Annotated in this window: 99 protein-coding genes, 3 tRNA genes and 1 pseudogene (2 of these 103 running past the window's edge); 47 read left to right on the top strand and 56 right to left on the bottom strand. The window is 60.5% G+C overall.

All coding sequences use genetic code 11. The annotated features are described in order from the left end of the window. Positions 1-587, bottom strand: the 5' portion of a protein-coding gene (locus NQ559_RS15460) for an efflux RND transporter periplasmic adaptor subunit (protein WP_026318374.1). 427 nt of this gene lie to the left of the window's left edge; the window shows 587 of its 1,014 coding nt (coding positions 1-587); its start codon is at positions 585-587; the stop codon falls past the left edge of the window. A 152-nt stretch (positions 588-739) separates the two neighbouring features. Between NQ559_RS15460 and NQ559_RS15455 the strand changes: the two genes are divergently transcribed. After that, positions 740-1,654, top strand: coding sequence for a helix-turn-helix domain-containing protein (locus NQ559_RS15455; protein WP_026318375.1), 915 nt, complete (start codon positions 740-742; stop codon positions 1,652-1,654). A gap of 85 nt (positions 1,655-1,739) precedes the next feature. Here NQ559_RS15455 and NQ559_RS15450 read toward each other — a convergent pair whose 3' ends face one another. The 4 genes from NQ559_RS15450 to NQ559_RS15435 form a co-directional block, all read right to left on the bottom strand. Further along, on the bottom strand, positions 1,740-2,480 hold the full coding sequence (locus NQ559_RS15450; RefSeq protein WP_018695902.1) for a SinI family restriction endonuclease: 741 nt from the start codon (positions 2,478-2,480) through the stop codon (positions 1,740-1,742). Positions 2,481-2,505: 25 nt separating this feature from the next. Then, positions 2,506-3,801 carry a DNA cytosine methyltransferase gene (dcm, locus tag NQ559_RS15445; protein ID WP_018695903.1) on the bottom strand — a complete coding sequence of 432 codons (1,296 nt, stop codon included), beginning with the start codon at positions 3,799-3,801 and terminating at the stop codon, positions 2,506-2,508. Positions 3,802-4,342: 541 nt separating this feature from the next. Continuing rightward, positions 4,343-4,415 (bottom strand) — tRNA-Gly (locus NQ559_RS15440). Positions 4,416-4,523: 108 nt separating this feature from the next. After that, positions 4,524-5,126, bottom strand: coding sequence for a nitroreductase family protein (locus NQ559_RS15435; RefSeq protein ID WP_018695904.1), 603 nt, complete (start codon positions 5,124-5,126; stop codon positions 4,524-4,526). A gap of 91 nt (positions 5,127-5,217) precedes the next feature. On the opposite strand from NQ559_RS15435, the gene NQ559_RS15430 reads away from it, so the two are divergent. The 6 genes from NQ559_RS15430 (at position 5,218) to NQ559_RS15405 (ending at position 10,640) form a co-directional block, all read left to right on the top strand. Then, positions 5,218-6,204: an acyl-CoA reductase gene (locus tag NQ559_RS15430; protein ID WP_018695905.1), complete on the top strand. Its 987-nt coding sequence runs from the start codon at positions 5,218-5,220 to the stop codon at positions 6,202-6,204. 105 nt (positions 6,205-6,309) lie between these two features. Continuing rightward, positions 6,310-7,434 (top strand): glycosyl hydrolase family 18 protein, encoded by a 1,125-nt coding sequence (locus tag NQ559_RS15425; protein WP_018695906.1) that lies wholly within the window; start codon positions 6,310-6,312, stop codon positions 7,432-7,434. A 70-nt stretch (positions 7,435-7,504) separates the two neighbouring features. Further along, positions 7,505-8,017: an IS1096 element passenger TnpR family protein gene (locus NQ559_RS15420; protein WP_026318377.1), complete on the top strand. Its 513-nt coding sequence runs from the start codon at positions 7,505-7,507 to the stop codon at positions 8,015-8,017. Beyond that, complete coding sequence (gene miaA, locus NQ559_RS15415) at positions 8,001-8,912, top strand: tRNA (adenosine(37)-N6)-dimethylallyltransferase MiaA (RefSeq protein ID WP_018695908.1); 912 nt, start codon at positions 8,001-8,003, stop codon at positions 8,910-8,912. Before NQ559_RS15420 ends, miaA begins: the two co-directional genes overlap by 17 nt. A gap of 42 nt (positions 8,913-8,954) precedes the next feature. Continuing rightward, a tRNA-Leu gene (locus NQ559_RS15410) sits at positions 8,955-9,040 on the top strand. Between the two features lie 139 nt (positions 9,041-9,179). After that, a complete protein-coding gene (locus NQ559_RS15405; protein ID WP_026318378.1) occupies positions 9,180-10,640 on the top strand; it encodes a TlpA family protein disulfide reductase in 1,461 nt (486 codons plus the stop codon). Between the two features lie 161 nt (positions 10,641-10,801). Here NQ559_RS15405 and NQ559_RS15400 read toward each other — a convergent pair whose 3' ends face one another. The 16 genes from NQ559_RS15400 to NQ559_RS15325 form a co-directional block, all read right to left on the bottom strand. Next, a complete protein-coding gene (locus NQ559_RS15400; RefSeq protein ID WP_018695910.1) occupies positions 10,802-12,613 on the bottom strand; it encodes an outer membrane beta-barrel family protein in 1,812 nt (603 codons plus the stop codon). 45 nt (positions 12,614-12,658) lie between these two features. Continuing rightward, positions 12,659-13,084, bottom strand: coding sequence for a carboxypeptidase-like regulatory domain-containing protein (locus NQ559_RS15395; RefSeq protein ID WP_018695911.1), 426 nt, complete (start codon positions 13,082-13,084; stop codon positions 12,659-12,661). Between the two features lie 153 nt (positions 13,085-13,237). Beyond that, positions 13,238-14,929, bottom strand: coding sequence for a hypothetical protein (locus tag NQ559_RS15390; protein WP_018695912.1), 1,692 nt, complete (start codon positions 14,927-14,929; stop codon positions 13,238-13,240). Positions 14,930-15,179: 250 nt separating this feature from the next. Beyond that, positions 15,180-15,950, bottom strand: coding sequence for a S1/P1 nuclease (locus NQ559_RS15385; protein ID WP_018695913.1), 771 nt, complete (start codon positions 15,948-15,950; stop codon positions 15,180-15,182). Positions 15,951-15,974: 24 nt separating this feature from the next. Further along, entirely contained in the window at positions 15,975-17,708 is a 1,734-nt protein-coding gene (rho, locus tag NQ559_RS15380; protein ID WP_018695914.1) for a transcription termination factor Rho, read from the bottom strand. Between the two features lie 361 nt (positions 17,709-18,069). Continuing rightward, entirely contained in the window at positions 18,070-20,133 is a 2,064-nt protein-coding gene (locus tag NQ559_RS15375; protein ID WP_018695915.1) for a fimbrillin family protein, read from the bottom strand. Between the two features lie 30 nt (positions 20,134-20,163). After that, positions 20,164-20,295 (bottom strand): hypothetical protein, encoded by a 132-nt coding sequence (locus NQ559_RS15370; RefSeq protein WP_018695916.1) that lies wholly within the window; start codon positions 20,293-20,295, stop codon positions 20,164-20,166. Positions 20,296-20,366: 71 nt separating this feature from the next. Continuing rightward, positions 20,367-21,719, bottom strand: a complete 1,353-nt coding sequence (locus tag NQ559_RS15365; RefSeq protein ID WP_026318379.1) for a fimbrillin family protein — start codon at positions 21,717-21,719, stop codon at positions 20,367-20,369. Between the two features lie 44 nt (positions 21,720-21,763). Beyond that, the gene (locus NQ559_RS15360; protein ID WP_167498414.1) at positions 21,764-21,919 is read right to left on the bottom strand and encodes a hypothetical protein; all 156 of its coding nucleotides are present in this window, start codon (positions 21,917-21,919) and stop codon (positions 21,764-21,766) included. 66 nt (positions 21,920-21,985) lie between these two features. Further along, positions 21,986-22,267 carry a hypothetical protein gene (locus tag NQ559_RS15355; protein ID WP_018695919.1) on the bottom strand — a complete coding sequence of 94 codons (282 nt, stop codon included), beginning with the start codon at positions 22,265-22,267 and terminating at the stop codon, positions 21,986-21,988. 43 nt (positions 22,268-22,310) lie between these two features. Beyond that, the gene (locus tag NQ559_RS15350; protein WP_018695920.1) at positions 22,311-23,480 is read right to left on the bottom strand and encodes an OmpA family protein; all 1,170 of its coding nucleotides are present in this window, start codon (positions 23,478-23,480) and stop codon (positions 22,311-22,313) included. 21 nt (positions 23,481-23,501) lie between these two features. After that, positions 23,502-23,657, bottom strand: a complete 156-nt coding sequence (locus NQ559_RS15345; RefSeq protein WP_154654026.1) for a hypothetical protein — start codon at positions 23,655-23,657, stop codon at positions 23,502-23,504. A 79-nt stretch (positions 23,658-23,736) separates the two neighbouring features. After that, entirely contained in the window at positions 23,737-24,228 is a 492-nt protein-coding gene (locus NQ559_RS15340; RefSeq protein ID WP_018695921.1) for a hypothetical protein, read from the bottom strand. A gap of 422 nt (positions 24,229-24,650) precedes the next feature. Continuing rightward, entirely contained in the window at positions 24,651-25,559 is a 909-nt protein-coding gene (locus NQ559_RS15335) for a tyrosine-type recombinase/integrase (RefSeq protein WP_018695922.1), read from the bottom strand. 462 nt (positions 25,560-26,021) lie between these two features. Continuing rightward, a complete protein-coding gene (locus NQ559_RS15330; RefSeq protein ID WP_018695923.1) occupies positions 26,022-28,499 on the bottom strand; it encodes a heavy metal translocating P-type ATPase in 2,478 nt (825 codons plus the stop codon). 352 nt (positions 28,500-28,851) lie between these two features. Beyond that, positions 28,852-29,421 (bottom strand): helix-turn-helix domain-containing protein, encoded by a 570-nt coding sequence (locus NQ559_RS15325; RefSeq protein ID WP_026318380.1) that lies wholly within the window; start codon positions 29,419-29,421, stop codon positions 28,852-28,854. A 378-nt stretch (positions 29,422-29,799) separates the two neighbouring features. Here NQ559_RS15325 and NQ559_RS15320 point away from each other — a divergent pair, with 378 nt between their 5' ends. Genes NQ559_RS15320 through NQ559_RS15290 form a run of 7 tightly spaced genes read left to right on the top strand, consistent with a single transcriptional unit; the run spans position 29,800 to position 38,637 of the window. Beyond that, positions 29,800-32,574 (top strand): TonB-dependent receptor, encoded by a 2,775-nt coding sequence (locus NQ559_RS15320; protein WP_018695926.1) that lies wholly within the window; start codon positions 29,800-29,802, stop codon positions 32,572-32,574. A gap of 4 nt (positions 32,575-32,578) precedes the next feature. Then, a complete protein-coding gene (locus NQ559_RS15315) occupies positions 32,579-32,995 on the top strand; it encodes a hypothetical protein (RefSeq protein WP_018695927.1) in 417 nt (138 codons plus the stop codon). After that, positions 32,992-34,536, top strand: coding sequence for a DUF6850 family outer membrane beta-barrel protein (locus NQ559_RS15310; RefSeq protein WP_018695928.1), 1,545 nt, complete (start codon positions 32,992-32,994; stop codon positions 34,534-34,536). Before NQ559_RS15315 ends, NQ559_RS15310 begins: the two co-directional genes overlap by 4 nt. A gap of 36 nt (positions 34,537-34,572) precedes the next feature. Further along, positions 34,573-35,814, top strand: a complete 1,242-nt coding sequence (locus NQ559_RS15305; RefSeq protein WP_018695929.1) for a DUF4876 domain-containing protein — start codon at positions 34,573-34,575, stop codon at positions 35,812-35,814. Positions 35,815-35,821: 7 nt separating this feature from the next. Continuing rightward, positions 35,822-36,709 carry an ABC transporter ATP-binding protein gene (locus tag NQ559_RS15300; RefSeq protein ID WP_018695930.1) on the top strand — a complete coding sequence of 296 codons (888 nt, stop codon included), beginning with the start codon at positions 35,822-35,824 and terminating at the stop codon, positions 36,707-36,709. A gap of 11 nt (positions 36,710-36,720) precedes the next feature. Then, positions 36,721-37,392 (top strand): hypothetical protein, encoded by a 672-nt coding sequence (locus NQ559_RS15295; protein WP_018695931.1) that lies wholly within the window; start codon positions 36,721-36,723, stop codon positions 37,390-37,392. Between the two features lie 18 nt (positions 37,393-37,410). Further along, positions 37,411-38,637 carry a DUF4857 domain-containing protein gene (locus tag NQ559_RS15290; RefSeq protein ID WP_018695932.1) on the top strand — a complete coding sequence of 409 codons (1,227 nt, stop codon included), beginning with the start codon at positions 37,411-37,413 and terminating at the stop codon, positions 38,635-38,637. Positions 38,638-38,710: 73 nt separating this feature from the next. Here the strand turns inward: NQ559_RS15290 and NQ559_RS15285 are convergent, their stop codons facing one another. The 12 genes from NQ559_RS15285 to NQ559_RS15230 form a co-directional block, all read right to left on the bottom strand. Further along, positions 38,711-39,289 (bottom strand): PepSY-associated TM helix domain-containing protein, encoded by a 579-nt coding sequence (locus NQ559_RS15285; RefSeq protein WP_018695933.1) that lies wholly within the window; start codon positions 39,287-39,289, stop codon positions 38,711-38,713. A 6-nt stretch (positions 39,290-39,295) separates the two neighbouring features. Further along, positions 39,296-39,883 (bottom strand): hypothetical protein, encoded by a 588-nt coding sequence (locus NQ559_RS15280; RefSeq protein ID WP_018695934.1) that lies wholly within the window; start codon positions 39,881-39,883, stop codon positions 39,296-39,298. Positions 39,884-39,910: 27 nt separating this feature from the next. After that, a complete protein-coding gene (locus NQ559_RS15275) occupies positions 39,911-40,267 on the bottom strand; it encodes a DUF2023 family protein (RefSeq protein WP_018695935.1) in 357 nt (118 codons plus the stop codon). 2 nt (positions 40,268-40,269) lie between these two features. After that, positions 40,270-40,761 (bottom strand): flavodoxin, encoded by a 492-nt coding sequence (locus NQ559_RS15270; RefSeq protein WP_018695936.1) that lies wholly within the window; start codon positions 40,759-40,761, stop codon positions 40,270-40,272. Between the two features lie 94 nt (positions 40,762-40,855). After that, the gene (locus NQ559_RS15265; RefSeq protein ID WP_018695937.1) at positions 40,856-42,592 is read right to left on the bottom strand and encodes an ABC transporter ATP-binding protein; all 1,737 of its coding nucleotides are present in this window, start codon (positions 42,590-42,592) and stop codon (positions 40,856-40,858) included. Continuing rightward, the gene (locus NQ559_RS15260; RefSeq protein ID WP_018695938.1) at positions 42,589-43,242 is read right to left on the bottom strand and encodes a class I SAM-dependent methyltransferase; all 654 of its coding nucleotides are present in this window, start codon (positions 43,240-43,242) and stop codon (positions 42,589-42,591) included. The genes NQ559_RS15265 and NQ559_RS15260 overlap by 4 nt, the downstream gene beginning before the upstream one ends. 4 nt (positions 43,243-43,246) lie before the next feature. Beyond that, positions 43,247-45,061 carry an ABC transporter ATP-binding protein gene (locus tag NQ559_RS15255; protein WP_018695939.1) on the bottom strand — a complete coding sequence of 605 codons (1,815 nt, stop codon included), beginning with the start codon at positions 45,059-45,061 and terminating at the stop codon, positions 43,247-43,249. A gap of 13 nt (positions 45,062-45,074) precedes the next feature. Further along, positions 45,075-45,899 (bottom strand): class I SAM-dependent methyltransferase, encoded by an 825-nt coding sequence (locus NQ559_RS15250; RefSeq protein WP_018695940.1) that lies wholly within the window; start codon positions 45,897-45,899, stop codon positions 45,075-45,077. A 76-nt stretch (positions 45,900-45,975) separates the two neighbouring features. Further along, positions 45,976-46,587, bottom strand: coding sequence for a TetR/AcrR family transcriptional regulator (locus tag NQ559_RS15245; RefSeq protein ID WP_018695941.1), 612 nt, complete (start codon positions 46,585-46,587; stop codon positions 45,976-45,978). 170 nt (positions 46,588-46,757) lie between these two features. Continuing rightward, positions 46,758-47,501, bottom strand: a complete 744-nt coding sequence (locus NQ559_RS15240) for an MIP/aquaporin family protein (RefSeq protein ID WP_018695942.1) — start codon at positions 47,499-47,501, stop codon at positions 46,758-46,760. Between the two features lie 12 nt (positions 47,502-47,513). Then, positions 47,514-49,007: a glycerol kinase GlpK gene (gene glpK, locus NQ559_RS15235; protein ID WP_018695943.1), complete on the bottom strand. Its 1,494-nt coding sequence runs from the start codon at positions 49,005-49,007 to the stop codon at positions 47,514-47,516. Positions 49,008-49,285: 278 nt separating this feature from the next. Further along, on the bottom strand, positions 49,286-50,413 hold the full coding sequence (locus tag NQ559_RS15230) for an acyltransferase family protein (protein ID WP_018695944.1): 1,128 nt from the start codon (positions 50,411-50,413) through the stop codon (positions 49,286-49,288). A gap of 405 nt (positions 50,414-50,818) precedes the next feature. Here NQ559_RS15230 and NQ559_RS15225 point away from each other — a divergent pair, with 405 nt between their 5' ends. Then, complete coding sequence (locus NQ559_RS15225) at positions 50,819-51,385, top strand: DUF4251 domain-containing protein (protein ID WP_022333636.1); 567 nt, start codon at positions 50,819-50,821, stop codon at positions 51,383-51,385. A 181-nt stretch (positions 51,386-51,566) separates the two neighbouring features. On the opposite strand, the gene NQ559_RS15220 is transcribed toward NQ559_RS15225, so the two are convergent. The 3 genes and pseudogenes from NQ559_RS15220 to lepA form a co-directional block, all read right to left on the bottom strand. Continuing rightward, a tRNA-Gly gene (locus NQ559_RS15220) sits at positions 51,567-51,638 on the bottom strand. A gap of 65 nt (positions 51,639-51,703) precedes the next feature. Then, positions 51,704-53,612 (bottom strand): annotated as a pseudogene (locus NQ559_RS15215) (AMP-dependent synthetase/ligase). A 13-nt stretch (positions 53,613-53,625) separates the two neighbouring features. Then, positions 53,626-55,416 carry a translation elongation factor 4 gene (lepA, locus tag NQ559_RS15210; RefSeq protein ID WP_022333634.1) on the bottom strand — a complete coding sequence of 597 codons (1,791 nt, stop codon included), beginning with the start codon at positions 55,414-55,416 and terminating at the stop codon, positions 53,626-53,628. A 130-nt stretch (positions 55,417-55,546) separates the two neighbouring features. On the opposite strand from lepA, the gene NQ559_RS15205 reads away from it, so the two are divergent. The 3 genes from NQ559_RS15205 (at position 55,547) to NQ559_RS15195 (ending at position 58,724) form a co-directional block, all read left to right on the top strand. Continuing rightward, on the top strand, positions 55,547-56,431 hold the full coding sequence (locus NQ559_RS15205; RefSeq protein ID WP_018695950.1) for a UbiA-like polyprenyltransferase: 885 nt from the start codon (positions 55,547-55,549) through the stop codon (positions 56,429-56,431). 48 nt (positions 56,432-56,479) lie between these two features. Further along, positions 56,480-57,640 (top strand): diaminopimelate decarboxylase, encoded by a 1,161-nt coding sequence (gene lysA, locus NQ559_RS15200; RefSeq protein ID WP_026318381.1) that lies wholly within the window; start codon positions 56,480-56,482, stop codon positions 57,638-57,640. Positions 57,641-57,824: 184 nt separating this feature from the next. After that, positions 57,825-58,724: a DMT family transporter gene (locus NQ559_RS15195; RefSeq protein WP_018695952.1), complete on the top strand. Its 900-nt coding sequence runs from the start codon at positions 57,825-57,827 to the stop codon at positions 58,722-58,724. 154 nt (positions 58,725-58,878) lie between these two features. Here the strand turns inward: NQ559_RS15195 and NQ559_RS15190 are convergent, their stop codons facing one another. Both NQ559_RS15190 and NQ559_RS15185 read right to left on the bottom strand, forming a co-directional pair. Then, positions 58,879-60,240: a TrpB-like pyridoxal phosphate-dependent enzyme gene (locus tag NQ559_RS15190; protein WP_018695953.1), complete on the bottom strand. Its 1,362-nt coding sequence runs from the start codon at positions 60,238-60,240 to the stop codon at positions 58,879-58,881. A gap of 279 nt (positions 60,241-60,519) precedes the next feature. Beyond that, positions 60,520-60,705, bottom strand: a complete 186-nt coding sequence (locus tag NQ559_RS15185) for a hypothetical protein (protein ID WP_018695954.1) — start codon at positions 60,703-60,705, stop codon at positions 60,520-60,522. Positions 60,706-60,782: 77 nt separating this feature from the next. Between NQ559_RS15185 and pheT the strand changes: the two genes are divergently transcribed. Both pheT and NQ559_RS15175 read left to right on the top strand, forming a co-directional pair. Further along, on the top strand, positions 60,783-63,248 hold the full coding sequence (pheT, locus tag NQ559_RS15180; protein ID WP_018695955.1) for a phenylalanine--tRNA ligase subunit beta: 2,466 nt from the start codon (positions 60,783-60,785) through the stop codon (positions 63,246-63,248). Between the two features lie 83 nt (positions 63,249-63,331). Then, positions 63,332-63,982, top strand: coding sequence for a lysoplasmalogenase family protein (locus tag NQ559_RS15175; protein WP_022333627.1), 651 nt, complete (start codon positions 63,332-63,334; stop codon positions 63,980-63,982). Between the two features lie 124 nt (positions 63,983-64,106). Here the strand turns inward: NQ559_RS15175 and NQ559_RS15170 are convergent, their stop codons facing one another. Continuing rightward, on the bottom strand, positions 64,107-66,266 hold the full coding sequence (locus NQ559_RS15170; RefSeq protein ID WP_018695957.1) for a beta-N-acetylhexosaminidase: 2,160 nt from the start codon (positions 66,264-66,266) through the stop codon (positions 64,107-64,109). A gap of 166 nt (positions 66,267-66,432) precedes the next feature. Between NQ559_RS15170 and mazG the strand changes: the two genes are divergently transcribed. From mazG to NQ559_RS15140, 6 genes are all read left to right on the top strand, one after another. After that, entirely contained in the window at positions 66,433-67,209 is a 777-nt protein-coding gene (gene mazG / locus NQ559_RS15165) for a nucleoside triphosphate pyrophosphohydrolase (RefSeq protein ID WP_033395209.1), read from the top strand. A gap of 105 nt (positions 67,210-67,314) precedes the next feature. After that, positions 67,315-67,848: a gamma carbonic anhydrase family protein gene (locus NQ559_RS15160; RefSeq protein WP_018695959.1), complete on the top strand. Its 534-nt coding sequence runs from the start codon at positions 67,315-67,317 to the stop codon at positions 67,846-67,848. Positions 67,849-67,873: 25 nt separating this feature from the next. Further along, positions 67,874-69,181: a histidine kinase gene (locus tag NQ559_RS15155; protein ID WP_018695960.1), complete on the top strand. Its 1,308-nt coding sequence runs from the start codon at positions 67,874-67,876 to the stop codon at positions 69,179-69,181. Beyond that, positions 69,178-69,939 carry a LytR/AlgR family response regulator transcription factor gene (locus NQ559_RS15150; protein ID WP_018695961.1) on the top strand — a complete coding sequence of 254 codons (762 nt, stop codon included), beginning with the start codon at positions 69,178-69,180 and terminating at the stop codon, positions 69,937-69,939. Before NQ559_RS15155 ends, NQ559_RS15150 begins: the two co-directional genes overlap by 4 nt. 128 nt (positions 69,940-70,067) lie before the next feature. Further along, complete coding sequence (locus tag NQ559_RS15145) at positions 70,068-70,496, top strand: Spy/CpxP family protein refolding chaperone (protein WP_026318384.1); 429 nt, start codon at positions 70,068-70,070, stop codon at positions 70,494-70,496. Positions 70,497-70,648: 152 nt separating this feature from the next. Then, complete coding sequence (locus NQ559_RS15140) at positions 70,649-73,603, top strand: outer membrane beta-barrel protein (RefSeq protein ID WP_018695963.1); 2,955 nt, start codon at positions 70,649-70,651, stop codon at positions 73,601-73,603. A gap of 177 nt (positions 73,604-73,780) precedes the next feature. On the opposite strand, the gene NQ559_RS15135 is transcribed toward NQ559_RS15140, so the two are convergent. From NQ559_RS15135 to NQ559_RS15105, 7 genes are all read right to left on the bottom strand, one after another. Continuing rightward, positions 73,781-74,263: a VOC family protein gene (locus tag NQ559_RS15135; protein WP_018695964.1), complete on the bottom strand. Its 483-nt coding sequence runs from the start codon at positions 74,261-74,263 to the stop codon at positions 73,781-73,783. Beyond that, positions 74,263-75,486: an ABC transporter permease gene (locus NQ559_RS15130; RefSeq protein ID WP_018695965.1), complete on the bottom strand. Its 1,224-nt coding sequence runs from the start codon at positions 75,484-75,486 to the stop codon at positions 74,263-74,265. Before NQ559_RS15130 ends, NQ559_RS15135 begins: the two co-directional genes overlap by 1 nt. Position 75,487: 1 nt before the next feature. Further along, positions 75,488-76,666 (bottom strand): ABC transporter permease, encoded by a 1,179-nt coding sequence (locus tag NQ559_RS15125; protein ID WP_018695966.1) that lies wholly within the window; start codon positions 76,664-76,666, stop codon positions 75,488-75,490. Positions 76,667-76,675: 9 nt separating this feature from the next. Next, positions 76,676-77,665: an HlyD family secretion protein gene (locus NQ559_RS15120; protein WP_018695967.1), complete on the bottom strand. Its 990-nt coding sequence runs from the start codon at positions 77,663-77,665 to the stop codon at positions 76,676-76,678. 16 nt (positions 77,666-77,681) lie between these two features. Then, positions 77,682-79,136, bottom strand: a complete 1,455-nt coding sequence (locus NQ559_RS15115) for a TolC family protein (protein WP_018695968.1) — start codon at positions 79,134-79,136, stop codon at positions 77,682-77,684. A 110-nt stretch (positions 79,137-79,246) separates the two neighbouring features. Then, complete coding sequence (locus NQ559_RS15110) at positions 79,247-80,323, bottom strand: dihydrofolate reductase family protein (RefSeq protein ID WP_018695969.1); 1,077 nt, start codon at positions 80,321-80,323, stop codon at positions 79,247-79,249. After that, positions 80,314-81,480, bottom strand: coding sequence for a metallophosphoesterase (locus NQ559_RS15105; RefSeq protein ID WP_018695970.1), 1,167 nt, complete (start codon positions 81,478-81,480; stop codon positions 80,314-80,316). The genes NQ559_RS15110 and NQ559_RS15105 overlap by 10 nt, the downstream gene beginning before the upstream one ends. Before the next feature lie 390 nt (positions 81,481-81,870). On the opposite strand from NQ559_RS15105, the gene NQ559_RS15100 reads away from it, so the two are divergent. The 13 genes from NQ559_RS15100 (at position 81,871) to NQ559_RS15040 (ending at position 95,544) form a co-directional block, all read left to right on the top strand. Then, positions 81,871-83,226, top strand: coding sequence for a DcaP family trimeric outer membrane transporter (locus NQ559_RS15100; protein ID WP_018695971.1), 1,356 nt, complete (start codon positions 81,871-81,873; stop codon positions 83,224-83,226). An 89-nt stretch (positions 83,227-83,315) separates the two neighbouring features. After that, positions 83,316-83,624, top strand: a complete 309-nt coding sequence (locus tag NQ559_RS15095) for a DUF4491 family protein (RefSeq protein WP_018695972.1) — start codon at positions 83,316-83,318, stop codon at positions 83,622-83,624. A gap of 8 nt (positions 83,625-83,632) precedes the next feature. Continuing rightward, positions 83,633-84,700 (top strand): CapA family protein, encoded by a 1,068-nt coding sequence (locus NQ559_RS15090; RefSeq protein WP_018695973.1) that lies wholly within the window; start codon positions 83,633-83,635, stop codon positions 84,698-84,700. A gap of 97 nt (positions 84,701-84,797) precedes the next feature. After that, positions 84,798-85,376: a rubrerythrin gene (rbr, locus tag NQ559_RS15085; RefSeq protein ID WP_018695974.1), complete on the top strand. Its 579-nt coding sequence runs from the start codon at positions 84,798-84,800 to the stop codon at positions 85,374-85,376. Between the two features lie 296 nt (positions 85,377-85,672). Further along, complete coding sequence (locus tag NQ559_RS15080; RefSeq protein WP_229126793.1) at positions 85,673-86,452, top strand: porin family protein; 780 nt, start codon at positions 85,673-85,675, stop codon at positions 86,450-86,452. Between the two features lie 6 nt (positions 86,453-86,458). Beyond that, entirely contained in the window at positions 86,459-87,682 is a 1,224-nt protein-coding gene (locus NQ559_RS15075; RefSeq protein WP_018695976.1) for a S41 family peptidase, read from the top strand. Positions 87,683-87,918: 236 nt separating this feature from the next. Continuing rightward, positions 87,919-89,592 (top strand): energy-dependent translational throttle protein EttA, encoded by a 1,674-nt coding sequence (ettA, locus tag NQ559_RS15070; protein ID WP_018695977.1) that lies wholly within the window; start codon positions 87,919-87,921, stop codon positions 89,590-89,592. 63 nt (positions 89,593-89,655) lie between these two features. After that, positions 89,656-90,999, top strand: a complete 1,344-nt coding sequence (hisS, locus tag NQ559_RS15065) for a histidine--tRNA ligase (protein ID WP_018695978.1) — start codon at positions 89,656-89,658, stop codon at positions 90,997-90,999. Positions 91,000-91,026: 27 nt separating this feature from the next. Continuing rightward, the gene (locus NQ559_RS15060; protein ID WP_018695979.1) at positions 91,027-92,604 is read left to right on the top strand and encodes a S41 family peptidase; all 1,578 of its coding nucleotides are present in this window, start codon (positions 91,027-91,029) and stop codon (positions 92,602-92,604) included. 75 nt (positions 92,605-92,679) lie between these two features. Beyond that, positions 92,680-92,994 (top strand): DUF3276 family protein, encoded by a 315-nt coding sequence (locus NQ559_RS15055; RefSeq protein ID WP_022331681.1) that lies wholly within the window; start codon positions 92,680-92,682, stop codon positions 92,992-92,994. A 123-nt stretch (positions 92,995-93,117) separates the two neighbouring features. Beyond that, the gene (locus tag NQ559_RS15050) at positions 93,118-94,059 is read left to right on the top strand and encodes a polyprenyl-phosphate transporter (protein WP_018695981.1); all 942 of its coding nucleotides are present in this window, start codon (positions 93,118-93,120) and stop codon (positions 94,057-94,059) included. 2 nt (positions 94,060-94,061) lie between these two features. Next, positions 94,062-94,799, top strand: a complete 738-nt coding sequence (locus NQ559_RS15045; protein WP_018695982.1) for a shikimate dehydrogenase family protein — start codon at positions 94,062-94,064, stop codon at positions 94,797-94,799. 19 nt (positions 94,800-94,818) lie between these two features. After that, the gene (locus tag NQ559_RS15040) at positions 94,819-95,544 is read left to right on the top strand and encodes an energy transducer TonB (RefSeq protein WP_018695983.1); all 726 of its coding nucleotides are present in this window, start codon (positions 94,819-94,821) and stop codon (positions 95,542-95,544) included. A gap of 174 nt (positions 95,545-95,718) precedes the next feature. Here NQ559_RS15040 and NQ559_RS15035 read toward each other — a convergent pair whose 3' ends face one another. Next, positions 95,719-95,928 carry a putative signal transducing protein gene (locus NQ559_RS15035; RefSeq protein WP_018695984.1) on the bottom strand — a complete coding sequence of 70 codons (210 nt, stop codon included), beginning with the start codon at positions 95,926-95,928 and terminating at the stop codon, positions 95,719-95,721. A 125-nt stretch (positions 95,929-96,053) separates the two neighbouring features. Here NQ559_RS15035 and dnaE point away from each other — a divergent pair, with 125 nt between their 5' ends. The 3 genes from dnaE to NQ559_RS15020 are packed head-to-tail and all read left to right on the top strand — an operon-like array spanning position 96,054 to position 101,049. Beyond that, complete coding sequence (gene dnaE, locus NQ559_RS15030) at positions 96,054-99,710, top strand: DNA polymerase III subunit alpha (protein WP_018695985.1); 3,657 nt, start codon at positions 96,054-96,056, stop codon at positions 99,708-99,710. Positions 99,711-99,740: 30 nt separating this feature from the next. Continuing rightward, the gene (trxA, locus tag NQ559_RS15025; protein WP_018695986.1) at positions 99,741-100,055 is read left to right on the top strand and encodes a thioredoxin; all 315 of its coding nucleotides are present in this window, start codon (positions 99,741-99,743) and stop codon (positions 100,053-100,055) included. A 1-nt stretch (position 100,056) separates the two neighbouring features. After that, on the top strand, positions 100,057-101,049 hold the full coding sequence (locus NQ559_RS15020) for an aldose 1-epimerase (protein ID WP_018695987.1): 993 nt from the start codon (positions 100,057-100,059) through the stop codon (positions 101,047-101,049). A gap of 248 nt (positions 101,050-101,297) precedes the next feature. On the opposite strand, the gene NQ559_RS15015 is transcribed toward NQ559_RS15020, so the two are convergent. Then, positions 101,298-101,816, bottom strand: coding sequence for a nitroreductase family protein (locus NQ559_RS15015; RefSeq protein WP_018695988.1), 519 nt, complete (start codon positions 101,814-101,816; stop codon positions 101,298-101,300). Between the two features lie 177 nt (positions 101,817-101,993). Between NQ559_RS15015 and htpG the strand changes: the two genes are divergently transcribed. Together htpG and NQ559_RS15005 are read left to right on the top strand one after the other, a co-directional pair. Beyond that, positions 101,994-104,054 carry a molecular chaperone HtpG gene (gene htpG / locus NQ559_RS15010; protein WP_018695989.1) on the top strand — a complete coding sequence of 687 codons (2,061 nt, stop codon included), beginning with the start codon at positions 101,994-101,996 and terminating at the stop codon, positions 104,052-104,054. A gap of 141 nt (positions 104,055-104,195) precedes the next feature. After that, positions 104,196-106,085 carry a thioredoxin-like domain-containing protein gene (locus NQ559_RS15005; RefSeq protein WP_026318387.1) on the top strand — a complete coding sequence of 630 codons (1,890 nt, stop codon included), beginning with the start codon at positions 104,196-104,198 and terminating at the stop codon, positions 106,083-106,085. A 166-nt stretch (positions 106,086-106,251) separates the two neighbouring features. Here NQ559_RS15005 and NQ559_RS15000 read toward each other — a convergent pair whose 3' ends face one another. Genes NQ559_RS15000 through NQ559_RS14965 form a run of 8 tightly spaced genes read right to left on the bottom strand, consistent with a single transcriptional unit; the run spans position 106,252 to position 113,353 of the window. Beyond that, the gene (locus NQ559_RS15000) at positions 106,252-106,746 is read right to left on the bottom strand and encodes a GNAT family N-acetyltransferase (RefSeq protein WP_018695991.1); all 495 of its coding nucleotides are present in this window, start codon (positions 106,744-106,746) and stop codon (positions 106,252-106,254) included. A gap of 19 nt (positions 106,747-106,765) precedes the next feature. Further along, positions 106,766-107,179: an acyl-CoA thioesterase gene (locus NQ559_RS14995; protein WP_018695992.1), complete on the bottom strand. Its 414-nt coding sequence runs from the start codon at positions 107,177-107,179 to the stop codon at positions 106,766-106,768. Positions 107,180-107,184: 5 nt separating this feature from the next. After that, entirely contained in the window at positions 107,185-108,027 is an 843-nt protein-coding gene (locus tag NQ559_RS14990) for an FAD synthetase family protein (protein WP_018695993.1), read from the bottom strand. Then, a complete protein-coding gene (locus NQ559_RS14985; RefSeq protein ID WP_018695994.1) occupies positions 108,024-108,680 on the bottom strand; it encodes a redox-sensing transcriptional repressor Rex in 657 nt (218 codons plus the stop codon). Before NQ559_RS14985 ends, NQ559_RS14990 begins: the two co-directional genes overlap by 4 nt. 10 nt (positions 108,681-108,690) lie before the next feature. Continuing rightward, positions 108,691-110,535: a PBP1 and LysM peptidoglycan-binding domain-containing protein gene (locus tag NQ559_RS14980; protein ID WP_018695995.1), complete on the bottom strand. Its 1,845-nt coding sequence runs from the start codon at positions 110,533-110,535 to the stop codon at positions 108,691-108,693. After that, on the bottom strand, positions 110,532-111,299 hold the full coding sequence (locus NQ559_RS14975) for a 3'-5' exonuclease (RefSeq protein WP_018695996.1): 768 nt from the start codon (positions 111,297-111,299) through the stop codon (positions 110,532-110,534). The genes NQ559_RS14980 and NQ559_RS14975 overlap by 4 nt, the downstream gene beginning before the upstream one ends. A gap of 10 nt (positions 111,300-111,309) precedes the next feature. Next, the gene (gene dnaN, locus NQ559_RS14970) at positions 111,310-112,434 is read right to left on the bottom strand and encodes a DNA polymerase III subunit beta (RefSeq protein WP_018695997.1); all 1,125 of its coding nucleotides are present in this window, start codon (positions 112,432-112,434) and stop codon (positions 111,310-111,312) included. 40 nt (positions 112,435-112,474) lie between these two features. Next, positions 112,475-113,353, bottom strand: coding sequence for a nucleoside phosphorylase (locus NQ559_RS14965; protein ID WP_026318389.1), 879 nt, complete (start codon positions 113,351-113,353; stop codon positions 112,475-112,477). Between the two features lie 125 nt (positions 113,354-113,478). On the opposite strand from NQ559_RS14965, the gene glmM reads away from it, so the two are divergent. The 3 genes in view from glmM to NQ559_RS14950 are tightly spaced (at most 20 nt apart) and all read left to right on the top strand, a layout consistent with a single transcriptional unit that may run on beyond the window. Next, on the top strand, positions 113,479-114,870 hold the full coding sequence (gene glmM / locus NQ559_RS14960) for a phosphoglucosamine mutase (RefSeq protein ID WP_018695999.1): 1,392 nt from the start codon (positions 113,479-113,481) through the stop codon (positions 114,868-114,870). Positions 114,871-114,890: 20 nt separating this feature from the next. Beyond that, positions 114,891-115,328 carry a copper resistance protein NlpE gene (locus tag NQ559_RS14955; RefSeq protein WP_018696000.1) on the top strand — a complete coding sequence of 146 codons (438 nt, stop codon included), beginning with the start codon at positions 114,891-114,893 and terminating at the stop codon, positions 115,326-115,328. 12 nt (positions 115,329-115,340) lie between these two features. Next, positions 115,341-115,343 carry the 5' end (the start) of a dipeptidase gene (locus NQ559_RS14950; RefSeq protein ID WP_018696001.1) on the top strand. The gene runs 1,365 nt beyond the window's last position, so the window shows 3 of its 1,368 coding nt (coding positions 1-3); its start codon is at positions 115,341-115,343; the stop codon falls past the right edge of the window.

The following is a 115,343-nucleotide window of genomic DNA, read 5'->3' as shown; positions in this document are numbered from 1 at the left end:
TCCTGCTCGGGTACCGGGAAGCGGACTTTCACCGTCCCGATCCGCAGCAGGGTCATGGCCGGGACGCCCGGCAGAACCGTCTCCCCCGCTGCGGCCTGCCGTTTGCCGATGACGCCCGTGAACGGTGCGTACAACTTGCAGTCGTCGAGGTTTTTGCGGGCGATGCCGTATGCCGACTCGGCCTGGCGCAGCCGGGTCTGCGCCTCGACCCACTTGATCTGGGGCAGGCTCTCGGCGTCGTAAAGTTGTTTGAGGCGCGCACAGGCATCTTTCGCCTGGTCGAGTGCCGCCTGCGCGGCATCGAAGGTCTGCCGGGCCGACGTCGGATCGAGTTCGGCCAACAGCTGCCCCTGCTGCACGCGCTGCCCTTCGTCTGCGTAGGTGCGCGCGACGGTACCGGCGACGGGGAAACTCAGGGCGGCCGAGGTCTCCTCCTCGATCGTGCCGACGTAGAGCGCGGCGTCGATGTCCGACGACGGGGTGACGACGATGCTGCCCACCCGCAGCGGATCGGCCGTATGGGTCTTTTTCGGTGATGTGCAACCTGTCGCTAACAGCAGTATTGCGCAAAAAGTCGTTTGTTTCATCTGTTCCGTATTTTTCGATGCAAAGTTGCCGTTTTAGCGGTCGTAAGAAAAGACCATCGTGTCGGATGAATTCGTCGATTGGTTCGATTTTGTACTATTCAATGAAAAGCTCCCGGGATTTGCGTATATTTGTCCGCATAATTATCGGTAAAATGAACAAAAAGGAGATTCAGAGCTTCTCGCTCGCCACATTGCTCGACATCTGCGGCCGCAGGCCGGAAGACCTCTATTACGATGGATGCCTGATCGCTTCGCGTGTCAATGTGAAGGATGAATTCAACATCGACCTGTTCCGGTATCCGACACGTCTGAACGCCTTTGCGATCATTTTTTGTTCTAAAGGTTCGATTGTTTCCACTTCGGGCGTGACGCGCCACACGATTGGCGAGAGGACGCTTTTCGTGCACCTGCCCGGCAGCATCCTGCAGGTCGAGTCGGTGGAGGACGCCAGCGTGCACGCCATTCTCTGCGAGGAGGAGTTCATCCAACGGATCAATATAGACCTCAAATTGCTGACACAGCTTTTCCTGCAGGTCGAGAAGCATCCCAGCCTGCCGCTCGACGGCGAGGAGTGGGACGGGGTCATGCGTTCGCTGGACGGGATCCGCATCGAGGGGGCACGGCAGCACAACGACCCCTACTCCGCCGAGATCATACGTTCGATGATCCGGACACTGGCCTACAAGGTCTGCCGGATCATCGCCCGGCATGTCGAGACGGGGGCGTCGGACGCCTCTTCGCGCAGCCGCAACGAGGAGTATTTCAACCAGTTCATGGGGGTGCTGGCCAGGCATTACATGCAGCAGCGTTCGGTCGGTTTCTATGCCGGCCAGCTGAACCTGACGCCCAAATACCTCACGACGATCATCCGCAAGACCAGCGGGCGCACGGCCGTGCAGTGGATCGACGACTATGTGGTGCTCGAAGCCAAAAACCTGCTGAAATACTCCACGATGAGCATCCAGGAGATCTCCTACTACCTGAATTTCCCCAACCAGTCGTTTTTCGGGAAATACTTCAAGAACCATACGGGCATGACCCCCACCGCTTACCGGCTGGGGAAATAGCCCGCCCCCGCGATCCGGAATGAAAATTACCCGGGCAAGCGCTCCGGGTAATTTTTGGGTGCATCCACCTGCGGGACGGTATATCTCAGGGCCTGTTCAACAGGTGGTTGGCGGCTATATATATGCAGGCCGGGTTTGCCGCTATGGTCTTTTCCGCGAAGGCCCGGAAGTCTGACTCGGACACATATCCCGGCCGTCCCAGCATCCTGTTGAGCGACTCCCAGTTATATACTCCCGGACGCCTCGAGAACCTGCGGAACCATTTTCCGATGGGAGTGCCCTGCCTGACCCTGCTGCTGGAACTGTTTTCGGAATTGTCGCTTGTCTTTATCTGCAGCAGCGAGCCGTCTGCCTTGCAAAAGTCTACCGCGTCGATCGTACTCCCCCAGCAGCAATACCATCCCAGGGGAGATAATTTTACGGACAGGTACTCTTCGAGCAACTCGCCGATATTGTTTTCGATCGTCATCAGCAGGGAGTGCCCGGCCACTATTTTATCGGCCAGATTATCCTCGAGCCCGGATATCCTGGCTCTGAGGATCGTTTTTGCCATCGGATCCGGATGTGTCCCGGAGCAATTCCCGGTTCTGACCGAGGGCCTGTTGTTATATCCGGCCAGGTATGCCCCCACCCACTTTTTCATGTAGCCGGATAGAAGTATGGTGTCCGAACTCTTCAGGCGGAACGTCGGCAAGTTGCGTTTTTCGCTGAAGGCGACTTTCAGGACGGTCTCCATGGCGGGGGAATAATTTTCTCCGGCGTATATTTTGGCATAGGCGATTGCCTGTTCCGTACTCGATTCGTCGAATCTGTATGCATCCGTCATGGCTTTTTTGTTTTAAAATTACGGATTAATCGAATTCGATCGTCAACTGGGACGATGTTTTTTTTCGTTTTCCCGATAAAATTCCGGTTTCGAATTCATGATCCGATGTGCCCTTGTAGCGGGAATAAGGAAAGCCTTCCGGTGCCGCCGTTTCGACTCCCTGGCGGTGGGCGGCGATTGTCCTGCCGATTGCCCTGCCCAGCCCGACGGGAACCGCATTGCCGATTTGCTTGTATTTGTCCAGCAAACTGCCTTCGATCACCCAATCGTCGGGAAATTCCTGAATCCTTTTGTATTCTTGTATGGACAGGGGCCTGTTTTCCGTCGGGTGCGCCAATTCCGTTGCGGGCATGGCGGGATGGGTGACTACCGTGGGGGACGGCGAATCCCAGTCCAGCCTTCGGTAAAAGCCCGTTTTCCCACCGCCCAGATGGTAGGAGTTTCCCATGGCTTCCGGCTGGAGTTCTTTGGGCAGATTCCGCCAGTTTTCCCCCGGTTTCAGCATCTTTATGTATTTCAGCCGCTTCTCGGAAAAGTCGATGTGGTCGCATCGGGCCGGATCCAATCCGGCTACTGCATCCCTGAAAGTCCTCCACCTTTCAAGCCCGAATACCTCTTCGTTCGAATGGGTGGGACGGAGGTACGGAACCGGGTTCGGGGATTTGGTGCATGTTATGACGACCCTCTCCCTGATTTGCGGGGAGCCGAAATTGGCCGAATTGTAAAGGTTGAAAGTTACGTTGTAACCTGCGGCTTCCAGCTTCTTTTTGATATAAAAGAGTGTCGACCCCGGTGTCTTTGCCCAATTGATGTTGTAGCTGCGGGTAATTTCATCGTCGATGTCTATCGAAAGTGCGGACGAAAACAACCCTCTTACGTTTTCTATTACGGCGTACTGCGGTTGTATCTCCCGGATGACTTCTATGTATTTCAGAAAGACATTGCCCCGCTCGTCCTGGAAGCCGAGCCTTTTCCCGGCCGTGCTGAATGCCTGGCAGGGCGGCCCGCCGACGATGATGTCGACCTGCCCGTTTTCTTTGAGGTTGGCATATTCCAGGATCTCCCCGGCCGTGTAGTCCCTTATATCTCCGATCAGGCCGATGCCGGGTTCGTTGGCGACGATCGTCCGGCGGCATGCGTTATCCGTTTCGCAGGCCAGTAATATGTTGATGCCCTCCTGCTCCAGTCCGATGTCCAGCCCCATTGCCCCGGAGAAAAAGGAGAGGCAATTCAGTGCTCCCTGTTTTGGCGCCTTCCTGGATTTCCGATCGGGAACGTCATTTTTTTTCGTCCGCAGATCCTTCCTGTCGAAAGATTCCAAAGTATCGTCGTTTATAATCCATGAGTCCCCTATTTTTTGGCCGGCGAGGCGGCCTTCCCTTAAAAGTTTCCTCACATATTGGGCGGAGCATCCCAAGGTCTCCGCCGTTTCAATCACACTCAGCAACATTGTATGGTTATTTCGTTTGCGAAACACTGCAAATATACCCTTTTCCCTGCAAACGGCCAAAAAAACTCCCTCGGGCCGGAAGTTTTTATCCCGATACGTTCGACCCGTGCCGGACGGTGAGTCGCAGGAACCCGTAAGACGGACAGGTTATTTCACTGTTACTGGTTTCCTGCGTTTGTCCCGGGGACGCAAGGGGTATAACGGGGGCTTATTGACCGTGTCCTTGCCGGGGTATTTGTTCGAAAGCCGTTGATTTGCATCGTTTGACGCAGGAGGGAAAACATGTTTCCAATGGAGAGTTTTATGGAGAGGCAATGGGAGCCAGGGCCATGGAAAGGCGTTTTTGTCTCTTTCCCGCCGCGGGTAAACAAAAAAATCAGCAACTTCATTTCTGTAAGTTGCTGATTTCGAGAGCGGAAAACGAGACTCGAACTCGCGACCCCAACCTTGGCAAGGTTGTGCTCTACCAACTGAGCTATTTCCGCATGGCATGTTTCCCAATTGCGAGTGCAAAGGTATATAAAAAATCCGAATCTCCAAATTTTTAAGGGCTATTCTGCGGAATTTTTGTCCTGAAGCCGGGCTCCGTCCCCTTATCTGAACACCCTGATGCGTTCGTCCAGCGGTTTGAACGTCTTTTCGCCCGGTTCGCCGGCGGGTGTTCCGAACGGCATTTGCGCGATGAGTTTCCACTCCCTGGGCAGGCTCCAGCGCTTGCGCACCTCATCGTCGATTAGCGGGTTGTAATGTTGGAGCGATGCCCCCAACCCTGCGTCTTCCAGCATCGTCCAGACTGCCAGCTGGTGCATGGCCGACGTCTGCTCCGACCATACCGGGAAATTCCCTGCATAGCCCGGAAACTGTTGTTGCAGGCTGCGGACGACATCCGTGTCCTCGAAGAAAAGTACGGTGCCGTACCCGGCTGCGAAGCTGTGCTCGATCTTCTCCTCGGTGCGTGCGAATGCCCCTTCGGGGACGATTGCCCGCAGGGTGCGCTTCACGATCTTCCACAATTCGTCGTGGTGCTCGTGAAGCAGCAGCACGGCACGTGTCGACTGCGAATTGAAGGCCGACGGGACGTGTTTTATGGCAAAACGCACGATTTCTTCGATCCGTGTGTCGTCTATGGGCGATTCCGGAGCTAATGCGTAGTAGCTGCGGCGGTGGCGGAGTGCCTCTTTGAATGTCCTTTCCATGGTCTTTACCGGTTTATGATCCCTCCATGCAAATATAGCACAACTTCGGATAAAATGTGCATATTCCGCTGCGAAACGCTATCTTTGCACCATGAAAAATGCCATCGGACTCTTTTCACGGCTCGGGTGCCGCCTGCGCGGTTTCGGCGACGACGCCCGCACGCGGGAGGTAATCGGGCGTGCGTGCCGGGAAAACGGCTGGTTTACGCCTGCGGACATTCGCCGCGCCGTTGCGGCCGTCGCCGGCGTAATGCTCCGGCGCGACGTACTCGCGGAGTGGCTGGCGCCCTACCCCGTTCCTGTCGCCGAGCCCCGGCGCGTGCTGGTCGTCATGGCCGGGAATATCCCGCTGGTCGGATTTTTCGATATGCTGTGCGTGCTCGCCGCAGGGCACAGGTGCCTCGTAAAACCATCGGCCAAAGATACCGTCCTGATGGAATATGTCATCGGGTTGCTGCGCGGAATCGACCCGCAGGTTCCGGTGGAATTTTACGACGGCAGCACATCGCCCGATGCCGTGATCGCTACGGGCAGCGACAATGCCAACCGCTATTTCCGGGCGCAGTATGCGGGCATTCCCGCCCTGCTGCGCGGTAACCGCCAGTCGGTCGCGGTGCTCGGCGGCCGGGAAACCCCCGCGCAGCTCACTGCATTGGCCGACGACATCTGGGCTTATTCCGGACTGGGCTGCCGCAGCGTGTCGCTGCTTTTCCTGCCCGAGGGCTATGACCTGCAGCTGCGGATGCCGGAGGTGAATGTGAAATACAGGAACTCTTACCGCCAGCAGAAAGCCCTCCTGACGATGGGCGGACAGCCGTTCCGCGACCTGGGAGCTGCCGTGGCCGTCGAAGAGCGGGCCTTTCCCGCGGCGTTGAGCCGGATCAATTATTCGTTTTACAAATCACCCGCCGAGGTCGGGGCATGGCTCGCAGAGCACGATGCCGGATTGCAATGCGTCGTTTCGGAGTGCATTGCCTGCCGCCGCCGTGTGGATTTCGGCCATGCACAGTCCCCTGCGCTGACGGATTACCCCGACGACAGGGACGTCATGGCCTTCCTTACGACATCTTGTTTGTGAATTGTATTATGATTTGAGCTTTTATTGATAAATAATATTATATTCGGATGAAAATGTAGTAAAAATTATTATATTTGAAGCCGAATATAAAACATTTGATTTATCATGAAAAAGCTCGTCTTGTTAGTCGTTTCGTTATTTGTCGCCGGCTCTGCATCGTATGCCCGCAAACCGGCCCCCGTAATCCCCGACTTCATACATGCTGCCTATTCGGTGGAGAGCCTCCTGAGCGAAGCGGAACTCACGAACCCGGGGTACGATGCCTTCCAGTTCATCTACCTGATGGCTACGCCTGAGTGGGCCGGGCTGGATTTCGACCGGCCGCAGGATGCCGTCGACGCCTATGCCACGCAGTTCGACTACCTGAAGCAGGGAGGCAAGATGGCGCTCGTGCCCTCCATGATCGAAAAGGCGCATGCCGCCGGGGCCAGGATCCTGTTGTGCTTCGGCGGGCAGCAGGAGTTCCTTCCTCTGCTGGAGAATCCGGATCGGATCGCCAAGTTTGTCGGGTATATGGTGCGCCTGGTCGAAAAGAACGGTTACGACGGCATCGACATGGACTGGGAGATCACGCTGGACAAGGAGTTGCATGCCCGCATGATGGCCCTGCTGCGCGAACGGTTCGACGAACTCTCGGAACGCACCGGGCGTTATTACTACCTGACCACGGCCCTCAGCATCGACCACGAGTACGACCCGGCGCTGGCCGACAGGCTGGCCGGGGCGGTCGACTGGATAAATATCATGTCCTATGACATGTGCGACGGCGTATGGGGCAGCACCCCTTCGCACAACACCTCGATGGAGCGTATGCGGTCGAAGCTGGAACACTGGAAAGTCTTCGACAAGCGGAAGCTCTGCCTCGGGCTGGCCAACTACGGGTTCTATTACAAAGGGTTGAAGCCCGGGCAGAAAGCCGACGGGCCGCTGCGCGACTACGGTTCGTATATCACCTACAAGGAGTTCCTGCCCCGGCTCGCAAACGGCTGGACGGAGGAGTACGACCCGGCAGCCGAGGTGTCCTACTATTTCTCGCCGGACAGAACGGAATTCGTGACCATCGACAACCCCTCTTCGATACGCAGCAAGATCGAATGGATCAAGGCCGGCGGCTACCTGGGGGCTTTCTGGTGGGAATTCCACCACGACTACGTAGCTCCCGGGGCGGAGAACCCGCAGGGCAGCCACTACCTGATCGACATTGTTACCCGGTACCTCGGTCGGAAGTGACGCAGCCTGTGGTTTTGCATTTTCCCTTTTTGTACTATCTTTGTAGTAGGAAATGCAAAAATTACAAGCTATGTCAATGGTTTTCCGATTCCGGATGCTGAGCGATGAGAACGACAACTTCGTGCGCGATTACGAAGTGCCGTACGACATGACGTTGCTCGATTTCCATAATTTCATCCTCCGCTCGCTCGAATACGAGGAGTGCATGGCGTCGTTCTTCACGGCGGACGAGCGCTGGGAAAAACTGCGCGAGTTCACCCTCATGGATATGGACGACGGCTCGGAAGGGGCCCCTGCGGCGATGGAGAGCGTGACTCTGGGGCAGATCATCCACAACAACCGCGACCGGCTGATCTACCTTTTCGACATGTTCGGCGATCGGGCCTACTTCCTCGAACTGACCGGGACATACGAGATGCCCAAAGACGGCTCCTATCCGCGCGAGATATACGCCCGGGCCGATGCCCCCGACCAGTACGACCCGTCGAAGACGGCCACCGCGGGCGAAGGCTCGATTTTCGACGAGGTGATGGGGGAATTCAACGATTTCGAGGGCGACGACAATTATGACGACGAGTACTAAGCGGCTCGTCGTCATTGTCGGCCCGACCGGTTCGGGCAAGACGGATCTGAGCATCCGCATCGCCCTGCACTACGGTGCACCCATCCTTTCCACCGACTCCCGCCAGATGTACCGCGGCTTGCCGATCGGTACGGCCCAGCCTACGGCAGACCAATTGCAAGCCGTCGAACACCATTTTATAGCATCGCACGACCTCGCGGATAACCTGAGCTGCGGCGAGTACGAAACGCAGGCCCTCGCCTGCCTCGAAAGACTGTTCGCCGGGCATGACTGCGTCGTTGCCGTCGGGGGCTCGGGGCTTTATGTCAAGGCGTTGTGCGAAGGCATGGACGACCTGCCGCAGGCCGATGAAAACCTGCGCCGCGAATTGGCGGTGCGGCTCCGCACTGAAGGGCTCGAAGCCCTTGCCGGACAGTTGCGGACGCTCGATCCGGATTATTATGCGGTGGTCGACCGCAGCAACCCTGCGCGCGTCGTCCGGGCACTGGAAGTCTGCCTGCAAACCGGGCAGCCCTACTCGCGGCTGCGGACTGGGCGGCGCCGCGAGCGCGGTTTCGGTATCGTGAAGGTCGGCATCGACATGCCGCGCGAGGAGTTGTACGGACGCATCGACCGCCGTGTCGGGCAGATGCTTGCCGACGGCCTCGAAGCCGAGGCGCGTGCGATGTACCCCTACCGCGGTCTGAATGCCTTGCAGACGGTCGGCTACCGGGAGTTCTTCGACTATTTCGACGGCCGCATCTCCTACGACCAGGCCGTGGAACTTATCAAGCGCAATTCGCGCCGATATGCCAAACGGCAGCTTACCTGGTTCCGCCGCGACGCGGAAATCCGCTGGTTCGGCCCCGACCAGACGGGGGCGATTATAAATTATATAGATTTTGGCGAATCGTAAAATTTTCGTACTTTTGCCGACGCCTTTCGCCGAAAGGCAGTGGCTCGGATGGTGGAATAGGTAGACACGCCGGACTTAAAATCCTGTGACCAGCAATGGTCGTGCGGGTTCGATTCCCGCTCCGAGTACAGGGCCGTCTTTTGCGACGGCCCTTTTTCGTGCCCTGCGGGAACGATTTTTTTGCAGCCGAACTACTAAAAAATTAGAAGAATCCTTGGCCGTTCGTATTTTTTCGCTTAACTTTATGGAACCTAAAACCTTGCGGCGATGAAAAAAAAGCTTCTCTGGGCAGGTGTGATCCTGTCCGTCATGGTGGCGGGATGTGCTGAAAAGCCCCTCCCGATGCGAAAAACCTATCTGTATTGCCAGGTCGATACGCTCTGGCAAAGCCTCCCCTCCTACCAGGTCACTTCGAACAGGCTTTTCCCGTACAGTAAATTAGCGCCCTTCGGCGACTACGCCGAAGCCGCCTACAGCGACGGCATTGCGCTGATCGAACTGGAGATAAACAAGCCTACGACGGTCTCCGTCATGCCTGTGTGGGATTCCACGTTCGCGATGGCCTGGAGCGGCGATTTCCTGTTGCTGCCGGGCGATTCGCTGGAACTGCAAAGGGTGGCCGACACGCGGATCCCGGGATTCAGCAGCGTCCGTCCCCGCCTGGCGGAGGTCGGACGGCAGGATAACGCCTGCGGGTTTCTGCTCGAAGAGGCATTCCCGTACAAATCCTATCCCCGCGTGACGGATGGCGACCTCGGCAAGTACAAATCCGAACTGGAAGCTTTCCGGCAGCGGAAACGCGATTTCCTGGACAGCTGCCGGATGCGGATGACCCTTTCCGACGAATACGTCGCCCTGCGGCGGTTGCAGTTCGACCTCGACCTCTACAACAGCCTTTGCACTGCGGCCGAAAAGGAATCCGGGGCGGAGCTGCCTGCGGGATACCTGGACGGTATCGGGCTTTCGGACAGCCTGATGGGAACCTCCTCCTATGCCACGGCGCTGGTGAACAAATACATACGCCACGCCGTGCCCGAACCGGAAAAGAATTTCGATGCGGTGTATGCCGGCATCCGCAAGGCCCCTCGCAAGCTGCGCGACTACCTGACGGCCCTGATGGTCGGGTATTATGCCGTACAGCAGCTCCCCTATTACGAAGAGGCGTTGCTGGCGGCCATCGACCGGGCCGGGCGCACGATCCGCGATACCGCCTACCTGAACTACATCTCCCGGGCAAAGGAGTTCTACTGTAACCGGAACATGCCCTTCCCGGACGAGGCGCTGCGGCAGACGATGCTGCAGGCGCTCGGTTCGGAGCGGCAAATGACATTGGCCGACGTGCTGGCGCAGTATGAAGGCCGCCCCCTGTACCTCGATTTCTGGGCCAGCTGGTGCGGCGGCTGCATCATCGATATACAGCAATCCGAGGCTGCCAGGAAATATTTGTCGGAGGCCGGCGTCGGCTACCTCTGTATTTCGATCGACGAGGATCGGGAGGCATGGCAGGATGCGGCCGGGAAGTACGGTGTGACTGATAATTCCTACCTCTGTCCCGGAAAGTGGGATTCCCCGATGGTGAAGTTCCTCGAAATCAAGTCGATTCCCCGTTATGTCCTCCTCGACCGGCAGCACCGCATCGTGAGTATGGACGCTCCCCGCCCCACGCCCGGGGAACTCCGGTCGCTGGAGCGGCTCGTCGAGGCGATGCAGCAGAGCCGGCAGCCGTAGCGGCCGTGCTGTGGGTGCGCAAGCGCCGCCGTGCCGATCGACATGGCGGCGCTTCGCATTGCCCCCCCCCTGCAGCCTGCGGGCTTCGTTTTCCGCACTGGGGCTGCGTATCGAATTCCGCCTGCATGTTACCTTTACGGCCCTTCCCGGCCGCGGACGGGTCAATGCCCGAACCTCGACGTGTCGACCGTCTTGTGCCGCTTCTCCTTGTATGTGCCGAAACGGTAGGAGAAATGCACCGTCACCGAACGGGTGTACGTGCCGGAATCCATGTCGAGGTACTGTCCCTTGTAACGGACTTTGGCGAACGGGAGCGAACTTTCGAAAATGTCGTTGCAGCGCACCGAGAGGCTCGCCCGGCTCTTGTCGAACGTCCACTTGGCACCTGCGTTGACGCTCCACGAAGGGTCGATGTCGTATGTCCCCTGGATGGCCGCGCTCTGATAGTAGCCCGAGAGGTCGAGCGTCAGGTCGGGCTTGCGGCTCAGACGGATCGTGTTGTCCATGCGCACCACCCCCAGCCATTTGGAGCGGTCGAACGCCAGGTCGTGAAAGGCGTCGCAGCGCTGGGTCATCCGCATCCCGGTCAGCGTCAGCCGGGAATCGAGCCATTTGCCCAGGCGCAGCGGTACGATGACGTTGGCGCCCCACTGGCGGTTGGTGTTCCAGTTGAGCGTCTGGTAGACCAATGCCAGGCGATCCGGGGCCTGCCAGGCGGTTTGGTTGAAGTAGTCGGGCATCTCGTTCCAGAACAGCATGAAGATATACTTCTGCTTATACATGTACATTGCCTGGCCGTTGTAGCTTTTCGACGGCCGCAGTCCGGGCGTGCCCCGGATCTCCGAATAGCCGTCGATGTAGGAGGTCGACTGCTGCATCTCCCAGTACGAGGGATAGGTCTTGTCCGACGAGAGCGAAATCTGTACGAGATGTTTCTCTGCGGGTGTCAGGAGCAGGGTCGCCTGCGGGTAGAGCGACCAGTTGTCGTAGTCCCCCGCGCGGTAGTATTCCCCGGCCAGCGACAGCGAGAAACTCCCCTTGGCGAACTGCCTGCTCACCCCGGCGTAGAGGTTGCCCGTGTATTCGTCGAGGTGCGAATCGGTATCGACGGTGGCGATGTCGCCCTCGTGGAGCCTGTAACGCTGGTAGTCGTGGTCGCCCGCCCAGCTGAAGATGCCGCCGTAGGTCATGCCCCAGCCATTGCCCAGGTCGTGCGACTGGTCGGCGCTGACATTTACCCGGTCGACGGACTGCCCCGAAACCACGTCGAACGCTGTCCGGCTGCCGTCGGCGTACCTGTTCCGCATGGCGGCCAGCTGCCACGAGCTGTAATGCGTGTAGTCCGCCGAGAGGTCGAGCCCGGAGGCCGACGTGTAGCGCAGCGCAGCGTTGTGCATCGTGTTGTCGCCCCCGGGCGAGCTGACCGAGTTGACCAGGTTGCCGTCGGCACGTACGAGGCCGCTCGTATGCGGGGTGTATGCGCCCGTATAGGCAATGCTCAGGCGTCCTTTGCCCTGCGGGGCGTATTCTGCGGCAGCCCTCAGCCGGTGCCATGTCCCTTTGCTGGTGATATTCTGCCTCTGGGCGATTTCATGCTCTCCGTCCGCGAGCGTATGCCGCGAGTAGAGGTCGATGATCCGTTTGGTCTTGGCCTGCCCAGCCGAATAGGTTACGTCGGCCGACCACTCGGGCGAGGAGAAGGCGAAGTTGCCCCCGGCATCCCAGTTGCTGTAAAACCGGTTGGTATAGTTGGCGTGTACTTCCCCCGAAAACGAGTAGTCGTGGCTGCGCCGCAGGACGAGGTTGATCGCCGCGCCGCGCACATGGTACTGCGGCGGCGTGCTGTACATCACTTCGGCCTTCTCGATCCGTTCGACGGGTGTCGAGCGCAGCAGCGATGCCAACTGCTCGGCGCTCATCGTCGAGGGCTTCCCGTTCAGGATCACCGTGACACCCCCGGCGCCGGCAAGCATCAGCCCGCCGTCCTGTTCGCTGACGCCCGGCAGCTGGGTGAGGGCTTAGTAGGCATTGTTCACCGCCTTGCCTTTCGATACGGCTTCCAGGTCATAGGCCAGCCGCCCCTCTTCGACCCGCACGATGGGTTTTTCGCCCTCTACGACCACGGCGTCGAGCGCATTCGTATATTCATGCAGGACGACCTCGCCGGCTTCGTCGTGCTCCGACATAAGCGTTTGCATCTCATAGGCGAGGTGCTGGAACAGCAGCCGGTAGGGGCGTACCTCCGATGCGATGGCGAAACGCCCGTCGGCATCCGATGCCGCGGCCGCGAGGTAGGTCGAGTCGGTGTCGAGCATCACTACCGCGACCCCGACCACGGGCTGCCGCTCCTGGTCGACCACCCTTCCCCGCACAATTTGCCCGCAGGTCTGTTTCACGGAAAAAAGCGCCAGGGCGCATACGAGTAAAAGAAATGTCCGTCTCATAACTTTGCTTGGTTTTTTCATTTGGTTTCCCTGCAAAGTTAAGCCCCGATGCGGCTTGCCGGTACGGAATAATTCTTGCTTGTTTGTGTGTAAAATGTTGATTTACAGAGGGTGTGATCCCGCGGATTCTTGCCGGCGCGCCGGGCGCCCTTGCTATGCGAAAAACCGGGTGAAAAACTCCCTGTCCGCAGCCCCCGATTCGGCGATCCGGCGTTTGAGTTTCGATTTGAGCGTGTAGACCCCGTTCAGCGTCATGTCGAGCATCACGCTGATCTCCTGCGCCGAGAACCCGGCGACGACCAGCGCTGCGAAATCGTAGTTGCGCGGCGTCCACCCCGGCAGTTGGCGGCGCAGGCGCGTGACCGCCCGGTCGTTGTAGAGGTCTGCCATGCGGACGATGTCCGCGAGCATCGCCGGGCTCAGAGCCAGCTCCTTCACCTTCCTCGCCAGCCGTTCCCCTTCGCCATAGGTGTAATAGGTTGCGGCGATGTCGCGCAGCAGGGCGAACCGCCCCTCGAGCGAAGCCTTGACGGCGGCCTCGCGCTCGTTCGAGGCATCGAGCCGCGAGGTGAGGCTGTCGTGCGATTCCCGGTAGGATTCCAGCAGCGTGAGGTATTCGCTCAGCTGCGCGTCCCGGTGCCGGAGTTTGCGCCGGTAGCCCACCACCGCCCCTGTGACGGCCGCGGCCAGCAACAGGCATGCCAGCGTGGCGATCCAGATTCGGTAACGCAGCCCCGCCTCGCGGAGCGCCGTTTCGTTGGCCGTGCGGTATCTCTTTTCCAGCTCGGCCACCGATACCCCCTGCCGTGCCTTGTCGAGCGAATCGCGCTTGCCGATGTACTGCATGGCACAGGCATAGGCCTTGCCGTCCTCCCCGCGACGGTGGTGTATGGCCGAGGCGATCGTGTAGAGCCCGATGTTGTTCTGGTTGAAGCGTTTGATGTGCGCCAGCGAGCGGTCTATGTAGTATTGCGCCGAATCGGGCTGCTCCGCCCGGTAAAAAATGATGGCCGAAGCGATGTCGTAGAGCGTGCGGTCTTCGTCGTCGGCCGATGCGGGGCCGTGTGTCAGCGGGGCTGTCCGCAGTTCGTGCATGTCGATGTGCGCCCGCTCTTCGAGCAACTGCCCGGGGCTCCAGTCTTCGGCGAAGGTGTGGTATATCAGGTTTTGCAGGGTGATCTGCTGGGCGAAGAAACGGAATGCCATCGTGTCGCGCGCCCCGACCAGCGGGGAGAGTGTTTCGATGGCCTCGGCATAGCGGCCGTTGGCATACTGTGCCGACGAGAGCATGTAACGGCTGTATCCCTCCAGTTCCCCACTGCCGGTCTCCTGTGCCGCGGCGACGGCTTTCGAGAATGCCTCCTCGGCCTCGGTGTCGTATCCCTGTTCGAGGTACAGCAGCCCCAGCGTGTGGTACAGTGCCATGAGCAGTTTTGTGGTTCCCGCCTTGTCGCGGTTGCGTTCGGCATAGAGCATCGCCTGCGTGTAGCCTTTGATCGCCCGTCCCAGGTCGCCGGCATTGTGGTGTACCTTTGCGTCGAAATACCAGGCATAGGCACGCTCGGCCCCGGAGCCGTGGCGCTCGTAATAATCCAGTGCGGGGGCGGTCAGCGAATCCTTGTCAGCCTCGGCACCTGTGCGGGAGTAGGTCTGCGCGAGCAGCAGGCGCCGCCGGGCGTCGGCCGCCGGTGAAATGGCCGAGGGGTCTATCTGCCGGAGAGCCAGCAAGGCGCTGTCGGGATGCTCCTCTATGAGCATCGAAGCCTGGGACATCAGGTTGTCCACGGCCTTGTTGCCGCATCCGGCAGCAAGCAGGCCGAGGAGTATGGCGATTAGGTATCTCATGCCTGCAAAATTAATATAACTTTTATTTCCGCGGGTATTTTGCCGGATAAAATTACCCGGCCCGATCGGTTGTCGTGCCCCTGCGCCGCACGCAGTGCTCCCCTGCAGACCCCGGCCTTGTCCCTTAGCGCTTAGCCCCGGATTTTTGTGCAGCCGAAACAGCCGAAATACATCCTTGCCGCACTGCCGCAGGACGGAAAACGGGCTTGCAGCGACTGCAAGCCCGTTCCCTTTTGTTTTGCACCTACGGTCAGCGGTAAATCTCGTTCAGCAGGCGTGCCAGCCGGTAACCGCCCCGGACGAGCTGCTGCTCGATGACGGGCGTGTATTTGTCCACGTAATCGTAGGATATTTTCGTCCCTTCGGGGCTGTCCTCGTAGATGCCGACGCAGATCGCATGGGTCTCCTTCAGCCAGTCCTGCGGCTCCCCGGCCTGTACCAGTGCCGCCTCGTCGTCCGTCAGGCGGTCGATCTGTTCCTGCCACTCGGTGTAGCTCCACTTGTGCCCGGCTTCGAGGATCGCCGAGTCCCAGGCCGAGTGGAGGTTCGTCTTGCGGCCGAACATCAGCACCGGGCGCTGGTTGCCGCCGATATCCGACAGGCGCCCCGTGTGCATCGGGCAGTGCATGTCGCCGACCAGGTGGATCAGCATTTTGAGTTTCTCGGTCTCCGCCTCGGGCGCCAGCCCGCCGGCCTTGAGCTCGGCGACGAGCGCCGTGACGGCCGTCAGCACGTCGCCTTTGGGGTTCCGGGGCATCGTTTCGAGAGTTTGGCCCTCGTCGATGTTCAGGTAGTGCCACGTCTTGGTGTAATTGTATTCGGGGGTGTGGCTGGCAATGTCCATCCAGTTGCAATAGTACACGGGCGAATGGCCGTTGAGCACCTTGTCGATCTTCTGGGCGGCTTCGGGCGTGAGGTGGCACTCTGCGATGTAGGCCGTGACGTCGTGCCCCTTTTGTCCCCATCCGTATACGCTGCCGGCGAACAGCAGGCATGACAGCAGGATAATCAGGTTTTTCATTCTATCAGTGGGTTTTGTGGTTGTTTAATGGTTCATCGTGGCGAGGAACTCCTCGTTGGTGTTGGTCATTCCCATCTGCTTCTGGAGGAACTCCATGGCCTCGACGGGCGTCATGTCCGAAAGGTATTTGCGCAGCACCCACGTGCGGTTCATCACGTCGCGCGGCAGGAGCAGGTCTTCGCGGCGCGTACCCGATGCGATGACGTCGACTGCCGGGTAGACACGTTTGTTGGCGAGCTTGCGGTCGAGTTGGAGCTCCATGTTGCCCGTGCCCTTGAACTCTTCGAAAATCACCTCGTCCATCTTCGAACCGGTGTCGATCAGTGCCGTGGCGATGATCGTCAGCGACCCTTTCTCCTCCGTGTTGCGGGCTGCACCGAAGAAACGCTTGGGTTTGTGGAGCGCGTTGGCATCCACACCGCCCGAGAGCACTTTGCCCGATGCGGGCTGGACGGAGTTGTAGGCACGTGCCAGACGGGTGATCGAGTCGAGGAAGATCACCACGTCGTGTCCGCATTCGACCATGCGCTTGGCCTTGTCGAGTACCATTTCCGCGACTTTCACATGGCGCGACGCCTGTTCGTCGAAGGTCGATGCCACGACCTCGGCCTTGGAGTTGCGGGCCATCTCGGTCACCTCCTCCGGACGCTCGTCGATCAGCAGCACGATGATGTATACTTCGGGATGGTTGTCGGCGATGGCGTTGATGATCGACTGCATGAGCACCGTCTTACCCGTCTTGGGCTGTGCTACGATCAGTGCGCGCTGCCCCTTGCCGATGGGCGAAAAGAGGTCGACCACGCGCGTCGACATGTTGTTGTGTCCGTTGCCCGTGAGGCAGAACTTCTCGCTCGGGAAGAGCGGCGTCATGAATTCGAACTGTACGCGGTCGCGGATGAACTCCGGCGCCAGGCCGTTGATCTCGTTCACGCGTACCAGCGGAAAATATTTCTCCCCCTCCTTCGGCGGGCGTATGGCGCCGTTCACCGTGTCGCCGGGCTTCAGCCCGAAGAGTTTGATCTGCGACGGCGAAACGTAAATGTCGTCGGGCGAGTTCAGGTAGTTGTAGTCGGCCGAACGCAGGAACCCGTATCCGTCGGGCATGATCTCCAGCACGCCTTCGCCCTCGATCTCCCCGGCGAAATCGTCCTTGGTGATCACCTCGCCGTCGAAGGATTGCGCATCGGCTGCTGCTGCCGGGGTAGCCTGGGCTGCCTGGGCAGCCGGGGGTGTCGCGGCGGCGGGTTCTGCTGCCTCTTCCTGTGCCTGTGCCTGTGCCTTGGGCTTGCGGCCACGGCGCTTGGGCTCCGCCTTCTCCTCGCGGGGTGCCTGTACGGCTTCTGCCGCTGGTGCAGGTGCCGGGGCGCTTTCCATCGGGAGCTCCGGCTCGGCGGGGGTTTCGGCGACCGTTACGGGCGGACGCTGTGCCGGAGCGGTGTTTTCGGTCTTCGTATTGGTGATGCGCGGCCGGCGGCTGCGCGGGGCCTGGGGAACGGTTTCGGGAGCGGTTTCCGCCTTTGCGGCGGCAGGTTCGGCTGCGGGTGCCGTCTGTTGCATTTCCGTTGCGGGAGCTTCCTTTTTTCTGCCCCGTCCTCTCTTCTCTTTATTTTCTGCGGGGACGCCTTCGGAAGCGGAGCTCCCGGCGATTTTCTCAATCAGTTCGCGCTTCTTCAATGTGGTGTCCCCGATACCGATAGCTTTTGCTATTTCACGCAGTTCGACGAGACTTTTCCCTTCGAGCGCTTTCAAATCCTGCATATATTTCTATTTCAAAATGATTTTCAGAACCCCGGCGGGCGCCGGGACGTTGGAATTTGTCTGCAAAGATAGTGCATTATTTCGAAATTCAAAATAAAAAATTGCAGATCACGCCCTTCCGCCGGGGCTTTCACCATAAATTGGGAGTGCCCGGACGTAAAATACTCATTTATGGCGATTGTGCAACCCGGAAATTACCCCCACCTTTGTATCCAGAACAACAGATCTATTCAGCCATTGCGTTGTTTGTATTGTTAATGTTTGTGTGTGCAAAAACCTCCCGGGAAGCCCGGGAGGTTTTTCTTCGGTGTCGTTCCGGCGTCCTGCCGGGGCGCGTGCCGGCGGCGGGAGCCTCCGGGGGTTATTCGTTGCGCCGCAGGTTCCACTTGTTATTGTTGCAGATCACGGCCCTGACCAGGTCGTCGCCGTAGACCTGCATGTTCGAGTAGGTCTGCCCGTAGGTCATCGTGGCGTGCGATGCCGCCGCGAAGTCCATCAGCACGATGCCGACGTTCCCGCGGAAATCGTAGCTGTCGATCTTGTCGGCCGTATACCTGTTGTACTTGTTCGCGCAGTAGTCGTAGTCGCCCACGGCGCCGAACAGGCTGATCCCCGACACGCTGCAATGGGCCGTGTCGTAGCAGCTGACATAATTCATGCACCACCGCGTCGGGTCGTCCGTATTATAGGTATAGGCGATGCACTCGTCGATGGCCGCATACTTGGTCTTGCCGTCCGATGCCCCGTTCTTGATGTTGTAGAGGTCGTTCACGCGGATCGGGGCCTGCCCCACGCCGTTGCCGCTGAGCGTCGTGTCGAAAACCACCTTGTCGTCCGTCCAGTTCAGGTAGGCGCCGAAATACCGGCCGTTGTTCGACGATTTGTAATCCTCGCGGATCATGAAGAGTATCTTGCCGCGGGCGTCGGCCAGCGTCATCAGGGGGTGGAAGTCGGCCACATACCCGCTGCAATGCGAGTTGATCAGGCAGACCACGCTTTTGTCCCACCCCGTCTTATTGGCGCTGGTGCTCGTGTTCTCGTATTTCATATGCACGAGCACCGTCTCGCCCGGATGTTCGTCGAGGAATCGCACGAAACGGTCGAGCAGGTGCGAAAGCATGAAGGGCGAAAGCTCCTGGCGGCCGGAGCTGCCCGGGGCGTAGCTGCCCAGCGTCGGGTCGCCCAGCGGGGCTATGCCGTGATGGATCGGGAGGTCGCGCGCCGAGGAGCTCGACGAGGAGGGGCGCAGGTCGAACATGCGAACCCCGGCCGCAAGCTGCTCTTCGATGGATAGCTCCTGTGCCTTGATGATCTTGGTCGTGTTCATATAGCCGAATACGACGTTCTGCAACCATTTGAAGTGGTATCTTTCGCTGGGCATCCCGCCTTTGTACTCGTAGTGCGAACCGTAGATCGTGCAGGCGTCGTGCGACCCGGGGATGGAAACCTGCGACAGGTAGGTGTTGTCGGGCAGGTAGGCCATCCAGTCGGAATAATCTTCCGAGGTCTGTTGCGCCTGTGCCTGCATGTCGCCGATCGTGAACGAATAACGGTGCCCGGCCCTGAGCGTTGCCGGGGTTGTGTAGCTGTATGTTCTGCCCTGCGTGGTGACGGCGGAGAGCGTGAGCCCTTCGATGTCCTGCGGCAGCATGAACGCCGTGACCGCGACCTTCGACCCTGCGCTGAGCTGGATATAGGGGACGTCCCCCGACATCAGGTGCAGGGCCAGCACGTTCGATCCCTTGCCCGGGATAACCGAGCACCGGTCGGTTTCGATGTCGAACGTGAAGCCGCCCGCTATGGGGCCGTTTTCGCTCGACAGCACGAGCTTCTGTACCTCCGCGGCCTCCGAGAATCCCACCTGGATCGTAACCGTGGTCATCAGCGGGCGGAATCTGAAGGGTACCTCCGCGCCGCGTTCCACCCCTTGGGTGCATGCCGCCATATAGGCGTACTGCATGTTGCATTCGCCGTTGTGGTAGGTCTGTACGGCCGGGATTGCCGTCGCGACGATCGAGCCGCTGTTGGCCTGGACGGCGTCTGCCGGATAGAAGGCGTAAAAATCGTAGCTGGGACTGCTCCCCCACTGCATTCCCGTGTCGCTCAGGTCGGCTTCGCTTTCGGTCGCCCCGGAGACGCTGACTTCGACCTCCGCCCATTGCGGGGTCGTCTGCGGACAGATGATTCCCACGCGGTCGGCATTGCGCCAATAGATCGGGTAATAACCGTCCTGTAGCGGGCCGTAAGCCGTACGGGTTTCGTCCGTGGGGTCGGGCGCTTCATTGCCGATCGACAACCGGCAGACGATGGCATCGCCCCCTGTCGCGGGTGTTTCGGGCCCTTCGGGCAGTTCTGTCGTATCCTTTCCGCAACCGGCCAGCAGGAGCGCGAGCAGCGCGAGTCGGAAAATAGGTTTGTGTTTCATAACGTCAGGTTCGAATTGGCTGTTTGTAATTCAATACTCGTCGTCCGCATAATCCACCGGGCCCGGCCCGAGTTCGCCGCCGTGCGGCTGTGAAATCGCGAATCCTGCTTCGGCCGCAATTACGAGTATCTCCAATTCCGGCTTTATGTATGCTGCTTTCATCAGATTCGGTTTATAGATAAATCGGGACGGTATCCTGCTCCGTCCCGATCTGAAAAATTATTATATCGAAATTATTCGACCGTATAGGTGAAGTCCGCGAACTCTACGTGGTAAGATCCTGCGGTAGATAGTATCTTGATCATGAGACGCTGTCCGTTGGTGACCGTAAACGTATGGGTCTGCGTACCGGATTTGCACTTTTGGTCGTTGCCGTTCAGGATGTTGTTCCTGTCGCGGAGCCACGATTCGGTGATCGGGCCGTTGCCCGTTACGCCGATCCTGTACTCAATATTGCCTATACGGTTGGTCGCTACCTCGAAGGATACCTTCACGGTTTTCGAACCATCGCACTGGATCGGGGCCGTCACGAAAGCGCCGTTGTTTGCGTTGTTGAAGCCCGCAGGAATCTGCAGCTGGATGCGGTTCTTCTTGAGTTTGTCGTCGCCGTTCTTGTCGCTCTTGATCTCTGCCTGGTAAAAATACCAGTCATTGAAAATTCCTTCCGGGTCGTATTGGGAATCGACCGTGTAGAATCCGTTGTCCTGATAGGTATGCGTACCGTACTTCTGGTCGATGGCATCGGGTACGGTGATCGTCACCGTTTTCTTGTTGCAGGGTACGCTCATCGTGTAGTGGTGGTTGCGCTTCAGGCCGGCCAGCGTGAACGACTTGTCCGAGTAGGTCAGCCCGTCGGTAGTCATTACCTTCACGGTCATGGTCGAGTGGATGCCCACGGGGAGCAGGCCCACTACGAACTCTTTCCGGTTCGTGGGAACTGCGATCGAATTGGTTACGGACGATGCCGTGAAGTTCTCCAGGGCGTCGATCGTACCGGAGGTCGGCAATACGTTGCTGTCGGTCTCCAGGATGACTTTCTTGGGCGTTTCGTTCGCACCCAGTCCGAGCGAGATCTTGATGCGGGCCATCAGCGGTTTGAACGTGAAGTGTACGGGCAGTTGGGTCGTCGCCTCGTTGATTTCGAACGGCTCCTCCCAGATGTTCGTATACATGAAGTCATAGGCAGCCAGGTTGTCCGTGCAGTATTCCGATCCCCAGGTGTGCTTGAAGGTCTTGTTCACGGCGTCGAACGTGGCGTTGCAGTCGTACGGATAATAAGCCGCCGCCAGCGAGTAGGAACCGATGGGCACCTCGCCCGAGAACGTCGTGGTCGGGCCCGACTTGTCGGCCGTGAACTCGCATGTCATCGTCGCAGCTCCGTCGTAGAGGAGCACGGCGACTTTGTCACCGGCCACCCAGTTGGTCGTGGTGCCGTCGATGGAAGTACGGGTCTCCCCGGAAACCATCTCCTCGGGGATGGTTACCTGGACATACTTTTTCGGGCCGCCGGCCGGAGCCGTATCGTCCTTGCTGCACGCGGCCATGCCGACCGTTGCGAGCATTGCTATAACGAATAATTTTTTCATGGTGCATTTTCTGTTTTTGTCGTTAATTCCCAATGGATGCGTCGCTATTCGTAGTCATCGTAAGAGAGCGACCTGGTTCCGCCCAGCTCACCGCCGTCGGTTCCCGGTTCGATGCTGCTGCTTGCCGCGAATCCTTTTTCCACGCATACGGAGATCAGGTGCAGTTCCGGTGCTTCGTAAGTCATAGTTTGTTTTTTCATGGTCTTTTTTTATTGTTTGGTTATGTGATATGAGTCGCTTTTATTCCTTCCCCTTCCGGCCTTGTGCTACGCCCTTACGCAGAGCACGCGTATGCCGCGCTGCGCCCCGTCCGTGGGCAGGCACATTTCGACGATACCTGTCCTTTGTCCGGTTCGGTGGAGCCGCCGCAGTTCCGCTTCGACGCGCGTCTCTTCCGCTTCGGGAAGCTGCACCCCGATCCATATGTCGGATTTGTCGGGGGCGTATACGCGAACCCGTCCTTCTTCCAGATATGCGAGCAGGTAGTGCGGCGCCCGGCCGGATCCGGCGGTTGTGTCCGCTGCGGTCGATGTCTCTGTCCGGAGCATGCGGTAAAATCCGTTAGGGGTTGTCAATCTCCGTTTGTCCTGCTTATTCCACGATTACGGCGCGGTTCAGTTCCGGCTCTGCGAACCGGTTGTTGGTGTCGCCTTCGGCTTTCTTGACCAAACGGGACGGGTCGATGCCGTACTTGTCCTTCAAGAGGTTGTAGACGTACTCCATGCGCTGTTCGCTCAGCCGCTGGTTGATCTCCTTCGTGCCGGTATCCTTGTCTGCCGAGCCGATCAGCGTGAAGGTCTTGTCCTTGTCGGCCTTCATGGCGTTCCTTACGTAGAATTCGAGGTTGGTCTGCTCTTTCTTGTCGAGCGTGGCCTTGCCGATCTTGAAGAAGAGCGCCACGGGCGATGCGGATACCTTCTGCTCGGCAACCACCTTGGGCGGCATGTTGCGCAGCTTCTCGTTCTCGTCGCTCAGTTCCGAATTCTGCGATGCGAGTTCGTTGTTGGTGTTTTCGAGCCGCTTGATACGATCCAGGTACGACGTGTAGTCCACGGGCTGAGCCTGCGAGGCACGCTTGAAGCCGCGGCGGTTCAGGTTGAACGACAGCCCTGCCGTTACCGAGAGCATACCTTCGCCGATGCGGCCACCGCCCACGCCGTCGAAACGCTGGTTGACCAGCAGGCAGCGAGCTTCGAGCGTCAGGTCGAGCAGATCGCAGAGGCGCACTACATTCAGCAGACCTGCGTCGAAGCCGATTTCGTTGTCGTGGGTGTCGTTGCCATAGGAACGCGCCCAACCCACTCCGACGAAGGGTACAAAATTCCAGGTGCGGGTCTCCTTGTAGCCGCTCACGGCGTTCGAGAAGTTCCACATTGCATCGGCATGCAGGTACGATACGCCGAATTTCTCCTTGAACATGCTTCCGTCGGCACCCTTTGCGTATTTGGTGCCTGCGGTCGTCCACCCTTTGGCCTGCAGGCCGGAGTATCCGACGCGGGCGCCGATCGAGGGGGTGAACCATTTTCCGACATGGATGTCCAGTGCCGGGGCCATGCGTTTGCCGAATTTGCCGTAGGAGTCGTGTTCGCCGAAATAGATATTTACACCGCCGGCGACGCCGACGAAGATGTTGTCGAAAAAGCGGTTCGTTTCATAGGGGCCGCGCACGATGCGGTTCTGCGCATCGCGATTGCCGTTCTCCTGTGCCGTGGCGGCAAGGCTGACGATGATAAAGAGGGCAATAAGGTAGAGGCGTTTCATGTTTGAATGTTTTTGTAGTGATTAGAATTTTTTCCGGTATGTGTGGTCTCGTTGCGAGTCCGTTATTCGTGTTATCTGCCGTGTCCGGTACATGTGGCAGGCTACGGCTACCGCCAATGCCGAGGCGGCGATTGCCAGTAGCGACAGGATGAAATCGGCTGGTATCGTTGTTTCCATTTAATTTTTGCCGGATTCTGTATGATCGGTGATTGTTTGTTTTTCCATGAATGTGTTTTTGTTCGCTGACGAGAGAGGGCTAAAGCGAGCCTGTTCCTGTGTCCCCCGTGACCTGGGGCGTTGCCTGCGGCAACCGGAACCGGCTTTGCCTGAACAGGGCGGGTGATTCCAATTCTTCTATGTATATTTCTGATAAATAGGTTTGTATGAGGTTGTCGTACTCCTTGCACACTTTCTGGAGGGGCTGCATCGTGCGTGTATTTTCGTATGTCCAGAAAGTGTGCGAGACTTCATGCATGCCTCCGTCCAGCCTGCAGATCAGGTCGTGCAGCGTCGGGCGGTGGTTCGGGTTCCATTGGTAGAAGGTTCTTCCCGACTGGAATACGCAAATCAGGTAGTCCGTTTTGGCCGCCAGTTCCCGTAAAGTACGGCGATATATATAGGTGTCCGCATCGGGGCCCACACATGCAGCCTGCAATTCGCGGCCTTTCATCAGGGGAGTCCCTGCTTCCGACGCCTTGTGCAGTACGAGCAGTATCTTTACCGCCCACAGGATTCTTGCGGAAAACATCGAATGTAAATTATTAGTAACCAGTGATTTGTATGTGTTTTTCGTGACCCATTATTACCAATAATGGGTCTCCTTTGGCGTATGTGCTTGGTTACCAGTCGGTAAATACGCTGTTTGGACACTTTCCCGAAGGCATGGCGGGGGCTGTCAGGACATTTTCGGTCTGTCCGGAATAAAAATAAAAATAAAACGATACAAGATTCTTGTTTACAGTATCTTACGCTGAGATATGCGTTTTTTCCTCCTGAAAAATTTGGTTATGAATATAATTAATTCTATTTTTGCAGGTGAATTGAAACGTCTATAATACAACTTATTACGATTTCGTGACCCATTATTGGTAATAATGGGTCTTGATTTTTTTTATTGCCTGTTTCCTTTCGTCCTAACCAAAAAATCCGGATATTATACGAAACCGTCTTTTACTGCAAGTCGATGATTTTTCGATTGGCTTTGTCGATGATGTTGTGGTCGAGTTGTGCGAGATAGATGCGCGTCGTCCGTTCGGACGTGTGTCCCATCCCGGCGCTGATCACCGTGAGCGGTGTGCCGCAATCACGGGCCAGAGTTGCCCATGAGTGTCGTGCGACATAGAATGTCAGCGGTTCCGGGATATTGAGCAGGACTCCGATTTTTCGGATAAATTTATTCAGCTCGCGCTGCTGCTGGCGGTAATTGTCATAGCTGTCGTCTTTTGCCAGTATGGGGAGTATATAAGGCGAAGCATTGCTGTAACGGTCGATAATGTGCTGCAATTGCGGCTCGATGCGCATCGAGAGCATCTGCCCCGTTTTATGGCGTGCATAGGTCAATACGCCGTCATGGATGTCGCTGCTGCGCAGATATACCATATCTACGAACGACATGCCGCGGGTGAAGAAACTGAACATGAAGATGTCGCGTGCGAGGGAGTACTTGGGATGCAGCGCCGAGAGGTCGGCCGTGCATATCCGTTTGATGGTTTCGCGTGACAGCGCCCGTTTGCGCGTTACGGTCTGCCTGACGGTCAGGTGGAAGAAGGGATTGGGGAACGAGGCCGGTATGAACCGTTTTTTCACGGAACGGTTGTAAACCGCCCTCAGGTTGCGCAGGTGGAACGTCACCGTGTTGGTTGTCACGCCCCGCGCCCGGAGCCAGCGTTCGTAACGCTCTACCCAGCGGGCCGAGAGGTGTTGCGACGTCAAGTGCTGGCCGTCGAGGAAACTCAGCAGCAGCCTGTATGACGACCGGTAGTTCGCAGCCGAGCCTTTGCGCCCGGCTTTCTCGTAGTCGGAGATGTGTTTTGAGAAACACGACATGAAATCGAATTCATAATTACGGGTGCGTGTCATCCTTGCCGGGTATGGCCCGACAACCGGAAGCCGCCCCGTAAAGGCGGAATCTGGCGAGTACATAATAAAGTAAATTTAATTCGAAGAATTGGTCACTGGGTACAAAGATACAAAATTGTCGCCAATTATCCGCATGCATGTCGATGATATTGTGTGTTTTAGTTGCCCTCGGTGCGTATTTGCCGGGACTGTCATTTGTATATAATATACTGATTACTCAATATTTAATGCCCGGATTTGCCTCCGGATCCACCTCCTGTTTTATTTGTCTGAAATTTAGCGGACTAAATGAAATATTCGCCTTAAAAACGGGATTTTGCCCGCAAACCGTAGTATCCGCCGGCGCAGTGCGCCTCGGCGGAATTGCCCGGCAAACAGGGCTCCGGCAAAAAAAACGCCGCAGGTTTTCACAACCCGCGGCGCCTGCCGTTTCCGGAGGTAAATTATGTTTTCCTGCACAAATTACACTTCCGTTATCTTATATTCCCCGGCTCCGTCCAGCGCCCGCTGCAATTCCGCCAGCGGTTTTTCCCCGCCGCTGAACTCCACCGTCGCCACCGGGGGCTCCAGCTCCACGGTCGCACGTACTCCGTCGATTCCGTTCAGTGCCTTTTCGACGTGCATCCGGCAGTGCCCGCACATCATCCCTTCGATCCGATACTTCTTTTCCATCGTTTTTTCCATATTATTTATAGGTATTGGTTCTCTTCCGTCGTTTTTCCGCGCCCTGCCGCCCTTCGCCTTCAGTCGCAGGCTGTTCGCCACCACGCTGACGCTGCTCAGGGCCATGGCCGCCCCGGCCAGCATCGGGTTCAGCAGGAACCCGTTGAGCGGGAAAAGCACCCCGGCGGCGACCGGCACCCCGATCAGGTTGTAGATGAATGCCCAGAACAGGTTTTGCCGGATTGTGCGCACGGTTGCCGCTGAAAGGCGGATCGCGTCGGCGATTTTTCCGAGGTCGGGGGTCATGATCGTGATCTTGGCCACATCCATGGCGATGTCGCTCCCCTGTCCCATGGCGATACTCAGGTCGGCCTGTGCCAAGGCCGCGCTGTCGTTGATCCCGTCGCCGACCATCGCCACCCTGCGCCCTTCGGCCTGCAGGCGGCGGATATAGGCGGCCTTCCCGTCCGGCAGGACACCCGCCTCGCAGGCCGTTATCCCTGCTTCGGCGGCTATGGCACGTGCCGTCGCTTCGTTATCGCCTGTCAGCAGCCGCACGTCAAGCCCCATGGCGCGGAGCTCCGCGACGGCTTGTGCGGCGCCCGGCCTGATCCGGTCGGCGATGGCGGCGATGCCTACCGCTTCGCCCCCTTCGGCGAACCAGACGACGGTCTTCGCCGCCGCGGCCAGCCGATCCGCTTCCCGCAACAGGTGCGATGGCGCGGCGATGCCGTTTTCCTCCAGCAGCAGCCTGTTGCCTGCCAGGTACGTCCGCCCCGCCGCCACGCCCTTCACCCCGCGCCCGGGCAGGTTCTCGAAATCCGAAATAGGGATGCCTTCCCCTTTCAACCGCTCCGCGAGGGCTTCGGCCAACGGATGCTCCGAACGCGACTCCATGCTGTAAAATACCCGGCCCAACCGCTGCTCGTCCCCCGTCCACAGCAAATCCGTCACGATGGGTTTCCCTTCGGTGAGCGTCCCGGTCTTGTCCAGTACGACGGTGCCGATGCTTTTCGCCGTTTCGAGGCTCTCGGCATCTTTTATCAGGATTCCTGCCCCGGCACCCTTGCCGATGCCCACCATGATGGCCGTTGGGGTCGCCAGCCCCAGGGCGCAGGGACACGCCACGATCAGCACGGTCACGAAGGCCAGCAGCCCGTGCGTGAACCCGTCGTCGCCGCCCAATACGGCCCAAAGCACAAAGGCGATGAGGGCGACGGCGATGACGGCGGGCACGAATACTGCCGCGATCCGGTCGACCAGCTTCTGCACGGGCGCCTTGCTGCCCTGTGCCTCCTGCACCATGCGCACGATGTGGGCCAGCAGGGTCTCCGCCCCGACCCTTTCCGCCCGGAACAGGAACGACCCCCTCTGGTTGATCGTCCCTGCGTATACTTTCGCCCCGGCAGCCTTGCGTACGGCTGCGGGTTCGCCGCTCAGCATACTTTCGTCCACGTAGGAACTGCCTTCGGCGACCGTGCCGTCCACGGCGATCCGCTCCCCCGGCTTCACGACGACCGTATCCCCGGCCTGCACCTGCGCAAGGGGCACGGTTCGCTGCCGTCCCTGCGCGTCGGCGAGGGTTACGGTTTCGGGTTGCAATCCCATCAGTTTTCTGATCGCCGCAGCCGTGTCGCCCTTTGCCCGCTCTTCGAGCAGCCTGCCCAGCAGGATGAAGGCGACGATCATGCTCGCGGCCTCGAAATACACGTGCGGCTCGATGCCGCGGGCGAGCCAGAATCCCGGGAACAGCATGTTGAAGACACTGAACAGGTAGGCCGTGCCCGTACTTACCGCCACGAGCGTGTCCATGTTGGCCGTCCCGTGCCGCAGTTGCCGCCATGCGCGGATGTGGAACCCGCGTCCCAGCCAGAATACCACCGGGGTCGAGAGCAGCCACATGGCCGGGACGGCGTAAGGCATCGCCTCGAAGAACATGGCGATCGCCATGACGGGCAGTGCCAGCAGCATTGCCCACAGGGTGCGGCTCTTGAGCTGCCGGAGGTGTTCCGCCGGCGCCAGCTCCGCCTGTGCGGCGGCATCGGCGCCGGTGCCGGTCACCAGGTCGTAGCCCGCTGCGCGGACGGCTTCGCGCAGTGATCCGGGGGCCGTACGCGCCGGGTCGTACTCCACGGCGGCGTTCGCCGCCGCATAGTTGATACGCGCCGCATACACGCCCGGTTGGTGCGCAAGGACTTTTTCGACCCGTGCAGCGCAGGCGGCACAGCTCATGCCGAGCACGGGGAATATCGTTTTCACGGTTTTGTCGGTTGCCATTGTCGTCTGTCTTTGGTTATGCTGCAAAGATAGGGGCTTACCCGGCTTCCGCCGTTATAAAATTATGGATGTGATTTACATGATTCGGGAATATTTTCCGCCGTGCGGATTGCGACCGACAGCCCGGATATCCGGCCCTTGTCCCGTTCGCGTCGCACTCGTTGCCTCTGTGTTGGGCTCGTTGCCGTTGTGTTGCCCTTACTCCGTCCTTGTCCGCCACCGTTCGTGCCGCGTCCGTGCTCCCGCAAGGATCCCGGGATGTGCGGGGATATATCTTCGGGTGCCTTTCGCGGGCGGGGGTGCCGGGCTGGCTCCCCGGGCGTCCTCACGGCAGGATACGTCTCCAGCTCCCCTATACCTGGTCGAGCGGCCGGCGTTTCCGGTCGCTCCGCTTCCGGAATTCGCTGGGCGTTATGCCCGTGACGCTTTTGAACTGGGCGCTCAGGTGCGCCGTGCTCGAATAGTTGAGTTTGTCGGCGATCTGGCCGAGGGACAGTTCATTGTATACCAGCAGTTCCTTGACCCGTTCGACCCGCTGTGCAATGTAATATTTTTCCAGCGTGATACCTGTCATCTCCGAGAACAACTTGCTCAGGGCACTGTAATCGCTGTGGAATTTCTCCGACAGGTAATCCGACAGGTTCGTCCGCATGCCGTCGTCGTGGTAGTGCGCCAACTCGATCACTGCGTTGCGCAGCCGTTCGATCAGCAGCGAGCGCCTGTCGTCGATCAGTTCGAATCCCACGGCCTCCAATGCCGTATTCAGCGCTGCCTTGGCCTCCGGCGGCAGCTCTTCCTGTACGATGGCCTTGCCCAGCTCGATGTGGAGAGGCGTCAGCCCCAGCCCTTCGAGCAGCTGCCGTACGACCAGTATGCACCGGTTGCAGACCATGTTCCTGATATGTAGCGTCGTCGTAGCCATATGCTGCAATACGGGTGCTAAATTAACGAAAATTAGCCGGGATTCCATGTTTTTGCGGCTTTTTCTGCTGCCGGATCATCGCTCTTCCTCCGCGGGCAAGTACCCGCCGCTGGCGCTGGCTGCCGGTGCCTTTCCCCGATTTCCTGCCGCACCCCGCCGCACCTTCCGCCGGTGCCTTTCTCCATTTCCGGCCGTACCCAGCCGCGCCCTGTGCTCCTTTACCCGTTGCGAGCTCACCTCCTCGCTTCTGCCGCCCACTGCTTTCATCCGGCCCGGGCTCGCTATTTTTGATGAGTTCCGCCGGAAATTTACCTAAAACTGGCGATTGTGCCGTTTCCGGGGCAGGCCTACCTTTGTCCCACTCTGCAAACAGAAATTATGACGCGAATCTTACATTGCCTGACATTCATTTTCGGCGTGCTTCTGCTTTCGTGCCCGGCCAGCGCGCAGCCTGCGGCGGGCGGCAAGGTGGTGTTCGAAGTCACCGATTCGCTGCATACCCCGCTCGCCTACGCCACCATCGCGCTGAAAGCCCATGCGGACGGGAAGATGTACGCCGCGACGACGGGTCTCGACGGTAAATGCGTCTTCACGCTTCCTGCCGACATGTACGATGCCGGCATTACGTTCGTCGGGTACGAACCGCGGCACATGTCGGTTGCGGCCGTTGAGGCGCGCGACCAGTACCATACGGTGCGCCTTCGTATCGCCTCCGTCTCCATCCAGGACGTCGTCGTCACGGCCTCCGAATCGAAGGGGGTCACCAGCTCCTCGGTGATCGACCGCAAGGCGATGGAGCACATCCAGCCGTCGAGTTTCGCCGACCTGCTTGCACTGCTTCCGGGCGGCTCCTCCTCGTCGCCGGTGTTGTCGGCGCCCAATACGATCCATCTGCGCGAGATCGGCATTTCGAATGACGATTACGCCACTTCGTCCCTCGGTACCTCTTTCGTCATCGACGGCGCCCCCATGCGCAACGACGCCAACATGCAGTATATTCCCGGGGCCGACCAGCTCCTCGAACGCAAACTGTTTATAAACAAGGGTGTTGACATGCGGTCGATCTCCACCGACGAGATCCAGCATGTCGAGATCGTCCGCGGTATCCCCTCGGTCGAGTACGGCGACCTGACGAGCGGTCTGGTGAAGATCGAGCGAAAACGGGGCGGGAAGGCGCTGACCGCCCGTTTCAAGGCGGATATGGACAGTAAACTCTTCTCCGTCGGCAAGGGTTTCGAAATTCCCGACCGCGGCCTCACGGTCAATATCGGCGCCGATCTGCTCGACTCCAAGGCCGACCCGCGCAACAAACTCGAAAACTACAAGCGCATGACCGGGTCGCTGCGCATCCATAAAACCTGGGACGCTTCGCCGGATCACACCCTCGCACTGGGTACGAACCTCGACTATACCGGGTCGTTCGACAACCGGAAAGTCGACCCGGAGAGCAACAACGGCAATCTCGACGACTTCAAATCCAAATACAACCGCTTCGCGCTGAGCGTCGGTTTCGATTACACCTCGAAGAAGGAGGGCTTCTTCCGCTCCTTCGAAGCCACCGCTTCGGTCGATTACTCGCGCGACCGCATCGAGCGCCGGAAGTTCATGCAGGTGACCCGCCCTACGGCCGTGCCCAACAGCCTCGCCCCGGGCGAACACGACGCCCAGTTCCTCGAAGCGAGCTACATTGCCGACCTGACGGTCGACGGCCAGCCCCTGAACGCCTATGCCAAGGCACTGGCCACCTTCGGGGTCAAGACCGCCGCGACCTCCAGCACCATCGTTGCGGGAGCCGACTGGGCGCTGGACAAGAACCTCGGGCGCGGGCAGGTATACGACATGCTGCACCCCCTTTCGTCCGACGCCGCCACGCGCCCGCGGGCCTACAGCGACATTCCGGCACAGCACGACCTCGGCCTGTTCGTCGAGGACAATACGACGGTCGCCCTCGGCCGCTCGCGGCTCGAAGTGATGGCCGGCGTGCGCGCCACCACCATGCTCAACCTGTCGCGGGAATACGCCCTGCGCGGCAGGTTCTATTTCGATCCCCGTTTCAACGCGCGTTTCGCGTTCCCGGTGTTGAAGCTCGGCCGCCGTACGCTCGAAACCGCCGTTTCCGGAGGCGTCGGATGGCATACCAAGACGCCGACGATGGATCAGCTCTACCCCGCACCGCTCTACTACGATTTCCAGCAGCTCAATTATTACCACGCCAACCCGGCTTTCCGCCGCATCAACATGGTGACCTATGTCGTCGACCCGACGAACTATTCGCTCGGCGCCGCGCGCAATTTCAAATGGGAGGTGCGCGGCGACGTGACGTTGGACGGCAACCGCTTTTCGCTCACCTATTTCGAGGAGGACATGAAGTCGGGGTTCCGCACGGCGAACCGCTATGCGAGCTATACCCGCAAACAGTACGATTACAGCGGCGTGGACGATTCCCAGCTCGAAGGGCCCCCTTCGCTCGAAGGCATGCCCTACACGGTCGACACGCTGGTGCGTGCGGCGGGCGTGGCGACCAACGGCAGCCGCACCCGCAAGCGGGGCGTCGAATTCACCTTCTCCTCGCAGCGCATCGAGTCCCTGCGCACCCGTCTGACGGTCACCGGAGCCTGGTTCCGCACCGAATACGGCAACAGCGACCCGGTATACGAAAATCCCGGGACGGTCATCAACGGCAAGCCGTATGTCTACACCGGGATCTATGCTTCCGACGGCAACTACATCCGGGAGATGTGGCATACCAATTTCATGGTTGACACCGACATTCCCCGCCTGGGGCTCGGCTTCTCGTTCACGTTCCAGTGCCGGTGGCACTACCGGCAGTACAACGGCGCCAAGAGCAGCCGCCCGTTCGCCTATTTCGGCCCCGACGGGGTCGTCCGTGACTACACCGACGAATCGGCCGCCGATCCCTACCTCAAGTGGCTCGTCCGCTCCTACAACCAGGCGGCCTTCCGTTGGGAAAACATTCCTTTCTACATGACTACCAACCTGAAAGTCACCAAAAAGCTCTTCCGCGAGAAGGTGATGGTGGCCATGTTCATTACGCAGATGTTCAATTACATGCCGAGCTACAAGATCGACGGCGTGCGCGTACGCCGCCATGCATCCCCTTATTTCGGAATGGAAGTTAATTTCAGGCTATGACGCTATGAAGAAGATATTGTTCACCCTGCTCCCGTGCTGTGCCGTGCTCTGTTCCTGTGTGGAAAAGAATACGGAGGCCCTGTTCACCGAAGCGACGCTTACGGCCGTCCTGCCCGATTCCCTCCAGATGGTGCGCTTCCAGGCTACGGCGGTGTTCACCAACGCCAATACCAGGCGTTCGGTCTCCTCGTCCGATTTCCGCGACGGGGTGCTCGCGATCCGGTTGCAGAAAGGGATCTATTCGATAAAGATCGGCAGCGGCAGCACTGTCGAATACATTGTCAAATCCACCGGCGAATCGCACATGCGGCAGGTGACGGCCGATGCGCGGGCGGCGTTGCTCCGCGATGCGGAATCCGTCTCAGTCGATTTGCTCTGGTATGAAAACGCGGTGTCCGGGAGCGCCGGTGCCGACCGATGATGGGAATTCTGCGCACCATACTGTTCGCTGCAACGGGGCTTGCAGCCACCGGCGCAGCCTTTGCGCAGCAGACCGATTCGGCCTCGCTGTTCCGCACCCAGCGCGAACATGCGTCGCCCGTCGCGGCACTCGCGGCTACGGCCTATGCGACTCCGGCGCTCCGCAGCGAAGCCTTCGCCGGTTCCCTCTCCGAAATTTCGGTCGGCTACGAAATGCGGCGCGAGGAGAAAGCCCTCGAACAGCAAAAAGGCGACGGCGGCGATTTCGGCCGCTTCTCGGCCGGGAGCTACAAACATATCTCCGGCAAGGGTACCGTCTGGGGCGATGCCGGTTACCTCCGGGGTGCCAAACGCAACGTCGTGTGGAACGCCTCGTCGGACTACGACCTGGTCTTCCCCTATGTCGTCGCCGACTCCATTGGCGGGGATCTCACCTCTGAAGAGTACACTTTCGGCGGCGGTTACGGGCACCGCAGCGGCAGGTATACCTGGGCGTTGGAGGCCGGTGCCCGCGCCCTGCACGAATACCGCGACTCCGATCCCCGGATCCGGAACGTCGCCATCGACATCGACGCCGGCGCCGGCGCTTCCGTGCGGATGGGGAACTACCGCCTGGGGCTTTCGGCCGCACTCCGCGTCTACAAGCAATCGGGTTCCCAGATACAGTACGCCCATTCCGCCGGCGAGAAGGGCGTCTACCACCTCTCGGGCCTCGGGTCGCATTACGCCGGGTTCGAGGGCAATGCGAACTCCCAGACCCGATATCGTGGCAGCGGCTACGGGCTGACGCTCGCGCTGGTGCCCGATGCGGGGCGCGGGGGCCTGCACCTTGCGGCGGGGTACGAGTACCTGCACATCGAAAAGGAGCTGCCCGGCAGTGCCGACCTGGTGTTGCAGAAGGTCGTTCCCCGGTCGTTCCATGCCGAGGCCGCCTGGCTGGGGGGCTCGGGAAACGGCCTGCGCTGGGGCGTCGCCCTGAAGGCGCGCTACGACTACCGCCGCGGGGATGAGGGCATCGTGGACGACAACAACTCTTCCCAGGGGAGCGGGACGCTGGGATTCCTGACGTTGTTCGAATACAGCGCCCTGCAGGGGCGCGCCGAGGCGGTGTTCGGCGTGGAGGCGGCGGGCCATGCGTGGTACGTCTGCCCGTGGGGCGAATACCGGCGCCGGACATCGGACTACCTCTACCCTGCCCAGAACATGGAATTTACCCGTGCCGGCGGCGGTGTCGATTTCCGCTGCGTGTTGCAACGCCGCAGCCTGCTCCTGCGCCTTGAAGCCGGAGGCGGCTATACCGCGGGCCTGGATTCCGACCTCACGCTCCCTGTCGCCGACCTCGCCGCGCCGCTCGTCCGCATGGTGCAGTACGACTACGGCCGCCTGCGGCAGGATGCCGCTACATTCCGGCTGGGGCTGCGTGCCGATTACGCGCTGCGCCGCCGGATGTCGCTCTTCCTCGCGGCGGATTACGGGGGCGGGCTTTACGGCGACAACACGGCGGCGCACCATGCGCGGGTTGCCTGCGGCATTGCGTTCTGAAACGGATAATATTCACCTAAATAATTTTTTAAACCTATGAGTATCAAACATCTTTTCTATGCAATCGCGGCTTCGGGCATCCTGCTGGGCGCCGCATCGTGCTCGGACAACGAACCCGGAACCGGGGCCGATCCCGTGGATTTCACCCTCAAACTGAACATGCCGATCAGCCTGACCGATCCGCAGCTATCTTCCGTCGACGTGGCCTTCACCCGGGTTGCGACGGGCGATGTCGTCCGCGTCACCGAATTCGCGTCGGCGGGAAGCGGTGCCTATGAGGTCGGTGCGACCCTCGAGGAGGGGTCGTATAACATCGCCGTGTCGGGAAAGATCAGCTACACGGTCGACGGCAAGACGGCCGACCGCGATATCGAGGCCTCGCGCGAAGGGGTCGCCGTGTCGGCCGCATCGAACACACTGACCGTCGAGACGACCGTGGCTGCGATGAAATCCGATGATTTCGTCATCGAGGAGATTTTCTATACCGGAACCGAGACCCCCGAGGGGATGCCCTATTACGGCGACCAGTATATGAAGATCACCAACAACTCCGACAGGACGCTCTACGCCGACGGGCTGGTGATTTTCAAGTCGGCCTTCATGACGGTGGATAAATACGACTATACGCCCGACATCATGTCGGATTATTTCACCGTCGACGGCGGCCTCATCCTGCCCGGTTCGGGTACGGACTACCCTGTGGCCCCGGGCGCTTCGGTCGTCATCGCCGACACGGCCATCGACCACACCGAGTTCAATTCGCTGTCGCTGGATCTCTCGGGCGCGACGTTCGAGTATTTCAACTCGCTGGACGACGAGGACATGGACAACCCCAACGTCCCCAACGTGACGACGCTCTTCGCCGACGACTTCTGGACATGGCATAACCGCGGTTTCTATACCTATGCGATCGGCCGCCTGGGCGAAGGCGTGACCGCCGAGAGCTTCGCCTCGGACTACGCCTATACGGTCGAGTACGATATGGTCGTCCCCGACTACGGCACCTTCCCCATGAGCGACGACTTCTGGAAAGTCCCCAATTCGTGGATCGTCGACGTGGTGAACCTCTCGATCGAGGAAATGTTCGCCTGGATCGTCACCTCGCCGCTGCTCGATGCGGGCTGGACTTACTGCGGCAAGATCGACGGCGATGAAACCCGCTTCGGCAAGAGCGTCCGCCGCAAAGCGGTGAGCACGACCTCTGCGCCCTACTACATGGATACGAACAATTCGACCACGGACTTCACGCCCGAGGCCACGCCGTCGCTCAAGAACTGACCTTCCCATGACGGATTCCGTAATCGAATGCCGCAACCTGACCCATTATTACGGGGAGCGGCTGATCTATAAAGACCTGAGTTTCGAGGTTCCGCGCGGGCGGATCCTCGGACTTTTGGGTAAGAACGGCACCGGTAAGACCACCACGATCAACATCCTGAGCGGTTACCTCCGGCCCCGTGCCGGCGAGTGCCTGATCTTCGGCGAAGACATCCGCACGATGTCTCCCCGGACGCGGGCGCGCATCGCCCTGCTCATCGAAGGGCATGTGCAGTACGCCTTCATGACCATCGAGCAGATCGAACGTTTCTATTCGAAGTTCTATCCGCGCTGGAACCGCGACGCCTACTACGGCCTGATGGAGAAGCTCCGCGTGGCGCCGCGGCAGCGTATTTCGCGCATGTCCTGCGGCCAGCGTTCCCAGGTGGCGCTCGGGCTCATCCTGGCGCAGGATGCCGAGCTGCTCGTACTCGACGACTTCTCGATGGGGCTCGACCCCGGCTACCGGCGCCTGTTCGTGGAATACCTGCGCGAATACGCCCAGGGCGAGGAGAAAACCGTTTTCCTCACGTCGCATATCATCCAGGACATGGAGAAACTCGTCGACGACTGCATCATCATGGACTACGGGAGCATCCTCGTGCAGATGCCCGTGGCCGAACTGCTCGCCACATTCCGCCGCTATACGTTCGATGTGCAGCAGGGGGTGGTGCTTCCCGCCGGGTCGGGCATTTACCATCCCGCCGTGCTGAACGGCCGCGCCGAGCTCTATTCGTTCGATTCGCCCGCCACGGTGCAGGGCGTGCTCCAGCGCGCCGGGATCGCCTGCGGCGACCTGAAAGCCGAGGCGATGAACCTCGAAGACGCCTTTATCGGGCTGACCGGAAAATATTAAACCGCGATACTATGATCAAAGCCATATTTTACAAAGAGTGGATCAAGATGCGCTGGTTCTGTCTCGTGGCGGCCCTGTTCCTTGCCGGGTTCACGGCCTATGCCCTGCTGCGGGTTCAGCGCGTAATAACCTTCAAGGGGGCTGCCCACATCTGGGAAGTCATGCTCGAAAAGGAGGTCGTCTTCATCGACATCCTCCAATACCTGCCCGTGCTGCTGGGCGTATTGCTGGCGCTGGTGCAGTTCATTCCCGAGATGACCCACAAGCGTCTGAAACTCACCCTGCACCTGCCTTTCCCGCAGCGGAAGATGATCCTGCTGATGATGGGCGTCGGGCTTGCGGCGCTGGCCGTGCTGTCCGCCGTGCAGGCGTTCGTGCTGTGGTGCTACTTCCACACCCTGCTCGCCCCGGAGCTGGTCTCCCGCATCCTGCTGACCTCGCTTCCGTGGTACCTGGCCGGGCTGGCGCTCTATCCGCTTGCGGCCTGGGTATGCCTCGAACCGACGTGGCGGCGGCGAGTCGCCGACATCCTGGTCGCCGTGGGCGTATGCCGCCTCTTCTTCCTGTCGGAAACCCCGCAGGCCTACGACGGCATGTTGCCATGGCTGCTCGCGCTGCTACTGTGCGTATTGTTCTTCCCGCTGCTCTCGGTTTATCGTTTCAAGCAGGGGTGTCAGGATTAAAACGAAAATAACGGATTTATGATAAAGACTATCAAGACCGCCGTCATCCTCCTCGCCACGCTGTTGCTGGCGTGGCTGCTGCCGTGGTTCTACACCTTCCTCTTCGCATCGCCGTCGTGGTCGCCCTTCACCCTTTACAGCTGCGTGACGCATAGTTTCGCGTCGATTTCCTACGACGGGGAGGGAAAGATCGCCGGGCGCGATTTCAAGGGCAATACCTACACCGAACACCAGTTCGACAGCATCCTCCCGATGTTCTACTACCGCCAGCTTGCCTCCGAAGGGCGTTTCCCGTCCCGCATCGAGGGCGTTGCGGTCGATGTCCGCGACGCCGAGCGCTCGGGCTTCATCTTCCGCAGCTCCCCTTCCGAGATCAACCGCCGCAAGCCCGGGCTCTATCAGTTGCTGGAGTCGATGCCCGCGCGGGTCGATTTCAAATCCCCCACGGACGTGTTCCGCATCACGGGGGATGGGATCGAGTTCGTGGACATGGCTACCAATACCCTCGACCGGGCCAAGAGCGATGCCTTCACCCGTGTGATGAAGGACAAGGGCTTCGCATTCCCCGCGCGCGTCATCGCCGGCAATGCCTCGACCCGCAAGGACTATGACAACGGTTATTTCATTGTCGACAACGATTTTAAGGTCTATCACCTCAAGCAGATGCGAGGTCGTCCGTTCGTCCGCCGTACGGATATTCCCGCTGAGTTGGGGATCCGCCATATCTTCGTCACGGAATATGCCGACCACCGGCTGTTCGGCTTTTTGGTCGACAAGGACAACCGCTTCTACGCCCTCGAGGCCGAGGATTATTCGCTGCATGAGCTGCCCGTCGGGACGTTCGACCCCGCGCGGGAAGGGATGATGATTATCGGCGACATGTTCTATTGGACGGTGACGGTGCAGGCGCCCGAGTCCGAACGGCTCGTGGCGGTCAATGCGCGCGATTACTCGCGTGCCGACGAATACGTGCCTCGATCCGCCGCCCAAACGTGGGAACGGCGGGCAGAGTACCTTTTTCCCTTCAGCCTGTCGTTCACCTCGCCGCTCGACGGCTACGTGAAGCCGCGCCTTGCCGATTTCTCCTGTCTCGCCTTCGGGCTGGGGGCGGTGCTGGCCGTGGTTTATGCCGTGCTGCGCCGCCGCGTGCCGCCCGGCAAACGGGTGCTCCGCATTGCCGGCATCGTGCTCTTCGGGCTTTTCCTGTTCATTCCCCTGCTGGTGCTGGAACCCCCGAGGGCGTAGCACCCCCGGTTATCGCATGTAAAAGGCGGCTGTCGTTCGACAGCCGCCTTTTTTAGGGGTTCGCTTTCCGTCGTCAGGCGAAAAACATGAACAATACCGGGATGAGTATCCCCGCCAGCAGTTCTATCCCGCCGCGCCCCCACAGCCCTTTCGGGCCGCGCAGCATCACCAGCCCCGAGACGACGATTACCACCAGGCTCGCGAGGAATACGTCCGAGAACACCGTCCACCAGCGCGACGGGTTGTAATGCAGCCGGTTCATGCTGCTCAGCAGCGGCCGCTTGCGGATCGACTCGTACACGGCTTTGCGCGTCGTGAGGTCGGCCGTGAGCGAACTGCCGCCGCGGATGAATACCTTGAGCTGCCCCTGCTCGGGGAAATAGTGTTTCAGGTAGTTTCCCTGCTCGCCCACCAGGCGGAGCGCCTCTTCGGCATCCCTGCGGGTCCACTGCTGCTGTGTCCGGGGCAGTGTTTCCGGCAGCGTCACCTCCTGCCTGCGGATCGAATAGTCGGAGTTGAAATCGCGCTTGTGGTTGAGCATGAACCCCGAAGCGGCATAGATCAGCAATACGCCCGAAAAGAAAAAGGAGAGGTCGCGGTGAACCGGCCTGCTCCATTTTCTTACGGCGGACATGAATTTGGTCTTTCCCATGCCCTCCTATTCCAGGACTTCGTAATTGCCCCCTTCCACGTGGTAGAACGAGAGGTATTCCTTGCCTTCCTTGGCTTTGCGGTCGGCGATGCGTGCCCGGAAGCCGGCGATGCGTTCCCCGACGCTGCTCGCCACCGATTCGCCGCGGGCCTGCTGTTCCGCGCTGCATCCGGCCTCGCCCTCCCCGTGCTGTTCGGCGAGCTGGTCTTTGACCTCCCGCTCCCATTCGGCCAGGTAGGCTTCGTCGATGCGGTCTTCGACCAGCGTGCCCGTCACACGGACGAGGTTGTTCACGCATTCGGGCTTGAAGGCACCGATCTTTTCGCCCGCTTCGATCCGGATGACTTGTGTGTCGTCGGTACCCATCAGGAATATTTTGCGGCCCCCGTGGCGGCAGATATGCGTGCATACGCCCTCCACGGTGACTTGTTTCCCGGTCAGCTTTTCCGCGTCGGCGAGCAGGTTGTCCACCTCGAGTGCCGTTGCGGCCTGTGCCGTTTCCGCCGCCTGCTTCCTGTTGTTCGAATTGCCGCCACATCCTGCGGCCATGAGCGCCGCCGCGGCGATTACCAGATATACGATTAGTTTTTTCATTTTTCTATGTTTTGTCGTTCGGGGGGACTATGCCGTCCGCACCTTGCGTTTGCAATAGCGTTCGCATTGTCCCGTAATGTCGTATCCGAGCATGGCGCCGAGCATGAAATCCTCTTCGGGCGAGAGTTCGTTGAGCGGTTTGTGGACAAATGTCTTCACCGCGTCCAGGCAAAGCCTGTTGCCGAAGTAAAGGTTTACCTTATTATCCGTAACCGGCTGTGTCAGATGGGCTATGCCCAGCCGGTCGAGCCGATCGCACACCAGTGACGCACAGGTGCGGCACATCGTGCACAGCACCAGGCTGCGTACCCCTTTCTGAAACTCATAGATGTGGTGCATGAAGAGTTTCATCGAACCGTAGCGGCTGAAGTCCTCGGCGCTCATGGCTACTCGTTTTTAATCTGTCCGCACCATGCCGCCACCCGTTCGTCGGTTTTGCCCGGGTCGCTTTCGTCGATGGCCAGCCCGACGAACTTGCCGTCGCGCACGATGAGCGAGGCGATCGAACCGTAGCCCGCGGGCGCGTAGGAACCTACGAACGTGCATCCCGTGTCCTGCAACCCGTCGTAGATCAGTCCCACGGCGTCGCAGAACGTATCGGGATAGGAACCGCTGTCGCCGCAGCCGAATATGGCTACCTTCCTGCCTGTCAGGTCTTTGGCCTTCAGTGCGTCGAGGAACGAATACCAGTCGTCCTGCAACTCGCCGCAGCCCCACGTCGAGGAGCCCACGACCAGCAGGTCGTATTTGTCGGCTTCGTCGGCGGATGCGTCCGCCACGTTGTGTACGTCGGCGGATGCCACGCCCAGTTGTTTTGCGATGTCTTCGGCAACAGCCTCGGTCGTCCCGGTCGTGCTGCCATAAAAAATTCCGGTCATAATTTTCGCTGTTTTTTGGTTTTGTGCAAAGTAACGTGATTTTTTGCGGCGGGGCAATACCGATTTTTCGGGGTTTTCGCCCCGCCGCATACCGTCAAGAGGTGATACTCCACCCCGCCGTCCGCTCCTGTATGGCCCACAGCCGGGCATAGAGCCCTCCGTGTGCGACCAGTTGGTCGTGCGTCCCCTGCTCGGCGATCCGCCCCTGATCCAGGACGACGATGTTGTCGGCATTGCGGATCGTTTTCAGCCGGTGGGCGATCACGATCACCGTGCGCCCTGCGATCAGGGTATTGATGGCACGCTGTACCTCGACCTCGTTTTCGGGGTCGAGCGATGCGGTAGCCTCGTCCAGCAGGATGGTCTGTGCGTCCTTGAGGATCGCACGGGCGATAGACAACCGCTGCTTCTCCCCGCCCGAAAGCGTACAGCCGCCTTCTCCCACCATCGTGTCGTACCCTTTGGGCAGCCGCATGATGAAGTCGTGGCAGCATGCCTTCTTTGCCGCGGCGACGATCTGCTCGTCCGTGGCGTCGGCCTTGCCGAAGCGGATGTTGTTGCGGATCGTGTCCTGGAACAGGTATACATCCTGGAATACCATCGAAATGTGGCGCATCAGCGATTCGGGTTCGATCTCGTCCATCCGTACGCCGTTGAACAGCACGTGTCCCCGTTGCGGGTCGTAGAACCGTGCGCAGAGTTTCATCAGCGTGCTTTTTCCGCTTCCCGACGGGCCTACGAGCGCCGTCAGCGAACCTTGCGGCAGCGTGAGCGATACGTCGTGCAGCACCTCCTTGTCGCGGTAGGCGAACGATACCCCTTCCAGCGTGATGTCGCCGTTTTTTGGGGCTTTGCGGCTGCCCGTCATTTCCGGTTCCTCCATCAGGCTGAGTATGCGCCCTCCCGCGATGGAAAAATAGCGGAACTCCGCGAAATTCGTCAGTGCCGAAGTCAGCGGGTCGAAGACGCGCGAGCCGACGATCAGGAACATCACGAACATCAGCAGCGATAGCGTGCCGTCCAGCAGCAGGTATGTCCCGCACAGCACCATCAGCGTCAGCCCCGCCCGTACGACGGTGATCGACAGCAGAACGAAAGGCCCCAGCAGTGCCTCCTGCCGGATGCAGGCGCGGCGCAGTTGCGCGAAAGCCTCGCGCAGGCGGACGAACCGTCCCCCTACCATGTTGTAGGCCTTCATCACCCGGATGCCTTGCAGGTACTCCTCCAGCCGGTTCCCGGCTTCGATTTTCGCGGCGATCTGGCGGCTGCTCAGTTTCTGCTGGATTCTGGTGCTCGCCAACAGGATGCCGATTGCCAGCGGCAGCGCCACGAACATCGCCGTAGCCATGCGCCAGTCGATCCACAGCAGCGTGAGGAATGCCAGCACGGGCATCACCATCGCCCCCATCAACTGCGGCAGATGGTGTGAGATGCCCGTCTCGGCCATCGTGAAATCGGTGATGAGCATCGACGACAGGTCGCCCGGGTCGCGGCGCGACAGGAATCCGAGCGAGAGCTTGCGCAGGTGCTCGGCCAGGGAGATGCGCCCTTCGGCGCTCATTTCGTAGGCACCCCGGAAATTGGCGCGGTAAGCCGCGCGTTCGGCCAGTGCCATGGCCGCCATGTAGATGGCCAGTATCCCGAAGATCGTCCACAGCCGTGCGGTGTCGAGCGGCGTGCCGCTGCCGTCGCAGGCCCGGAAAATGACATTCACCGCCTCGATCGAGAGGCAGAACGGCACGATGTTGACCAGGTTGGCGAGCATCGTGAAGCCGACCGGTTTGCGGAGACGCTCCGTATGGCCGACCGTAATATTCTTGATCGCATTCATCGCCTTCCTCCGTTTTGGTCGTTTCGGGCCTGTTTGCGTGCTACGATGCACAACTCCTCCTTTTCCCGCCGGTATACGGCGATATCCGCGAATCCGGCTGCTGCGAGCAGCGTTTCCAGCCGTTCGGCCGGATATACCCTCATCCCGTCGATGCGGCTCGTCCACATTTCGTTCGCCGGGTCGCTCATCTCGCTGCACAGCAGGAACCTGCCGCCGGTCTTGAGCACACGCGCCACCTCGGCGAACGCTTCGGGAAGGTCGTCCCAGAAATAAACCGTCTCGAAAGCCGTGACCGCACCGAACGTCCCGTCGCCGTACGGCAACTTCCCGACGTCGCCCCTCTCTACGAAGCAGCGCGTTCCCAGCAGCCTGCGGTTCTTCCTGCGGGCGAATGCCACGCTTTCCTGCGACAGGTCGATGCCGTACGCCTTGCCGGCGGGGCATCGTTTGAGAATCTGCGCGAGGTTGGCACCGCCGCCGCATCCGATGTCCAGTACGCTCCAATCGGCCTGCCACTCCATGCAGCCCATGCCCCATCGCGCCAGCGATGCGTGCCCCCGGTTCATGCCCCGCAGAACCAGTCGTCCGAAGAACCCTTCGGGCTTGCGGGTATTTTGCAGGATTTTGTTGATGAAACTCTTCTTTGCCATGATTCTATGCTCTTTTTTCTTTGGTGTCTAACTGCCAGCGGAACGCGTCGGTATAGGCGTCCCACATCTTTTTGTATACCCCGTCGGTCTTGCTCAGCACTTCGTGCCGCCCCGATTGTACCAGCTGCCCCTGCCTGAGGACGAGTATCTGCTGTGCCGCGACGATCGACGAAAGCCTGTGGGCGATGATGATGACCGTCTTGTCCCTGATCAGGTGTTGCAGCGCCTGCTGCATCTTCCACTCGTTTTCGGGGTCGGCGAATGCCGTCGCCTCGTCCAGTACCAGTACCGGGGCGTTTTTCAGGATCGCACGCGCCACGCATACCCGCTGGGCCTCGCCGCCCGAAAGGTAGACGCCCCTGTCGCCGATCCGGGTCGCATAGCCGTCCGGCAGGCGTTCGATGAATTCGTGGCACTGCGCCGCCTTCGCCGCCGCAACGACCTCTTCGTGCGTGGCATCCGGGCGCCCCGTACGTATGTTTTCGTAGAGTGTGTCGTAGAAGAGGAATGTCTCCTGGAATACGAACGACACGATGTCCATCAGCCGTTCCGTAGCGATCTCCCGGATGTCGATGCCGCCGATCCGTATCTCGCCCTGCCCGACGTCCCAAAAGCGCGGGATCAGGTTCGCCACGGTCGATTTTCCCGAACCCGAGGGCCCGACCAGCGCCGTGATCTCTCCCTGCCGTGCCGTGAACGAAATGTCGCGCAGGGCCTCCGTGCGGGTCGCTTCGGCTTCGTTCGAGTACGAAAAACCCACATGGCGGAACTCTATGTCGTAGGTCGTGGGAACCCGGGGCTCGGCCGGCTCGGGAACGGGGCGGCGGTCGAAAATACGGTCGATGCGCACTACGCCCTCGTTGATTTCGCGCGTGCCTCCGCCCAGGTACATCAGTTTGTAGACGGGCGATGCTACGCCCGGCCCCATGACGATGAAGAACAGCCAGACGGCCGCCAGCGCGATGTCGCCCGGCGATCCGCCCACCAGCAGGATGCCGATCGGGAAGAAGAAGGTTACCAGTGAGTTGAGCAGCACGGTGAATGCTACCATTCCCGGTTGGTAGGTGTCGCAGACCTTCAGCGCATAGGTCTTGTAGGCTTCGATCTCTGCGTTGAATTGCCGGAACGACCGTACGCTCTGCCCGAATATCTTTACCACGGGCATACCGCGCACGTACTGCACCGCCGATGCCGACATCCGCTCCTGCGCATCGAAGTAGATCCGGGTGAACTCCTGGGCCTTTTTACCCATGAAGTTGGAGAATTGCAGGATGACGCTCACGGCGATCACGGCGAGGCCGACCGCCGCCAGCCATCCGTCGAGCGAGAAGAAGATGGCGAACATCAGCACGACCGTCGCCACGACGTTTACCATGTCGGGGATCGTGTGGGCGATGAAATTTTCGATCTTCTCGATGTTTTGTTCCATCGTCTTCTTGATGGCGCCTGTCGAGGTGCCGTTCAGGTAGCCCAGCGGCAGGCGGCCGATATGCTCCGAGAGCCTGACCCGCAGCCCGTAGAGGATGCGGAATGCCGCCACGTGCGATGCCATCAGTGCGGCGTAGAGCAGTATGAGCCCGCCGACGAGCCCCAGGAACGCGATCCATCCCCACTTTACCAGCAGCCCGGCGTCGATGCCGCCCGTATCCCCGGCATTTTCCAGCAGTTCGGTCAGTATCCGGTATACGGCCCAGTAGGGCACGAGCATACAGGCTGCGCTTGCGGCCGACAACACGCCGGCCAGTATCAGCAGCCCCTTGCGCTGTCCGGCGATCTCGAAGAGCCGGGCCAGCCCCTGTTTTGTCTTTTGTTTTTCCATGGTCACAGTTTTTTTATTCCGTCGCGGAGATCCTGTATGCGAGCAGCGAACTGAATTTGCGGGCCAGGTGCGGGAACGCCCTGAAAAAGATGCCCGTCAGACCCCAGCGGCGCCGTGCGAATTCCATATAAGAGCGTTGCTCGATCAGTTGCAGGCGGGGCTCCCACCGCTCCACCTTATGACCGTCGGCCAGGCCGCTGCGTATCTGGGCCGCATTCCTGCGCAGCGAGTCGGGCTTCAGCCCCGTGTTGACCATCATCGGGCCGCAGACATCGAAGCAGACCTCCCCCGCCGGGAAGCGCCTTACGATATTGCGCAGCACCGTGCGCACCTGCTCTTCGTGGAAGTACATCAGCACCCCTTCGAATACGAATATGAAATGCCCGTCGGGGTGCCGTGTGCGCAGGCCTTCGAGCCACTCCGTGTCGAGCAGCGAACCTGCGAGGTAGTTGTCGCCGGCCGGTGCCGGGAGCAGCTTTTCGCGGATGGCCATCACCTCGGGCAGATCCAACTCGTAGAATACGGCATTGCGCCGTTCGGCGATCCGCTGGAACCGGGTGTCGAGCCCGCACCCGACGTTCACGACCACCGGCCGTGCGTTCAGGCGGATGAACGACTCTACGCGTTGGTCGTAATAGCGGCTGCGCACCACGCAGCCTAATGCGCTCATCCAAGCCTTGTCGAACTTGCCGTAGTCGTACGCGATCCGGGCCACCAGCCGTTCGGCTTCGGGGTCGTGCAGCACGGCGTCCCTGCGCCGGCTCTCCTTGGCCCGCATGTAGAGCGGAATCAGCAGTGTTTCCGCCACTACGCTCTGGAATTCGATTTTCTCTTTCATCTTATCTGTTTTTGTGTTTCGGTAGTCCGCTCAATAATGAACGATATTCAATTTTGTTCAAAAAAAAGGAAGGAGCTCAAATTTTCATGAGCTCCTTCCATCCCGTGGTTTCGAATCGTATGTATTCCGCAATCACCTGCTTCATCTCCCGCGGCTTTACCCGGTGCATGATGATCTCCTCGAACAGCGTGAACATCCACACCGTGTGCAGGTGGATTGAAAAATCCGAGACGGCGATGTTCAGCGCCGGGTGCCGGCGTTTCATCCCCGCCAGCCACTCCTTCACCGCCGCTGTCGTGCGGTCGGTATACCGTTCGCGGAAATCCTCCAGCGACGAGCCCTGCGCCCTGAAAAGCAGTATTTCCAGTTTCCTGCGGTGCGAGTTTATCAGCGTGACGTATTCGTCGGTGACTTTCCGCAGGTACGGTTCCGCATACATCTCCAGCACGTCCGTTCCCCCGCTGTCGTGGTGGCTGTGCGCCATCTGCTCGAAAGCGAGGGTTACGGGCTGCACTACCGTGCGGAATATTTCGTCTTTGCTGCTGAAGTAGTTGTAGATATTGGCCAGCCCCACCCCGGCATCCCGTGCGATCTCGCGCATCGAGGTCTTCAGGAATCCTTTGCGCAGGAACAGTTTCCCGGCGGACTCCAGCAGGCTGTTGCGTATCTCCTCTTTGGGCGTTTGCATGCGGCATCGGTTTCTTTTGTTACAAAAGTAACCCTCTTTCCCGGTGCGGGCAATACCGAATAGTTATGATTTTCACCCGCCGCCCTACCTTGTCGGACGGAGCCCGGGGTGCCCCCGCATGGAAAAAGCCGCCCGGAAAGGGCGGCTTGTGTCCGGATTTGCGATCCGGGTCAGCTGCAGATGTAGATGCAGCCGTAGATCGCTCCTGCGGCGAGTGCGCCCAGCACGGGCCCCGCCACGGGCACCCAGCTGTAACCCCACCCGCTCGTGCCCTTCCCCCTGATGGGCAGGATGCTGTGGGCCACACGCGGAGGCAGGTCGCGCGCCGGGTTGATGGCATAGCCCGTCGTGCCGCCCAGCGACATGCCGATGGCCATGATGAGCATCGTCACGGGCAGGCTTCCGAGGCTTCCCATCCCGATTTCGGGGGTGTTCTGTTCGTTGCCGATGGCCAGGATTACGAACACCAGCAGGAACGTGCCGAGGAATTCGCAGAAGAGGTTGCGCGGCTTGTCCATGATCGCAGGCATGGTGCAGAATACGCCGAGCTTGGTCGCCGGGTCGTCCGTGGCGTCGAAGTGGTCTTTGTAATAGACATAGACCAGTACGGCCCCGCAGAAACCGCCCAGCAACTGTGCTGCGATGTACCCGGGCACGAACGCCCACGGGAACGACCCCGCCACGGCCAGCCCGATCGAGACCGCGGGGTTGAGGTGCGCCCCTGAATAGGGGCCCGCGATCAGCACGCCGCACATCACGGCCAGGCCCCACGCGATCGTGATTACGGCCCATCCGCCGTTAAAACCTTTCGATTGTTTCAGTACCGTCGATGCGACGACCCCGTCGCCCAGCAGTACGAGCACCAGTGTCCCGATGAATTCGAACAGGCACTTGGTAAACAGTGTGATTTCCATAATCCCGGTATTTTAGTCTTTGCTGTTGCGCAGTACCCTGCGTACGGCGTCTTCCCACCCTGCGACGGCCTTCCCGATCTGCGAGCGGTCGGCCGTGGGTTCGAATACGTGCTCCGCCTGCCATTGCTGCCGGATTTCGTCGATGCTCCCCCAGTAGCCTACGGCCAGCCCGGCCAGGTAAGCCGCACCCAGCGCCGTGGTTTCCGTCACGCCCGGGCGTATGACGCGCGTGTCCAGCAGGTCGGACTGAAACTGCATCAGCAGGTTGTTGCGCGCCGCGCCGCCGTCGACCTTCAGCTCCCGGAGCGTGATGCCCGAGTCGCGCTGCATGGCGCCCACGATGTCCAGCGTCTGGTAGGCGATCCCCTCCAGCGCCGCGCGGGCGATATGCGCGGCCGTCGTGCCGCGGCTGATGCCGCTGATGGCTCCCCGGGCATACTGATCCCAGTACGGGGCTGCCAGCCCCGTGAGCGCCGGCACGAAATAGACGCCGTTGGTGTCGGGTACCGAAGCGGCCAGGGCTTCGACCTCCGACGACGAACGGATGATCCCCAGCCCGTCGCGCAGCCACTGCACGACCGACCCGCCGACGAAGATGCTCCCTTCGAGCGCGTAGTCGACCTTGTCGCCGATCTTCCATGCGATGGTCGTCAGCAGGTTGTTCGACGATGTGATGGGCTTTTCCCCGCTGTTCATCAGCAGGAAGCACCCCGTGCCGTAGGTGTTCTTCACCGACCCGGGCTCGACGCACATCTGCCCGAACAGCGCTGCCTGCTGGTCGCCCGCGATGCCCGCGATGGGTACCTTGTGGGCGAAGATCGTGGTCTTCGTCGCGCCGTACACCTCGCTCGACGACTTCACCTGGGGCATCATCGAGGCGGGAATGCCGAACAGCCTCAGCAGCTCCTCGTCCCATTGCAGCGTATGGATGTTGAAGAGCATCGTGCGCGAGGCGTTGCTCACGTCCGTCACGTGCACCTCGCCGCGCGTGAGGCGCCAGATGAGCCACGTGTCGACGGTGCCGAACATCAGTTTGCCCTTCTCGGCCCGCTCTCTCGCCCCCGCCACGTTGTCCAGAATCCATTTGATCTTCGTGGCGCTGAAATAGGCGTCGACGATCAACCCCGTCCTTTCCCGGATGAATTCGGTCTGCCCCTCGGCCTTCAGCCGGTCGCAGTACTCCGAGGTGCGGCGATCCTGCCAGACGATGGCGTTGTAGACCGGTTCTTCGGTCTCCGAATCCCACACGATCGTGGTCTCCCGCTGGTTGGTGATGCCGATGCCCGCGATGTTCAGGCCGTTGATGTCGATGGATGCGATCGCCTCGGCGATCACCGAAGCCTGCGACGACCATATCTCGTGCGGGTTGTGTTCCACCCATCCCGGCTTGGGGAATATCTGCGTGAACTCCCGCTGTGCCATCGAGCATATCTGCCCTTTCCGGTCGAATACGATCGCACGGGAACTGCTCGTCCCCTGATCCAATGACAAAATGTACTGTTCCATATATTCGAGTTGTTATAGATGCGTCGTTGCCGTTTTTTGTCCGCATTCCGTCCCCATGCCGGGGCTTCCCTGCGGCGGCCTTTACAAATCTATGAAAAATATCCGGGATTCGAAACGAAAGCGATAAGTTTTTTTTCGAAACCTCCCGGGGGCGTTCCCTGCCGCCCACTCCTGTTTGCCGTGTACCTATATACATATATAATCCCCGCAAAACCCGGTGGCTTTGCGGGGAATTCCGCGGCGTTGCGGGATGGCTCCCGGCCGGGGCGCTTGCGGGGCTATCCCTTCCGCAGCAGGTGCTTCGATAAAAATTTGCGCACCGGTTCGTCGTACAGCCTCAGGCACAGCCATGCCAGGATTACCGAACCGAAGAAAAGCGCCAGGGCACCGGGCAGCGACTCCCGGAACGTAAGGTCGCCGTTCTTGACCCAGGCGTAGTAGAGGTATATGAAGGGATAGTGTACCATGTAGAGGGGATAGGATATGTCCCCCAGGAATTTGCACACCCGGGCGGTGACTTTGTCGGTGGTCTTGCCCGACGCCCCGAGAAAAACCAGCAGGGGGAAGGCGACGACGGCGCAGAACGTATCGTACAGTCCGTTCATCCACAAATTCTCACTGCCGCCGATGCGCGGAACCGACAGCAGGGCGACGACGCACAGGCTGCATATCCAGAAGGCGCCCCGGATATGCACGGGTTTGAATACGCGCGAGAGCAGCAGGCCGGCCGAGAACGCGAACATCAGGCGCAGCGAACCGCCGACCATATTTTCTTCGGTCATGGCGAACCCGACGCAGATGTCGCCCAGCGGCCCCCAGACGGCGAATGCCGCCAGCCCGCACCCGGCCAGGAAAACCACGACGGAAAGGGCCCTGGTCGAAAGTTTGCGGATGAAGAAGGCGTACAGGATATTTCCGGCGTACTCGAAAAACAGCGACCAACTCGGGCCGTTGAGCGGGTACATCTCGCTCAGCCCCCGGATTTCCGTGCCTGGGCTTGCCGGAATCAGGCAGGCGTTCATCAGCGTCGCCGCCAGCAGCATCGGCACCGTGACTTTGGTCACGTCCCACACGGAGCAGCCCTGGAAATAGAACATGACGGCACCGATCAGGGCACCGATCACGACCATGGGATGCAGACGGATGAGCCTGCGCTTGAGGAACTCCGCGACGGTCATCTTTTTCCACCGGTCGTCATAGGCGTATCCGATTACGAATCCCGAGAGTATGAAGAAGAAATCGACGGCCAGATAGCCGTGGTTGATCCTCTGATCCAGGTGGCTGGTCGCAAAGGCTTCGAAGATATGGAACCACACGACGGTCAGCGCCGCAATTCCGCGCAATCCGTCGAGTATGTCGTAATGCGGCTTCGTGTCCGCAAATGCCGCCGCCGAAATAGTTGACATCCGTTTGTTTGTGTTTAGTAGTTCGCGCCTGCCGAAACTCCCGGCAGACCGGGCAAAGATAATCAAATAATCGCTTCGGACATAATCCGCCGCCTCTGCCGCTCCTGCTGCCGCCTCTGCCGCTCCTGCTGCCGCCTCTGCCGCTCCTGCTGCCGCCTCTGCCGCTCCTGCTGCCGCCTTTGCCGCCCCTGCTGCTGCCTCTGCCACCCCTGCTGCTGCCCTTGCCCTTGCCGCCCCTGCTGCCGCTGTCGAGCGGGTGGCGGGGAGGCTTTGCGGCATGCGGTTTCAGCCCCCGGCGGCACTCCTGTCTGCTGTCGCCGGCAATAAAATCGTTTTTTTATATAATAATTCCGACTCCGGCAACGCTATTGTATATGAGATAGAATAGATTAAATCGGAACGGATATGAAAAGGCTAATGATTTTAACCGTTGCAATCCTGCTTGCCGGTGCCGGTACGGGCTATGCCCAGTCGCAGGACGCGAATTCCAGGAAAATGGCCCGCAAGCAGATGAAGGCCGAACAGGACGCACGCGACCGGCTCGCTTTCGAGGAGGCCAGGAAGGCTATCGAGGCCAAGGAGTTCGTACTCGAAGCCGACCAGGTGAGCTTCAAGTCGGGTTCGACGGCGCAGGTTTCGTCCAATACCAATTTCGTCGCCGTGCAGGGCGACAAGGCCGTCGTGCAGGTGGCTTTCGACATCCCTGTGAGCGGCCCCAACGGCCTGGGCGGCGTAACGGTCTCGGGCAGCACCTCGGATTACAGGCAGAGCGTGGACAAGAAGGGGAACATCCGTGTGTCGATGAACGTCATCGGCACGGGGATTTCCGCACAGGTCTATATCAACCTTCCCAACGGGGGCAACCAGGCCAGCGTGGACATCTCGCCCAATTTCAACTCGCGGCGCATCACGCTGCGGGGCGAACTCCTGCCGCTCTCCGAGGGTAATATTTTCCAGGGCCGCACTTTCTGACAGGCCGACATTGCCTTGCCATTGAACGGGACTGCGTAACAAGTCCCCGATTTACGGCTTCACCCCCGTCCGAACATGCTGCGGACGGGGGGTGATTTTTGTTTTGGGCTACTCGCAGGACAGCCTCATGCTGTGCCGTGGCGCCGTGCACAAAAAAAGAGACCCCTTGAGGCCTCTTCTGAGCGGGAAACGGGGGTCGAACCCGCGACCCTCAGCTTGGGAAGCTGATGCTCTACCACTGAGCTACTCCCGCATTTCGGAGTACAAATATACTCCGCTTTTTTTTATTTTTCAAGTTTTCCGGGTATCAAATTCACATCAATCGACAATTTTTTTCAGCGATGCCAGGTTTTTCGGATTTTTCAGGTCGCGCCCCTCGGGTGTATAGAGGTATTCCAGCCTGTCGCGGAAGTGTTCTTCGACCTTGTTGCGTACGACCTTCATCGTGCTGTTTACCAATCCGTTTTGTTCGGTGAAAGGCTCGTCTACGATCGCCAGCCCCGCCGGCAGCCACCGTTCGGGGAACTCCCCGCCGAAGATGCCGCCCGCACGGTAACGGTCTATTTCGCCGCCGAGGATCGCCGCCGCGGTCTCCGCCCGTTTTTCGGCCGCTACCCCGCGGCTGTCCAGTTCGCGCCGCAAGGCCTCGCGGTTCGGCACGACGATGGCGCCCGTAAACGGGCTCTGGTTGTTGTGTACGATGATCTGGTCGATGTAGGGCGACTTGTCCACGATCGCCTCTTCCATGCCTTCGGGACTGTATTTCTCGCCGTCGCTGGCGATCAGCAGGCTCTTGAAACGCCCCAGCACATAGAGGAAATCGTCTTCCGAGACATACCCCATGTCGCCCGTGTGCAGCCATCCGTTGCGCAGGGTGTCGGCCGTCGCCTCGGGGTTTTTCCAGTATCCGGCCATGACGTTCTCGCCGCGGATCACGATCTCGCCTTTCTGTCCGCGGGGAAGCTCCCGTCCCGTTTCGTCGACGATCTTCAGGTCGAGCGGGATCAGTATCTTGCCCGACGACCCGAACCGGTGCCAGTGGTACTTGGGCGAGTTGGTCGAGATGACGGGTGTCGCTTCCGAGAGGCCGTAACCCTGGAACATCGGGATACCGATGGCGTAGTAGAACCGCTGCAGCTCCGCGTCGAGCAGCGCGCCGCCGCCCACGAAGAACCTGAGGCTCCCGCCGAACGCTTCCCGCACCTTGCGGAACAGCGCCGCGTCGAAGAGTTTTACCAGCGGCCAGAGCACTATGCGCCAGCCGTGTCCCTTGCTGTACCCGTCCCTGTTGTAGACATAGGCCGTGCGGAGCGCGAAATTGAAGAGCCGTTCCGTGAAACGCCCCTTGGCGCGGATCGAAGACTCTATGTTCTTGCGGAAATTCTTGGCCAGCGCCGGCACCGACAGCAGGAAATGCGGCCGCACCTCGCGGATGTTCTGCGGGATGTTCTTCAGCGTTTCCATCGGCGTGGCGCCCACCTGCACGGTTGCGACCGTCGCCCCGCATGCGATCATGATATAAAACCCCACGACATGCGCGAAGCAGTGGTCCAGCGGCAGGATGATGAGCGTCCGGTAGTATGGCGGGATGTCGATGCGCGAGAGCGACTGTTCGACGTTGGCCGTATAGTTGCGGTGCGTCAGCACGACGCCCTTTCGGGTCGGCCGTGGTGCCCGACGTGTAGGTGATCGTCGCGTAGTCGTCGTTGCGGATCGAACGGCCGATTGCGAGGAACTCCTCCCTGTTTGCCGCCAGGTAGTCGCGGCCCATGCGCCGGAGCGTCCCGAGCGCCGTCTCGCCTGCTTCGAGCGGAATATGCCCGATGACGATGATATGCTCCACCTGCGGCAGCTCCGCGCGTATGCGCCGGATCTTGGAGAGCTGGTATTTCGATACGAACAGCGCCCTGACTTCGGCATGGCGCATACGGAACAGCAGGTCGTTCGACTCTTCGAGTTTCACCGACAGCGGCACGCTGACCGCCCCGGCATAGAAGACGCCCAGTTCCGAAGTGATCCATGCATTGCACCCCTCCGAGAGTATCGCCACTTTGTCCCCGGGGCGTATGCCCGCCGCGGCCAGCCCCGCGCCGATCTCGAGCGCCTGCTCCTTGGTCTCGGCGTAGGTCGTGGGTTCGAATGCCCTGTGTTTTTTCTCCAGCAGGAATGTCTTTGCCCCGTACTTTACGACGGAGTCCTCGAAAAGGTCGATGATGGTCTTCTTCATGGTCTGTTCCCGGTTAATCCATTTTCAATACGGCGAGGAATGCCGACTGCGGCACCTCCACGTTGCCTATCTGGCGCATGCGTTTCTTGCCTTTCTTCTGTTTTTCGAGCAGCTTGCGCTTGCGTGATATGTCGCCGCCGTAACACTTGGCCGTCACGTCCTTGCGCACGGCCTTCACCGTTTCGCGGGCGATGATCTTGGCGCCGATCGCGGCCTGTATGGCGATGTCGAACTGCTGGCGCGGGATCAGCTCCTTGAGTTTCTCGCACATTTTGCGTCCGAAATCATAGGCATGGTCGGTATAGGTCAGCGACGAGAGCGCGTCGACCGGCTCGCCGTTGAGCAGGATGTCCAGCTTGACGAGCTTCGAAGGCTGGTAGCCCGTGCGGTGGTAGTCGAACGAGGCATAGCCTTTCGAAATGCTTTTGAGCTTGTCGTAGAAGTCGAAAACAATCTCCGAGAGGGGCATGTCGAAATTCACCTCCACGCGATCCTGCGTGATGAAGGTCTGGTTCTTCATCACGCCGCGCTTGTCGATGCAGAGCTTGATGACGTTGCCCAGGAATTCCGCCTTGGTGATGATCTGCGCCAGGATATAGGGTTCCTCGATTTTGGCGATCTTCGTCACCTCGGGCAGCCCCGAGGGGTTGTGCACCTCCACCACGTCGCCCTGCGTCGTGGTGATGCGGTACGAGACGTTGGGCACGGTGGTGATTACGTCCATGTCGAACTCGCGGTAGAGCCGCTCCTGGATGATCTCCATGTGCAGCAGTCCGAGGAACCCGCAGCGGAACCCGAAGCCGAGCGCCAGCGAGCTTTCGGGCTCGAACGTCAGCGAGGCGTCGTTGAGCTGCAGTTTTTCGAGCGAGGCGCGCAGATCTTCGTACTGGTCGGCCTCCACGGGGTAGACGCCCGCGAAGACCATCGGCTTCACGTCCTCGAAGCCCGCGATGGCTTCCTTTGCCGGGGCGGTCACCGAGGTGATCGTGTCGCCCACCTTGACGTCCGACGAGGTCTTGATGCCCGAGCAGATATACCCCACGTCGCCCGCCCTGATCTCCGTGCGGGGCTGCATCTTGAGTTTCAGCACGCCCACCTCGTCGGCGTCGTACTGGCTGCCCGTATTGAAGAACTTCACGTGGTCGCCCTTGCGGAGCGTGCCGTTGAATACGCGGTAATAGGCGATGATGCCGCGGAAGGGGTTGAACACCGAGTCGAAGATCAGCGCCTGCAACGGGGCGTTCTCGTCGCCCTGCGGCGCCGGTATGCGCCCCACGATGGCCTCCAGCACCTCTTCCACGCCGAGCCCCGTCTTGCCCGAGGCCAGCAGGATATCCTCGTCCTTGCAGCCGATCAGGTCGATCACCTGGTCTTTCACCTCGTCGATCATGGCCGAATCCATATCGATCTTGTTCAGCACGGGGATGATTTCCAGGTCGTGCCCCACGGCCAGGTAGAGGTTCGATATGGTCTGCGCCTGAATGCCCTGCGTGGCGTCGACGACCAACAACGCGCCTTCGCACGAGGCGATGGCGCGCGACACTTCGTACGAGAAGTCAACGTGTCCCGGGGTGTCGATCAGGTTGAGCGTATATTGCTGCCCGTCGCGGGCGGTGTATTCCATCTGTATCGCGTGGCTCTTGATCGTAATGCCCTTTTCGCGTTCGAGATCCATGTCGTCGAGCACCTGCGCCTGCATTTCGCGCTGATTCAGGGTGTTGGTTTTTTCGAGCAGGCGGTCTGCCAGCGTGCTCTTGCCGTGGTCGATGTGGGCTATGATGCAGAAGTTGCGGATGTTTTTCATAAATCGCATAAAAATGTGTGCAAATATACGAAATATTTTGGATTTACGGAAGGTGCGGTCGCCCTCGGGCCGCAAATGCGCCGGAGCGGAATTTTTCCTATCTTTGCGGTCTCAAATACCGTTTCCGCACATGAATGCCGTTTTGAAATACGCTTCGCTCGTTAAGTTCGCCCATACGGTCTTCGCCATGCCCTTTGCCATGGTGGGCTTCGTCTACGGGCTCCGTTACGCCCCGCTGCACAATCCCCGCTGGCCGTACATCGTCCTCGTGCAGGTCATCCTGTGCATGGTCTTCGCCCGCAATGCCGCCATGGGTTTCAACCGCTGGGCCGACCGCCGCATCGACGCCGAGAACCCGCGTACGGCCGGGCGCGAAATACCCGCAGGCAAAATCCCGGCGCGGCATGCGCTGTGGTTCGTGGCCGTCAATGCCCTGCTCTTCATCCTCACCGCCGCGACGATCAACCGCCTCGCGGCCATCCTGTCGCCCGTGGCGTTGTCCGTCATCCTCGTTTACAGCTATTGCAAGCGCTTCACGCCGCTGGCGCACCTCGTGCTGGGGCTTTCGCTCGGCATCGCCCCCGTCGGGGCTTTTATCGCCGTGGCCGGGCACGTCGTCTTCGACGGGCACGTGGTCGTCGAACCGTTCATCCTCGCTCTGCTGGTGACGACCTGGTGCGGGGGCTTCGACATCATCTACGCGTTGCAGGACGCCGAATTCGACCGTCGGCACGGCCTGCATTCCATCCCCGCGCGTTTTTCGGCGCGTTCGGCGCTGGGCGTCAGTTGCGGCCTGCATGCGGTGAGCATTGCCGCCCTCGGCTGGTTCATGACCTACTGCCCCGGTTCGGTGTGGCTCTGGCTCGGGGCGGGTGTTTTCACGGGGCTGCTGGTGCTCGAACACCTGCTCGTCACGCCCGCGCGGCAGCGCAATATCGGCATCGCCTTCGGGACGCTCAACGGCCTGGCGAGCCTCTCGCTCGCTGCGGGCGTGATCGTGGATTTGCTCAAATAAACCAAATCGCTTATATTTGCAACTTCAACAGGTTAAAAGTTAGGTAAAATGCTAAGCAGACAAATTGCACAAAAGCTTCGGGGCTACGAAACCCCCTTCTATCTTTATGATACGGCGTTGCTGCGCCAGACCCTCGAAAGCGTCGTCTACGAGTCGAAAAAATACGGTTACAAGGTGCACTACGCCATCAAGGCCAACTACGACGACCACCTGTTGGCGATCATCCGCGAATACGGGCTGGGTATCGACTGTGCCAGCGGCAACGAGCTCCGCAAGGCCATCGAGGCGGGCTTCGACCCCAAGGGTATCGTCTATGCGGGTGTGGGCAAGCGCGACAAGGAGCTGCGCTACGCCATCGAGCAGGATATCCTGGCCATCAACTGCGAGTCGATCGAGGAGCTGGAGCTGGTCGATGCCCTGGCCGGGGAGGCCGGGCGCGTAGCCGACGTGGCGCTGCGCATCAACCCCGACATCGACCCCAAGACCAACCACTGCATCGATACGGGGCAGGCCGACAGTAAGTTCGGCATTTCATATGAAGAGGTACTCGAGCACGCCAAGGAGATCCGCGCGCTCAAGCATATCAATATAATCGGCCTGCACCTGCATATCGGGTCGCAGATCCGCGAGCTGCACGTCTTCGAGAACATGTGCAACAAAGTCAACGTCATCGTCGAGAACCTCGAAAAGTTGGGCTGTTCGTTCCGTTTCGTCGACGTGGGCGGCGGCCTGGGCGTCAACTACGACGTGCCCGAGAACGAACCGATCCCCAATTTCGCTTCGCTGTTCTCGATCGTGCACAACCACCTCTCGGTCGGCGACCGCGAAGTGCATTTCGAATTCGGCCGCTCGATCGTCGCCGAATGCGGCGAGCTGATTACGAAGGTGCTCTTCAACAAGACCACCGCCACGGGCCGCAAGCTGGTGATCGTCGATGCCTCGATGACCGAGCTGATCCGTCCGGCGCTCTACGGCTCGTACCACAACATCGAGAACATCACCTCCGAAGACGAGGCGCGCGACAAATATACCATCGTGGGCACGGCCTGCGAATCGACCGACGTGTTCGACGAGAACGTCACCCTGCGCAAGACCCGCCGCGGCGACCTGCTTACGATCAAGTCGGCCGGAGCCTACGGCATGTCGATGGCTTCGCGTTACAACCTCCACGACCTGCCCGGCGCCGTTTACAGCGACGAGATTCAATAATCGGTTTTTCCCGATACCGGAACCGTTGGAAGGACATTCCCCCGAATCGCCGTTTGAAAACGGTGGCGGTTCAGGGGAATTCTCCGTTCGGACAACATCGCAGACGCCGTAATGCAAGCCCTGCTTGGTTGCCGGTCTTGCCGACTCCGAATTCCATGAACCTCATTCCCGCCGAACTTACATTATGTGGCTGACCCTTGCATTCACATCCGCCGCGCTGCTGGGTTTCTACGACGTGGCCAAGAAAAAGTCGCTCACCGGCAATGCCGTACTGCCCGTGCTGCTGCTCAACACCCTCTTTTCGTCACTCGTCTTCCTTCCGGCGCTCCTCTCGGCCGAATGCGGACTCGGGTGGTTCGAAGATACGGTGCTGGAGGCGTCGCCCGGTACGCTCCATGCCCATGGGCTGGTGGCGCTCAAATCCGTCATCGTCCTTACGTCCTGGATCTTCGGCTATTTCGGCATGAAGCACCTTCCCATCACCATCGTGGGGCCGATCAATGCCACGCGCCCCGTCATGGTGCTCGTCGGGGCCATGCTCGTCTTCGGCGAGCGGCTGAACGCCTGCCAGTGGGCCGGCGTCTTACTGGCACTCGTGTCGCTCTTCATGCTGAGCCGTTCGAGCCGCCGCGAAGGGGTCGATTTCGCGCATAACGTCTGGATACTCTGCATCGCCCTGGCCGCCGTCATGGGTGCCGTCAGCGGGCTGTACGACAAATATATCATGGCGCGCCTCGACCCGGTCTTCGTGCAAAGCTGGTACAACCTTTACCAATTCTTCATGATGGCCGTCCTGACCGCCGTGGTATGGTGGCCGAAGCGGCACGCCTCCGCGCCTTTCCACTGGAGCTGGGCCATCCCGCTGATCTCGGTATTCCTGTCGCTGGCCGACTTCGCCTACCTCATGGCCCTGCGCGATCCCGACGCCATGATCTCCGTCGTGTCGATGGTGCGCCGCGGCTCGGTCGTGGTTTCGTTCGCCTGCGGTGCCCTGCTCTTCCGCGAACGGAACCTGCGTGCCAAGGCCGTCGACCTCATCCTCATTTTGGTCGGCATGGTCTTCCTGTGGCTCGGGTCGCGGTAGCCTGCATCCCGAGTGCTGCTGACGATGTGCGTTGCGTCGTTTTCCGCCTCTCTTCTCCCGTCCGCAATACATTCCGGCACGGACGGCTCGGGAAATGAAAAAGGATGCCCGCCCGAAGGCCGGCATCCTTTTCGGTCGCGGATGGTTCCGTCCGTCAGATGATCTTGCTTAACTGGCTGACCGTCTTTGCGATCTCGTCGTCGCCCGGCACGTAGTCCCGCAGCGCCCCGGCCAGGTACTGCTCGTAGGCGTAGAGGTCGATCACGCCGTTGCCCGAGAGGTTGAACAGGATCGTCCGCGGCGTCCCCTCCTCCTTGGCCTGCAACGCCTCGCGGATTGCCGCCGCGATGGCGTGGGTCGACTCGGGCGCCGGGATGATTCCCTCGGTCTTGGCGAAGAGGATGCCGGCCGCGAGGGTCTCGGTCTGCGGCAGCGACCGGGCCTCGACCAGCCCGTCCTTCAACAGCTGGCTCACGATCGAACCCGCCCCGTGGTAGCGCAGGCCGCCCGCATGGATGTCCGACGGCTGGAAGTCGTGTCCCAGCGTATACATCGGCAGCAGCGGCGTGAACCCGGCCACATCCCCGAAATCGTACTGGAACGTGCCGCGCGTGAGTTTCGGGCAGCTCGACGGCTCGACGGCCACGATGCGGATATTCCTGCCTTCGACAAGGTTCCTGCGCAGGAACGGGAAGCCCAGCCCTGCGAAATTGCTGCCGCCGCCGAAGCAGCCGATCACCACGTCCGGCTCGGCGCCGGCCATCTCCATCTGTGCGACCGCCTCCTGCCCGATGACGGTCTGGTGCAGGATCACGTGGTTCAGCACGCTGCCCAGGCAGTAGCGGGTGTCCTCCGGGTGTTGCAGAGCCATCTCCACGGCCTCCGAGATCGCCAGCCCGAGGCTTCCCGAGCAGTCGGGGTCGCGTTCGAGCGCCGCGCGGCCCGAGGCGGTGATTGTGCTGGGCGACGCGATGCACTCGGCGCCCCACGTGTTCATCATCAGCCGCCGGTAGGGTTTCTGTTCGTAGCTGACCTTCACCATGAAAACCTGCACGTCGAGCCCGAAGTGCTTGGCTGCGAAGGCGATGGCCGCGCCCCACTGCCCGGCGCCCGTTTCGGTCGTCAGGTGGCGTATGCCCTGCTTGTAGTTGTAGTAGGCCTGCGGCACGGCGGTGTTGGGCTTGTGCGATCCGGCGGGCGATACGCTTTCGTTCTTGAAATAGATCTTCGCCGGGGTGCCGAGGGCTTTTTCCAGTCCCGTGGCGCGCACCAGCGGCGTAGGCCGCCATATCTTGTAGATCTCCTGCACCTCTTCGGGGATGTCGATGAAACGCTCCGTCGACATCTCCTGGTCGATCAGTTCTTCGGCGAAGATGGCGCTCATCTGCTCCTTCGTCACGGGCTGCTTGGTCGCGGGATGCAGCGGCGGCAGCGGTTTGTTGGGCATGTCGGCCACGATGTTGTACCATTGTGTGGGCATCTGACGCTCGGTCAGGCAGAATTTCTTTGTTTCCATGGTTTTTTTGTCTATTTCTGTGTTCGGTAAAATGTGATGCAAAAGAAAAAGCCCGTTGTTTACTCTCTCGTAAACAACGGGCTTGTGTGTTCGTTATGCTTTCAACTATACACGCACTGAGCCGCACTCATTGTCCACGAGAGTCAACGAGCGCCACCACCATGCCTGTATGTTAAAGTTCCGGATCATAAATTCCTGTTTCGTTTTGGCAAATATAACGGGTCGCAACCGTAAATCCAAATATTTCCGTAAAAAAATTCGTTACCTATATATAACCAATTATTTGTTTGCAGCCCGCCTGTCGCGGATCAATACGTAAACCGACACCACGGCCACGGCAAGCGATCCGCTGCCCTGCAACGGCTGCGGAATATCCCCGAACGACGCCCACACGCTTATCGCCAGCCCGTAGGTGCTGATCCCCATCATCGCCAAATCGCACCTCGTGTAATTTTTCGCCTTCATAATCGCCGTCGTTTTTACAAAAATAACGAAAAATCGTTATCTTTGTTCGATTTTAGCTAATTCTCAAATTCAACGATATGAATATTTCGTATAACTGGCTCAAACGCTACATCGACACCGATCTCGGGGCCGAAGAGGTCGCCCGGATACTGACCGACATCGGACTCGAGGTCGAGGGCTTCGAGAAGATCGAGACCATCAAGGGCGGCCTTGCGGGCGTGGTGGTGGGCGAGGTGCTCACCTGCGAGGATCATCCCGATTCCGACCACCTGCATGTCACCACGGTCGACGTCGGCACGGGCGAGCCGCTGCAGATCGTCTGCGGCGCCCCCAACTGCCGCGCGGGGCTGAAAGTGCTCTGCGCCACGGTGGGCACGGTGCTCTACCCCGGCGGCGGCGACGAGGAATTCAAGATCAAACGCAGCAAGATCCGCGGCGTGGAGTCGCTCGGCATGCTCTGTGCCGAGGACGAACTGGGCATCGGAGCCTCGCACGATGGGATCATGGAGCTTCCCGCCGATGCCGTGGCAGGTACGACGGCCAGGGACTACCTCCGCATCGAGGACGACTACCTGATCGAGGTGGGGCTCACGCCCAACCGTGTGGATGCCGCGTCGCACATCGGCGTGGCGCGCGACCTGGCGGCCTATCTGCGCAGCCGGGGGGAAGATGTTTCGGTGAAGATGCCCGACGTGTCGGCTTTCGCCCCGGACAACCACGACCTCGGCGTGAAAATCCGCGTCGAGAACCACGAGGCGGCGCCCCGCTATGCGGGCGTGACCGTGAAAAACTGCAAGATAGCCCCCTCGCCCGAGTGGATGCAGAACTGCCTGCGTGCCGCGGGCATCAACCCCAAGAACAACCTGGTGGACATCACCAATTTCGTGCTTTTCGAACTGGGACAACCTCTGCACGCGTTCGACGCGGCGAAGATCGAGGGCCGCGAGGTCGTCGTGCGCACCTGCGCCGAAGGTACGCCCTTCGTGACTTTGGACGGCGTGGAGCGCAAGCTCACGGCGGACGACCTGATGATCTGCTCGGCCGAGCGTCCGATGTGCATCGCCGGCGTCTTCGGTGGCCTGGATTCGGGCATCAGCGACACCACGACCGACGTGTTCATCGAGAGCGCCTATTTCAACCCCGTGTGGGTGCGCAAAACCGCCAAGCGCTTCGGCCTGAACACCGATTCGTCGTTCCGTTTCGAGCGCGGTGTCGATCCCAACATGCAGGTCTATGCCGCCAAGCGTGCCGCCCTGCTGATGAAGGAGCTGGCCGGGGGCGAGATTTCGAGCGACATCACCGACATCTACCCCGCGCCGATCGAAGATTTCCGCTTCGACGTCTCGTTCGCCCGCATCGACGCGCTGATCGGCAAGCATATCCCCGAAGAGACCGTCCGTGCGATCCTGGCGGCGCTCGAAGTGAAGGTGCTGGACGAGAAGGACGGCGTGCTGAGCGTGGCCGTGCCGCCCTACCGGGTCGACGTGCAGCGCGAGGCCGACCTGATCGAGGACATCCTGCGTATTTACGGCTACAACAACGTCGAAATACCCTCGCGCGTCCGTTCGACGCTTTCCTATGCGCCCAAACCCGACCGCAACCGCCTGATGAACCTCGCCGCCGACTACCTATCGGCCAACGGCTTTACGGAGATCATGTCCAACTCGCTGACCAGGGCGGCCTATTACGAAGGGTTGGAGAGCTACCGGGCGGAAAACTGCGTGCGTATCCTCAACCCGCTGAGCGCCGACCTCAGCGTCATGCGCCAGACGCTGCTGTTCAACATGCTGGAGGCCGTGCAGCTCAACGCCAACCGCCGCAACGGCGACCTGAAACTCTACGAGTTCGGCAACTGCTATTTCTACGACGAGGCCAAACGTTCGGACGAAAACCCCCTGGCGGCCTATTCCGAAGAGTACCGCCTGGCCATCGCCGTGACGGGCATCGCCGTGCCCGCTTCGTGGAACGTGCAGCCGCAGGCCGCATCGTTCTTCACGCTGCGCGCCGTGGCCGAAAAACTGCTGCGCCGCTTCGGCATCGACATCTATGCGCTCAAGACCGAAACGCTGCAAAGCGACCTCTTCGGCGAGGCGCTCACGATGGCGCTCAACGGCAGGGAGCTGTTGCAGATCGGTACGGTCAGCCGGAATATCCGCCGCAAACTCGACGTCAAACAGGATGTCTTCTATCTGGAGATGAACTTCGAGGCGCTTGTCAAATCGACCAAAAAGCACCGGATCGTGGCCGAGGAGCTGTCGAAGTTCCCCGAGGTGAAGCGCGACCTGGCGCTGCTCGTGGACAAGCAGGTGACCTTCTCGGCGCTGCGCGACGTGGCGTTCGCTACGGAGCGCAGGTTGCTCAAGAGCGTTTCGCTGTTCGACGTCTACGAGGGCGACAAGCTGCCCGAAGGCAAGAAATCCTATGCCCTGAGCTTTATCCTCGAGGACAAGACCCGCACGCTGGACGAAAAGGCCATCGAACGGGCCATGCAGAACCTCACGGCGCAGTTCGAGCGCCAGTGCGGCGCCCATGTCCGTGCATGACCCGTCGTGACGGATAAGAACCGAAGCCGCCTGCCAGTTTTCTGACGGGCGGCTTTTTTCCTGAAATGATTTTTCCTGAAACGATGCATCGGACTTCCCGCATATTGGCCCTGACTACCCTGCTTTTTGCCGCAGGCGCCGCCCTGTTCTTCACCAAGGCGGCGGCTCTTCCGTACAAGGTGGCCTATCCGGTGCTTTTGCTGGCTGTGGCGGTTTTCTGCCTCCGGCGGAAAACGTTGCTTCCGGTCGGGGCTGCACTCCTCTTGTCTGCCCTGGGCGATGCGGCGGGTGCGAAGGGACTGTTCATTCCGCAGATGCTGTTTTTCGCGCTGGCCCACGGTGCCTATATCCGCTATTTCCTCTGCGCCGGGGGACTTCCTGCCCGTCCTGCCGCATGGCTGCTTCCCGCGGCGTTGCTCGCGTTGCTCTTCGCCGGGGTCGTGCCCCGGGTCTTGGATCCGGCCGAACGGATCGGGGTCGCCGTTTACGGTGCGGTCATCGCCGGGATGCTTTACAGCGTGCTCCGGTATCGCGGGGCGTATGCCGCCTGGTTCCGCTTCGCGGCCCTGCTGTTCGTTTTTTCCGACGGCGTGATAGCCTGGAGCCGTTTCATCGGGGCCGTTCCCGGGCGCACCTACGTCGTGATGGTTCCCTACTACCTGGCGCAGTGCCTGTTCTTCTGCTTTGCCGTAAAATCGCTTCCCGCCCTCCCGTCTGAGGGCCGATCCGTGTGAAGATTGCTTCCGCCCGTGCCGTCCGTCCGCCGATGGCCCGAAGGCATCCTGCTCGCAACCTTTTCATCCATGTGCCGCCGCCCTGCCGCGCCGATGCGCCGTTGCTGGCCGGAGCAGGCCGCCGTTACAGCACTGGCTTGATCTGCGGCGGCTGGATCGTCACATAGGGCGTGCCGTTGTCGTCGCAGGTCGAGACGATCCGCACGGCTTTCACCGCGCGCCCCGGCTTCAGGGTGATGCTTCCCTTTTCGAGGTCGCCCGCCCGCTCATACGTCGCACCGTCGTACGACACCTCGGCATAACCTGTGGTTATGATGGTCTTCGGCAGCTGGCGGTTCCCGGTCTGGAGGTACATTTCGCGGCATTTCACCGGCTGCTCGAAGGTGTAGAGCACCCAGTCCTGCTGCCGGCAGGCGCGCGCTGTCCGCGAAAGTCCCTTGTAACCCGCGGCATTGGCAAGGGGGAACTGCCTGCTCTCGCCCATCGAGGTGGTGATGGCCACGGCGGGTGTGAGCGTGCGGTAGTAGGATTTGTCGGCGACATAGGGGCTGCGCCCCGTTTTGTAGCGGGTGAAGAAGCGGTACAGGTGCGGTTTGCCGGTCTTGACGGGACGGGTATAACGGTGTTCTTCGGGCGTGTCGCCTTCCGTGTAGTATATCTCCGACCCGTCGTCGGCCGTCACGGTGAATGCGCCATCCTTATAGCTCACCTTCGGCGGGAAGAGCCGGAAACGGATGCCCATGGCTGCCATGCGGTCGTAATGCTTCTCCACGAGCCCTTTGTAATAGGCGTCCCAGCCTTCGCCGTTGCCGCGCCAGGCGATGCGGGCGAGTGCGCAGATACGCGGGAAACACATGTAGTCGAGGTAGTCGGGCTTCTCGGGCTCGTGCGAGACGTAGGCTTCGCTGAAGAATGCCGCCTGCAACCCGACGACGTTGCGCATCTGCTCCGGGCTGAACCCCTTGTCCGTGAAGTCGAACCCGAAGACCTTTTTCGCGTCGAAGATCGCCGCCCAGTCGTGCCCGTCCTCGTGCGGGGTCTGGCGCATGTCGAAATAGAAATACTCGCCCGGCATCACTACGGTCTCGTATCCCTTGGCCGTGGCGTCGAGGCATGCCTTGACGCTCTGCCAGCCGTAGACGCGGCTGTCGTGCGCCAGGTCGCCCGTCGCCACCGCTTCGTTCCACACGGCGGGGCGTTTGCCGTTGGCGCCGAGGATCGCCGCCATGCGTTGCATGAAGAGGTCTTCCAGTTGGTGCGGGTCTGCCATGCCCCGCTGCCGCATCAGCGCCTGGCAGTCGGGGCAGCGCTTCCATTGGGTCATGTCGACCTCGTCGCCGCCCACGTGGATGTATTCCGAGGGGAACAGCGCGCAGAGTTCGCCCAGGATGTCCGCGAGCAGCGCGTAGTTCTCCTCGCGTGCCACGCACCATGCCGAACGGTAGTCGTAGCCGTTGGTCGACAGCGTGTCCGGCGGGTAATTGCAGCGGATTTCAGGGTGTACCGAGGCGATGTTGCGGCTGTGCCCGGGCAGGTCGATCTCGGGGATGATCTCGATGTTGCGCACGGCGGCATAGCGGATCAGCCCGCGCATTTCGTCCTGTGTGTAGAAGCCGCCGTATTTCTCGTCCCATTTCCCGTAGACGGGGCGTACGGGCGAGTCGCCGCCGCGGAAGCCGCCGATTTCGGTCAGCTCGGGGTGCGACCTGATCTCGATCCGCCACCCTTCGTCGTCCGACAGGTGAAGGTGTAATTTGTTGATCCCGTGGTAGGAAAGCAGGTCTATGTAACGCTTTACTCCATCCACTCCGATCCAAGTGCGGGCCACGTCCAGCATCATGCCTCGGTACGCGAAGCGCGGGGCGTCGTCGATCCGCGTGCAGGCGACTTCGACGGGCAGCGGGCACGCCTTGGCGTAGACCTCGGGCGGCAACAGCCGCAGCAGCGCCTGGATGCCGTTGAAGACGCCGCCGTAGTCGCCTCCCGTGATCTCGATCCGCTGCGGTTTCACGGCCAGCGTGTAGGCCTCGCGGCCGAGCGTCGGGTCTGTCGAGAGCACGATCGCGTCGTCGGCCGACATACTGTCGCTGGCCTTTCCGACGTTGATATATTCGCGCAGGTAGCCGGCCAGCGGCGCGAGCGGCGTCTCGTAGCTGAGCTGCGTGCCGGCCGAGATGCGGTATGTGCCGGGAGGGGTCGTCTGGCGCGCCGGAAGCGGCTGCGCATGGGCGTGGAGGAGGCTACAAAGGGCGCCCAGGATGGACGCGAGGTAGCGTAGTTTCATGAGGTTGCGGAATTTTGTTCGATGCAAAGTTACTATTTTCCGCCGAATGTGCTAACTTTGCAGGGGATAAATTGCGGCCGGGCAGGCTGCATGCTGCTGCGGCCGGGCGACCCGGCGCCTCGGGCAGTTTGCGCCCTGCATGACGGCGGAAAAAACAAACCGGATAATGGAAGATAAACGATTGGAGGCTACGGCCCGCCTGCTCGACGTGATGACCACGCTGCGCCGCGAGTGCCCGTGGGATCGCGAGCAGACGTTCGACTCGTTGCGAAGCAATACGATCGAAGAGACGTATGAACTGGCCGATGCCATCACCGACCACAATATGGAGGGGATCAAGGAGGAGCTGGGCGACCTGCTGCTGCATGTGGTGTTTTACTCCAAGCTGGGTGAGGAAGCCGGGGCGTTCGACTATGCGGATGTGGCCAACGCCTTGTGCGACAAACTGGTATACCGCCATCCGCACGTTTACGGCGACATCCATGCCAATACACCCGACCAGGTGAAGGAGAATTGGGAGGCACTCAAGCTCCGCAAAAAGAACCGCAAGAGCGGTACGCTGGGCGGCGTTCCCCGCTCGCTGCCGGCGCTGGTCAAGGCATTCCGCGTAGGCGAGAAGGCCGCGGCGACGGGCTTCGACTGGCAGAAGCGCGAGGATGTGTGGGACAAGGTGAAGGAGGAGACCGCCGAAGTCGAGGCCGAGATGCGCTCGGGCGACAAGGCGAACCTCGAAGCCGAGTTCGGCGACTTGTTCTTTGCGCTGGTCAACGCTGCGCGGCTCTACGGCGTCGATCCCGAATCTGCGTTGGAGCGTACGAACAAGAAGTTCATCCGCCGCTTCAATTACATGGAGGAACAGGCTGCCGCACAAGGGAATTCGCTGCACGACCTTTCGCTCGGCCAGATGGAGGCCCTGTGGCAGGAAGCCAAAAAAGGCGAATAAAAGATTGCCTTCCGGCAGCGCTGTCCATGTCCGGGGCACCACCGTACGGTGGCGGGTCATGCAGGGAAATATACATGTGAAACTAAGAAATTTTATTACGGAATTATGGCATTGATTAAAGAAGTGCGGGGACACACACCCGTGATCGGAGAAAATACGTTCCTGGCCGAGACGGCCGTCATCCTGGGCGACGTGACCATCGGCCGCGACTGCTCCATTTGGTACAACGCCGTGCTGCGCGGCGACGTGAACAAAATCGTCATCGGCGACCGTACGAACATCCAGGACGGCGTCGTGCTGCATACGATTTACGACAAGGCCAAACACCCGTCGCAGACCATCATCGGCAACGACGTGTCGGTGGGCCACAACGCCATCGTCCACGGCGCTGTCATCGGCGACAACTGCCTGATCGGTATGGGCGCTACCCTGCTGGACAATGCCGTCGTCCCCTCGGGCTGCATCATCGCGGCCAATGCGCTGGTGCTGTCGAACGCCAAGCTGGAACCCAATTCGGTCTATGCGGGTGTCCCGGCCAAGAAGGTCAAGGAGGTGACGCCCGAGCAGCGCGAGGAGATCATCCGCCGCACGGCGCACGATTACATGCTCTATGCCTCGTGGTTCAAGGAGGATGAATGACCCTGCCGGGGCGTAAGGAGATGCGATGAACCTGCAATCGAAATATTCCGACCTGATGCTCAACCTGCTGGTTGCGCTGGCCATCAGCCTGGTGGTCAACTTTTCCTATGTGCTGTTGCTGATCGTCGAGCAAAAGGGCGAAGGACAGCCGCGGCCGGCGCGGGCGAGCGTCGTCACACGCAGCGAGGAAGGGGTGCTGCACGTCAGTCCCGACGGCCACGGGTACATCGTCTACGGGAACCGCGACAGCGTCTACGTGCCGATGCAGCGCATCCGCCGGATGGATCTTTCGGACGGCGACCGGCTGGTGGTCGACGTGGTCGCCCCGCGCCGTTACGGCGCCCATCCGGTGATGAACGAACTGCGTATGCGCAACGGCGAGGAGTTCGATTACAGCACGCTCTACAACCGGCCGTCGAGGACTTCGGAGCTGACGTTGCAGTTGATCTACTACCTGGTCGTATCGTTCATCATGCTCTCTATCCTGACCTCCGCACGCCGCAATTACAAGGCGGGGCGTTTCGCCCTCCACTGCATGGGGTGCCTCGTGGCGGCCGCGGCGCTTTATATCTTCGCCCCTGTCCGCGAATGGCATTCGGGGCAGATCGTCCTGAATTTCATGAGCGGGCATATCTTCGACTACATGCTGCTGCTCAAGTGTTCGTTCGCCGTGGCCGTGTCGATGCTCTACGGCTGGGTCTACGTGCTCAACTCGAAGCAGCAGGCGGTCGTCATGGAGAACGAACGGCTCAAGAACGAGAACCTCACGACCCGCTACAACATGCTCGTCGGGCAGATCAACCCCCATTTCTTCTTCAATTCGCTCAATTCGCTGGCGATGCTCGTGCGCGAGAAGCACGACGACAAGGCGCTGACCTACATCGACCAGCTGTCGTATACGTTCCGCTACATCATCCAGAACGGCCAGAGCACGCTGATGACGCTCGACGAGGAACTGAAATTCATCGAAGCGTACAGCTACCTCTTCGAAATACGCTATGCCGACAAACTGTTCTTCGACATCGACGTCGACGACAAGTATCGCTCCTGGACGCTCCCGGCGCTGTCGTTGCAGCCGCTGATCGGCAACGCCGTCAAACACAATACCATAACCCGCAGCAAGCCGTTCCATATCTCGATCCGCACCGAGCAGGGGTGGCTGGTGGTCGCCAATCCCAAGGTGCCGAAGATCGAACCCGAACCGTCGACGGGCATCGGCCTGGAAAACCTGCGCAACCGCTGGCACCTGATTACGGGCCGCGACATCGAGATCATCGACACCGACAAGGAGTTCGTCGTGCGCATGCCGCTGCAAAAACCCGCCATCGGATGAAGGCCCTGATTATCGAGGACGAAACCGCCGCCGCGCTGAACCTGGAGGCCATCCTGAAACAGGTGGCTCCCGGCGTGGAGATCATCGGGACGCTCGAAAGCGTCGAGGAGAGCGTCGAATGGCTGCGTGCGAATCCCCAGCCCGACCTGTTGTTCATGGACATCCACCTGGCCGACGGCGATTCGTTCCGCATCTTCGACGCCGTGGAGGTTACCGCACCCGTCGTCTTCACGACGGCCTATGACCAGTATGCGCTCGAAGCCTTCAGGGTCAACAGCATCGACTACCTGCTCAAACCAATCAACAACGCCGACGTGCAGCGTGCGCTGGGCAAGCTGGAACGCCTGTCCAAGGGCGAACGCCGCGATTACGGCTTCCGGGTGCGGACGATGGCCGCGGCACGGCACGAGCAGGCTTTCCTGGTGCATGTCCGCGACCGGATCATCCCGCTCCGGCGCGAGCAGATCGCCTATTGCTATACCAGCAACGAGAAAGTCACCGCCTGTACCTACGAGGGAGTTTCCTACCCGCTCGACAAGACGCTCGAAACCCTGCAGGCCATCCTGCCCGAAGCGGATTTCTTCCGCGCCAACCGCCAGTTCATCGTGGCGCGCCGCGCCGTGAAGGAGATCGCCGTGTGGTTCGGCAGCCGCCTGGCGCTCCACCTGACGGTCGGAACCCCCGAACGCATCGTCATTTCCAAGGCCCGCGTCCCCGAATTCAAGGCCTGGCTCACCTCCGTTCAACCCGCCGAATAGTCGGTTCACCCTGCCTTTCAGTCGTTTGGCCCCCGAGTCGGCATCGTCGTGCCGATTTGGCTTTACCTTTGCATCAGTACTGCGAGCCGAAGGTGTTTCGGCGAACGGATAACAAAAATCTTAATGCTATGAAAAAGAGAATTTTTGCGGTTGCAATGACCCTTTGCCTGCTGGCGGGAACGAGCGCTTTTGCGCAGGATCGGCGGGCTCCGAGGACAAAGGAACGCCCCACGGCCGAACAGATGGCCCAGCGCAAGACCGACCGCATGGTCGAAAAACTGAACCTCAACGAGGATCAGTCGAAGCAGCTCTACGAACTCAACCTGCAGGAGGTAAAGGATATGCAGGCGCAGCACGAGCGGATGCGCGCCGCCCGCAAGGCCAAGGCCGAGAAGATGCAAAAGATCCTTACGCCCGAGCAGTTCGAGCAGTGGAAGCAGATGCAGGGCCCGAAGCCCGGTATGAGGCCCGGCCCGCAGATGAAGGATGGAAAGGGATGCGCCTGCAAGGAAGGCAGGAAATGTGACAAGCCCCGTCCCGCAAAGGGCAGGAAGTGAGGTTAGGTCATCGAACGGCTTGTCACAGCCGGGGTGTCGGTTGGTCGACTGGCACCCCTTTTTTGTCGATTCACCCGCGGCAGAGGGGAAGTCTGCCATAAAAAAGTTATCTTCGCAAGCGCAAAAAATAAACGTATCTATATAATCTGAAGATGAAACGACTGCTACTCTCAACCTTATTTACGCTTTTCGCCGTCGCCGCCTTTGCCCAGAAGGGGACGGTCACGGGTACGGTGGTCGACGCCGAGACCGGCGAAACGGTCGCGGGTGCCGTGCTGGAATTCGCCCCGGCCGCTGCCCCCGACAAGAAACAGTACTCCACTTCGGGCTTCAAGGGCGCCGTGTCGATCCCCTCGCTCGCATACGGCGAATATAAACTCGTAGTCTCTTTCCTGGGCTACAACAGCGCGGAAACCACCTTCAAGGTCTCGGCCGCCAAACAGGACATCGGCAAGATCGAACTCAGGCCGGGCGTGCAGATCGAAACCGTCGTCAAGGAGGCCAAGGCGCTCCGCACCTCCCAGAAGGGCGATACGGTAAGCTATAACGCCGGGGCGTTCAAGGTCACCGACGATGCCGACGTCGAAGGCCTGCTCAAGAAGATGCCGGGCATCACCGTGAGCGACGGTACGGTCGAGGCACAGGGCGAGTCGGTCAAAAAGATTTTCGTCGACGGCAAGGAATTCTTCGGCGAGGACGTGACGACGGCCATCAAGTCGCTGCCGGCACAGGCTGTCGACCGCATCGAGGTCTACAACAAACTGAGCGACGCCGCCGAATTCTCGGGCATGGACGACGGCGAGGGTTATAAGGCGCTCAACATCGTCACCCATGCCAACATGCGGCAGGGACAGTTCGGTAAACTGTATGCCGGTTACGGTTACGATGCCGATACCAAGACCGAGGCCAGGAACAAATATGTCATAGGCGGTAATGCCAATATCTTCAGCGGCGACAGCCGCGTGTCGGTCATCGGCCTGTTCAATAATATCAACCAACAGAATTTCTCGTTCGAGGACATCCTCGGCGTATCGGGTTCCGGCGGCGGCCGCCGCGGCGGTGTCGGACAGTACATGGTGCGTCCGCAGAGCGGCGTGGCGTCGGTGAACGCCATCGGCGTCAACTACTCCGACACATGGGGCAAACGCGACCAGGTGTCGTTCCAGGGCAGCTATTTCTTCAACAATACCGATACGAAGAACCAGTCCACGGTGGACAAGTGGTATGAATCCCCCATGCCGGTGGACACCCTCGCGACGCGCGGCTATTCGAATACGGAGGCCTACAACCACCGTTTCAACGCCCGCCTGGAGTGGAAGATCTCCGACAACCAGAATCTGATGGTGCGCCCCAGTTTCAGCTACCAGTCCAACGACCCCCTGAGCACGACGCAGGGCTGGCAGTTCGGCCAGAGCGGTTACAGCCGTACCGAGAATTTCAACGACGGCCTGCGCCACGGTTACAACCTGCGCACGAGCGCCGTCTACCGTGCCAAGCTCGGGAAGGACGGCCGTACGATCACCCTCGACGGCAATGTGAATTATTCGGACAATACCAACAACTCGAATTCCTTCTCGAACGTCCTGCCGATTTCGTCCGTCCGCCCCGACGGGGCCGACGGCCCGTGGGGCTGGGACACGACGGGCTATACCCGTCTGCGTTACCTGCGCAACCTCGCCCCCTCGAACAGCTACGGCCTGCGCGGGCAGTTCACCTATACGGAACCTGTGGCCAAATATGCCCAGGTGAGCGTGCAGTACCGCATCCGCTACGATTATCAGGAGCGCGACAAGAGGTCGTTCATAACCGGGCCGGACTATTCGGTCGCAGGGCTTCTCCCCGACGGGGCGCTTTCCAACTCTTACAAGAGCGGTTACCTGACGCAGAGCGCCGGCCCCGGCTTCCGTTATTCGAAGGAGCGCAACACGTTCGTGGCGAACGTCTATTACCAGCATGCCACGCTCGACGGGCAGATCGTACGCGACGCCGCCGACAAGATCAAGCATTCGTATAACGACGTGACCTATTTCATGATGGGGCAGCTGAACATCAACCGCGAGAATTCGCTGCGCCTGTTCGTCTCGTCCTATACCGACAACCCCTCGATCACCGACCTCCAGAACGTGGCCGACGTGTCGGACGCGCAGAACATCACCAAGGGTAACCCCAACCTGAACCCGTCGTACAGCCACCGGGTCAATTTCCACTATACGAACTCCAACGTGGAGAAGGGACGGACGTTCATGTGGATGTTCTCGATGCAGAATACGTCGGATTACAACGCCAACCACCTGGTCTCGAACCCCGGTACGATCACCCTCGGCGGCGAGCAGTACACCCCCAACTACTACTCCACCCCCGTCAACCTCGACGGTTACTGGAACCTGCGCACGCACCTGAGCTACGGGTTCCCCATCGGGTTCCTGAAGAGCAACTTCAACGTGATGGCGGGCGTCAATTTCACCAAGACCCCGAGCATGCTGGGCGGTGTGGTCGACAGCGACGGGTTCATCACGGGCGGCGAGCGCAACGACACCAAGAATATCGGCTACGACTTCCGCACGGTGCTGGGCAGCAACATTTCGGAGAACGTGGACTTCACCCTTTCGTGGGCCGGTACCTATAATGAGGCGACCAACTCGCTGGGCGAATCGGGTTCCAAGAACCGTTATTTCAACCATACGGCGCAGGGCAACATGAAGTTCGTCTTCCCGCTGGGCTTTACCTTCACGGGCAGCGTGGCCTATACGCAGTACATCGGTTTTACGAACGATTACGACGATTCCTACCTGCTGTGCAACGCCTGGATCGGCAAAAAGGTCTTCAAGAACAAGCGCGGCGAGATCATGGTCGGCGTGAACGACATCTTCAACCAGAACAAGGCCTTCGCCCGTTCGACGGGCTCGGGGTGGACGCAGAATTCGACCAACAGCGTGATCGGCCGCTACTATATGGTGCAGTTCACCTACAACCTGCGCCGGTTCGGCAAGAAGGGGTCGAAAAACATCAAGGATTACGACGGCGTGGCACAACCTTCGGGATCGCGCCGCATGGGGCCCGGCGGCCCGGGCGGCCCTCCTCCGGGAATGTTCCACGGGCCGAGGTAGCGCGGCGGCCGGGTTCGGCTCCGGACATGAATAAGACACCAGGCATTTGCCCGGTGTCTTTTTTTGTGGGGGGGGCGGAGCGTTTGCCGGAGTGCCGATCCTGTTCCGTGTCGTCGCACTGCCGTTGCTGCCGGCGCCGGCCGGAAAGTGCGGGGCTGTTTGCCGGGGTGTGCGGGGCTATTTCCCCGCTTCGTCCCGGACGCGGAGCACGAATTCGAGGGGATGCTGGGTGAGCGCGGCGGTCTCCTCTGCCGTGTGTCCCTCGGCAAGGCAGCGCCTTATGACGACCTCCATCGCCTCGCCTACTTCGACGATATGGCCGTCGGGATCGTAGAAACGTACGGTGCACTGTTGCCAGCCGTATTTGTGGGGCGGGTGGAGCAGTTCGACGGGGTCGGGCCACTCCCCGAGCCGCTGCATGAATGCGTCGAGGTCGTCCGTTTCGAAATAGAGCTCCATGTTGTTCGGGCGGCTGCGCACGGAATCTTCCGCGAGGCCCGTAAGCCACGCGAATTTCTCCTGTATGGCGAAGCCGCCGCTGAACGTGACGTTCTCCCCGAAATCCAATACGACCCGCTGGTCGAACAGCCCGCAGTAGAACCGTTTCGAGCGGCCGACATCGCTGACGGCGATCAGCGGCATCTGATATTTGACATACATTATCTGTTCTGGTTTTTGACGGGCGTATCCTTGGCTGCGCGGGCGATCACCTGGTGAATGCCGATGCAGGCCAGCCCGCCGTAGATGAGTGTAAGGATGCAGAGCATCCGGATTTCGGGCAGCACCTCGCTGAGCGATGCGCCCATGCTCTGGATGCGGATGAAGCCGTCGACACCGTGGCTGCTGGGGAACAGCTGCCCGAAGTTGAACAGCCAGTCGGGAATGCCCTCGCGGGGGTACGACACGCCGCTGAGCATCAGCAGCGGTATCGACGTCCACAACAACAGCAGTAGCGAATTTTCGCGGTAGCGGAACAGCGTCGAGATGGCGATGCCGAGGAAGATGCAGGCGGCCAGGTATGCCAGCATGAAGACCACGACGGTGCTCGTGGCGCCGTTCATCGGGTAATGGAACAGCCGGTAGTGCAAGCCCAGGATATAGAAGGTCGTCACGCCGTAGATCAGCCCGTAGACGGTGGCCTTGCCCAGAACGATGGGCAGCGTGGACATGCGTTTGCGGTCGGGCGGGCAGAGTTTGCGGTAGAGCCCGAATTCGCGCCACGTGCCTCCGATCATGCCGATGCCGATGAGCAGCGTCTGCTGGATGATGACCATGATGATCGCCGGCATGACGAAGGTGCCGTATCCCAGGTAGGGGTTGAACAGGTTGTGCGACTGGTAGATTACGGGCTGCGTCGTGGCCTTTGCCTGCGGGATGTCCGCCCCCTTGGCGATCAGGCGCTGGAATTCCACCATTGCGCCCGTGCTGCCGATCGAGGTCACCAGTTCCTGGAAAGCCTGGCGGTACATCAGGAAGTAGCTGGCATCGACGTAGATCGCCACGTTGGCCTGCGAGCCCCCGAGCAGTTTCTCCTCGTAGTCCGACGGGATATAGACCACGCCGTATATCTTGCGGCTGAAGAAGAGCTCCTTGGCCTCCTCCATGTTCGTCGGGTTGTAGGCCACGTACGTATTCGGCCCGGCGTTGAACGTCGCTGCGAGGCTGCGGCTGGTCGGTGTGCGGCACTCGTCCACCACGCCGATCGGCACGTTGCGCAACACCTGTGCGCCGTAGGCCATCGAGTAGACCGTGGCGTAGATGATCAGCGCGAGTACCAGGATGAGGACGACGCCTGCGTCGGTGAATATCGAGCGGAATTCATTGCGCATGACCGACAGCATCTGCTGCCGGTAGGATGTGATCTGATGTATGAACCTGCCCATGTTATAACCTCCCCCAGTATTTTTCCTCCGTGCAGATCGTCCGCAGGCGCGGCAGGCACAGGAGCGGTAAGACGATGAAAAGCGACATATAGCCCATGTCGGGCAGCGAACAGGCGACCGGGGCGCCCCGCAGCATCTGGTCGACGAAGATGTCGGTGTAGTAGGTGAACGGGAACAGCTTGCTCAGGTACCGCATGGCGGGCCACATGGCCATGACCGGGAACGTGAGGCCCGAGAAGGTGAAGGCCAGTACCGAGTACCCGCCGCCGATCGAGAGCGACAGGCGCAGGTTCGAGAGCAGCGACACGATGAACACCGCGATGGCCTGGTAGCTCAGGATGAAGAGCAGCGTGCCGAGGAGTATGACCGTCAGGCTGCCGTTGAGCGGCACGCCCACGACCTTGAAGATGATGAGCAGCATCACCAGCGACATGAGGAACATGATGACCGTCACGGGCAGTATTTTCCCCGTGAGGGCCGCCCCTACCGAACCGTTCGCCGTGTCGATCCACTCGCGCGCGGTGGCGTGCTTGAGTTCGGTGCCGATGGTGAAGACGGTCACCATGACCACGAAGATGAGCAGCATCATGGGCATGAAGCTCGGCGAGAGGTAATAGCCGTAATTGATATAGGGATTGAACAATACGTGCCGGCTGAACCGCACGGGCATCAGCTGCGCCATGGCCTGCTTCTCGCTGAGCCCCTGTTTGGTGAGCAGTTGCAGCTGGATGCCGGCCGTGAAGGTCGTCACGGCGGTCTGGATGTCTTTCGACAGCAGTCCGTTGACCGTGATGTTCGTCCCCGAAACGTAATTCTCGATGTGCGTCTGGCTGTTGCTCAGGATATTCTTCTCGAAGAACGACGGGATCTGCACGATGGCCATGACCTTCCCTTCGCGCATCAGCCGCTCGCCTTCGTCCATATCCTGAATTTCGTAGGCGACCAGGGCCGTCGGGGTCGCGTCGATCATCTGCGTGACCTTGCGCGAGAGCGACGTGTGGTCATCGTCCAGCACGGCGATCGGGATGTCGCGGGCCACACCCTTATTGAACAGCAGCGCGAAGAATGCGAACGACACCACGGGCAGCACGAGCATCAGCACGAAATACATCGGCTGGTGCGTCAGCCGCACAAGCTCGCGCCGCAGGACGGCGTAGGTATTATGCAGGAATCCCGGCATCGTCCCCTCCTATTTCCGGATTTCGTCCCAGTCCACGATTACGCTCATGCCCGGGCGCATATTCTCCACATGCGACACAGGCCTGGCCTTGATGGCGAAGGTGCGGATGTCGAACCCTCCCTGCGTACGCGTCGCCGCCCATGTCGCGAAGTCGGCCTGTGCGGAGATGTAGGTCACCTCGAACTCGACGTCGTAGTCCAGCGCCGGGACATAGCCGCTCATGCGGGTGCCGACGCCGATCCCCGGGAGCAGGGTCTCCTTGATGTTGAAGGTCACCCACAGGTCGGTCAGGTCGAGGATGGCCACCACGGGATAGCCGCTGCCCACCAGTTCGCCCTGCTCGGCGATGATGGTCGAAACCTCGCCCGTCACGGGTGCATAGACCATCGCGTCGCCGATGTAGGATTCGACCTCGCTCACGGCTCCCTCGGCCTGGCGGACACGCGCCGCAGCGGCCTCCTTGTCCTCCTTGCGGGCTCCGTCCGACGCCAGGTCGTACTGCGCCTTGGCGGCCAGCGCCGTGGCTTCCATCGCCTTGTAGTTGGCCGACGCCTCGTCCAACTTCTGTTCGGGGACTACCCCCTGGTCGTAGAGGTTCTTCACGCGGTCGTAGGTCTTGCGCGCCAGTTCCAGCCCGGCCTGCGCCTTCTCCCACATGTTCAGGGCGGCTTCGATCTGCTGGATGCGGGCGCCTGCCAAGGCTGCCTGGTCGAGTGCCGCGGCGGCGCTCTTCACGGCCTCGGCCTGCTGGAGTTTGGCCTCCAGCTCGGGGGTCGAGAGCGTGTAGAGCAGCTGCCCCTTCTCCACGCGGTCGCCCTGACTGACCTTCATGTCGTCGATGCGCCCCGGGACTTTCGACGAGGCTTTGTAGGTCGTGCACTCCACCGTGCCCTGTATCAGCATCGGGGTCGTTTTCCGGAGGTACCAACTGATCAGCACGACCGAGACGATGATGACCACAGCGGCCGCGATGATTCCGATAATGTTGCTTCGCTTCATAGGATTCTATAATTTTTTACTTTTTATCGAACAGGATCGGCCGTGCGTCGGCGCGGCGGGCGTAAGCCGAAAATTCGTCGCTAATGCCTGCGGCTTCGAGCAGTTGCGCCAGCAGCAGGTCGAAGTTGTAGGCCGCCTGGAGGCGTTCGGTGCGTACGCCCGCGAGGTTCAGCTCGGCGTCGATCAGGTCGGTCGACGAGCTCATGCCTTCGAGGAAGGCGGCGTTCTTCATGCGGAGGTACTCCTCGGCGAAGGCGAGCGAGGCGTCGATCGAGGTCATCTGGTTGCGGTAGTTCATCATCTGGTTGTAGAGTTTCTCCACCAGCACCGAGATGTCCTTTCCGGCCTTGTTCTGCAAGGCGCCGACCCGGCGTACGGTTTGCTTGGCCGCCGAATATTTATACTCGCGGTTCAGGCCGTCGAAGATCTTGATGTTGACCCCCACGCCCACCGCCCAGCGGGGCACGAGTCCTGCGACCTGGTAGTTGTAGAACGAACCGCCGCCGATGGCCGCCACCTGCGGCAGGAAGTCGGAGCGCCGCGCGCGCACGCCCTCTTCGGCCAGCTGGCGCTTGAGCGAGACCTGGTTGAGCAGCGGGTTGCGGTCTTGCGCCAGATCCTGGTAATAGGCCACGTCCTCGACCCGGTCGACGATGAACATCGACGTCACGGGTTGCCACGCGTTGTCCTGCCCCAGCGTGCTGTTCAGAGCGCTGGCGATGGTTTGAGCCTGCAATTCGGCATTGGCCAGCTCACGCTCGGCCTCCGCCATCTTGAATTCGACGTAGAGGCGTTCGCTCTGGGCGATCATGCCGTTCTTTTCGAGCGCGACGGCATCTTCGAGGTGGCGGCGTACGCCGTCGACCACCTGCCGGCGCACCTCGACGACCTGCATGGCGAGTGCCAGCCCGAAGTAGCGCTCCACGAGCTCCGAAATCAGCGCATTGCGGGTCTGGTTGCCCTGCTCCTCCGCCGTGCGTTCGTTGATCCTGGCGGCGCGGTTGGCGGCGTTGATCTTGCCGCCCAGCCAGATGGGCACCGAGACCTGCCCGCCCACGAACCCGAGGCTCTGATCCTGCACCTTGAGGAACCAGTCGGCGTTCATCAGCGGATTGAGCAGCCCGTTGATCGACGGGATCATTTCGGGCGGTATGAGCCCGCTGCCGAGTATCTGCCCGGCGAGCTCTTTGGCCGGGCCTTTCATCTCGTTGAAATCGAATCCTATATCCTTGGACATATAGGCGTATGCGCCCATGACGCTGATCTTGGGCATACGCAGGCCGATGGCCGCACGGCGTTCCTGGGTGGCGGCCTTCTCCTCGAACTCGGCTGCTTTCATCGCGGGGTTTTCCGTGAGCGCTACGGCGATCGCCTCGTCGAGCGAGAGCGTACGCTTGGCCTCCTGCGCAGGCAGCCGGACGATGGTCGCAAGTGCCGCCGCCGCAAGGAGGGTTCTGACTGCTATTTTCATATTAATCAATGCGTTTATGGGGCAAATATATAAGTTATCCCGATATGTTGCGCGATTTTCCGGAAAAAGAGGCCAATTTTAGGCCCTTATGGACACAATTTACGCCCGATTCATCGCTTCAGGTGCGCGTTGGCTTCCCATACGCCCCCGGCCAGCGCCGGGTATGCCCTGACGTCGACGCCCGCTTCGCGCAGGGTCAGCGCTCCGCGGCAGCAGACGAAACAGTCGGGCTCGTAGAGTGCGAAGGCCGCCCGGGCGAAACCATGCCTGATAATGAGCTGTGTGCAGCTTTCGGGCTCGCTCGCCCGGCGCGAGCACGGCTCCATCGAGGAGTACATCACGGCGCCGCGGAGCACGGCGCCTGCCGCCAGCGCCTTGGCGATGGCCTCCTGCTCGGCGTGGTGCGTTGCGGAAGTTTCGTGCGTGTAACCTGCAAATATCCGGCCGTCGGCCGTGGCTACGACCGCACCGACGCAGTAGGACGTCGGGCTGGGGGTGCATTTGCGGCCTTCGTCGACCGCCATCCGCAGGTAACGCAGGTCTTCCCCCGTCGTGTCGGGATGCAGCGTATAGGTCGTCACCTCCATGCCGTCGACCTGCTCGCAGGTGTGCGGGATGCTCTGGGGCGGCGCTGCGTCGAACCTTGCCCCGCCCCGGCTGCCGAGCCGCAGCCGCGGGTTGACGGCCAGCCGCAGCGTGTCGGCCATCCCTTCGTCGAGGAACATGCGTAACACCCCCGCCCCGCCCTCGACCATCAGGCGTTCGATGCCGCGCTTTTCGAGTTCGGTGACGATGTATTTGGCGGTAATTGCTTCGCTGGTTGAGATGACTGTCGCAACATTTTGCAACCCAGTTATTTCTCCTGGAGAAAACACGTAGCGATCGGCATCGCCAGCGGTGAAGAACCGCAGGCGGGGCGAAAGGCCGCCCGAGCGGGTGAGCGTGACCTTGGCGATGTCGGGCTTCAGCCCGGCCTGCACGCGCCGTGCGCGTGCCGCCTGGTCGCGGACGAGCAGCGACGGGTCGTCGCGCCGCAGGGTCTCGGCGCCGGCGAGGATCGCATCGTGGGCCGCCCGCAGGCGGTACACCTCCTCCCAGTCGCCCGGGGTCGAGATAATCAGCCGCCGGGGGCTGTCGTCGTCCATGTAGCCGTCGGCCGTGACCGCGGCGGAGAGGGTTACTCGCATCTTCGCAGGGTTATCAGGGTGATTTCGGGATAGGCTCCCAGGCGCATCGGGAAAACCACGTATCCCGTGCCGTCGTTGATATAGAGCGTACGCCCGCCTTCGTCGTAGCGTCCGCTCCAGCGCGTGTAGAGCAGTTGCGCCGGGGAAAAGGCCCGGCCGAAGAGGCGCAGTTTTATCTGCATGCTGTGTACGTGCCCGGCGAGCGTCAGGTCGCCGTAGCCCGCGTCGGCGATCTGCCCCCAAAGCTGCGGGATATGCACCGCGGTGATGTTGTAGAGCGAATCGGGGACGCCGCGGTAGGCCCCGCTCAGGTCGGCGGGCGGCAGGTCGGGGTCGTGGCGCATGTGCCGCAGCGCGGGGTCGAACGAAAGCCCCGTGAGCGAGATGCTGTCGCCGCCCCGGCGCAGGTAAACCGTGGTGTCCTCCAGTACGTTCCACCCCATTGCACGCTGGCGGGCGATCACTTCCGCAAGGCTCGCCGCCGGGCTTTGCGCAACGGTGTCCTTGATATAGAGCCCGGCATCGTGGTTCCCCGTGACCGAAACGACGCCGTACGGGGCACGCAGGCCTTCCAGCAGTTGCCGGGCGCGGGCGTCGAGCTCCGAACTGCGGATGTTCACCAGGTCGCCGCAGAAGACGATCAGGTCGGGGCGAAGGCTGTTGACGCTGTCCACCAGGCGCCGCAGCTCCGCTTCGGGACGCACGACGGTGCCCAGGTGCGTGTCGGTGATCTGGGCGATGCGGAACCCGTCCAGCCCGGCCGGGAGGCGTTCGGAGCAAACCTCCGTGCGGGTCACGCGGATGGTCGTACGCCCGGCCGTAGCGCCCCAGATGAAGAGTGCCACGACGCCTGCCCCTGCTGCGATGCCGACCCGCGGCAGTCCCGTCCATCGGAAAAAATAGCAGGCCATGCGCGGCAGGACGGTCACCATCCAGGCCCAGAACGCCCACATGGCGAACGTCATGAACGCCGTGGTGTTGTCGCGTGTGACGGCCCCGGCGACGGCGATCACGGCCGGCAGGGCATCGGTCGCGGCCGCCGCGACGATGAATACCCGGTGGCGGAGGCCCGGGGCACGCCGCCGCATGCGGCGGTAATGAATGACGTCGGCGGCCGCGGCCGCAAGCGTCAGCAGGGAGATTATCCAGAGCAGCATATACTTTCTTTTTATTATGAGCGTATTGGGGAGCGGGCAGGCCGCACACGGCCCGTGTCCTGCCGGGCGCGGCCTGTCCGGGCCGGACAAAGATAGTGAAAGCCGGGGGGATTCGAAAATTTATTTTTCAGCTTCCCGGGGGCATCCTATCTGCCGGAAAGATAGCGGGATCCGCATACAAACCGCCTCCCTCCCCGATTTTCAGGGGTGCACCCTCTGCTCCGCGCAGGCCGCGGGAATCGGGTGCAGGGGGTGGAAATCAAATTCCGTGCAGGTTCTTTTGGCATATATCTTGCTAATTCCCGGGGTGAAAATTAACTGCCTGTGTCCCAAAAACAAAACATACCGAACCAAGCAAGTTTAACCAAAAAACCAAATTTTATTCGGCTTATGAAAACATTTCGACTTCTGATTGTCTCCCTGCTCCTTGCGACTTCCGCTTCCGCCCAGCACCACCGGGGCGAACGCCGTGGCGGCGACTATTCGCCGACGGTCTACCTCATCTCCGTACACGAGGTGGATACCATCTACAACTGCGGCGGCTGTGCCGCGCAGCAGGCTGCGGCACTCAACCGCATGGCCGTCGGCAACGCCACGCAGGACTACATCGACACGCACCGCCCCGGCTTCCAGCAGACCGAGAAGCCCCAGTTCGTGTTCGCCTCGAAGAACAACCGTTTCTCGTTCTCGATAGGCGGCTTCGTGAGCCTGCGCGCGGGCTATGATTTCGACGGCATCGTCGACAACATCGACTTCGTGCCCTACGACATCCCGGTTCCGGGCAATTACAACTCCAAGCAGAAGTTGATGATGGACGCCTCGACCTCGCGCCTCTTCCTGAAGGCCATTACCAACACCCGGGCGCTGGGGCGCGTGGTAATCTACATGGACGCCGACTTCCGCGGCGGTGCCGAGGGAAGCTATACGCCCCGCCTGCGTTCGGCCTACGTGTCGTTCAAGGGGCTGACCCTCGGACGCGACGTGACGACCTTCTGCGACCTGTCGGCCGCCCCCACGACCATCGACTTCCAGGGGCCGAACGCCTATAATTTCAACTTCGCGACGCTGATCCGCTACGAGGTGTCGTTCGCCCGCAGGCACATGACCTTCGGCGTCGCCGCCGAGCTGCCGAGCGTGAGCGCCACCTACGGCGAGAACTTCAAGCCGATCCACCAGCGCGTACCCGACTTCCCGATGTACCTGCAATATGCCTGGGGCGCCGACCGCAGCAGCCACCTCCGCGCTTCGGCCGTGCTGCGCAACCCTTACATGTATAAGGTATCGAAGGATGCCACCACGTCGCTCTTCGGGTGGGGCGTGCAGTTGAGCGGCACGATCAAATGCTGCGACTGGTTCCGCATGTTCATGAACGGCGTCTACGGTAAGGGCATCACCCCCTATATCCAGGATCTGACCGGTTCCGGGCTCGACTTCACGCCCAACCCGGTGGATCCCACGCTCGTGCGCATGATGCCCATGTGGGGCGTGCAGGCCGCCGGGCAGATCAACTTCACGCCGCGCCTGTTCGTGTCGGGCGGCTACTCGACGGTGCGCGTGCAGCGCAGCGAGGGCTACTATACGGCCGACCAGTACAAACAGGGGCAGTATATCTTCGGCAACATCTTCTACTCGCTCACCCCGCGCTGCAAGGTGGCCGCCGAGTACCTCTACGGTTCGCGCAAGGACATGAACAGCATGAAGAACCATGCCAACCGCGTGAACGTGATGGTGCAGTATAATTTCTGATGATCCCGGTATCGGTATTTATTATGGGCGGCCCGCGTCGGGAACCGCCCATTTTTCGTATATTTGCCTCTCTGTTAAAATCGTGAACTATGGAATTTCTTACGGAATACAACCTCACGGGACTGGTGATCGGCATTGCGACGTTCCTTATCATCGGATTGTTCCATCCGCTCGTGGTCAAGGGCGAATATTATCTGGGCGTACGCTGCTGGTGGGTTTTCCTCGTGATGGGGATCGTGGCGATCGCCGCGTCGGTGGCCGTGCGCCATATCCTGTGGTCTACCCTGCTGGCCGTGTGGGGCGCCTCGTCGCTCTGGTCGATCGGCGAACTGTTCGAGCAGCGCCGGCGCGTGGAGAAAGGCTGGTTTCCGGCCAACCCCAAGCGGCAGGGAAAATAACCTGCACGATGAAGCCGGGCCTGAGACATATCCTCCCGTGGCTGGTGCTGGCGGCGGCGTGCTGCGTCCCGGCCCAACGCGCCGGCGTGGAGCGCCCCGTGCCCGAACCCGCCCCGGTGCGTGTCCGGCTGTTGTTCGCGGGCGATGTCATGCAGCACCTTCCGCAGGTTACGGCGGCGCGACGCGGGGACGGGTTCGATTACCGCGGGGTGTTCGCCTGCCTGCGCGGCCGGTTCCGATCCGCCGACCTGGTGGTCGTGAACCTCGAAACGACGCTCACCCGCACGGATCGCTATACGGGATACCCCTGTTTCCGCTCGCCCGTGGCGCTGGCCGACGCCCTGCGCGATGCGGGGGTCGACGTGGCCGTGCTGGCCAACAACCACTGCTGCGACGGCGGTGCCGCCGGGGTGCATACGACCGTCGCGGAGCTGGGGCGCTGCGGCATCCTGCATACCGGCGTCTTTACCGACAGCCTCGACCGCGCGGCCAACAACCCGCTGTGGGTGGAGCGCTACGGCGTGCGGTTTGCGCTGCTCAACTATACCTACGGCACCAACGGCATCCCGGTTCCCGCCGGGGTGGAGGTCAACCTGATCGACACGGCGCGCATGGCGGCCGACCTGGCTGCGGCACGGCGCGGGGCGCCCGACTGCGTGGCGGTCTGCATCCACTGGGGCAACGAATACGAGCGGCGCGAGAATGCCGTGCAGCGGCACCTGGCACAATTCCTGCGCAGGCACGGCGCCGACCTTGTCGTGGGCAGCCACCCGCACGTGGTGCAGCCCTTCGACGCCGATTCGTCGCACGTGGTGCTCTATTCGCTGGGGAACTTCGTGTCCAACCAGCGGCGGCGCTACTGCGACGGCGGGTTGGTGGCCGAAATCGAAGCCGTGCGGCATCCCGACGGGCGCATGTCCTATTCGCTCGAGGCGGTGCCCGTCTGGGTGGCGATGCCGGGCTACCGCGTCGTCCCGCCCGAAGTCGGGGACACGATGGCGCTTCCGGAAGCTTATGCGCTGTTCCGGGAAGACGTGGCGGAGGTGCTTTCGGGGGACTATAAGCAATCCGAATAGTCCTATAAAAACAAACAATGCCGATTTTTGGCGTCGTGTCCGGGATTTTATTATCTTTGTAGACGAAAATAAACACACACACTAAACATACAGGATTATGGAAAAGAGCATTAAAGGAACACGGACTGAACAGAATCTGCTGAAGGCGTTTGCCGGCGAGAGCCAGGCACGCAGCCGTTACATCTTCTTCTCGAGCAAGGCCAAGAAGGAAGGCTACGAGCAGATCGCGGGTGTCTTCGCCGAGACTGCCGAGCAGGAGAAGGAGCACGCCGAGCGTTTCTTCAAGTTCCTCGAGGGCGGCGACGTGGAGATCACGGCGAGCTACCCCACCGGCCCGATCGGCACCACGGCCGAGAACCTGCTGGCCGCAGCCAAGGGCGAGAAGGAGGAGTGGGACGTCCTCTACCGCGAATTCGCCAAAGTCGCCGAGGAGGAGGGCTTCATCGAGATCGCCACAGCCTTCAAGATGATCTCCACCGTCGAGGCCGAGCACGAGCGCCGCTACCTGAAGCTGCTGAGCCGCCTCACGGACGGTAATTTCTTCAAGCGCGACGGCAAGATCTGGTGGCAGTGCCGCAACTGCGGTTTCGTCATCGAGGCCGAGGAGGCTCCCAAGCTCTGCCCCGCCTGCAAGCATCCGCAGGCTTACTTCGAACCCAAGAAGGAGAACTATTAATCTCCTCCGGGACAAAAGCACGGCGCAGGGACGCGGCTCAGGCCATGTCCCTGCGTTTTTTATTTACGGCCGCCGCTCATCCCGGCGGCTTTCCTTTTTGCGGAGGGGCGGAACGGGCCGGGATGTCCTGCGGTGCCCTTTCCCGGGGCAGCGGTTCACACCGGAAACAGGGATCGGTAATGGGATATGGCGGCGAATTGCCGGCGCTGCGACATATTAGCACAACAAGCGACAAATTGAGACCCGATAATTTGCTGCGTTTCCTACTTTTGCCCTGTCATTTCAAATACATTATTATGATGAAACCTTTACACAATGAAACCGACGCGGCGGCGCTCCCGTCACGGAATCTCGGAAGGCACCTGCTCAGGTGCTGCGCGTTTTGCCTGGCGTTGGCGGTCTCCGTGCCCGCATCGGCACAGTGGCGCGTCGGCCTTACGGCGGGCTATTCCCGCAATACGTTGGACATGGATACGGGGTATGCGTACGACCTGCGCTACGAAGCCCGCGACGGCTTCACGGTCGGCATTCCCGTGCAATACGATTTCCGCGACTGGTTCGGCCTGCGTGCCGACCTGGTCTTCGTACAGAAGGGGCAGAAGATGCACCGCACGGACACCTACAATGCGATCCATACCGATACGCGCAACAACTACCTGCAACTGCCCGTCATGGCGAGCTTTTCGTTCGGCGGGGAGCGCCTGCGCGGGTTCCTCAATGCGGGCGGTTACGTCGGCGGCTGGCTGTCGAGCCACCGGAAGGGCGTGACGCATCGATTCTTCTCGGACGAAAACGGCGACGAGAATGGGGTTGTCGTCCCGGGAAACCGTTATGAATTCGATGAGAAAGTACCTTTCGACTCCCGCCGTGACAACCGTTTCGAAGCCGGTCTGGTCGGGGGCGTGGGCATAAGCTACCGCGTAGCGCCCCGTGTCGAGCTGCAGGCCGAGGGGCGCTGCTACTATGCGCTGACCGACATGCAGAAGGATTATATGAAATTCCGCGTACCGCGCTACAACACGACATTCGTCGTGCAGGTCGGATGCAGCATCATCTTAGGTAAAACCGATAAATAAACGATTATGAAACGTATATACATATTTGCATTGCTGTTTTTCCTGGCTGCCGCACTTCCTTCCTGCCGCAAGGATGCCCCCGAGCTGATGAATCCCGGCGAAACAGAGCTTTCCCAGACGCCGTCGCAGGTGTTCAAGGCTTTCTGGCACGGGATGAACAACTCCTACGGGTTCTGGGATATCGACCCGACCGACTGGGATCGGGTCTATGACGAATACCTGCCCCTTTTCGAGGTGCTGGACGGGACTGACCCCGAAACCGAAGAAGAGGAGGCGGAATTGGCCGGTACGATGCAGACGCTTTATACGCAGATATGCGGAAAGCTTATCGACCACCATCTCTCCATCACCTTTTACCCGAAATCGGAGTATGAGTTTGCCGTATCACCCGGTTATCTCGATATCAGCGCGCGCGATTATTTCCATGACGCGATCATCGGGAATATCATTCCGGCATGTATCGAGGCCAACAGGCAGGCCGGGCGAATCGAGGAGTTCGTGCAGGGACGGTATGAGGTCGAGGGCGACAGCGACAATATGGCTGCCATATCGTATAAGATCGACGGTGTCATATATTTGCGTTTCTCGGAATTCGGTTTCCGGAGCGTGCTTCAGAAAGATCCCGGGGGACCTGTGGAACAGGTGCTCAGGAACTACCAGCGGATGATCCTCGAAACGCCCGACATCAAGGGTGTGATCATCGACGTGCGCGACAACGGTGGCGGCCTCCTGGCCGACATGCAGGAGGTTCTCGCGCCCATGATCGACACCGATCTGTTGATCGGTTATACCCGCGTAAAAGAAGGGCTGGGCAGGCTCGACTACGGCCCGTGGGTGCCGTGCATCGTTTCCCCGGCCGAAAACCACCGCAAGGTCGAAGCCCCCATCGTCGTGCTTGCCAACCTCCATTCGGTAAGCATGTCCGAGATGACATGCATGGCCGTGTCCGTGCTTCCGAACGGCTGTGTCGTGGGCGAACGCACGTTCGGCGGTACCGGGCCGCTCTACGGGGATTACAAGTTCGCATACAGCGGCGCCTGGGAGAATTCGGTAGTGAGCGTATACGGTTCGACGGCCGTGATGAAAGATGCCCGCGGCAAGATACACGAGGGCGTAGGCATCGTCCCCCATATCGAGGTGCTTCAGACCCCCGAGGTCGAGGCCGAGATGCGCAGCGGCGTAGACCCGCAGCTCGAACGGGCGCTGGAATACATCCGCACCGGGAAATGACCGCGGCTGTCCGCATGACGTTACGGGGGAGGTGCCATACGGCGCCTCCCCTGCCGTTTGCGGGCGGGGCATGCCCCGCCGTTTTGTGTGGGGATGCGGCGGATGCGGAGAGAGGCATTCGGAGGGGGCGTCCTGCCGGGGAACGGGCGGCGGCCCAAAAATCTTCGCGTATGGCGGAAGATTGCGGAATCTTTACTATCTTTGCCGGATAGGAAAATCCGAATAACGAATACGATATGGCAGACGAAAAAATCATCTTTTCGATGGTGGGCGTTTCGAAGACGTTTACCAACCAGAAAAAGGTTCTCAACAACATCTACCTCTCATTCTTCTACGGCGCCAAGATCGGCATCATCGGCCTGAACGGCTCGGGTAAGTCGACGCTGATGAAGATCATCGCCGGGCTGGACAAGAATTTCCAGGGCGAAGTGGTCTTCTCGCCCGGTTACACGGTGGGATACCTTGAACAAGAACCCCGGCTCGACGACTCGAAGACCGTCCGCGAGGTGGTCGAAGAGGGCTGCGCCGCGACCGTGGCGCTGCTCAAGGAGTACGAAGAGATCAACATGAAACTCTGCGAGCCGATGGACGACGAGCAGATGGCCCGGCTCATCGAGCGCCAGGGCGAGTTGTACGAACAGATCGACCAGGTCAACGGCTGGGAGCTGGACAGCGTGCTGGAACGCGCCATGGACGCCCTGCGCTGCCCCGACCCCGACCAGTCGGTGAAGGTGCTCTCGGGCGGTGAGCGCCGCCGCGTGGCGCTGTGCCGCCTGCTGTTGCAGCAGCCCGACGTGCTGCTGCTCGACGAGCCCACGAACCACCTCGACGCCGAGTCGATCGACTGGCTCGAACAACATCTGCAGCAATACAAGGGCACGGTGATCGCCGTGACCCACGACCGCTATTTCCTCGACAACGTGGCGGGCTGGATCCTGGAGCTGGATCGCGGCGAGGGCATCCCCTGGAAGGGCAACTACTCGGGCTGGCTCGACCAGAAGACCACCCGCATGGCCATGGAGGAGAAGCAGGAGTCGAAGCGCCGCAAGACCCTCGAGCGCGAGCTGGAGTGGGTGCGCATGTCCCCCTCGGGGCGCCATGCCAAGTCCAAGGCGCGTCTGTCGGCCTACGACAAGATGATGAACGAGGACACGAAGCAGAAGGAGGAGAAGCTTGAAATATTCATCCCCAACGGCCCGCGCCTGGGCGACGTGGTGATCGAGGCGCACGACGTGTCGAAGGCTTTCGGCGACCGCGTGCTGTACGAACACCTGGAGTTCTCGCTGCCGCCGGCCGGCATCGTGGGCGTCATCGGGCCCAACGGTACGGGCAAGACCACCCTCTTCCGCATGATCATGGGGCTGGAGGAGCCCACGAGCGGTTCGTTCCGCGTGGGCCCGACCGTCAAGTTGGCCTATGTGGATCAGCAGCACAAGTCGATCGACCCCGAAAAGACCGTCTACGAGGTGATCTCGGGCGGCGCCGACCTCATCATGCTCGGCAACCGGCAGGTGAACGCCCGGGCCTACGTGGCGCGCTTCAACTTCTCGGGCGCCGACCAGGAGAAGAAGTGCGGCATGCTCTCGGGCGGCGAACGCAACCGCCTGCACCTGGCGCTGGCGCTCAAGGAGGAGGGCAACGTGCTGCTGCTGGACGAGCCGACCAACGACATCGACGTCAATACGCTGCGTGCGTTGGAGGAGGGCCTCGAGAACTTCGCGGGCTGTGCCGTGGTGATCTCGCACGACCGCTGGTTCCTCGACCGCATCGCCACGCACATCCTCTCGTTCGAGGGCGACTCGAAGGTGGTCTTCTACGAGGGTTCGTACAGCGAATACGAGGAGTGGAAGAAGGCGCAGGGCGGCGACGTGCAGCCCCACCGCGTGAGGTACAAGAAGCTGATGGAATAATACCGGGTACTCCGGCCAACGATAGAACTCCGGCGCAGGAGTATAAAGTCTGCATTCGCTCTGATGGCACAAAAACCGTCCATACCCAAAGGTACGCGCGACTTCTCCCCGGCGGAGATGATGCGCCGCCAGTATATTTTCGATACGATCCGGGGCGTGTTCCGCACCTACGGCTTCGCGCCGCTCGAAACCCCCTCGATGGAGAACCTTTCGACCCTGCTGGGCAAATACGGCGACGAGGGCGACAAGCTCCTCTTCAAAATACTCAATTCGGGCGACTACGCCGCCGGCCTGTCCGGCGACGAGGTACGGCAGGCGTCGAAAATCTGCGAGAAGGGGCTCCGTTACGACCTCACGGTGCCGTTCGCACGCTATGTCGTACAGCACCAGGGCGAACTGACGTTCCCCTTCAAGCGCTACCAGATTCAGCCCGTATGGCGCGCCGACCGGCCGCAGAAAGGCCGTTACCGCGAATTCTACCAGTGCGACGTCGACGTGATCGGCACCCGCTCGCTGCTGTGCGAGGTCGAACTGGTCGAGATCGTCGAGCGCGTGTTCCGGGCGCTGGGCATCCGCGTGGCGCTGAAGATGAACAACCGCAAAATCCTGTTCGGCATCGCCGAGGCGATCGGCCATGCCGACATGATGATGGACATCACCGTCGCCATCGACAAGCTCGAAAAGATCGGGCTGGACAACGTGAAGGCCGAGCTGCTGGAGCGCGGGCTGAGGCAGGAGGCGGTCGACAAACTGCAACCGATACTCGAACTGAGCGGCGACAATGCGCAAAAACTCATGAAATTGCGTGAGGTGCTGGCTGTTTCCGAAACCGGACTGAAAGGCATCGAGGAAATGGAAACCGTGTTGGGCTATGTGGAGCGTCTGGGGATCGGGCTCGACGTGGAGCTCGACCTCTCGCTGGCACGCGGATTGAACTACTATACGGGGGCGATCTTCGAGGTCAAGGCGCTCGACTTCGCCATCGGCTCGATCTGCGGCGGCGGACGCTATGACGACCTGACCGGCATCTTCGGCATGCCCGACATGTCGGGCGTGGGCATTTCGTTCGGCGCAGACCGGATCTACGACGTAATGACGGGGCTGGGGCTCTTCCCCGAGGAGGTCAACTTCTCGACGCGGGTATTCTTCACCAACCTCGGGCAGGAGGAGCAGGCCGCGGCGCTCGGGTTGCTCCGTGAGCTGCGCGATGCGGGCGTCGCCGCCGAGATTTACCCCGACTGCGGCAAGATGAAGAAGCAGATGGAGTATGCCAACCGCCGGGGCATCCCCTACGTGGTGATCGTCGGCTCGCAGGAGCTGGAGGCGAAGGCCGCCACGGTGAAGGACATGCGCTCGGGCGAACAGCGGCAGGTGCCGTTCGGCGAGCTGGCGGAGTATCTTAAATAAGACTTTAAATAAACTACAAAATAAACTATGCGAAAGCTTTTTGCATTTATATCGGTTCTTTTCGTCCTGCCCCTTGCGGCGCAGGATGCCGGGGCTGTGCGGCAGTTGCAGAAGCTGACGCAGGTTTACCGTTACCTGAACGGGTTGTACGTCGACGAGGTGGACATGCAGCCGCTGGTCGAGAGCGCCATCACCGGGATGCTCGAAGACCTCGACCCCCATTCGGCCTATATCGGGGCTGACGAGATGAAGGGCGTGCAGGAGAGCTTCGAAGGGGAGTTCAGCGGCATCGGCGTCGAATTCAACATCCTGCGGGACACGGTCATCGTGGTCAATACGATCGTCGGGGGCCCGGCCGAGCGCGTCGGGGTGCAGCCCAACGACCGTATCGTGCGCATAGACACGCTGGATGCCGTGGGTTTCAAGCAGACGGACGTCCCCAAGTACCTGCGCGGAAAGACCGGCTCGAAGGTCGAGATCGACGTCGTGCGCCAGGGCGAACCGGAACCGCTCCATTTCGTGATCGTGCGGGACAAGATTCCGCTCAACACCGTGGACGCCGCCTACATGGCCGCCGACGGCGTGGGGTATGTCAAGGTCAACCGCTTCGGCCGCACGACGATGCCGGAGTTCCGCGAGGCGTACCGGAAACTCGGGAAACCCGGGGCGCTGATCCTCGACCTGCGCGGCAACGGCGGCGGGCTGCTCGACCAGGCGGTCGAGATGGCCGGTTTCTTCCTGCCGCGCGGCGCCCTGATCGTCTCGACCGAGGGGCGTGCCGTGCCGCCCATGTCGTTCAGCGCGCCGGTCAACGGCGACGACCTCGGGGGAAGGCTGGTGGTGCTGATCGACGAAAATTCGGCTTCGGCGAGCGAGATCGTCGCCGGTGCCGTGCAGGATTGGGACCGGGGCATCGTCGTCGGCCGCCCGAGTTTCGGCAAAGGGCTGGTGCAGCGCCAGATCGGACTGGGGGACGGCTCGGCCGTGCGCATCACCGTGGCCCGCTACCACACCCCTTCGGGGCGCGTCATCCAGCGGCCCTACGAGAAGGGCAAGCGCCGCGAATACTACCTCGACCACCTGCGCCGCTATGACGACCCGATGCGCGATTCGCTCGATGCCGGGGCGCCGGAGTACCGCACCCTGCGTACGGGGCGCACGGTCTACGGCGGGGGCGGCATCCGCCCCGACGTCCTGGTCGGGGCCGATACGGCCGGGTTCTCGGCCTACTATGCCAACCTGATCCGCCGCGGCGTGGTCAACGAATACGTCATTTCCTATATGGATCGGGAGCGTGCCGCACTGGAGAAGGCCTACCCCGCGTTCGAGGCGTTCGACAAGGGGTTCGAGGCCGGCGACGCGATGCTCGAAGGGCTTACCGGGCTGGGCGGACAGCGCGGCGTGGAGTTCGACGAGCAGGGCTTCGCAGCCTCGGCGCCGCTGATGCGCATACAGCTCAAGGCGCTCGTGGCGCAGCGGCTTTTCGATACGGCAGCATTCTACCGGGTGATGAACCCGGCGCAGAACGAGGCCTACCGCCGCGCCGTGGAGATACTCGCCGATTGGGAGCACAAGGGGGAATCCCTGCTGGCGCCGGAAGATTAGGAGGGGATTTTTTTGGATTGCACGTTTATTTTGCTTATATTCGTTCAACCGAAAATAACCCAAACCTACTGCCCCATGACCCCTCACCAACCATCCCGCCGGGATGCGGAAGAATATGGAGACCAGATTCTTTCCAAAGCCGTGAAAGCCGGCCGCCGCACTTATTTCTTCGATGTGCGTGCCACGCGCGGCGACGACTATTTCCTGACGATCACCGAGAGCCGCAAGATGCAGAACCCCGACGGGAGTTTCTCGTACGACCGGCACAAGATCTTCCTCTACAAGGAGGATTTCGCCAAATTCTCCGAAGGGCTGTCCGAGGCCGTCGATTTCATCCGCCGCAGCAAGCCCGAATTTTTCGAGCGCAAGCCCGAACCCGCGGAAGGATGACGGCCGACGGCGGAATCCCCCGGAAGAAAACAGGTGCACGATTATGGAATTTCCCCTAATCGTGCACCTTCGTTTAGCAGATTCCCGCAATTTCGCTATATTTGTGGGCTAAATACCGATACTATGAAATTTACACAATACCTGCTGCTTGCAGCGAAGGGCTGCGCCATGGGCATGGCCGATGTGGTTCCCGGGGTCTCGGGAGGAACGATCGCCTTTATTTCGGGTATCTACGAGGAGCTGATCGAGTCGATCAAGAGCGTGAACGGCACCGCCCTGCGGCTGCTCGGCACATTGCGTCTGAAGGAGTTCTGGCGCCACGTCAACGGCCGTTTCCTTTTGCCCGTGCTGATCGGGATCGGGATCGCCATCTTCTCGCTGGCGCGGCTGATGACCTACCTGCTCACGCACCATCCGATCGCCATCTGGTCGTTCTTCTTCGGGCTGATCGTCGCCTCGGCGCTGCTCGTGGCCAGGCAGATCGGGCACTGGAACGTCCGGACTGTCGCCGCATGCCTGGTCGGCGCGGCCGCCGCATGGTGGATCACCATCGCCACGCCGACCGAGACCCCCGACACGTGGTGGTTCATCATGCTGTCGGGCGCCATCGCTATCTGCGCCATGATCCTGCCCGGCATTTCGGGCGCCTTCATCCTGCTCTTGCTGGGCAAGTACCAGTTCATCATGCAGGCCGTGGGCGACCTGAATATCCCGGTCATCGTGATCTTCGTCGTGGGCGCCGTGGCGGGCATCATCAGCTTTTCGCACCTGCTGTCGTGGCTGCTCAAGCACTGGCATGACGTGACGGTGGCGGTGCTGATGGGTTTCATGGTCGGCTCGCTCAACAAGGTGTGGCCGTGGAAAGAGGTCGTCGAAACCTACACCGACAGCCACGGCAAGATCATGCCGCTCGTCGAGAGCAACGTCGCGCCCGGCCGTTTCGAGGCCCTCACGCAGCAGGATGCACTGCTCGCGGAGGCCATCGTACTCTGCATCGTGGGATTCCTGGCGATTTACTGCATCGAACTCGCGGCGCGCATCGTCGTCAAAAAACAGGAGGAATAGCCATGCGGCGTTTCGGACTTATCGGCCGGCCGCTGGGGCACTCCGCTTCGGCAGCCTATTTCGCGGCGAAATTCGAACGCGAGGGAATTGCCGACTGCACCTACACCCTCTACGAACTGCCCGAAATCGGGGCGCTGGAGCGCCTGCTGGCGGAGACTCCCGACCTGTGCGGCTTCAACGTCACGATCCCCTACAAACGCGAGGTCATGGCGCTGCTCGACGACCTGTCGCACGATGCGCGGCTGGTCGGCGCCGTGAACTGCGTGCGCCGTACGGCAGACTCACGCCTCGTGGGACACAATACCGATGTCATCGGCCTGCGGGCCGCCTTCGACTGCCTGCTCGGGGGCGAACAGCCCTCGCATGCCCTCGTACTGGGTACGGGTGGGGCGTCGCAGGCCGTGCAGTATGTGCTCGCCGAGCGGGGCATCCCGTTCGACCTCGTGTCACGCGACGCCGCAAAGGGCAACTACACCTACGACAACCTGCCGTGCGAGGCCGTGGAGCAGAGCCGCCTCATAGTCAACGCATCGCCCGTGGGAACCTACCCCGCCGTCGATGCCGCGCCGCGAATCCCCTACGGCTACCTTGCGCCCGGGCACTACCTGCTCGACCTGGTATACAACCCGCCCCTGACCCGGTTCCTCGACCTGGGGCGCCAGCGCGGGGCGCGCATACTCAACGGCGAGGTGATGTTCCGCCGGCAGGCCGAGGCTTCGTGGCGGATATGGAACGAATAAACCTTAAAACGAAGGGCATATGAAACGTACAGCGATCTTATTGGCGGCACTGGCCCTGTGGTGCGGTGCCGCGGCGCAGCAGACCCAGCCGCCCCGTTTCCAGGGCGCCGATGCCAAACGCTTCATGGCAAGGCTGATGGGCGAAACCGAGAAATTGGCGATAGAGAAGCAAATCCCGGCGTCGGAGCTTTCGCCGCAGGTCGTGGTCGCCTTTACGGTGGACACGGCGGGACGGGTGGACGGGTGGCGTTTCCTGGACAATACCTGTCAGGGGCGCGACAAATGCGATGCCGAGCCCGCGACGGAGCGTACGAAGCAGCTCGTGACCGAGGCGTTGGGGCGCCTCGAAGCGTGGACGCCGGCCCGGAAGGACGGTCTGCCCGTAAGTTATACCTGGCGGCTGACGATGCGCCTTCCGGTGGAGAAGATCGCCAAGCGGCAGGAGGCCGACCCGTTGCTGTTCATGGGCGGCGACCCCGACGAGACCTTCCATGCGTGGGCGCGGGTGCGGCTGCGTTACGACGAGCGGTTCTCCTCGCGCGGCGTGGCCGGGCTGGTGCATGTGCGTTTCTACATCGAACCGGACGGGAAGGTCACGATCGGCGAGGTGCTCTCGTCGCCCGACGAGAAACTCTCCCGGGAGGTCATCCGCGTCATCAAGGCCAGCAAAGGCCACTGGGTGCCCCGCCGCGTGCGCGGCGTGCCGCAGCGGACGGCCTACGAATACCGGATCAACTTCACTTGACCCGTGCGGCACCGGACTGCGTGCCGCGTAAAATCGAAAAGGGTGTACGTGCAGGTTGCACGTACACCCTTTTCGATGCATGGCCTTCCCGGACGCGATGCCGGTACGCGCCGTTCCGAACAGCCCTCCGCTGCCGCCGGCAGCCTGCCTGACGCGGAGTGAGGCGCGCCGTTTTTATCTGTGCTGAAGCATCGCCCTGGCCTTCTCGGCGTCCTCGGGACGCACGACGACCTGTGCGGGCATGGTGCCTATGGGGTAAATGGCCGACATATATTCGTTGCGGATCATCGACCAGATCCCTGCGCTGTCGAGCATGGATTTCGCGATCTCGGCTTCTGTGATGGAGTTGTATTCCGCCAATACAACCATGGTTTCGTCTTGCATAATCTCTCGGTTTTTGTTGGATATCTAAAGTTAGGAATTTTGTTGATAAAATGCAAGAGCTCTGCCACGAATTCTGCGGAAATATGCCTATCTTTGTTGTGCGATAAATTTGAAGAGTTACGACCATGCCTGAATTCGTCCATCTGCACGTACATACCCAATATTCGATCCTCGACGGCGCCGCGGCCATCAAGCCGCTCATCAAACGCGCCAAAGCATTGGGGATGAATGCCATCGCCATCACCGATCACGGCAACATGTACGGTGTCAAGAATTTCCACGACACCGCTACGGACGCCGGGGTGAAGCCGATCCTCGGCTGTGAGGTCTACGTGGTGAAAAACCGTTTCGAGAAGGACAAGGACGAGAAGGCCGGCGACCACCTGATCCTGCTGGCCAAGAACCTCGAAGGCTACCACAACCTCTGCAAGATGGTCTCCTACTCGTTTACCGAGGGGTTCTATTACAAGCCGCGCATCGACAAGCAACTGCTCGAACAGTACCACGAAGGGCTGATCTGCTGCTCAGCATGTCTGGGCGGCGAGGTGCCCCAGGCCATCATGCACAACGACATGGAGGAGGCCGAGCGCGTGGTGCAGTGGTTCAAGGGGGTCTTCGGCGACGACTATTACCTCGAATTGCAGCTGCATCCCTCGGGCGACCCGCAGAAGGATGCGGACGTCTACGAGAACCAGCTGCGGGTGAACAAGGCGCTGCTGGAGCTGGCCGCCAAGTTCGGCGTGAAGTACATCTGTTCCAACGACGTGCACTTCATCCTCGCGGAGGATGCCGTGGCGCACGACCACCTGATATGCCTCAATACGGGGCGCGACCTGGACGACCCGAACCGTATGCGTTACACGTTCCAGGAGTACCTCAAATCACCCGAGGAGATGGCCGCGCTGTTCCCCGACCACCCCGAGGCACTGGCCACGACGCTCGAGATCGCCGCCAAATGCGAGGATTACAAGCTCACGCACGCCCCCCTGATGCCGAATTTTCCGCCGCCGGAGGATTTCAAGATCGACCTCGCGGAGCTCCGCGAATCCTTCGTCAAGAAGATCGAGGACGCGGAGTTGCTGGCCAGGATCGGCGCCTGTGCGTCGGTCGAAGAGCTGGAGCGGCTCGTCGCCCATGACAAGGAGCTGTCGGACAGGCTGATGGTCGCCAAGCAATATTGCTACCTCGTAGACCTCACCTACAAGGGCGCGCACCGTCGTTACGGTGAGGTGCTGGACGAGAAGGTCGAGCAACGGCTCAAATACGAGTTGGATACGATCGAGTGGATGGGTTTCCCGGGCTACTTCCTGATCGTGTGGGACTACATCCGCGCCGCCCGCGAAATGGGGGTCTCGGTGGGCCCCGGCCGTGGTTCGGCCGCGGGTTCGGTGGTCGCCTACTGCCTGAAGATCACCAATATCGACCCGCTGAAATACGACCTGCTGTTCGAGCGTTTCCTCAACCCCGAGCGTATCTCGCTGCCCGATGTCGACGTCGACTTCGATGAGGACGGCCGCGCCGACGTATTACGCTACTGCGTGCAGAAATACGGCCAGAAGCGCGTTGCCCAGATCGTGACGTTCGGCACCATGGCGCCCAAGATGGCCATCAAGGACGTTGCCCGTGTGCAGAAGCTCGCCCTCTCGGAGAGCGACCGCCTGTCGAAACTGGTGCCCGACAAGATCACCCCCGACAAGAAACACGGCGAGACGCCGTTCGATTTCGTATACAAGGAGTCTCCCGAGCTGGCAGCCGAGCGCGAGTCGCCCAACCAGCTGATACGCAATACGCTCAAGTACGCCGAGAAACTCGAAGGCTCGATCCGCCAGACGGGTGTGCACGCCTGCGGCGTGATCATCGGCCAGGACGACCTCGAGAAGTTCGCGCCGATGGCCATTGCCAAGGATGCCGAGCTGAACGTGGTTGAATTCGAGGGCAAGGAGGTCGAGAGCGTCGGCCTGATCAAGATGGATTTCCTGGGGCTGCGTACGCTGTCGATCATCAAGGACGCCGTGGAGAATGTCAAGGCGGTGCACGGCGTGGACGTGGACATCGACGACATCCCGCTGGACGACGCCCAGACCTACGAGGTCTTTGCACGCGGCGATACCACCGGCCTGTTCCAGTTCGAGTCCCCGGGCATGAAGAAGCACCTGCGCAACCTCAAGCCCAACCGTTTCGAAGACCTGATCGCCATGAACGCCCTCTACCGTCCGGGCCCGATGGAGTACATCCCCAATTTCATCGCCCGCAAGCACGGGCAGGAGCCGGTGACCTACGAGATCGCCGACATGGAGGAGTACCTGAGCGACACCTACGGCATCACGGTCTACCAGGAGCAGGTCATGTTGCTGTCGCAGAAGCTCGCAGGGTTCACGGGCGGCGAGGCCGATACGCTGCGTAAGGCCATGGGTAAGAAGAAGCGCGACGTGCTGGACAAGATGAAGCCCAAGTTCATCAACGGCTGTAAGGAGCGCGGGCACGACGAGAAGATCTGCGACAAGATATGGGGCGACTGGGAGGCGTTCGCATCCTATGCCTTCAACAAGTCGCACTCGACCTGCTATGCCTACGTGGCCTACCAGACCGGTTACCTGAAGGCGCACTACCCTTCGGAGTTCATGGCGGCGCTGCTGAGCCGAAACCTGGCGGACATCAAGCAGCTGACGCTCTACATGAACGAGTGCAAGCGCATGGGTATCCGGGTGCTGGGGCCCGACATCAACGAGTCGATGCGCACCTTCTCGTCTAACAAGTCCGGCGACGTGCGTTTCGGGCTGGGGGCCGTGAAGGGTGTCGGCGAAGCCGCCGTGGAGAGCATCATCGCCGAACGCAACGCCAACGGCCGCTTCAAGGACATATACGACCTGATGGAGCGCGTGAACTTCACGGCCGTGAACCGCAAATGCTTCGAGAACCTGGCCTATGCCGGCGGGTTCGATTCGATATCGGGCTTCCACCGGGGCAAGTTCTTCGGGGCGGATGCACGCGACAATACGGGCATCACCTTCATCGAACAGCTGATGCGTTACGGACAGCGTTTCCAGGCCGAGAAGAACAACGCCCAGCAAAGCCTGTTCGGAGGCGGCGGGCAGGTGGACATCCAGCGCCCCGTGCTGCCGGCGTGCAAAGACTGGACGCAGCTGGAGACCCTGGCCAAGGAGCGCGAGATGATCGGCCTTTACCTGTCGGCACACCCGCTGGACGACTATAAGGTCATCATCAACCACATGTGCAAGACCCAGCTCACGGAGCTGGAGAACCTCGATCCCTTCAAGGGGCAGGAGATCGCCGTGGCGGGCATGGTCGTGAGCGTGCAGAACCTGATGACCAAAACCGGCAAGCCGTGGGGCAAGTTCGTGCTGGAGGATTACAATGGCACGCACGAATTCGCGCTGTTCGGCAAGGACTACGAGAATTTCCGCAAATACCTCTTTGCGGATTATTTCCTCTTTATCCGCGGCCGCGTGCAGCCCAAGCCCTATAACGACAAGGAGCTGGAATTCAAGATCATCTCGATGGTGCAGCTCTCGGAGATGCGCGACACGATGATCAAGGAGATGCATGTGCAGCTGCCCGTGCAGGAAGTGACGCAGGAGCTGATCCGCGACCTGTCGGAACGTGTCCGCGAAGCTCGGGGCGAAACCCTGTTCCGGGTCAATGTCTACGACCGCGACGCGCATGTCTCGCTGAGCCTTTTCTCGAAAAGCTATAAGGTGAGCCTCACGCAGTCGCTGGTAGGCTATTTGGAGGACAACGACATAAAGTATTCGATCGCATAAACTATACAAACAATTAAAAACCTTGTAATTATGGCTTTAGCAATCACAAAGGAGAATTTTCAGGAAGTACTTTCGTCAGAGCTGCCCGTCGTCATCGACTTCTGGGCCGAATGGTGCGGTCCCTGCCGCATGGTAGCCCCCATCGTGGACGAGCTCGCCACCGAGTATGAGGGCCGCGTCCTGATCGCCAAGTGCGACGTGGAGGAGAACGATGAGATCACGGCGAAATACGGCGTGCGCAACATCCCCACCATTATCTTCCTCAAGGGCGGGGAACTGGTGGACAAGCAGGTCGGCGCCGCATCGAAGGATGCGCTGGTCGCCAAGATCGAAAAGCTGCTCTAAGATGCTGCGCAGCATAGCGTGGCATGGAATGCGGGCCGTGGAGTTTTCGAAAGGGGACTACGCGGCCCTGCTGGTTCCGGACATGGGCGCCAACCTTGTGCGGCTGGCCGACACGCGGCGCGGCATCGAAATCCTGCGTGCACCCGCCGGGGATGAGGTCGAAGAGTTCCGGCGGCGCCCGCATGTGTTCGGACTGCCGATCCTCTTCCCGCCCAACCGCATTGCAGACGGGCAATACACGTTCGACGGGCGCACCTACCGCTTCCCGATCACCGACGCGAAAGGAGGCCACTATCACCACGGCATTCTCAAGAGCCAGCCTTTCGCCGTGTCGAAGGCGTGTGAAACCGCGGACGAGGTGTTGGTCGAATGCCGCTACTATTCGAATGCGGGGAACGATGCGATATTCCGCGATTTCCCGCACGAGTTCAAGTGCAAGATCGTATACCGCCTCACGGCCGGCGGGCTGGAACAGGAGGTGATGTTCGCCAACCGCAGCAAGGAGCCGATGCCCGTCGGCGTGGGGTTCCATACGCCGATGCGGATTCCCTTCGCCGGAGGAGCGGCTGGCGATTACGTGATGCGTGCGGCGATTGGAGAACAAGTTGAGCTGAGCGGACGTAACATCCCGACCGGCCGCAAGTTGCCGTTGTCGGAGAAATTTGCCCGGCTGCGCGGCGCGGGGTTGCAGGTGACGGACTGCGACCCGATCGAGGCGGCTTTCACGGTGCGCGAGATCGAGGTGGACGGCAAGCCGTTCCGCGGCGCGTTGGTCGAGAACCTGCGCACGGGCGTCCGTACCTGCTACGAGGTGGACGGGCAGACGACCTGCTGGACGATCTGGAACAACGGCGGCAAGGTTCCCTACTGCTGCCCCGAGCCGCAGTCGTGGACGACCAACGCCCCGAACATGCCCGACCCCGAAGCCGAAGGTTTCCGGTCGATCGCCCCGGGCGGGACGTGGAGCATGAAATTCCGGTTGTACGCCAAATAGTTGTTGTTCTGGAATCCGGAACCGTGTCCGATGAAAACGGGCGCCGCAAGGTTCATACCGACCTGCGGCGCCCGTTTTTCGGGGATTATCGGGGTGTCGGATGCCGGCATGGATGAATTCGGAGCCGATCCGGTTCATGGGGGCGCGACGCGGGCAGCCTCCGGCTCGACGGACGAGCGGACGGCCGCCGGGCATTGCCGCAGCACCCCGGCTGTGTTCTCCCGGATTGTTTTTAGCGGGGCGGAGGCTCAGAATCGTTCTTCGACGACCGTCTCCGACAGCGGTTTGCGCAGCAGCTCATGGCGGCCGGGGTCGGCCGGGATGCCGGCGCCGTAGCCCACGAGCAGGATATTCACCGGTTCGACATGCTCCGGCAGGTTGAATTCCGCGCGTACGGCTTCGGGTTTGAACATGCAGATCCACAGCGTGTCGAGTCCCAGCGACGCGGCGCAAAGCATCATGTGGTCGGTGACGATCGAAGCGTCGATGTCGCCGATCACCTTGCCGTCGTATTTCCGCTCCCAGGCCTGGCCGGTATCGGCGCATACGATGATGGCGCAGGGCGCCCCGAAATCGCGCGTGCATCGTGCCAGGCGTGCCATGCCTTCTTCGGAACGCACGACGATGAGCCGCTGGGGCTGGCGGTTGGCGCCCGTGGGAGCCACGCGGCCGGCTTCGAGGATCGTGTCGAGTTTTGCCTGTTCGACCTTTTGGGCCGTATATTTACGGCAGGCATACCGTTTCTTGGCTAACGAGAGGAAATCCATAGTTGGTCGTGTGTTTGAATCCGTCGTACAAATATAAGGCAAAACTCTCGCTGCGGCAACTTTTTTTCGGCATATGCTGTCATGCGCGACTGACAGTTTGGCAGGAATCGGGGGCTGGCACACGGTTTGTTGAAACTGGGGCAGAGACGAATCAAATTATAATACAACGATAAAACTATGAAAAACGGAAAAATCGGAGTGACGACGGAGAACATATTCCCCGTGATCAAAAAGTTCCTTTATTCAGACCATGAGATTTTCCTGCGCGAGCTGATCTCCAATGCAGTCGACGCAACCCAGAAACTGAAGACCCTCTCGTCGATCGGCGAAATGAAGGGCGACCTGGGCGACCTGACGATCCGCGTTTCGGCGGACAAGGATGCCAAAACGCTGACCGTAACCGACCGCGGCATCGGCATGACGGCCGAAGAGGTCGACAAATACATCAACCAGATCGCTTTCTCGGGAGCCGAGGAGTTCATGGAGAAGTACAAGAACCAGGCGATCATCGGGCATTTCGGACTGGGTTTCTACTCGTCGTTCATGGTGGCCGACAAGGTGGAGATCATTACGAAATCCTGGAAGGAGGGTGCCAAGACCGTGCGCTGGAGCTGCACCGGGACGCCCGAATTCGAAATGGAGGAGACCGACGAGGCGCATGACCGCGGTACGACCATCGTCCTGCACCTGTCGGAGGATGCGCTCGAATATGCCGAGGATTCGAAAGTCGAGGGGCTGCTGCGCAAGTACTGCCGTTTCCTGCCGATCCCGATTGCCTTCGGCAAGGTCAAGGAGTGGAAGGACGGCAAGTACGTCGACACGGACAAGGACAACGTCATCAACAACGTCGACCCGCTGTGGACGCGCAAGCCGGCCGACATTACCGAGGAGCAATACAAGGAGTTTTACCACGAGCTCTACCCCATGAGCGACGAGCCGCTGTTCTCGATCCACCTGAACATCGACTACCCGTTCCACCTGACGGGCATCCTCTATTTCCCGAAGATACACAACAACTTCGAGATCCAGAAGAACAAGATACAGCTCTATTCGAACCAGGTCTACGTGACCGACCAGGTCGAAGGCATCGTGCCCGAATACCTGACGCTGCTGCACGGCGTGATCGACTCGCCGGACATTCCGCTGAACGTGTCGCGGAGCTACCTGCAGAGCGATGCCAACGTGAAGAAGATCTCGAATTACATCACCCGCAAGGTCGCAGACCGGCTGCAGGAGCTGTTCAACACGATGCGCCCGGATTACGAGTCGAAATGGGACGACCTGAAGATCTTTATCCAGTACGGCATCCTCACCGACGAGAAGTTCGCCGAGAAGGCGCAGGATTTCATGCTCTGGAAGAACGTCGAGGGCAAGTATTTCACGCCCAAGGAGTATCTCAAGAAGGTAAAGGAGAACCAGACCGACAAGAACAAGACCGTCGTGCTGCTCTATGTGGACGACCCCGTGGAAAAACACACGTTCCTCGAAGCCGCCAGGGGCAAGGGCTACGACGTGCTGCTGATGGACGGCCAGCTGGACAACCACTACGTCAACTGGTACGAGTCGAAAAACAAGGAGACGCGTTTCGTGCGCGTGGACAGCGATGTGATCGACAAGCTCATCCAGAAGGAGGACAACATCAGGATGTCGCTCACCGAAGCGCAGCAGGAGTTGTTGCGCCCGGTATTCGAAAGCCAGATGCCCAAGGACGACAAGATACACTACAACATTTCGTTCGAGGCGATGTCGCCCGACGAGGCGCCCGTGGTGATTACGCAGAACGAATTCATGCGCCGTATGAAGGAGATGGCCGCAGCGGGCGGCGGGGGCATGAGCCAGTTCTACGGGCAGATGCCCGACAACTTCACCATCGCGGTGAACGGCAACCACCCCATCGTCGCGGACATCCTCTCCGATGCCGAGAAGGCTTACGGCGACAAGCTGAAGTCCATCACCAAGAAGATCGACGCGGCCGTGGCCGAGGAGAACCGCTTCGAGGAGGTTACCAAGGACAAGAAGGAGGAAGAGCTTACCGCAGAGGAAAAGGCCATGCGCGAGGAGTTGTCGAAGAAGGTCGTCACGCTGCGCGATGAGCGCAACGAGCGGCTGCGCGAGATCGGCGGTGAAAACAAGCTCGTGAAGCAGATCATCGACCTGGCGTTGCTGACCAACGGGATGCTCAAGGGCAAGAGCCTGACGGATTTCATCCAGCGCTCGATTTCGCTGATCGAAAAGTAACGGGCAGGGGTTAATGAGGAGGGGGCTGCGCCGCAGGGTGCAGCCCCCTTTTATTTGCCGGCGGGCCGTAAAATACTTGTGCGGAAATAGTTGCGCAAAGGAATAAAAGGTTATATTTGTCATAACCTAAAACCCCGAGTTATGAGAAAACTGCTAACCTCCGGTGCGATGGCGGTCGGGATGCTCCTTGCGTCATGCACCCCGGCGAACCGTGTCGTCGAGAACCCCCTGATCGGGGCTGCCAACACCATGACGCTCGACTTTCCGAAAATAGAACTGAGCGACACGGCGACCGTGTTGCATGTCGATGCCTATTTCCGGCCGCACAACTGGATCCGCATCGACGCGGGTAGCTACCTGCTGGCCGACGGGCAGAAATATATGTTGCAGGGCAGCGAGGGTATCCTCCCCGATTCGCTCTTCTGGATGCCCGACTCGGGCGAAGCGTCGTTCGTGCTGAAATTCGGGCCGCTGCCGCGGGGAACGAAGTCGTTCGATTTCATCGAATCGGACTGCGACGACTGCTTCAAACTCTACGGGGTCGACCTGACGGGTAAGAAGGAGTATCCGCGTTATCCCGAGGGGTTACCCCGCGAACTGCGGAAGGCCCCCGAAGACGGTCCCGTTCCCGAACCGATACTCGCGGTGGGGACAACCACCGTGAACGTCCGCCTGCTGGGGTACCGCAGGGGAATGGCGAAGGAGGTCGCCATGTATGTCAATTCGCTGCTGAACGGGCAGGAAGAGCATACGGCGGCCATCGACCCCGAAAGCGGCATGGCAACCCTGCGATTCGAACAGTACGGCACGGCCATGGCCTATGTTTCGTGCGGCCCGGTATTCGGGATGTGCTGGATTGCCCCCGGTGAAACGCTGGACATGTATGTCGATATGGGGGCAGGCGGCCGGGCCGTCGTGCAGCGCCGCGACAAGGAGCGCGAGCCTGCGCCCGGGCGCAAGCTCTATACGAGCGGGACGTATGCGGATCTCAATGCGCAGGTGGATGCGAGCGGCGGCAGCAGTATCCGCATGAACCTCTATTCGGGCGATTTCGCGGATTACCGCATGAGTGCCGACGAGTATACGCAGATGGTCGTGTCGAAATACGAAAGCCTGGCGGATAGCATCGCGCGCAGCCCGGTGTCCGGGATGATGAAGGAATTGTCCCTGCTCACGTTGCAGCAGGAGGCGCTGACTGCGATCTCGATGGGCGGATTCTTTTTGGCGCATAATTACCGCAGTGTAAACAATGAGTGGGACTACCGCGTCGAACCCGATTATGAGTTCGCCTCGCTGAAGCCCGAACACTATACGGTCGTCGCCGGGCTTTTCGACATCAATAACCTGAAATTGCTGATGGGAATAGACCTCTCCGATTATGTAAATGCGGTATCCCGCAGCTATACGGATGTCGAGTGGGCAGACCTTGTCCATGCGACGGACGGCATCGTCTACGACCTGCCCAAAGTCGTGGGGCTGCCGTCCAAGGCCGAGAACAACGCCCTTACGCAGGAAGACCTCGACCTGTTGCATTCGCTCAAGGAGCCGTTCTACGCCGAGGCCTGCGAGGCGATGCAGGCGCGTGTGCGCAAGGAGCTGGAGTCGGTGAAGGACGTCCGTATCGAAACGACGCCCGAGGTTGCCGTCGACAAGCTGTTCGATGCGATTGTAGCGCCCTACAAGGGCAAGGTGGTGTTCGTCGATTTCTGGAACACGTGGTGCGGCCCCTGCCGGGCTTCGATCAAAGCGAACGAGCCGCTCAAGAGCGGGGAACTGAAGAGCGACGACCTGGTGTGGATATACATCGCCAACGAGACCTCGCCGCTGGTCGCCTACAAGACCAGCATCGCCAAAATCGCGGGCAAGCATTACCGGCTCGACGACGCACAGTGGAAATACCTTTGCGAGAAATTCCAGATCGACGGCATTCCGTCCTATGTGCTGGTCGACCGCGACGGCAGCTATGAGCTGCGTAACGACTTCCGCGACCACGACCTGATGAAAAAGACGCTCAAGGGGATGCTCGAATGACTTTGCGGGAGCCTGCCGGCCGTCGGGAACAGTTTTTCCCGCCACGAGTCGGCCCCGCTCCCCGGAAAGCCGGAATTTCGGATTGACGATTCCGGATCGACTAAAATATAAAAGGCCGTTCCTGCGAACGGCCTTTTATATTTCCCGGGTGGCAGACAGCCCGGTTTCACAGGCTCCACCATCGGGTTGCGTCCGCTTCGGCGGGATGGAACCCGGCCCTTTGCAGAACGCGCTGCGAGGCGCGGTTATCCGGGTCGGTCTCGGCGGTGATCTGCCGGACTCCGGGCTGCTGCTTCGCCCATGCGCACAATGCCCGGACGGCTTCCGTCATGTAACCCTGTTTTTCAAAGGCCTTTTCCAGCCCATAGCCGATCTCTACCCTTCCGTCGGCATCCGCCGCCCCTTTGAAGCAGGCCGATCCCGCAACGACACCGCCATCCCGTAAGATCAGGAACCAGAAGGTGTGGAAGAGGTGATTGACGGGGTCGGCGGCGGCGAGTGCGTACTGCCCCTCGACGATCCGGCGGAAGTCTCCGCGCGGGCTTCCGGCTGTGCAGCGGCAATCCAGTTCCTTTCCCAGTGCCCGAATGTCATGCAGCCAGAGCCCCAGCTGCCGGGGTGTCAGCGGAACGATCCGGAGCCTTTCCGTTGTGAGAAGCATCGAAGTGTCACGGCGGCCTCTACTCCTCCGTCCATTTGTCGGCGACCAGTTTCAGGAACCAGTCGGGGACACGGCACGGGCGGCGCGTATCGCTGTGGATGAAGCCCAGTTGCGTCATGCCCGTATTGAGCAGCTCGCCTTTGCCGTTGTAGATTTCATAAAAGAAATTGATGCGTGCCGTGGGCAGCTCGCGGAGCATGATGCGCACGGTGAGCAGCTCGTCGTAGTAGGCCGGGCGGTGGTATTTGGACTGCACCTCGAGGATGGGCATCATGATGCCCCGCTTCTCGACTTCGGCGAAGGACATGCCCAGATAGCGGAGCAGTTCGCTGCGTGCGGCTTCATAGTAACAGATGTAGTTCGAATGGTGGCAGATGCCCATCTGGTCGGTGTGCTTGTACCACACGCGGATTTGGCAATCGTAACTCAGCATGGTGCTTAAAAGGTTAGGACGGCACGCCCGTCGGGGCAGCCGTCGCGGATTATCAGATTTTGTGATGTGTCGACAGTCAGCCTTGCAGGCCGGCCGCCGATGCGGACTTGGTACGACCCTGTGGGCGGCAGGAGCTTGAGGGGGTCGTCGGTGCGGATGCGGCCGGCCGCCGCCGTCCCGATGACGAGGTAGGGATGCGACAACAGGCGGGCTGCACGGGCCATGTCGCCCTGCGCCACCAGGCGGCGGATGACGGTGGAGCTGACCTTTTCGGCGTCCACGTCGCATTCGCCGACTTCCACGACCTCCAGTCCGAAGCCGTGGCTGCCCAGGTAGTCGTAACTGCCCTGCTTGTCGCGCCCGAAGCGGTGGTTGAAGCCCACGACCAGCGTTTCGGCGCCGATGCGCCCCACGAGGTAGTCGCGGATGAACGTGTCGGGCGCAAGGGCGCTGAATGCCTTGTCGAACGGGATGACGATCAGGTTGTCGATGCCCTGCTGTCCGAGCAGGTAAATTTTCTCTTCGAGCGAGGTCAGCAGCCGCAGGCCGTCGGCCCGGCCGAGCGTCACGCGGGGATGGGGTTCGAACGTGAGTACGACGCTCTCGCCGCCCTGTGCGCGAGCCCTCCCGGCAACGGTACGCAACAGGGCCAGGTGCCCGCTGTGCACGCCGTCGTACGATCCGACGGTCACCGTCGGACGGACGAAATGCGGAAGTGCATCGAACCCGTAAAAAACCCGCATGTCCGGCCGCCCGGCAGCCGGACGGTGTTCCGCAAGGTCGCCGTGTATGTCGTGGCTGCCTGTTTTTCCGCCCTCCGCTGCGTTTTTTGCTTCGCGTTGCATCATGCGTTGCTGCTGTTGCTTTCTTCGTTTTCCTTGACGAAATAGGCCACCTTTTCGAGCAGCGTGGTGATGTCGTAGTTCTCGACGACGATGCCCTGCGGGAAATTCAGCGGCGTGGAGGTGAAATTGAGCACGCCCTTGATGCCGGCGTTGATGATCGGCACCACGAGGCTCGGGGCGACCTTCGTCGGCGAAGAGACGATGACGATGCTGATGTCCTGGTTGACGACCATGTTCTCGAAGGTGTCCATGTGGTAGCACGGGATGCCGTCGATGGTCTTGCCGACCTTCTCGGGATCGACGTCGAAGGCAGCCGTGATCTTCAGCTTGAGCCCCTTGCCGTTGAAATATTTGGTGATGGCCTGTCCCAGGTGTCCCATGCCCAGCACGGCGATGTTCATCTGCGAGGGGCTGTCGAGTATCTTGCTGATGTACTCGATGAGCACCTGTACGTCGTATCCCTTTTTCGTATCGCTCGAAAAGCCGATGAGCATCAGGTCGCGGCGCACCTGCACGGCCGTGATGCCGTGGATGCCCGCCAATACGTGCGAGAAAATATGCGTAATGCCCTGCTTGTGGCTGGCCAGGAGCGTACGGCGGTATTCGCTCAGCCGCTCGATGGTTTTTTCGGGGATCGTATTGGTCAATGCTGCCATAGGGGTCGCTTTATTCGATGGTGATCGTAAAGTCGCTGTTGTAGTTCACCCGCGTCCAGTTGCGGTTGACGTGGTTGTCGCGCTGCTCGCCCTGGCCGAAGACATAGGTGGTTTGCAGCGGCGTATAGCTGCGTCCTTCCATGTCGTATTCGATGTCGTTGTACATCGCGGGGCAGAAGATCAGGGCGGCGTCGTAACCGCGGTAGGAGTAGAGCGAAGGCAATGCGCCGAAGGCGCGGATATAGGCACGGTCGAAATCGAGGATCGCCTGCGAGTCGCGCTTGGCGTGGTAGGTGGAGATGAATACGACACGGTCTTTGAAGAACACCGTGCGGTCGAGGTTGCCGTAGCGGTTCCAGCGGGTGTTGCCCAGCACGACGAAGCGCGGAGCCGTGCGCCCGCGGCCCGTGATGCTCGTATCGGCTGAGGCGATGGCCGCGAGGATGCGCTCGACCTCGACTTCGTCGTCGGTCATGACGACGAAAACATTGTCCTCGCCGTTATCCAGCAGCGGCGTCAGGTCGCCCGGGTTGTTGGCGGGGCGGTTCGACGGGTGCACATAAGTATAGGTGTACTTCCGGTAGTCGGAGTCGCCCAGCAGGGCGAGGATCTCGGATTCGAAGTCCTTGTCCGTGCTGTCGCTGTAAATCAGCGTCACCTGTTTGTCGCCGTTCACCAGGTCGGCGACCTTGTCCCATTTGTGCGACGGGTCGGGTGCCATCTGGAACAGGGCGTCGCTGTTCATCCCCGTGATGCTGGCCAGCGGCGAGACGACGGGGACGTCGTGCTCCTCGGCATAGAGGATGACGGGATGGAGCCCCTCCTCGTATACGGGGCCGACGATCAGCCCGGTGCCGGCGAAGGCGTCGCTTTTGACGATTTCGCGGATCGCATCCACATTGCGGGCCGTGTTGTAAAGCGTGAGGTCTATCGAGTTGCCGTATTTCGTCCGCACGCTGTCCAGCCCCAGCAGGAAGCCCTGGTAGAATTCGAGGTAGTTGCCGTTGGGCTCGTTGCCGACGGCCATCGGCAGCATCAGTGCCACCTTGAGCGGTGCGCTGCGGCGCAGGGCGCGGAATTCGACCTGCTTCGGCCTGCTGCCGGCAAAGATTCCCGGGAGCGAGTCCCGCTCTTGCAGGCTGTCGGCCTGCGGGCCGTTTTCGGCTGCTGCGAGCTGTTCCGCAGAGCCCGGCACCTTGATGATCGCCCCGGCTTTCAGGTCGGCGGGTTTCAGCCCCCCATTGAGCGTCCCGAGCCGATCCTCGGTGATGCCGAAGCGGCGCGAAAGCGAATAGAAGGTTTCGCCCGGCTTCACGATGTGGTAGGCGAAGCCCTCCTCGGCCACGCTGTTGAGCGAATTGCGGTAAGCCTCCCACTGCTCCCTCGTGCCGGCCTCGTCTTCGGAGCCGATCTCCTTCTTGCGGATCAGGATGCGCTCCCCGAGGCGCAGGTGCGCCGGGTCGAGGTTCGGATTGTCCTCGATGACGGTCTGGATCGGGATCTCGTATTTGCGCGAGATGCCGTAGAGCGTCTCGCCCTGCGTCACGGTATGGATGTCGAAAGTCTTGCGCAGCTTGCGATCCGACTTGGGCTGGGGGACGTCCGATACGAAGGGTATCTTGATGCTCTCCCCTGCGCGCAACCCCTGCGCTGCCGCGGGGTTATGTTGCAGGATGACCTTCTCCCCCACCTCGTAGGCCTTCGAAAGCCCGTAGAGCGTTTCGCCGGGCTGCACCGTGTGAACGTAGAATTTCGAGCCGTTTATGTATACGATCGTCCCGGATTTCTGCACCGCAAGGGCGCACAGGCTCCACAGGAGCAGCAGGGCTGTCGCACAGAATCGCTTCATCGTCATTTCGTTTTTTCACGCATACGGATCTCCGTAATGACCTTCTTGGTGTAGAGCGGGAAGTCCCCGTTCATCATCCATGCGTAGTAGCTCGGCTCCGCGCGGAAGACCTCGGCGACGGGGCGCCCCTTGTACTTGCCGAACCCGAAGATCTCCTCGCCCTTTTCGTTGAAAAGGATGCGCCCGGCGTAGTCAGCCGCCTCGCCGCGGGTCGAGAACTCGGCCAGTTTGTCGATGTCGTTCTCCAGGTCGGGGTAGCGTTCCAGCTGCGCCATGAGCACTTCGTAGGTCGCCAGCGTATCGGCCTCTGCCGAATGGGCGTCCTCCAGATCCTTGTCGCAATAAAATTTATAGGCCGCCACCAGCGTGCGCTGTTCCTTCTTGTGGAAGATGTTCTGCACGTCGACGAAACGGCGGCGTTTGAAATCCACGTCGACGCCCGCCCGCAGGAACTCCTCGACCAACACCGGCAGGTCGAAGCGGTTGGAGTTGAAGCCGCCGAAGTCGCAGCCGCGGATGAACTGTTCGAGCGATTTGGCGACCTGCGCGAAGGTCGGGCAATCCCTGACGTCTTCGTCCGTGATGCCGTGGATGGCCGTGGCTTCCGCCGGGATATGCATCCCGGGGTTGAGCTTGCGGGTCTTGACGATCTGCTCGCCGTCGGGCATCACTTTGACCATCGAGATCTCGACGATGCGGTCTTTGGCCGTGTCCACGCCGGTGGTTTCGAGGTCGAAGAAGACGATCGGGCGCTTGAGGTTTAACTTCATCTGTCGGGCGTTATGCGTTGATCATCATCGGCATGAGCAGCATGAGCGTCGCGCTGGTCTGCTTGTCGTCGTAGACGGGTTTGAATACGCCCGCGCGGGTCGAGTCGGCCAGTTCGACCACCACGGTCGGGGTGTCCATGTTCGAGAGTATCTCGACCAGGAACGTCGATTTGAAACCGATCGAGATCGGCTCGCCGTCGTAGCTGCACGTGATGGTCTCGTTGGCCGAAACCGAGAAGTCGATGTCCTGCGCCGTGAGGTTGATCCGGTTGTCGCCGATGTCCATGCGGATCAGGTTGGTGGTCGGGTTCGAGCAGACGGCCACGCGCTTGATGCCGTTCACCAGCTCGATGCGGTCGACGAGCACCTTGTTGGGGTTGTTGGCCGGGATCACGGCGTTGTAGTTCGGGTAGTTGCCCTCGATCAGGCGGCATACGAGCGTGTGGCTCTTGAGCTTGAACATGGCGTTCTTCGAGTCGAAGCTGACCTCGATGGCATCGTCCTCCTTCAGGAGCACCGACTTGAGCAGGTTGGCCGGTTTCTTGGGCAGGATGAACGATGCGCTGACCTCGTTTTCGGCTTCGGACTCGTATTTCACGAGTTTGTGCGCATCGGTTCCCACGAACGTCAGCGCCCCGGGCGCGAGGTTGATGTAGATGCCGTTCATCACCGGTCGCAACTCGTCGTCGGCCGTGGCGAAGATGGTCTTGTTGATGCCGTTCACGAGCATGTCCACATCCAGCCGGAGCTCCTTCTTCTCGGCGCTCAGCTGCGGCACGGCGGGATAGCTCACGGCGCTGGCGCCGGGGATCGAGAGCGAACCGCTCTTCCAGTTGATCGTTATCTCCCAGTTCTTGTCGTTGACGTCGATGGTCAGCGGCAGCTCGGAAAACTCCTTCAGCGAGTCGAGCATCAGTTTGGCGGGAGCCGCGATGGTGCCCTCGCTTTCCACGCTGTCGACCGTGATAGAGCCTATGAGCGTCGTTTCGAGGTCGGAAGTGGTGACCTTCAGTTCGTTGCCATTGAGCTCCATGAGGAAGTAATCCAGGATGGGCAGCGTGTTTTTATTGCTGATAACCTTGCCGGTGGTAGCCAGAAGCGAAAGCAGGGCCGAGCTTGATACTGAAAATTTCATACGTTGTTTCCTTTCTTTTATTTTCTGTTATATGGATTGCTTATTTCAATACTGCCAATTTGTCGAGCGCCGTCGAGATCATCTTGCGCACGAAGGGCTTGTAATCGGTGTCGACATTCTGGGCGATACGCTGTGCGATGATCGTGCAGATGGTCGCGGCGCGGTGTCCCATCAGGGCTGCCAGGCCGGCCAGCGCCGAGCCCTCCATCTCGAAATTGGTGATGCGGCGGCCGTGGTAGTCGAACGATTCGATTTTCGCGTTGAGCTCGGCATCCTGCGGTTCGAGGCGAACCCAGCGGCCCTGCGGCGCATAGAAGCCCGGGGCGGCGATGGTGATGCCCTCGCGCGTCACGTCGCTGAAATGCTCGAAGAGCGTCTTGTCGGCGTCGATGAAATAGGGTTTGGGCAGCAGCTCGTTCCAGCCGACATGCTCCATGAAAGCCTTTTCGATCTCCAGGTCGCAGACCTCGTTGCGCCCCTTGTAGTAGTTGAGCAGGCCGTCGAAGCCTACCGACGTGCGCGAGAAGACGAACTCCCCCACCTTGATATCGGGCTGGATGGCCCCCGACGTGCCGAGCCTGACCAGCGTGAGCTGCCTTTTGTGGGCCTTCTCCTGCCGGGTGGCGAAATCGACGTTGGCCAGCGCATCGAGCTCCGTGACCGAGATGTCGATGTTGCCGATGCCGATGCCCGTCGAGAGCACCGTCATGCGTTTGCCTTTGTAGGTGCCGGTCACCGTTTTGAATTCACGGTTTGCGACTTCGCACTCTTTCGTATCGAAATGTTCCGCCACGAGGGCCACGCGGCCCGGATCCCCGACGAGGATCACCGTATCGGCCAACTGCTCCGGAAGCAGGTGCAGATGGAAAATGGAACCGTCGTCGTTGATAATCAATTCGGAAGCTGGAATCGTTCTCATAATAGTCGTTTTTAAATTTTCATAATTGGCATAAAAGTAATATATTTACCTCGAATATCAAAACTTCGAAGGGAATTTTTCATAAATATATGTATAGCGGAAACTCCGCATCAAAGCCTTGAAATATGACATTGATTAAATCCATTTCCGGCATCCGGGGCACCGTGGGAGGGGCCCAGGCCGGGAACCTGACGCCGCCCGACGTGGTGAAGTTCACCACGGCCTACGCCCGTCTGGCCGCCCGCCGCAATCCGGGCAAAAAACTTACCATAGTTGTCGGCCGCGACGCCCGGATTTCGGGCGAGATGGTCGCCGACCTGGTCGAAGGCACCCTGCTGGCGTGCGGTGCGGATGTGATAAACGTCGGCCTGTGCACCACGCCGGGGGTCGAGATGGCCGTCATCACGCACAAGGCCGACGGCGGCATCATCATCACCGCCTCGCACAACCCCCGCCAGTGGAATGCCCTGAAGCTGCTCAACGCCGACGGGGAATTCCTCAGCGACGCCGAGGGGAAACAGGTGCTTGCGATGGCGGAAGAGGAGGATTACGAATACCCCACCGTCGACGGCATCGGGCGCGTCCTTTCGCGCGAGCCGTTCAACGAACGGCACATCGCGCAGGTGCTGGCGCTCCCGCTGGTCGATGCCCAGGCCATCCGTGCGCGCCGCTACAAGGTCGTCGTGGACGCCGTGAATTCGGTGGGCGGCATCGTGATGCCCGAATTGCTGCGACGGCTGGGGTGCGAGGTCGTGGAGCTGAACTGCGACCCCACGGGCGAATTCGCCCACAACCCCGAGCCGCTGCCGGAGAACCTGACCGAAATAGCCGGGGTGATCCGCCGCGAGAAGGCCGACCTGGGGATCGTCGTGGATCCCGATGTCGACCGGCTGGCACTGGTCAGCGAGGACGGCTCGATGTTCGTCGAGGAGTACACGCTGGTGGCTGTGGCCGACTACATCCTCACGAAGCACCCGGGCGGGAACACCGTTTCCAACCTGAGCTCGTCGCGGGCGCTGCGCGACGTGACGGAGCGGCACGGCGGCAAATATTATGCTTCGGCCGTCGGCGAGGTGAACGTCGTGGCCAGGATGAAGGAGGTGGGCGCCGTGATCGGCGGAGAAGGCAACGGAGGCGTGATCTACCCGGGGCTACACTACGGGCGCGATGCGTTGGTGGGAACGGCACTCTTTTTGACATGGCTCGCACAGACGGGGATGACCATGACGCAGTTGCGTGCGACCTATCCGGCATACTATGCGTCGAAGAATAAAATCGAGCTGACACCGGCGATCGACGTGGATAAAGTGCTGCGTGAGATAAAGGAACGTTATGCCGATGAGAACGTGAACGATACGGACGGGGTGAAAATCGACTTCCCGGAGAACTGGGTGCACCTGCGCAAGTCGAATACCGAACCCATTATCCGGGTCTATACCGAGGCGAAGTCGATGGCCGCGGCCGAGGCGCTGGCGCAGCGGTTCATCGGGGAAATCAAGGAAATCTGCAAAATATAAACAGTTTAAACGAAACGACTATGAAGAATAAAGTCATGATCCTCGCGGCTGCGATAACGCTTGTCGCCTGCGGGGGCAACCAACAGAAAAAGGCGGTATCTGAAAAGGTCAAAGCGGATGCCGTGAAGGTCGACATGCATGATGCGGAGAGCTCGCTCGACTACCAGGGGACATACACCGGGGTTTTCCCGGCGGCGGACTGCCCGGGGATCGACATGCGCCTCACGCTGAAGAAGGACGGCACGTACAGCCTGCACATGAAATACCTGGACCGCGACTCGGAATTCGACGAGAAGGGCGCCTACAAGGTCAAGGGGAACCTGCTGACGCTGACCCCCATGGACGGGCAGCCGGAGTACTACAAGGTGGAGGAGAATCAGGTGCGCAAGCTCGATGCCGACAAACAACCCGTCACGGGGGCGCTGGCCGAAAATTACGTATTGAAGAAAACCGAATAAAACCCTTGCCGGATG

The organism is Alistipes onderdonkii (assembly GCF_025145285.1).
Taxonomy (GTDB): Bacteria; Bacteroidota; Bacteroidia; order Bacteroidales; family Rikenellaceae; genus Alistipes; species Alistipes onderdonkii.
Note: the sequence above shows the minus strand (reverse complement) of the source record. Positions and strands in the feature narration are given on the sequence as shown.

Coding starts and splice junctions, on each gene's coding strand:
- NQ559_RS15455 (WP_026318375.1), top strand. CDS start 740: ATGAACAAAAAGGAGATTCAGAGCTTCTCGCTCGCCACATTGCTCGAC.
- NQ559_RS15450 (WP_018695902.1), bottom strand. CDS start 2,480: ATGACGGATGCATACAGATTCGACGAATCGAGTACGGAACAGGCAATC.
- NQ559_RS15435 (WP_018695904.1), bottom strand. CDS start 5,126: ATGGAAAGGACATTCAAAGAGGCACTCCGCCACCGCCGCAGCTACTAC.
- NQ559_RS15430 (WP_018695905.1), top strand. CDS start 5,218: ATGAAAAATGCCATCGGACTCTTTTCACGGCTCGGGTGCCGCCTGCGC.
- NQ559_RS15425 (WP_018695906.1), top strand. CDS start 6,310: ATGAAAAAGCTCGTCTTGTTAGTCGTTTCGTTATTTGTCGCCGGCTCT.
- NQ559_RS15420 (WP_026318377.1), top strand. CDS start 7,505: ATGTCAATGGTTTTCCGATTCCGGATGCTGAGCGATGAGAACGACAAC.
- miaA (WP_018695908.1), top strand. CDS start 8,001: ATGACGACGAGTACTAAGCGGCTCGTCGTCATTGTCGGCCCGACCGGT.
- NQ559_RS15405 (WP_026318378.1), top strand. CDS start 9,180: ATGAAAAAAAAGCTTCTCTGGGCAGGTGTGATCCTGTCCGTCATGGTG.
- NQ559_RS15400 (WP_018695910.1), bottom strand. CDS start 12,613: ATGCTTGCCGGCGCCGGGGGTGTCACGGTGATCCTGAACGGGAAGCCC.
- NQ559_RS15395 (WP_018695911.1), bottom strand. CDS start 13,084: ATGAGACGGACATTTCTTTTACTCGTATGCGCCCTGGCGCTTTTTTCC.
- NQ559_RS15390 (WP_018695912.1), bottom strand. CDS start 14,929: ATGAGATACCTAATCGCCATACTCCTCGGCCTGCTTGCTGCCGGATGC.
- NQ559_RS15385 (WP_018695913.1), bottom strand. CDS start 15,950: ATGAAAAACCTGATTATCCTGCTGTCATGCCTGCTGTTCGCCGGCAGC.
- rho (WP_018695914.1), bottom strand. CDS start 17,708: ATGCAGGATTTGAAAGCGCTCGAAGGGAAAAGTCTCGTCGAACTGCGT.
- NQ559_RS15375 (WP_018695915.1), bottom strand. CDS start 20,133: ATGAAACACAAACCTATTTTCCGACTCGCGCTGCTCGCGCTCCTGCTG.
- NQ559_RS15370 (WP_018695916.1), bottom strand. CDS start 20,295: ATGAAAGCAGCATACATAAAGCCGGAATTGGAGATACTCGTAATTGCG.
- NQ559_RS15365 (WP_026318379.1), bottom strand. CDS start 21,719: ATGAAAAAATTATTCGTTATAGCAATGCTCGCAACGGTCGGCATGGCC.
- NQ559_RS15360 (WP_167498414.1), bottom strand. CDS start 21,919: ATGAAAAAACAAACTATGACTTACGAAGCACCGGAACTGCACCTGATC.
- NQ559_RS15355 (WP_018695919.1), bottom strand. CDS start 22,267: ATGCTCCGGACAGAGACATCGACCGCAGCGGACACAACCGCCGGATCC.
- NQ559_RS15350 (WP_018695920.1), bottom strand. CDS start 23,480: ATGAAACGCCTCTACCTTATTGCCCTCTTTATCATCGTCAGCCTTGCC.
- NQ559_RS15345 (WP_154654026.1), bottom strand. CDS start 23,657: ATGGAAACAACGATACCAGCCGATTTCATCCTGTCGCTACTGGCAATC.
- NQ559_RS15340 (WP_018695921.1), bottom strand. CDS start 24,228: ATGTTTTCCGCAAGAATCCTGTGGGCGGTAAAGATACTGCTCGTACTG.
- NQ559_RS15335 (WP_018695922.1), bottom strand. CDS start 25,559: ATGACACGCACCCGTAATTATGAATTCGATTTCATGTCGTGTTTCTCA.
- NQ559_RS15330 (WP_018695923.1), bottom strand. CDS start 28,499: ATGGCAACCGACAAAACCGTGAAAACGATATTCCCCGTGCTCGGCATG.
- NQ559_RS15325 (WP_026318380.1), bottom strand. CDS start 29,421: ATGGCTACGACGACGCTACATATCAGGAACATGGTCTGCAACCGGTGC.
- NQ559_RS15320 (WP_018695926.1), top strand. CDS start 29,800: ATGACGCGAATCTTACATTGCCTGACATTCATTTTCGGCGTGCTTCTG.
- NQ559_RS15315 (WP_018695927.1), top strand. CDS start 32,579: ATGAAGAAGATATTGTTCACCCTGCTCCCGTGCTGTGCCGTGCTCTGT.
- NQ559_RS15310 (WP_018695928.1), top strand. CDS start 32,992: ATGATGGGAATTCTGCGCACCATACTGTTCGCTGCAACGGGGCTTGCA.
- NQ559_RS15305 (WP_018695929.1), top strand. CDS start 34,573: ATGAGTATCAAACATCTTTTCTATGCAATCGCGGCTTCGGGCATCCTG.
- NQ559_RS15300 (WP_018695930.1), top strand. CDS start 35,822: ATGACGGATTCCGTAATCGAATGCCGCAACCTGACCCATTATTACGGG.
- NQ559_RS15295 (WP_018695931.1), top strand. CDS start 36,721: ATGATCAAAGCCATATTTTACAAAGAGTGGATCAAGATGCGCTGGTTC.
- NQ559_RS15290 (WP_018695932.1), top strand. CDS start 37,411: ATGATAAAGACTATCAAGACCGCCGTCATCCTCCTCGCCACGCTGTTG.
- NQ559_RS15285 (WP_018695933.1), bottom strand. CDS start 39,289: ATGGGAAAGACCAAATTCATGTCCGCCGTAAGAAAATGGAGCAGGCCG.
- NQ559_RS15280 (WP_018695934.1), bottom strand. CDS start 39,883: ATGAAAAAACTAATCGTATATCTGGTAATCGCCGCGGCGGCGCTCATG.
- NQ559_RS15275 (WP_018695935.1), bottom strand. CDS start 40,267: ATGAGCGCCGAGGACTTCAGCCGCTACGGTTCGATGAAACTCTTCATG.
- NQ559_RS15270 (WP_018695936.1), bottom strand. CDS start 40,761: ATGACCGGAATTTTTTATGGCAGCACGACCGGGACGACCGAGGCTGTT.
- NQ559_RS15265 (WP_018695937.1), bottom strand. CDS start 42,592: ATGAATGCGATCAAGAATATTACGGTCGGCCATACGGAGCGTCTCCGC.
- NQ559_RS15260 (WP_018695938.1), bottom strand. CDS start 43,242: ATGGCAAAGAAGAGTTTCATCAACAAAATCCTGCAAAATACCCGCAAG.
- NQ559_RS15255 (WP_018695939.1), bottom strand. CDS start 45,061: ATGGAAAAACAAAAGACAAAACAGGGGCTGGCCCGGCTCTTCGAGATC.
- NQ559_RS15250 (WP_018695940.1), bottom strand. CDS start 45,899: ATGAAAGAGAAAATCGAATTCCAGAGCGTAGTGGCGGAAACACTGCTG.
- NQ559_RS15245 (WP_018695941.1), bottom strand. CDS start 46,587: ATGCAAACGCCCAAAGAGGAGATACGCAACAGCCTGCTGGAGTCCGCC.
- NQ559_RS15240 (WP_018695942.1), bottom strand. CDS start 47,501: ATGGAAATCACACTGTTTACCAAGTGCCTGTTCGAATTCATCGGGACA.
- glpK (WP_018695943.1), bottom strand. CDS start 49,007: ATGGAACAGTACATTTTGTCATTGGATCAGGGGACGAGCAGTTCCCGT.
- NQ559_RS15230 (WP_018695944.1), bottom strand. CDS start 50,413: ATGTCAACTATTTCGGCGGCGGCATTTGCGGACACGAAGCCGCATTAC.
- NQ559_RS15225 (WP_022333636.1), top strand. CDS start 50,819: ATGAAAAGGCTAATGATTTTAACCGTTGCAATCCTGCTTGCCGGTGCC.
- lepA (WP_022333634.1), bottom strand. CDS start 55,416: ATGAAAAACATCCGCAACTTCTGCATCATAGCCCACATCGACCACGGC.
- NQ559_RS15205 (WP_018695950.1), top strand. CDS start 55,547: ATGAATGCCGTTTTGAAATACGCTTCGCTCGTTAAGTTCGCCCATACG.
- lysA (WP_026318381.1), top strand. CDS start 56,480: ATGCTAAGCAGACAAATTGCACAAAAGCTTCGGGGCTACGAAACCCCC.
- NQ559_RS15195 (WP_018695952.1), top strand. CDS start 57,825: ATGTGGCTGACCCTTGCATTCACATCCGCCGCGCTGCTGGGTTTCTAC.
- NQ559_RS15190 (WP_018695953.1), bottom strand. CDS start 60,240: ATGGAAACAAAGAAATTCTGCCTGACCGAGCGTCAGATGCCCACACAA.
- NQ559_RS15185 (WP_018695954.1), bottom strand. CDS start 60,705: ATGAAGGCGAAAAATTACACGAGGTGCGATTTGGCGATGATGGGGATC.
- pheT (WP_018695955.1), top strand. CDS start 60,783: ATGAATATTTCGTATAACTGGCTCAAACGCTACATCGACACCGATCTC.
- NQ559_RS15175 (WP_022333627.1), top strand. CDS start 63,332: ATGCATCGGACTTCCCGCATATTGGCCCTGACTACCCTGCTTTTTGCC.
- NQ559_RS15170 (WP_018695957.1), bottom strand. CDS start 66,266: ATGAAACTACGCTACCTCGCGTCCATCCTGGGCGCCCTTTGTAGCCTC.
- mazG (WP_033395209.1), top strand. CDS start 66,433: ATGGAAGATAAACGATTGGAGGCTACGGCCCGCCTGCTCGACGTGATG.
- NQ559_RS15160 (WP_018695959.1), top strand. CDS start 67,315: ATGGCATTGATTAAAGAAGTGCGGGGACACACACCCGTGATCGGAGAA.
- NQ559_RS15155 (WP_018695960.1), top strand. CDS start 67,874: ATGAACCTGCAATCGAAATATTCCGACCTGATGCTCAACCTGCTGGTT.
- NQ559_RS15150 (WP_018695961.1), top strand. CDS start 69,178: ATGAAGGCCCTGATTATCGAGGACGAAACCGCCGCCGCGCTGAACCTG.
- NQ559_RS15145 (WP_026318384.1), top strand. CDS start 70,068: ATGAAAAAGAGAATTTTTGCGGTTGCAATGACCCTTTGCCTGCTGGCG.
- NQ559_RS15140 (WP_018695963.1), top strand. CDS start 70,649: ATGAAACGACTGCTACTCTCAACCTTATTTACGCTTTTCGCCGTCGCC.
- NQ559_RS15135 (WP_018695964.1), bottom strand. CDS start 74,263: ATGTATGTCAAATATCAGATGCCGCTGATCGCCGTCAGCGATGTCGGC.
- NQ559_RS15130 (WP_018695965.1), bottom strand. CDS start 75,486: ATGGGCAGGTTCATACATCAGATCACATCCTACCGGCAGCAGATGCTG.
- NQ559_RS15125 (WP_018695966.1), bottom strand. CDS start 76,666: ATGCCGGGATTCCTGCATAATACCTACGCCGTCCTGCGGCGCGAGCTT.
- NQ559_RS15120 (WP_018695967.1), bottom strand. CDS start 77,665: ATGAAGCGAAGCAACATTATCGGAATCATCGCGGCCGCTGTGGTCATC.
- NQ559_RS15115 (WP_018695968.1), bottom strand. CDS start 79,136: ATGAAAATAGCAGTCAGAACCCTCCTTGCGGCGGCGGCACTTGCGACC.
- NQ559_RS15110 (WP_018695969.1), bottom strand. CDS start 80,323: ATGCGAGTAACCCTCTCCGCCGCGGTCACGGCCGACGGCTACATGGAC.
- NQ559_RS15105 (WP_018695970.1), bottom strand. CDS start 81,480: ATGCTGCTCTGGATAATCTCCCTGCTGACGCTTGCGGCCGCGGCCGCC.
- NQ559_RS15100 (WP_018695971.1), top strand. CDS start 81,871: ATGAAAACATTTCGACTTCTGATTGTCTCCCTGCTCCTTGCGACTTCC.
- NQ559_RS15095 (WP_018695972.1), top strand. CDS start 83,316: ATGGAATTTCTTACGGAATACAACCTCACGGGACTGGTGATCGGCATT.
- NQ559_RS15090 (WP_018695973.1), top strand. CDS start 83,633: ATGAAGCCGGGCCTGAGACATATCCTCCCGTGGCTGGTGCTGGCGGCG.
- rbr (WP_018695974.1), top strand. CDS start 84,798: ATGGAAAAGAGCATTAAAGGAACACGGACTGAACAGAATCTGCTGAAG.
- NQ559_RS15080 (WP_229126793.1), top strand. CDS start 85,673: ATGATGAAACCTTTACACAATGAAACCGACGCGGCGGCGCTCCCGTCA.
- NQ559_RS15075 (WP_018695976.1), top strand. CDS start 86,459: ATGAAACGTATATACATATTTGCATTGCTGTTTTTCCTGGCTGCCGCA.
- ettA (WP_018695977.1), top strand. CDS start 87,919: ATGGCAGACGAAAAAATCATCTTTTCGATGGTGGGCGTTTCGAAGACG.
- hisS (WP_018695978.1), top strand. CDS start 89,656: ATGGCACAAAAACCGTCCATACCCAAAGGTACGCGCGACTTCTCCCCG.
- NQ559_RS15060 (WP_018695979.1), top strand. CDS start 91,027: ATGCGAAAGCTTTTTGCATTTATATCGGTTCTTTTCGTCCTGCCCCTT.
- NQ559_RS15055 (WP_022331681.1), top strand. CDS start 92,680: ATGACCCCTCACCAACCATCCCGCCGGGATGCGGAAGAATATGGAGAC.
- NQ559_RS15050 (WP_018695981.1), top strand. CDS start 93,118: ATGAAATTTACACAATACCTGCTGCTTGCAGCGAAGGGCTGCGCCATG.
- NQ559_RS15045 (WP_018695982.1), top strand. CDS start 94,062: ATGCGGCGTTTCGGACTTATCGGCCGGCCGCTGGGGCACTCCGCTTCG.
- NQ559_RS15040 (WP_018695983.1), top strand. CDS start 94,819: ATGAAACGTACAGCGATCTTATTGGCGGCACTGGCCCTGTGGTGCGGT.
- NQ559_RS15035 (WP_018695984.1), bottom strand. CDS start 95,928: ATGCAAGACGAAACCATGGTTGTATTGGCGGAATACAACTCCATCACA.
- dnaE (WP_018695985.1), top strand. CDS start 96,054: ATGCCTGAATTCGTCCATCTGCACGTACATACCCAATATTCGATCCTC.
- trxA (WP_018695986.1), top strand. CDS start 99,741: ATGGCTTTAGCAATCACAAAGGAGAATTTTCAGGAAGTACTTTCGTCA.
- NQ559_RS15020 (WP_018695987.1), top strand. CDS start 100,057: ATGCTGCGCAGCATAGCGTGGCATGGAATGCGGGCCGTGGAGTTTTCG.
- NQ559_RS15015 (WP_018695988.1), bottom strand. CDS start 101,816: ATGGATTTCCTCTCGTTAGCCAAGAAACGGTATGCCTGCCGTAAATAT.
- htpG (WP_018695989.1), top strand. CDS start 101,994: ATGAAAAACGGAAAAATCGGAGTGACGACGGAGAACATATTCCCCGTG.
- NQ559_RS15005 (WP_026318387.1), top strand. CDS start 104,196: ATGAGAAAACTGCTAACCTCCGGTGCGATGGCGGTCGGGATGCTCCTT.
- NQ559_RS15000 (WP_018695991.1), bottom strand. CDS start 106,746: ATGCTTCTCACAACGGAAAGGCTCCGGATCGTTCCGCTGACACCCCGG.
- NQ559_RS14995 (WP_018695992.1), bottom strand. CDS start 107,179: ATGCTGAGTTACGATTGCCAAATCCGCGTGTGGTACAAGCACACCGAC.
- NQ559_RS14990 (WP_018695993.1), bottom strand. CDS start 108,027: ATGATGCAACGCGAAGCAAAAAACGCAGCGGAGGGCGGAAAAACAGGC.
- NQ559_RS14985 (WP_018695994.1), bottom strand. CDS start 108,680: ATGGCAGCATTGACCAATACGATCCCCGAAAAAACCATCGAGCGGCTG.
- NQ559_RS14980 (WP_018695995.1), bottom strand. CDS start 110,535: ATGACGATGAAGCGATTCTGTGCGACAGCCCTGCTGCTCCTGTGGAGC.
- NQ559_RS14975 (WP_018695996.1), bottom strand. CDS start 111,299: ATGAAGTTAAACCTCAAGCGCCCGATCGTCTTCTTCGACCTCGAAACC.
- dnaN (WP_018695997.1), bottom strand. CDS start 112,434: ATGAAATTTTCAGTATCAAGCTCGGCCCTGCTTTCGCTTCTGGCTACC.
- NQ559_RS14965 (WP_026318389.1), bottom strand. CDS start 113,353: ATGAGAACGATTCCAGCTTCCGAATTGATTATCAACGACGACGGTTCC.
- glmM (WP_018695999.1), top strand. CDS start 113,479: ATGACATTGATTAAATCCATTTCCGGCATCCGGGGCACCGTGGGAGGG.
- NQ559_RS14955 (WP_018696000.1), top strand. CDS start 114,891: ATGAAGAATAAAGTCATGATCCTCGCGGCTGCGATAACGCTTGTCGCC.